General features: G+C 40.7%; 115 protein-coding genes and 1 tRNA gene. 76 read left to right on the forward strand and 40 right to left on the reverse strand.

The window, feature by feature from the left end:
* Positions 1 to 458, reverse strand: a 458-nt coding sequence (locus L1267_RS07690) for a M14 family zinc carboxypeptidase (protein WP_268842593.1), incomplete at its 3' end; no start/stop codon positions are given.
* Positions 459 to 873: 415 nt separating this feature from the next.
* Between L1267_RS07690 and L1267_RS07695 the strand changes: the two genes are divergently transcribed.
* The 6 genes from L1267_RS07695 (at position 874) to cyoE (ending at position 6,453) form a co-directional block, all read left to right on the forward strand.
* A complete protein-coding gene (locus tag L1267_RS07695) occupies positions 874 to 1,293 on the forward strand; it encodes a hypothetical protein (RefSeq protein WP_135923745.1) in 420 nt (139 codons plus the stop codon).
* Between the two features lie 236 nt (positions 1,294 to 1,529).
* On the forward strand, positions 1,530 to 2,444 hold the full coding sequence (gene cyoA, locus L1267_RS07700) for a ubiquinol oxidase subunit II (RefSeq protein WP_054562298.1): 915 nt from the start codon (positions 1,530 to 1,532) through the stop codon (positions 2,442 to 2,444).
* 2 nt (positions 2,445 to 2,446) lie between these two features.
* Positions 2,447 to 4,435: a cytochrome o ubiquinol oxidase subunit I gene (cyoB, locus tag L1267_RS07705; RefSeq protein WP_054554289.1), complete on the forward strand. Its 1,989-nt coding sequence runs from the start codon at positions 2,447 to 2,449 to the stop codon at positions 4,433 to 4,435.
* Entirely contained in the window at positions 4,432 to 5,067 is a 636-nt protein-coding gene (gene cyoC / locus L1267_RS07710) for a cytochrome o ubiquinol oxidase subunit III (RefSeq protein WP_054554290.1), read from the forward strand. Before cyoB ends, cyoC begins: the two co-directional genes overlap by 4 nt.
* Positions 5,067 to 5,426 carry a cytochrome o ubiquinol oxidase subunit IV gene (gene cyoD, locus L1267_RS07715; RefSeq protein ID WP_175080008.1) on the forward strand — a complete coding sequence of 120 codons (360 nt, stop codon included), beginning with the start codon at positions 5,067 to 5,069 and terminating at the stop codon, positions 5,424 to 5,426. The genes cyoC and cyoD overlap by 1 nt, the downstream gene beginning before the upstream one ends.
* A gap of 142 nt (positions 5,427 to 5,568) precedes the next feature.
* Positions 5,569 to 6,453, forward strand: coding sequence for a heme o synthase (cyoE, locus tag L1267_RS07720; RefSeq protein ID WP_054554292.1), 885 nt, complete (start codon positions 5,569 to 5,571; stop codon positions 6,451 to 6,453).
* Positions 6,454 to 6,533: 80 nt separating this feature from the next.
* Here the strand turns inward: cyoE and L1267_RS07725 are convergent, their stop codons facing one another.
* The 3 genes from L1267_RS07725 to ettA form a co-directional block, all read right to left on the reverse strand.
* On the reverse strand, positions 6,534 to 7,442 hold the full coding sequence (locus L1267_RS07725) for a histone deacetylase family protein (RefSeq protein ID WP_235382510.1): 909 nt from the start codon (positions 7,440 to 7,442) through the stop codon (positions 6,534 to 6,536).
* Positions 7,443 to 7,495: 53 nt separating this feature from the next.
* Complete coding sequence (locus L1267_RS07730) at positions 7,496 to 7,861, reverse strand: PilZ domain-containing protein (RefSeq protein WP_135923750.1); 366 nt, start codon at positions 7,859 to 7,861, stop codon at positions 7,496 to 7,498.
* 137 nt (positions 7,862 to 7,998) lie between these two features.
* A complete protein-coding gene (ettA, locus tag L1267_RS07735) occupies positions 7,999 to 9,672 on the reverse strand; it encodes an energy-dependent translational throttle protein EttA (protein WP_135923751.1) in 1,674 nt (557 codons plus the stop codon).
* Positions 9,673 to 9,918: 246 nt separating this feature from the next.
* On the opposite strand from ettA, the gene metA reads away from it, so the two are divergent.
* From metA to L1267_RS23750, 4 genes are all read left to right on the forward strand, one after another.
* Entirely contained in the window at positions 9,919 to 10,866 is a 948-nt protein-coding gene (metA, locus tag L1267_RS07740) for a homoserine O-acetyltransferase MetA (protein ID WP_135923752.1), read from the forward strand.
* Positions 10,856 to 11,923, forward strand: a complete 1,068-nt coding sequence (locus L1267_RS07745) for a homocysteine S-methyltransferase family protein (RefSeq protein ID WP_235382511.1) — start codon at positions 10,856 to 10,858, stop codon at positions 11,921 to 11,923. The genes metA and L1267_RS07745 overlap by 11 nt, the downstream gene beginning before the upstream one ends.
* A 9-nt stretch (positions 11,924 to 11,932) precedes the next feature.
* Positions 11,933 to 14,563: a methionine synthase gene (metH, locus tag L1267_RS07750; RefSeq protein ID WP_235382512.1), complete on the forward strand. Its 2,631-nt coding sequence runs from the start codon at positions 11,933 to 11,935 to the stop codon at positions 14,561 to 14,563.
* Between the two features lie 165 nt (positions 14,564 to 14,728).
* Positions 14,729 to 15,769: a GGDEF domain-containing protein gene (locus L1267_RS23750; protein WP_138557292.1), complete on the forward strand. Its 1,041-nt coding sequence runs from the start codon at positions 14,729 to 14,731 to the stop codon at positions 15,767 to 15,769.
* 40 nt (positions 15,770 to 15,809) lie between these two features.
* Here L1267_RS23750 and L1267_RS07760 read toward each other — a convergent pair whose 3' ends face one another.
* Entirely contained in the window at positions 15,810 to 16,007 is a 198-nt protein-coding gene (locus L1267_RS07760; protein ID WP_138557322.1) for a CsbD family protein, read from the reverse strand.
* A 247-nt stretch (positions 16,008 to 16,254) separates the two neighbouring features.
* Between L1267_RS07760 and hrpB the strand changes: the two genes are divergently transcribed.
* The gene (hrpB, locus tag L1267_RS07765) at positions 16,255 to 18,675 is read left to right on the forward strand and encodes an ATP-dependent helicase HrpB (RefSeq protein WP_235382513.1); all 2,421 of its coding nucleotides are present in this window, start codon (positions 16,255 to 16,257) and stop codon (positions 18,673 to 18,675) included.
* Between the two features lie 45 nt (positions 18,676 to 18,720).
* On the opposite strand, the gene L1267_RS07770 is transcribed toward hrpB, so the two are convergent.
* Together L1267_RS07770 and L1267_RS07775 are read right to left on the reverse strand one after the other, a co-directional pair.
* Positions 18,721 to 19,023, reverse strand: a complete 303-nt coding sequence (locus tag L1267_RS07770) for a helix-turn-helix domain-containing protein (protein WP_135923757.1) — start codon at positions 19,021 to 19,023, stop codon at positions 18,721 to 18,723.
* Complete coding sequence (locus tag L1267_RS07775) at positions 19,016 to 19,390, reverse strand: type II toxin-antitoxin system RelE/ParE family toxin (protein ID WP_199527258.1); 375 nt, start codon at positions 19,388 to 19,390, stop codon at positions 19,016 to 19,018. Before L1267_RS07775 ends, L1267_RS07770 begins: the two co-directional genes overlap by 8 nt.
* Before the next feature lie 239 nt (positions 19,391 to 19,629).
* Here L1267_RS07775 and L1267_RS07780 point away from each other — a divergent pair, with 239 nt between their 5' ends.
* Positions 19,630 to 20,067, forward strand: coding sequence for an MBOAT family O-acyltransferase (locus tag L1267_RS07780; protein WP_235382514.1), 438 nt, complete (start codon positions 19,630 to 19,632; stop codon positions 20,065 to 20,067).
* A gap of 4 nt (positions 20,068 to 20,071) precedes the next feature.
* Here the strand turns inward: L1267_RS07780 and L1267_RS07785 are convergent, their stop codons facing one another.
* Both L1267_RS07785 and L1267_RS07790 read right to left on the reverse strand, forming a co-directional pair.
* Positions 20,072 to 21,163 (reverse strand): alkene reductase, encoded by a 1,092-nt coding sequence (locus L1267_RS07785; protein WP_235382515.1) that lies wholly within the window; start codon positions 21,161 to 21,163, stop codon positions 20,072 to 20,074.
* 99 nt (positions 21,164 to 21,262) lie between these two features.
* Entirely contained in the window at positions 21,263 to 22,150 is an 888-nt protein-coding gene (locus L1267_RS07790; protein ID WP_235382516.1) for a LysR substrate-binding domain-containing protein, read from the reverse strand.
* 110 nt (positions 22,151 to 22,260) lie between these two features.
* Here L1267_RS07790 and L1267_RS07795 point away from each other — a divergent pair, with 110 nt between their 5' ends.
* The 7 genes from L1267_RS07795 (at position 22,261) to L1267_RS07825 (ending at position 30,084) form a co-directional block, all read left to right on the forward strand.
* Entirely contained in the window at positions 22,261 to 23,442 is a 1,182-nt protein-coding gene (locus L1267_RS07795; protein WP_235382517.1) for an MFS transporter, read from the forward strand.
* A gap of 89 nt (positions 23,443 to 23,531) precedes the next feature.
* Positions 23,532 to 23,999 carry a nuclear transport factor 2 family protein gene (locus tag L1267_RS07800; protein WP_105181405.1) on the forward strand — a complete coding sequence of 156 codons (468 nt, stop codon included), beginning with the start codon at positions 23,532 to 23,534 and terminating at the stop codon, positions 23,997 to 23,999.
* Positions 24,000 to 24,292: 293 nt separating this feature from the next.
* Complete coding sequence (gene betI / locus L1267_RS07805) at positions 24,293 to 24,883, forward strand: transcriptional regulator BetI (protein WP_138557299.1); 591 nt, start codon at positions 24,293 to 24,295, stop codon at positions 24,881 to 24,883.
* A 1-nt stretch (position 24,884) separates the two neighbouring features.
* Entirely contained in the window at positions 24,885 to 26,348 is a 1,464-nt protein-coding gene (gene betB, locus L1267_RS07810; protein ID WP_054554308.1) for a betaine-aldehyde dehydrogenase, read from the forward strand.
* Positions 26,348 to 28,018, forward strand: coding sequence for a choline dehydrogenase (gene betA, locus L1267_RS07815; RefSeq protein ID WP_235382518.1), 1,671 nt, complete (start codon positions 26,348 to 26,350; stop codon positions 28,016 to 28,018). Before betB ends, betA begins: the two co-directional genes overlap by 1 nt.
* Positions 28,019 to 28,147: 129 nt before the next feature.
* Positions 28,148 to 29,365, forward strand: a complete 1,218-nt coding sequence (locus L1267_RS07820) for a BCCT family transporter (RefSeq protein ID WP_135923765.1) — start codon at positions 28,148 to 28,150, stop codon at positions 29,363 to 29,365.
* Between the two features lie 11 nt (positions 29,366 to 29,376).
* A complete protein-coding gene (locus L1267_RS07825; protein WP_135923766.1) occupies positions 29,377 to 30,084 on the forward strand; it encodes a TorF family putative porin in 708 nt (235 codons plus the stop codon).
* 65 nt (positions 30,085 to 30,149) lie between these two features.
* On the opposite strand, the gene L1267_RS07830 is transcribed toward L1267_RS07825, so the two are convergent.
* Genes L1267_RS07830 through L1267_RS07840 form a run of 3 tightly spaced genes read right to left on the reverse strand, consistent with a single transcriptional unit; the run spans position 30,150 to position 32,504 of the window.
* The gene (locus L1267_RS07830) at positions 30,150 to 30,365 is read right to left on the reverse strand and encodes a hypothetical protein (protein ID WP_054562273.1); all 216 of its coding nucleotides are present in this window, start codon (positions 30,363 to 30,365) and stop codon (positions 30,150 to 30,152) included.
* A gap of 48 nt (positions 30,366 to 30,413) precedes the next feature.
* Positions 30,414 to 31,304, reverse strand: coding sequence for a dienelactone hydrolase family protein (locus tag L1267_RS07835; protein ID WP_235382519.1), 891 nt, complete (start codon positions 31,302 to 31,304; stop codon positions 30,414 to 30,416).
* Positions 31,305 to 31,352: 48 nt separating this feature from the next.
* Entirely contained in the window at positions 31,353 to 32,504 is a 1,152-nt protein-coding gene (locus L1267_RS07840) for a hypothetical protein (RefSeq protein WP_235382520.1), read from the reverse strand.
* Between the two features lie 127 nt (positions 32,505 to 32,631).
* Between L1267_RS07840 and L1267_RS07845 the strand changes: the two genes are divergently transcribed.
* Both L1267_RS07845 and L1267_RS07850 read left to right on the forward strand, forming a co-directional pair.
* Positions 32,632 to 33,096 carry a MarR family winged helix-turn-helix transcriptional regulator gene (locus L1267_RS07845; protein ID WP_235382521.1) on the forward strand — a complete coding sequence of 155 codons (465 nt, stop codon included), beginning with the start codon at positions 32,632 to 32,634 and terminating at the stop codon, positions 33,094 to 33,096.
* Positions 33,097 to 33,182: 86 nt separating this feature from the next.
* Positions 33,183 to 33,932, forward strand: coding sequence for an RIO1 family regulatory kinase/ATPase domain-containing protein (locus tag L1267_RS07850; RefSeq protein ID WP_235382522.1), 750 nt, complete (start codon positions 33,183 to 33,185; stop codon positions 33,930 to 33,932).
* Between the two features lie 32 nt (positions 33,933 to 33,964).
* On the opposite strand, the gene L1267_RS07855 is transcribed toward L1267_RS07850, so the two are convergent.
* From L1267_RS07855 to L1267_RS07885, 7 genes are all read right to left on the reverse strand, one after another.
* A complete protein-coding gene (locus L1267_RS07855) occupies positions 33,965 to 35,377 on the reverse strand; it encodes a family 43 glycosylhydrolase (RefSeq protein WP_235382523.1) in 1,413 nt (470 codons plus the stop codon).
* A gap of 254 nt (positions 35,378 to 35,631) precedes the next feature.
* The gene (locus L1267_RS07860; protein ID WP_235382524.1) at positions 35,632 to 36,102 is read right to left on the reverse strand and encodes a hypothetical protein; all 471 of its coding nucleotides are present in this window, start codon (positions 36,100 to 36,102) and stop codon (positions 35,632 to 35,634) included.
* A complete protein-coding gene (locus L1267_RS07865; RefSeq protein ID WP_235382559.1) occupies positions 36,102 to 37,253 on the reverse strand; it encodes a PepSY-associated TM helix domain-containing protein in 1,152 nt (383 codons plus the stop codon). The genes L1267_RS07860 and L1267_RS07865 overlap by 1 nt, the downstream gene beginning before the upstream one ends.
* A gap of 100 nt (positions 37,254 to 37,353) precedes the next feature.
* A complete protein-coding gene (locus L1267_RS07870; protein WP_235382525.1) occupies positions 37,354 to 38,193 on the reverse strand; it encodes a mechanosensitive ion channel family protein in 840 nt (279 codons plus the stop codon).
* Positions 38,194 to 38,226: 33 nt separating this feature from the next.
* On the reverse strand, positions 38,227 to 38,937 hold the full coding sequence (locus L1267_RS07875; protein WP_135923775.1) for an LrgB family protein: 711 nt from the start codon (positions 38,935 to 38,937) through the stop codon (positions 38,227 to 38,229).
* The gene (locus L1267_RS07880; protein ID WP_235382526.1) at positions 38,927 to 39,280 is read right to left on the reverse strand and encodes a CidA/LrgA family protein; all 354 of its coding nucleotides are present in this window, start codon (positions 39,278 to 39,280) and stop codon (positions 38,927 to 38,929) included. Before L1267_RS07880 ends, L1267_RS07875 begins: the two co-directional genes overlap by 11 nt.
* Before the next feature lie 69 nt (positions 39,281 to 39,349).
* A complete protein-coding gene (locus tag L1267_RS07885; protein WP_199527244.1) occupies positions 39,350 to 40,141 on the reverse strand; it encodes a crotonase/enoyl-CoA hydratase family protein in 792 nt (263 codons plus the stop codon).
* Between the two features lie 258 nt (positions 40,142 to 40,399).
* Between L1267_RS07885 and L1267_RS07890 the strand changes: the two genes are divergently transcribed.
* From L1267_RS07890 to L1267_RS07910, 5 genes are all read left to right on the forward strand, one after another.
* Complete coding sequence (locus L1267_RS07890) at positions 40,400 to 41,599, forward strand: efflux RND transporter periplasmic adaptor subunit (protein WP_235382527.1); 1,200 nt, start codon at positions 40,400 to 40,402, stop codon at positions 41,597 to 41,599.
* Between the two features lie 9 nt (positions 41,600 to 41,608).
* On the forward strand, positions 41,609 to 44,722 hold the full coding sequence (locus L1267_RS07895; protein WP_235382528.1) for an efflux RND transporter permease subunit: 3,114 nt from the start codon (positions 41,609 to 41,611) through the stop codon (positions 44,720 to 44,722).
* 119 nt (positions 44,723 to 44,841) lie between these two features.
* Positions 44,842 to 45,162 (forward strand): HI1450 family dsDNA-mimic protein, encoded by a 321-nt coding sequence (locus tag L1267_RS07900; RefSeq protein ID WP_135923779.1) that lies wholly within the window; start codon positions 44,842 to 44,844, stop codon positions 45,160 to 45,162.
* A 68-nt stretch (positions 45,163 to 45,230) separates the two neighbouring features.
* The gene (locus L1267_RS07905; RefSeq protein WP_135926247.1) at positions 45,231 to 46,016 is read left to right on the forward strand and encodes a DUF481 domain-containing protein; all 786 of its coding nucleotides are present in this window, start codon (positions 45,231 to 45,233) and stop codon (positions 46,014 to 46,016) included.
* A 14-nt stretch (positions 46,017 to 46,030) separates the two neighbouring features.
* Positions 46,031 to 46,495, forward strand: coding sequence for a hypothetical protein (locus tag L1267_RS07910; RefSeq protein ID WP_235382529.1), 465 nt, complete (start codon positions 46,031 to 46,033; stop codon positions 46,493 to 46,495).
* Positions 46,496 to 46,545: 50 nt separating this feature from the next.
* Here L1267_RS07910 and L1267_RS07915 read toward each other — a convergent pair whose 3' ends face one another.
* Entirely contained in the window at positions 46,546 to 47,031 is a 486-nt protein-coding gene (locus L1267_RS07915; RefSeq protein ID WP_135923781.1) for an FKBP-type peptidyl-prolyl cis-trans isomerase, read from the reverse strand.
* A gap of 12 nt (positions 47,032 to 47,043) precedes the next feature.
* A complete protein-coding gene (gene ygfZ, locus L1267_RS07920; RefSeq protein WP_138557310.1) occupies positions 47,044 to 47,955 on the reverse strand; it encodes a tRNA-modifying protein YgfZ in 912 nt (303 codons plus the stop codon).
* Between the two features lie 120 nt (positions 47,956 to 48,075).
* On the opposite strand from ygfZ, the gene L1267_RS07925 reads away from it, so the two are divergent.
* Positions 48,076 to 48,327 (forward strand): FAD assembly factor SdhE, encoded by a 252-nt coding sequence (locus L1267_RS07925; protein WP_135923783.1) that lies wholly within the window; start codon positions 48,076 to 48,078, stop codon positions 48,325 to 48,327.
* 91 nt (positions 48,328 to 48,418) lie between these two features.
* Positions 48,419 to 48,727: a hypothetical protein gene (locus tag L1267_RS07930; protein ID WP_135923784.1), complete on the forward strand. Its 309-nt coding sequence runs from the start codon at positions 48,419 to 48,421 to the stop codon at positions 48,725 to 48,727.
* Here L1267_RS07930 and nadB read toward each other — a convergent pair.
* Entirely contained in the window at positions 48,702 to 50,324 is a 1,623-nt protein-coding gene (gene nadB / locus L1267_RS07935) for an L-aspartate oxidase (protein ID WP_135923785.1), read from the reverse strand. The genes L1267_RS07930 and nadB overlap by 26 nt on opposite strands.
* A 404-nt stretch (positions 50,325 to 50,728) precedes the next feature.
* On the opposite strand from nadB, the gene rpoE reads away from it, so the two are divergent.
* From rpoE to pdxJ, 10 genes are all read left to right on the forward strand, one after another.
* The gene (rpoE, locus tag L1267_RS07940) at positions 50,729 to 51,310 is read left to right on the forward strand and encodes an RNA polymerase sigma factor RpoE (protein ID WP_036969086.1); all 582 of its coding nucleotides are present in this window, start codon (positions 50,729 to 50,731) and stop codon (positions 51,308 to 51,310) included.
* Between the two features lies 1 nt (position 51,311).
* Positions 51,312 to 51,938 carry a sigma-E factor negative regulatory protein gene (locus L1267_RS07945; RefSeq protein WP_235382530.1) on the forward strand — a complete coding sequence of 209 codons (627 nt, stop codon included), beginning with the start codon at positions 51,312 to 51,314 and terminating at the stop codon, positions 51,936 to 51,938.
* Positions 51,939 to 51,942: 4 nt separating this feature from the next.
* Positions 51,943 to 52,896 carry a MucB/RseB C-terminal domain-containing protein gene (locus L1267_RS07950; protein WP_135923787.1) on the forward strand — a complete coding sequence of 318 codons (954 nt, stop codon included), beginning with the start codon at positions 51,943 to 51,945 and terminating at the stop codon, positions 52,894 to 52,896.
* A 3-nt stretch (positions 52,897 to 52,899) separates the two neighbouring features.
* Entirely contained in the window at positions 52,900 to 53,349 is a 450-nt protein-coding gene (locus L1267_RS07955; RefSeq protein WP_135923788.1) for a SoxR reducing system RseC family protein, read from the forward strand.
* Between the two features lie 69 nt (positions 53,350 to 53,418).
* Entirely contained in the window at positions 53,419 to 55,206 is a 1,788-nt protein-coding gene (gene lepA, locus L1267_RS07960; protein WP_135923789.1) for a translation elongation factor 4, read from the forward strand.
* 26 nt (positions 55,207 to 55,232) lie between these two features.
* Positions 55,233 to 56,168 carry a signal peptidase I gene (lepB, locus tag L1267_RS07965; protein ID WP_135923790.1) on the forward strand — a complete coding sequence of 312 codons (936 nt, stop codon included), beginning with the start codon at positions 55,233 to 55,235 and terminating at the stop codon, positions 56,166 to 56,168.
* Positions 56,169 to 56,170: 2 nt separating this feature from the next.
* The gene (gene rnc, locus L1267_RS07970) at positions 56,171 to 56,848 is read left to right on the forward strand and encodes a ribonuclease III (RefSeq protein ID WP_135923791.1); all 678 of its coding nucleotides are present in this window, start codon (positions 56,171 to 56,173) and stop codon (positions 56,846 to 56,848) included.
* Positions 56,838 to 57,770 (forward strand): GTPase Era, encoded by a 933-nt coding sequence (era, locus tag L1267_RS07975; protein WP_135923792.1) that lies wholly within the window; start codon positions 56,838 to 56,840, stop codon positions 57,768 to 57,770. The genes rnc and era overlap by 11 nt, the downstream gene beginning before the upstream one ends.
* A 16-nt stretch (positions 57,771 to 57,786) precedes the next feature.
* Positions 57,787 to 58,473 carry a DNA repair protein RecO gene (gene recO / locus L1267_RS07980; protein WP_235382531.1) on the forward strand — a complete coding sequence of 229 codons (687 nt, stop codon included), beginning with the start codon at positions 57,787 to 57,789 and terminating at the stop codon, positions 58,471 to 58,473.
* A 43-nt stretch (positions 58,474 to 58,516) separates the two neighbouring features.
* Positions 58,517 to 59,248 carry a pyridoxine 5'-phosphate synthase gene (pdxJ, locus tag L1267_RS07985; RefSeq protein ID WP_054554340.1) on the forward strand — a complete coding sequence of 244 codons (732 nt, stop codon included), beginning with the start codon at positions 58,517 to 58,519 and terminating at the stop codon, positions 59,246 to 59,248.
* A 69-nt stretch (positions 59,249 to 59,317) separates the two neighbouring features.
* On the opposite strand, the gene L1267_RS07990 is transcribed toward pdxJ, so the two are convergent.
* From L1267_RS07990 to barA, 3 genes are read right to left on the reverse strand one after another with little or no spacing between them, the layout of a single operon-like run.
* Entirely contained in the window at positions 59,318 to 59,644 is a 327-nt protein-coding gene (locus L1267_RS07990; RefSeq protein ID WP_235382532.1) for a hypothetical protein, read from the reverse strand.
* Between the two features lie 12 nt (positions 59,645 to 59,656).
* Positions 59,657 to 60,133, reverse strand: a complete 477-nt coding sequence (locus tag L1267_RS07995; protein ID WP_235382533.1) for an energy transducer TonB — start codon at positions 60,131 to 60,133, stop codon at positions 59,657 to 59,659.
* 40 nt (positions 60,134 to 60,173) lie between these two features.
* Positions 60,174 to 62,936, reverse strand: coding sequence for a two-component sensor histidine kinase BarA (gene barA, locus L1267_RS08000; protein WP_235382560.1), 2,763 nt, complete (start codon positions 62,934 to 62,936; stop codon positions 60,174 to 60,176).
* 80 nt (positions 62,937 to 63,016) lie between these two features.
* Here barA and rlmD point away from each other — a divergent pair, with 80 nt between their 5' ends.
* From rlmD to eno, 5 genes are all read left to right on the forward strand, one after another.
* On the forward strand, positions 63,017 to 64,342 hold the full coding sequence (rlmD, locus tag L1267_RS08005; RefSeq protein WP_235382534.1) for a 23S rRNA (uracil(1939)-C(5))-methyltransferase RlmD: 1,326 nt from the start codon (positions 63,017 to 63,019) through the stop codon (positions 64,340 to 64,342).
* Positions 64,343 to 64,350: 8 nt separating this feature from the next.
* Positions 64,351 to 66,510: a GTP diphosphokinase gene (relA, locus tag L1267_RS08010; protein ID WP_135923796.1), complete on the forward strand. Its 2,160-nt coding sequence runs from the start codon at positions 64,351 to 64,353 to the stop codon at positions 66,508 to 66,510.
* A complete protein-coding gene (gene mazG / locus L1267_RS08015; RefSeq protein ID WP_235382535.1) occupies positions 66,510 to 67,310 on the forward strand; it encodes a nucleoside triphosphate pyrophosphohydrolase in 801 nt (266 codons plus the stop codon). The genes relA and mazG overlap by 1 nt, the downstream gene beginning before the upstream one ends.
* Positions 67,311 to 67,467: 157 nt before the next feature.
* Complete coding sequence (locus tag L1267_RS08020) at positions 67,468 to 69,102, forward strand: CTP synthase (protein ID WP_063529466.1); 1,635 nt, start codon at positions 67,468 to 67,470, stop codon at positions 69,100 to 69,102.
* A 113-nt stretch (positions 69,103 to 69,215) separates the two neighbouring features.
* Complete coding sequence (gene eno, locus L1267_RS08025; protein WP_138557317.1) at positions 69,216 to 70,514, forward strand: phosphopyruvate hydratase; 1,299 nt, start codon at positions 69,216 to 69,218, stop codon at positions 70,512 to 70,514.
* A 48-nt stretch (positions 70,515 to 70,562) separates the two neighbouring features.
* On the opposite strand, the gene mutH is transcribed toward eno, so the two are convergent.
* Positions 70,563 to 71,234 carry a DNA mismatch repair endonuclease MutH gene (gene mutH, locus L1267_RS08030; RefSeq protein WP_063707194.1) on the reverse strand — a complete coding sequence of 224 codons (672 nt, stop codon included), beginning with the start codon at positions 71,232 to 71,234 and terminating at the stop codon, positions 70,563 to 70,565.
* Between the two features lie 540 nt (positions 71,235 to 71,774).
* Between mutH and rppH the strand changes: the two genes are divergently transcribed.
* The 12 genes from rppH to L1267_RS08090 all read left to right on the forward strand — a co-directional run bounded on the left by rppH (position 71,775) and on the right by L1267_RS08090 (position 82,231).
* Entirely contained in the window at positions 71,775 to 72,293 is a 519-nt protein-coding gene (gene rppH / locus L1267_RS08035) for an RNA pyrophosphohydrolase (protein ID WP_138557318.1), read from the forward strand.
* A 33-nt stretch (positions 72,294 to 72,326) separates the two neighbouring features.
* Positions 72,327 to 74,603 (forward strand): phosphoenolpyruvate--protein phosphotransferase, encoded by a 2,277-nt coding sequence (gene ptsP / locus L1267_RS08040; RefSeq protein ID WP_138557319.1) that lies wholly within the window; start codon positions 72,327 to 72,329, stop codon positions 74,601 to 74,603.
* 241 nt (positions 74,604 to 74,844) lie between these two features.
* The gene (locus L1267_RS08045) at positions 74,845 to 75,654 is read left to right on the forward strand and encodes a sulfite exporter TauE/SafE family protein (protein ID WP_135923800.1); all 810 of its coding nucleotides are present in this window, start codon (positions 74,845 to 74,847) and stop codon (positions 75,652 to 75,654) included.
* A 14-nt stretch (positions 75,655 to 75,668) separates the two neighbouring features.
* Positions 75,669 to 76,472, forward strand: coding sequence for a prolipoprotein diacylglyceryl transferase (gene lgt / locus L1267_RS08050; RefSeq protein ID WP_130052128.1), 804 nt, complete (start codon positions 75,669 to 75,671; stop codon positions 76,470 to 76,472).
* A gap of 13 nt (positions 76,473 to 76,485) precedes the next feature.
* Complete coding sequence (locus L1267_RS08055) at positions 76,486 to 77,337, forward strand: thymidylate synthase (protein WP_135923801.1); 852 nt, start codon at positions 76,486 to 76,488, stop codon at positions 77,335 to 77,337.
* A gap of 26 nt (positions 77,338 to 77,363) precedes the next feature.
* Complete coding sequence (gene galU / locus L1267_RS08060; RefSeq protein WP_135923802.1) at positions 77,364 to 78,245, forward strand: UTP--glucose-1-phosphate uridylyltransferase GalU; 882 nt, start codon at positions 77,364 to 77,366, stop codon at positions 78,243 to 78,245.
* 548 nt (positions 78,246 to 78,793) lie between these two features.
* The gene (locus L1267_RS08065; protein WP_168246716.1) at positions 78,794 to 79,186 is read left to right on the forward strand and encodes an SPOR domain-containing protein; all 393 of its coding nucleotides are present in this window, start codon (positions 78,794 to 78,796) and stop codon (positions 79,184 to 79,186) included.
* A gap of 138 nt (positions 79,187 to 79,324) precedes the next feature.
* A complete protein-coding gene (locus L1267_RS08070) occupies positions 79,325 to 79,660 on the forward strand; it encodes an SPOR domain-containing protein (RefSeq protein WP_168246717.1) in 336 nt (111 codons plus the stop codon).
* A 381-nt stretch (positions 79,661 to 80,041) separates the two neighbouring features.
* The gene (locus tag L1267_RS08075; RefSeq protein WP_138558642.1) at positions 80,042 to 80,635 is read left to right on the forward strand and encodes a FlgO family outer membrane protein; all 594 of its coding nucleotides are present in this window, start codon (positions 80,042 to 80,044) and stop codon (positions 80,633 to 80,635) included.
* Positions 80,636 to 80,649: 14 nt separating this feature from the next.
* Positions 80,650 to 81,324: a FlgO family outer membrane protein gene (locus L1267_RS08080; RefSeq protein WP_135923806.1), complete on the forward strand. Its 675-nt coding sequence runs from the start codon at positions 80,650 to 80,652 to the stop codon at positions 81,322 to 81,324.
* Positions 81,325 to 81,327: 3 nt separating this feature from the next.
* Complete coding sequence (locus L1267_RS08085; RefSeq protein WP_235382536.1) at positions 81,328 to 81,981, forward strand: FlgO family outer membrane protein; 654 nt, start codon at positions 81,328 to 81,330, stop codon at positions 81,979 to 81,981.
* Between the two features lie 175 nt (positions 81,982 to 82,156).
* A tRNA-Arg gene (locus tag L1267_RS08090) sits at positions 82,157 to 82,231 on the forward strand.
* Between the two features lie 67 nt (positions 82,232 to 82,298).
* On the opposite strand, the gene L1267_RS08095 is transcribed toward L1267_RS08090, so the two are convergent.
* Together L1267_RS08095 and L1267_RS08100 are read right to left on the reverse strand one after the other, a co-directional pair.
* A complete protein-coding gene (locus tag L1267_RS08095; RefSeq protein ID WP_235382537.1) occupies positions 82,299 to 84,026 on the reverse strand; it encodes a hypothetical protein in 1,728 nt (575 codons plus the stop codon).
* Between the two features lie 146 nt (positions 84,027 to 84,172).
* Complete coding sequence (locus L1267_RS08100; RefSeq protein WP_235382538.1) at positions 84,173 to 84,505, reverse strand: hypothetical protein; 333 nt, start codon at positions 84,503 to 84,505, stop codon at positions 84,173 to 84,175.
* A gap of 108 nt (positions 84,506 to 84,613) precedes the next feature.
* On the opposite strand from L1267_RS08100, the gene L1267_RS08105 reads away from it, so the two are divergent.
* Both L1267_RS08105 and L1267_RS08110 read left to right on the forward strand, forming a co-directional pair.
* Positions 84,614 to 84,928: a hypothetical protein gene (locus L1267_RS08105; protein ID WP_235382539.1), complete on the forward strand. Its 315-nt coding sequence runs from the start codon at positions 84,614 to 84,616 to the stop codon at positions 84,926 to 84,928.
* Positions 84,929 to 84,977: 49 nt separating this feature from the next.
* On the forward strand, positions 84,978 to 85,370 hold the full coding sequence (locus tag L1267_RS08110; protein ID WP_235382540.1) for a hypothetical protein: 393 nt from the start codon (positions 84,978 to 84,980) through the stop codon (positions 85,368 to 85,370).
* A 1,026-nt stretch (positions 85,371 to 86,396) separates the two neighbouring features.
* Here the strand turns inward: L1267_RS08110 and L1267_RS08115 are convergent.
* Genes L1267_RS08115 through L1267_RS08125 form a run of 3 tightly spaced genes read right to left on the reverse strand, consistent with a single transcriptional unit; the run spans position 86,397 to position 88,186 of the window.
* Positions 86,397 to 86,762: a DUF6527 family protein gene (locus L1267_RS08115; RefSeq protein ID WP_036971695.1), complete on the reverse strand. Its 366-nt coding sequence runs from the start codon at positions 86,760 to 86,762 to the stop codon at positions 86,397 to 86,399.
* Positions 86,752 to 87,936, reverse strand: a complete 1,185-nt coding sequence (locus L1267_RS08120; protein ID WP_235382541.1) for a ThiF family adenylyltransferase — start codon at positions 87,934 to 87,936, stop codon at positions 86,752 to 86,754. The genes L1267_RS08115 and L1267_RS08120 overlap by 11 nt, the downstream gene beginning before the upstream one ends.
* Positions 87,911 to 88,186 (reverse strand): multiubiquitin domain-containing protein, encoded by a 276-nt coding sequence (locus tag L1267_RS08125; RefSeq protein ID WP_235382542.1) that lies wholly within the window; start codon positions 88,184 to 88,186, stop codon positions 87,911 to 87,913. The genes L1267_RS08120 and L1267_RS08125 overlap by 26 nt, the downstream gene beginning before the upstream one ends.
* Before the next feature lie 705 nt (positions 88,187 to 88,891).
* Between L1267_RS08125 and L1267_RS08130 the strand changes: the two genes are divergently transcribed.
* Positions 88,892 to 89,776 carry a WYL domain-containing protein gene (locus L1267_RS08130; protein ID WP_235382543.1) on the forward strand — a complete coding sequence of 295 codons (885 nt, stop codon included), beginning with the start codon at positions 88,892 to 88,894 and terminating at the stop codon, positions 89,774 to 89,776.
* Positions 89,777 to 89,869: 93 nt separating this feature from the next.
* On the opposite strand, the gene L1267_RS08135 is transcribed toward L1267_RS08130, so the two are convergent.
* Positions 89,870 to 90,745, reverse strand: coding sequence for a hypothetical protein (locus tag L1267_RS08135; protein WP_235382544.1), 876 nt, complete (start codon positions 90,743 to 90,745; stop codon positions 89,870 to 89,872).
* Between the two features lie 992 nt (positions 90,746 to 91,737).
* On the opposite strand from L1267_RS08135, the gene L1267_RS08140 reads away from it, so the two are divergent.
* The 6 genes from L1267_RS08140 to L1267_RS08165 all read left to right on the forward strand — a co-directional run bounded on the left by L1267_RS08140 (position 91,738) and on the right by L1267_RS08165 (position 97,019).
* Positions 91,738 to 92,160 carry a hypothetical protein gene (locus tag L1267_RS08140; RefSeq protein ID WP_235382545.1) on the forward strand — a complete coding sequence of 141 codons (423 nt, stop codon included), beginning with the start codon at positions 91,738 to 91,740 and terminating at the stop codon, positions 92,158 to 92,160.
* A 479-nt stretch (positions 92,161 to 92,639) separates the two neighbouring features.
* Positions 92,640 to 94,124, forward strand: coding sequence for an antiviral reverse transcriptase Drt5 (gene drt5, locus L1267_RS08145; protein WP_328247292.1), 1,485 nt, complete (start codon positions 92,640 to 92,642; stop codon positions 94,122 to 94,124).
* Between the two features lie 430 nt (positions 94,125 to 94,554).
* On the forward strand, positions 94,555 to 95,127 hold the full coding sequence (locus L1267_RS08150) for a hypothetical protein (protein WP_235382547.1): 573 nt from the start codon (positions 94,555 to 94,557) through the stop codon (positions 95,125 to 95,127).
* Between the two features lie 134 nt (positions 95,128 to 95,261).
* Positions 95,262 to 96,071 carry a pentapeptide repeat-containing protein gene (locus tag L1267_RS08155; RefSeq protein ID WP_235382548.1) on the forward strand — a complete coding sequence of 270 codons (810 nt, stop codon included), beginning with the start codon at positions 95,262 to 95,264 and terminating at the stop codon, positions 96,069 to 96,071.
* Between the two features lie 2 nt (positions 96,072 to 96,073).
* Positions 96,074 to 96,709 (forward strand): nucleotidyltransferase domain-containing protein, encoded by a 636-nt coding sequence (locus L1267_RS08160; protein WP_235382549.1) that lies wholly within the window; start codon positions 96,074 to 96,076, stop codon positions 96,707 to 96,709.
* Positions 96,702 to 97,019 carry a hypothetical protein gene (locus L1267_RS08165; RefSeq protein ID WP_235382550.1) on the forward strand — a complete coding sequence of 106 codons (318 nt, stop codon included), beginning with the start codon at positions 96,702 to 96,704 and terminating at the stop codon, positions 97,017 to 97,019. The genes L1267_RS08160 and L1267_RS08165 overlap by 8 nt, the downstream gene beginning before the upstream one ends.
* A gap of 176 nt (positions 97,020 to 97,195) precedes the next feature.
* On the opposite strand, the gene L1267_RS08170 is transcribed toward L1267_RS08165, so the two are convergent.
* Positions 97,196 to 98,395: a tyrosine-type recombinase/integrase gene (locus tag L1267_RS08170; protein ID WP_235382551.1), complete on the reverse strand. Its 1,200-nt coding sequence runs from the start codon at positions 98,393 to 98,395 to the stop codon at positions 97,196 to 97,198.
* 347 nt (positions 98,396 to 98,742) lie between these two features.
* Between L1267_RS08170 and L1267_RS08175 the strand changes: the two genes are divergently transcribed.
* Positions 98,743 to 99,105, forward strand: coding sequence for a helix-turn-helix domain-containing protein (locus L1267_RS08175; protein ID WP_235382552.1), 363 nt, complete (start codon positions 98,743 to 98,745; stop codon positions 99,103 to 99,105).
* On the forward strand, positions 99,053 to 100,402 hold the full coding sequence (locus tag L1267_RS08180; RefSeq protein ID WP_235382553.1) for a HipA domain-containing protein: 1,350 nt from the start codon (positions 99,053 to 99,055) through the stop codon (positions 100,400 to 100,402). Before L1267_RS08175 ends, L1267_RS08180 begins: the two co-directional genes overlap by 53 nt.
* Positions 100,403 to 100,474: 72 nt before the next feature.
* On the opposite strand, the gene L1267_RS08185 is transcribed toward L1267_RS08180, so the two are convergent.
* From L1267_RS08185 to L1267_RS08195, 3 genes are all read right to left on the reverse strand, one after another.
* A complete protein-coding gene (locus tag L1267_RS08185; RefSeq protein ID WP_235382554.1) occupies positions 100,475 to 101,539 on the reverse strand; it encodes a zinc-binding dehydrogenase in 1,065 nt (354 codons plus the stop codon).
* A gap of 280 nt (positions 101,540 to 101,819) precedes the next feature.
* Positions 101,820 to 103,253: a sodium:proton antiporter NhaD gene (gene nhaD, locus L1267_RS08190; protein ID WP_135923810.1), complete on the reverse strand. Its 1,434-nt coding sequence runs from the start codon at positions 103,251 to 103,253 to the stop codon at positions 101,820 to 101,822.
* 233 nt (positions 103,254 to 103,486) lie between these two features.
* On the reverse strand, positions 103,487 to 104,215 hold the full coding sequence (locus L1267_RS08195) for a glutathione peroxidase (protein ID WP_138557383.1): 729 nt from the start codon (positions 104,213 to 104,215) through the stop codon (positions 103,487 to 103,489).
* A gap of 110 nt (positions 104,216 to 104,325) precedes the next feature.
* On the opposite strand from L1267_RS08195, the gene L1267_RS08200 reads away from it, so the two are divergent.
* A complete protein-coding gene (locus L1267_RS08200; RefSeq protein ID WP_235382555.1) occupies positions 104,326 to 105,225 on the forward strand; it encodes a LysR substrate-binding domain-containing protein in 900 nt (299 codons plus the stop codon).
* Here L1267_RS08200 and L1267_RS08205 read toward each other — a convergent pair.
* Positions 105,196 to 106,398: a flagellar assembly protein FlgT gene (locus L1267_RS08205; RefSeq protein ID WP_135923813.1), complete on the reverse strand. Its 1,203-nt coding sequence runs from the start codon at positions 106,396 to 106,398 to the stop codon at positions 105,196 to 105,198. The genes L1267_RS08200 and L1267_RS08205 overlap by 30 nt on opposite strands.
* A 113-nt stretch (positions 106,399 to 106,511) precedes the next feature.
* On the opposite strand from L1267_RS08205, the gene L1267_RS08210 reads away from it, so the two are divergent.
* Entirely contained in the window at positions 106,512 to 106,970 is a 459-nt protein-coding gene (locus L1267_RS08210) for an LPP20 family lipoprotein (RefSeq protein ID WP_135923814.1), read from the forward strand.
* 97 nt (positions 106,971 to 107,067) lie between these two features.
* Here L1267_RS08210 and flgN read toward each other — a convergent pair whose 3' ends face one another.
* The 3 genes from flgN to flgA form a co-directional block, all read right to left on the reverse strand.
* Positions 107,068 to 107,499, reverse strand: coding sequence for a flagellar protein FlgN (flgN, locus tag L1267_RS08215; RefSeq protein WP_135923815.1), 432 nt, complete (start codon positions 107,497 to 107,499; stop codon positions 107,068 to 107,070).
* Entirely contained in the window at positions 107,492 to 107,812 is a 321-nt protein-coding gene (gene flgM / locus L1267_RS08220; RefSeq protein ID WP_135926250.1) for a flagellar biosynthesis anti-sigma factor FlgM, read from the reverse strand. The genes flgN and flgM overlap by 8 nt, the downstream gene beginning before the upstream one ends.
* A 79-nt stretch (positions 107,813 to 107,891) precedes the next feature.
* Entirely contained in the window at positions 107,892 to 108,596 is a 705-nt protein-coding gene (flgA, locus tag L1267_RS08225) for a flagellar basal body P-ring formation chaperone FlgA (protein WP_135923816.1), read from the reverse strand.
* 142 nt (positions 108,597 to 108,738) lie between these two features.
* On the opposite strand from flgA, the gene L1267_RS08230 reads away from it, so the two are divergent.
* From L1267_RS08230 to flgG, 8 genes are all read left to right on the forward strand, one after another.
* A complete protein-coding gene (locus tag L1267_RS08230; RefSeq protein ID WP_135923817.1) occupies positions 108,739 to 109,671 on the forward strand; it encodes a chemotaxis protein in 933 nt (310 codons plus the stop codon).
* Positions 109,672 to 109,692: 21 nt separating this feature from the next.
* A complete protein-coding gene (locus L1267_RS08235; protein WP_135923818.1) occupies positions 109,693 to 110,523 on the forward strand; it encodes a CheR family methyltransferase in 831 nt (276 codons plus the stop codon).
* Between the two features lie 134 nt (positions 110,524 to 110,657).
* Positions 110,658 to 111,068 carry a flagellar basal body rod protein FlgB gene (flgB, locus tag L1267_RS08240; RefSeq protein WP_135923819.1) on the forward strand — a complete coding sequence of 137 codons (411 nt, stop codon included), beginning with the start codon at positions 110,658 to 110,660 and terminating at the stop codon, positions 111,066 to 111,068.
* Between the two features lie 2 nt (positions 111,069 to 111,070).
* Positions 111,071 to 111,502, forward strand: coding sequence for a flagellar basal body rod protein FlgC (gene flgC / locus L1267_RS08245; RefSeq protein WP_135923820.1), 432 nt, complete (start codon positions 111,071 to 111,073; stop codon positions 111,500 to 111,502).
* 13 nt (positions 111,503 to 111,515) lie between these two features.
* Positions 111,516 to 112,196 (forward strand): flagellar hook assembly protein FlgD, encoded by a 681-nt coding sequence (locus L1267_RS08250; RefSeq protein ID WP_135923821.1) that lies wholly within the window; start codon positions 111,516 to 111,518, stop codon positions 112,194 to 112,196.
* A 56-nt stretch (positions 112,197 to 112,252) separates the two neighbouring features.
* On the forward strand, positions 112,253 to 113,605 hold the full coding sequence (gene flgE, locus L1267_RS08255; protein WP_135923822.1) for a flagellar hook protein FlgE: 1,353 nt from the start codon (positions 112,253 to 112,255) through the stop codon (positions 113,603 to 113,605).
* Positions 113,606 to 113,754: 149 nt separating this feature from the next.
* Positions 113,755 to 114,519 carry a flagellar basal body rod protein FlgF gene (locus tag L1267_RS08260; protein ID WP_054553307.1) on the forward strand — a complete coding sequence of 255 codons (765 nt, stop codon included), beginning with the start codon at positions 113,755 to 113,757 and terminating at the stop codon, positions 114,517 to 114,519.
* 21 nt (positions 114,520 to 114,540) lie between these two features.
* Positions 114,541 to 115,329 (forward strand): flagellar basal-body rod protein FlgG, encoded by a 789-nt coding sequence (flgG, locus tag L1267_RS08265; protein ID WP_135923823.1) that lies wholly within the window; start codon positions 114,541 to 114,543, stop codon positions 115,327 to 115,329.
* The last annotated feature ends 14 nt before the right edge of the window (positions 115,330 to 115,343 follow it).

Here is a 115,343-nt window from a genome sequence, read left to right on the forward strand (position 1 = left end):
CGAAGAGCTTTAGCATCACGATTTAAATCAATACCTTGAGCATTATGACGAGTTTGCATTGCAGCGCCATCTGGATTAACCATGGGAATGATGAGAAGGGTTATTTTCTGTTGCCATTTTTCTAGCCATTGTGCGTTTTCATCGGCAGTTATAAAGCTTAAAAAATCCATTAGTGCGGCAGTAGCTGTGTTTTCGTCGCCGTGCATTTGGCTCCACATCATCACTTTGATTGGGCCTGTGCCGATTTTAAGAGAGTTAAGTGCCTGTCCTTGGAAAGAGGTGCCTAATTGTTTTAGTGTAACGCTTGGGTGCTTTGCTGCGCTTTTTAAGTAAGGTTCTATATCGGCGTAGTAAATAGCAGGTTTGTTCAAGCCGCTCGCTACGGTGTCTTCAATCGTATTTGCGAGTGTACTGGTACTTAATGTTAAAAGGACTGCTGCGAGTGCATGTTGACGCATAATTATCTCTTTTATTCTTTGTTTTGATGATTTGTAGAATATTATATTTAAACTGGTTTGGCTAATCCTTGTTCAGTATTAAAGCTTTGATTGCTACTGAGTAAGTGTGTGTTTAATCCTTGTTTATATGTCATTTTCTTTTTGTTCATTGCTTTTTGCTATATAAAATACACTTTTAATTTTAACTACTTAGCTTTGATAAATTAATTTTTTTACAGCTCATTAGCAATTAGCTAAACAACACTTAACCTTGTGCTGTTAATTTCTACTTGTACCGTCTGTTGACTTTGTTATACTCCACATCGAAATTTCAGTAATTACTGAAACTTTATTGATGAAGATCATGTTACCGCATTTAAAAATAGGGTAAGCCGCTTACCCAAAATGCAGTAAAAGCGATAAAAAGGCGTGAGTTTTGCGAGCAATTAGTCAGTCACAAGGTGTCAAACAGTCTAGCTTAGCTAGATTGCAATTGGCTGCGCGTGCGTTTTTTGCTGGTAAAGAGCTAATGTCAGTTTTAGCCTTGTTGCTGATTAATTCAGCCATGCTAATCAACGGCACAGTAGAAGATGCTCAAGGGCTTAGAAGCTTATTAAGCGAAGGTGCTTTATACGAAACACCGTTGCTTAATGTGTTGAGTTTTTTAGCTTACCCTGTTGTGTCTTGCCAATTACTTATTGGTTTATGCTGGTTGGTCTTCCATTTCTTCCCTGCGCGTCGTGCAGGTGTCATTTTACGTAAAGCGGCTTTCGCTGCGCGTGAAACGATAAAGTCTTTAGTAGTACACAGCGCTCATGGCTGTCGTGCTCCTCCTCGTGTAAGTGGTTGTCTGTAAATAAGCTTTGTTGCTTAAGTTCAGCCATTTTAGTTGTTTTCTAAGTTGTCTTTACTAAGCACCTAGTGGGTTTTTTACGCCCAAATTTCAGTCAGCCAACCTAAACTCCCTCACTTTTTAGCGTGCCGATTTGTCGTGCTCGTTAGTCAGCCGAGGGATATCTGTAGCATCTGTTGCAGAAAAGCGTCGTGTTCTTATTTCGACAAGTGTTAACTTTTAGGTTGTAGGATATTCCTTTGTCAATTCGAAACCTTTGTAATATTGCTCTAGCGTCTTTAGTGCTGGCTTTGTCTGGCTGTAAAGGCGGGGTACTCGATCCAAAAGGTCAAATTGGTGTCGACGAGAAGTATTTAATTATCGTAGCTACGGTGTTAATGCTGATTGTTGTGATTCCAGTTATTGCCATGACAATTTATTTTGCATGGAAATACCGTGATGGACGAGATCAAGAAATTTACGCTCCAAAGTGGGCGCACTCTAATAAGATTGAAGCTGTAGTTTGGACCATTCCTATCATCATCGTTGCGATTTTAGGTGTGATCACGTGGCAGTCAACGCAACAACTTGACCCATATAAACCACTTGAGGGTAAAGGTAAGCACCTTACTGTTGAGGTTGTTTCTTTGAACTGGAAATGGTTATTCATTTATCCAGAACAAGGCATCGCCACAGTGAATGAGCTTGTTTTTCCTGCCAATGTGCCAGTGCAGTACAAAATCACCTCAGAAAGCACCATGAACTCGTTTTTCATTCCACAGCTTGGTAGCCAAATTTACTCAATGGCCGGTATGGAAACAAAGCTTCACTTAATCGCTGATGAGCCGGGTACTTTTAAAGGCTTTTCTGCTAACTACAGTGGTGCAGGTTTCACTGGTATGAAGTTCGATGCCATTGCAACAGCCACAGAAGCTGATTTCGATGCTTGGGTAAACAAAGTAAAAAATACCGGTTCTGCATTGACTAAGCAAAGCTATGTTGAACTTGCAAAACCAAGTGAATACGACCCAGTTAAATACTATGCCAGCGTAGATAAAGATATGTTCCATTCAATCGTAATGAAATATATGCAAGCGCATGGCTCTCACGGTGCAATGCAACACGCTATGCCAGAGCACTCAGCTCATAAGAAGCACAGCGAGGACGAGGAATAATCATGTCGTTGTTAGGTAAATTAACATTAGACGCAATCCCGTTTCATGAACCAATTATCATGGTTACCATGACGGTTGTTGCTGTCTTAGGTCTGTTAGTGGCAGGCTTAGTAACAAAATATAAAAAGTGGGGCGTGATTTGGCACGACTGGATCACCTCAATTGACCATAAGCGTTTAGGTGTTATGTACATCATTCTTGCGCTTATCATGCTTTTCCGTGGTTTCGCGGATGCCATTATGATGCGACTGCAATTGGCAATGGCTACCGGCGGTGCAAGTGGTTACTTACCACCAGAGCACTATGACCAAATCTTTACGGCACACGGGGTGATCATGATCATCTTTATGGCGATGCCGTTTATGATTGGTTTAATGAACATCATCTTACCGTTGCAAATTGGTGCTCGTGATGTTGCATTCCCATTCTTAAATAACCTTAGCTTTTGGTTAACTGCTGGCGGTGCAATCCTAATCAATATCTCATTATTCTTCGGTGAGTTTGCTAAAACAGGTTGGGTTGCGTATCCACCGTTGTCAGAGTTGTCATTCAGTCCGGGTGTTGGGGTCGACTATTATATATGGGCCTTGCAGATATCCGGCTTGGGTACCTTATTAACATCGGTAAACTTCTTAGCGACTGTATTTAAAATGCGTGCACCAGGCATGACATTAATGAAAATGCCTATTTTTACTTGGGCATGTACGTGGGCAAATATCTTAATTGCAGCATCGTTCCCAATTTTAACTGCTGTACTGGCAATGCTGACGCTTGATCGTTATCTCGATTTCCACTTCTTCACGAATGAATTAGGTGGTAACGCGATGATGTACATCAACTTATTCTGGGCATGGGGTCACCCTGAAGTTTACATTCTGATCTTACCTGCGTTTGGTATTTTCTCAGAAGTTATCTCAACGTTTGCTGGTAAACGCCTGTTTGGTTATAAGTCGATGGTTTACGCAAGTGGTGCAATTTCAATTTTAGGTTTCATCGTTTGGCTTCACCACTTCTTTACGATGGGCTCAAGCGCTAACGTTAATGCCTTCTTTGGTGTTATGACCATGGTTATTGCGGTGCCGACCGGGGTTAAGTTGTTTAACTGGTTATTCACAATGTATCGTGGTCGTTTACGTATTACTGTGCCTGTCCTTTGGACTTTAGGTTTTATGGTGACGTTCACTATCGGTGGTATGACGGGTGTTCTACTTGCGATTCCAGGTGCTGACTACGTATTACATAACAGCTTATTCTTAATCGCTCACTTCCATAACACCATCATTGGTGGTGCGGTATTTGGTTATTTAGCTGGTTTTGCGTTTTGGTTCCCTAAAGCAATGGGCTTCAAACTTGACGAGAGCTGGGGCAGAAGATCTTTCTGGTGCTGGTTAATTGGTTTCTTCGTGGCATTTATGCCGTTATACGTACTTGGTTTCTTAGGTATGACACGTCGCTTAAACCACACAAACAACCCTGATTGGAACATTTGGTTATACATTGCAGCTGGCGGTGCGGTGATCATTATGTTCGGTATCTTGTTCCAAGTTGTGCAACTTGTAGTGAGCTTCAAAAACCGCGAGCAACTTGATGATACAACGGGCGATCCGTGGAATGGTCATACTCTTGAGTGGGCATCTGCTTCACCTCCGCAGTACTACAACTTTGCGAAAATCCCTCATGTTGATGACATCGATGCGTGGACAGACATGAAAGAGAAAGGCTTAGCTTACAAGCAAGAAGCCTCTTATAGCCCAATTCATATGCCAAAAAATACATCGGCAGGTGTATTAATGAGCGCAGCTTTAACAACCTTCTGTTTTGCCATGATCTGGCACATTTGGTGGCTTGCGGCCTTTGGTTTACTGGGTGCTATCGTGGTGTTCATTAAACGTTGTTACACCAGCGATGTTGATTACTACGTGCAACCAGATGAAATTGTTGAACTAGAAACGGCTCACAATACAGCCGCTACGAAGGAGGTGAATGCATGAGTAGCATTTCTGCAGGACTCGACACCTTAAACGGCGCACACGGTCATGTCGATGCACATGACCATGAGCACCACGATACAGGTGGTAACACCGTATTTGGTTTCTGGCTTTACCTTATGACTGACTGCCTGTTGTTTGCATCATTCTTTGCAACCTACGCAGTATTGTTCATGAATACCGCTGGCGGTGTGTCGGGTAAAGACATTTTTGAACTTGATTTTGTTGCGGTTGAAACCGCAGCACTACTACTCAGTAGTATCACTTTTGGTTTTGCGATGATCTCTGCTCACGGGCAGAAAAAAGCGGCTACGTTAACTTGGTTGCTGGTTACCTTTGCCTTTGGTGCTGTGTTTATTGGTATGGAAGTATATGAATTCCATCACCTAATTGCGCACGGTAATGGCCCTCAGCAAAGTGCCTTTTTAACATCGTTCTTCTCTTTAGTGGGCTTACATGGTCTTCACGTTACAGCTGGTCTTATTTGGATGACTGTCCTGATGATTGAAGTTGTGCGCCGTGGTTTAAACCCACAAACAGTGACACGCCTAAGTTGTTTAAGCCTATTCTGGCACTTCTTAGATGTGGTGTGGATCTGTGTATTTACCGTTGTTTATTTAATGGGAGCAATGTAATGAGTCACAGTGAATCACATGTAATGAATAACTTAGAAGTTCATGCACAAAATGAACAATCACATGGCAGCGTTAAAGACTATTTAATTGGTTTTGTATTGTCAGTGGTTTTAACGGCTATTCCATTTTGGGCTGTGATGAGTGGTTCTTTTTCTAAAACGACCACTGCATGGTGCATCGTGAGCATGGCTATTGTGCAAATTTGGGTGCATTTGAAATATTTCTTACACCTAAACTTCAAAACTGAAGACGGCAAGGCAAGTTCATTGTCGTTTATCTTTAGTGCTTTAATCATTGTAATGGTGGTTGGTTTGTCGGTGTGGATCATCTACGAATCGAACGCCATGATGATGTACTAATAACAATTACTTTGTAATTGGTAAAAAGATTTACGAAAGGAGCTGGTTAGTCTGAGGTTGTGTCTCCAGTTCTTACAGTCTGTTACTAACTAGTTTCTTTCGTAATATTGCGTTTGTGCTGAAAATTAGAGGAGTCGAGGAAGTGTTTCGACGTTATTTAAATGTCACTAAACCTGGCATTATCATGGGCAATTTGATCTCTGTCGCGGGGGGATTCTTGCTAGCCTCTCGCGGTGATATTGACCCATGGTTAATGATCGCAACCTTGCTAGGGTTATCTTTAGTAGTGGCATCAGGATGCGCGATCAATAACGTGATTGATCGTGATATTGATGTTGCTATGGCGCGCACTCGCAAACGCGTCACAGTAACTGGCGAAATGTCAGCAAAGGCGGCTATGGCACATGGCATCGTGCTTGGTGTTATTGGTTTCGGTTTATTAGCTGTGTATACCAACGTAGTGGCACTCTTATTTGCTACTTTTGGTTACGTCATTTACGTCGGTGTGTACAGCTTATATATGAAACGTCGTTCTGTGTACGGCACCTTTGTCGGAAGTTTATCTGGCGCAGTACCACCTGTAGTGGGGTACTGCGCCGTAACTGGGCAGTTTGATGCTGGTGCTGTGATTTTATTGGTCATGTTTAGTCTATGGCAAATGCCTCATTCATATGCAATTGCAATCTTTCGTTATAACGACTACCAAGCGGCCAGAATTCCTGTGTTACCAGTAGCGCAGGGGATCGAGAAGGCAAAGCATCACATTGTTTTATATATCGCCGTGTATGCGTTGGTTGTGATGTTATTAACCATTAGTGGTTATACAGGTTTAGCCTTTATGGCTGTAGCTTGTACAACGAGTTTTTGGTGGTTGCTAATGGCGCTTCGTGGCTATCGTCGCAATATTGATGTTAGCGGCTGGGCGCGCCAAGTGTTTGCTTTTTCAATTGTAAATATCACGGTTTTGAGCATAGCTATGGCTTTAGATTACCATTCGGTAGCTCCACAGCTACTTGTTTTAACTTAGAAAAAAGTTGCTAACATATCCCAATGTTACAGTAGCAAAGGCCCGGTTTTTTCTCCCCGGGCCTTTTTTCATTGCTGATATTAAAAACGAGCAGCTTGCTCAACTACAATGCCATGGCGAGCCGCTAAACGACGATGGTCTTTATCATAGCCACCACCAATTACGGTTGCGACAGGTACATTGTGCTCAAGGCAACGCTTGAGAACTAAATGGTCCCGTTGCGCTATCCCTTGCCAGCTTATATCAAGTTTTCCTAAGCCATCTTGCTGCCACACATCAACACCGGCATCATAAAGCACTAAGTCTGGGTTTAAGGTGTTTAATAAATAACTCAGAGTATCGTCAACAACGCCTAGGTATTCACTATCAGCGACATTCGGTGCTAAACCAATATCTAAATCGCTGGCCGATTTTCGAAACGGAAAGTTCTTTTCACAGTGAATAGAGCAGGTATAAGCATAAGGCTGATGTGCGAGCATTGCTGCGGTGCCATCACCTTGATGAACGTCTAAGTCAAAAATAAGTATATTGGTCACTTCACCACTTTTTATAAGGGTTTCACTGGTGAACGCTAGGTCGTTTACCATGCAATAACCTGAGCCAAAATCAGTATGAGCATGATGAGTGCCACCGGCTAAGTGACAAGCGATGTCATGTTTCAGCGCTAAGCGTGCTGTTTGTAAGGTGCCAAGTGGGGCGGTAAAGGTACGTGCCATTAGCTCTTTTGACCAAGGTAAGCCAATGCGACGCATCGCTTTTTCATCTAAACGATTATGCCAAAGGTCGTGGATGTAGTTTTCACAATGTACTAACTCAAGGGGCTCAGGCGTGCCAAGCATCGGCTGAGTTAGGTTGTCATTTATTAATCCAAGGTTTTGTACATGCTCATATAAATAAGCAAACTTACTCATTACAAAGCGGTGGTTTGGATCGAAGCTAAACGAATAATTAGGATGATAAACCAAAGGTAAATGGGGATTTAACTGCATAGCTCATTGAATAGCTGAATTTGCTACAGCATAGCGAATTTCTGAGCAGATGTTTACTCTGGAGCGTGAATTAAATGCGCTAGTTCTCGATGCAATAGAGCTTCATCACCTAGGTTTAGCTCAATGAGTCGCTTAAGGTGGCTAATACTATCTATATCAATATGTTCGCAGCGAAGCCCAGCATGCTGATGTTCAACATGACACAGTTCAACTTGCATTTTTATCTCAATACTTGATTCGGGTAGGGTGAAAATTAAATCGGCTTTAGAATGTATAGGTATTAAAAATGAATCACTTTTAGTGATAAGTGCACCTTGTAATGATAAATCAAGTAACTGACAGTGATAGTCGTTACCTTCTATATGAAGGACAGCTGGGCAAGAAAATAGCACCCTAGAAAACTCTCTGCGTTCATTCATGTCTCTATTCTCCATACTTTTTAGCCTAAACAGTATAGTTCAATATGAAATGAATGAGAGAAAACAGCTGATAATTACTGATGAAAGTTAATAGTTATAGAAAAGCCCCTTAATAGGGGCTTTTTAATATCAGCTAATTAGCCAATTTTTTTGTATTTAATACGCTTAGGTTGTGCTGCTTCGGCGCCTAAGGTTTTCTTCAACCACTCTTCGTATTCTGTGTAGTTACCATCGAAGAAGTTAATTTGGCCTTCGTCACGGTAATCAAGAATATGTGTAGCAATACGGTCAAGGAACCAACGGTCATGCGAGATACACATTACACAGCCAGGGAACTCTAAAATAGCGTTCTCAAGTGCACGTAGTGTTTCAACGTCTAGGTCATTGGTTGGCTCATCCAGAAGTAATACGTTACCACCAGCTTTTAACAGCTTAGCTAGGTGTAAACGGTTGCGCTCACCACCTGATAGATCTTTAACGAATTTTTGTTGGTCGTTACCTTTGAAGTTAAAGCGGCCAACATAGGCACGGCTTGGGAATTCAAAGTTACCAATTTTCAAAACGTCTTGGCCGTTTGAGATTTCTTGGAAAACAGTGTTGCTCTCGTCCATGTTGCCACGGAACTGATCAACAGTTGCAAGCTCTACTGTTTCACCAACAATGATCTCACCGCTATCAGGCTTTTCTTCACCGCTTAGCATTTTGAATAGCGTTGATTTACCTGCACCATTGGCACCGATAATACCTACGATAGCGCCTTTAGGCATTGCAAAGTTTAAGTCATCAATTAATACGCGGTCGCCAAAGCTCTTCTTCAGGCCTTTCACTTCGATAACTTGGTCACCTAAGCGTGGACCCGGTGGAATGAATAGCTCATTCGTTTCGTTACGCTTTTGGTAATCATTTTGTTGAAGCTCTGAGAACTGTGCCATACGTGCTTTAGACTTAGCTTGACGGCCTTTCGGGTTTGAACGAACCCATTCAAGTTCTTGTGCGATTGATTTTTGACGTGCTTTTTCAGATTTCTGTTCTTGTTGTAAACGTAAATCTTTTTGCTCAAGCCACGATGAATAGTTACCTTCCCAAGGAATACCTTCACCACGGTCAAGCTCTAAAATCCAACCTGCTACGTTATCTAAGAAGTAACGGTCGTGGGTTACAGCAACCACAGTACCTTCGTAGTCGTGTAAGAAGCGTTCTAACCAAGCAACTGACTCAGCGTCTAAGTGGTTAGTCGGTTCGTCAAGAATAAGCATATCTGGTTTTTCAAGTAGTAAACGGCAGATCGCAACTCGGCGACGCTCACCACCCGAAAGGTGTTCAATTTTTGCATCCCAAGGTGGTAGGCGTAATGCATCAGCTGCACGCTCTAACACGTTATCAATATTGTGACCATCGTGTGCTTGGATGATAGCTTCAAGCTCACCTTGCTCTTTAGCAAGCGCATCGAAGTCTGCACCGTCCATTGCATACTCGTTGTATACTTCATCTAGGCGATTTAATGCATTTTTAACTTCGCTTACCGCTTCTTCTACTGTTTCGCGAACTGTTTTGTTCTCGTCTAGCTGCGGTTCTTGCGGTAAGTAACCGATTTTAGTGCCTGGTTGAGGGCGAGCTTCACCTTCAAAGTCTTGGTCAACACCGGCCATAATGCGCAGTAACGTCGATTTACCTGCACCGTTTAGACCTAGCACACCAATTTTTGCGCCTGGGAAAAAGTGTAAAGAAATATCTTTTAAGATAGTGCGCTTAGGTGGCACAACCTTAGATACTCGACTCATCGAGAATATAAACTTGTCTGGTAACACCATGAAAGAAGCCTTCAATTTATAATAAAAATTAACAGCAAGTATTGTATACCCAAACTACCTCAAAATACAGAATTCAGCGTTTATGATAGGCTTAATATCAAGGTGTTATTTACTCAAAGAGTCATACATTTTAATTAATGACCACTCAGAAATATCACTTCATTTGGACATCTAAACATCTAGAGGTTGAAATTTCTAACTATCCGTTCATAATTAGCACTCTAATATGTATGCTCGGAGCCCGCTATGCCCATTACAGTAAAAGATGAATTGCCAGCTATTGCAAAGTTACGTCAGGAAAACGTGTTTGTAATGCCAAAAAGCCGTGCGAAAACGCAAGAGATTCGCCCAATGCGTTTGGCCATCTTAAACTTAATGCCAAACAAAGTAGAAACCGAGGTGCAGTTTATTCGCTTACTAGCTAACTCACCGCTACAAGTTAATGTTGAGCTGTTGCGCTTAGATACCCACCGCAGCAGTAGTAACTCTGAGCAGCACTTAGATACGTTTTATCGTTATTTTTCTGAGGTAAAAGACAATAACTACGATGCCATGATCATCACGGGTGCGCCGCTTGCACATTTAGAGTATGACGATGTTGTCTATTGGGATGAACTTAAAGTGATTTTAGACTGGGCTGAGCAGCATGTTACCTCTACGCTGTTTTCGTGTTGGGCGGCCCATGCGGGGCTTTATCACCACTATGGTCTTAAGCGTGAACTTAAACCAAATAAGTTAAGTGGTGTATTTACCCACAAAAGCTATTTTGACCACGCAGCACTCACCCGTGGCTTTGATGATACCTTTTTAGTGCCACACTCTCGCTATGGTCATATTGATATTGATAAGATCACTGCCTGTGATGATTTGGTGGTGTTAGCTGGTTCTGAGCGAGTTGGTGCCTATTTAATTAAGAATAAGTCTGGCAGCCAAGTGTATATTACAGGTCATCCAGAGTACGATGCGCATACCTTAAAAGAAGAGTACCTGCGTGATAGCGAGAAGTCTGCAGACGCACCTAAACCAGAAAATTATTTCCCAGATGATAACCCTGATAACGAACCATCGAAAACATGGCAAAGTCATGCCTTTTTATTGTTTTCGAATTGGTTAAACTATTATGTGTACCAAACTACACCGTATGATATTAACTTAGTTAGCCAAGACGTAAGGACTAACAACTATGCCGAGTAATGCAGTGAATAAACGCGAACAATTGACCGAGGCGCTGAAACAGCGAATTTTAATCCTCGATGGCGCGATGGGCACCATGATCCAAGAACATAAATTAGAAGAGCAAGACTATCGCGGTGAGCGCTTTAAAGACTGGCATGTACTTATTAAAGGCAATAATGACTTATTAAGTCTGACTCAGCCAAAGATCATTGCTGATATTCACCGTGCTTACTTAGAAGCCGGTGCCGATATCATCGAAACCAATACCTTTAATGCCACGACTATTTCGATGGAAGATTACGATATGGCGAGTCTTAGTCGCGAAATCAACCTCGAGTCAGCGAAACTTGCGCGCGGCGTGTGTGATGAGTTTGAAGCAAAAGATCCAAGTAAACCGCGTTATGTAGCGGGTGTGCTTGGGCCAACGTCAAAAACCTGCTCTATTTCACCAGATGTAAATGACCCAGGTTATCGCAATATCAATTTTGATAAGCTGGTGGCTGCGTATGTTGAGTCGACACTGGCACTGATGGAAGGTGGCGCAGACCTTATTTTGATTGAAACCATCTTTGATACGCTTAATGCAAAAGCCGCTTCGTTTGCCGTAGAAGAAGCTTTCGAGCAAGCTGGTCGTAGTTTGCCTGTGATGATCTCAGGCACCATTACCGATGCCTCTGGTCGTACTTTATCAGGACAAACCACCGAAGCATTTTATAACTCTATTCGCCATATTAAACCGCTCTCAATTGGCCTCAACTGCGCCCTTGGCCCAGACTTACTGCGCCAGTATGTTGAAGAGTTATCGCGTGTTTGTGAAACCTTTACCTCGGTGCATCCAAATGCAGGTTTACCGAACGAATTTGGTGAATATGATTTAGAAGCCCCTGAAATGGCTAAAGAAATTATCGATTGGGGCAAATCTGGCTTTATTAACATTGTAGGTGGTTGTTGTGGCACCACACCGGCTCATATTAAGGCGTTTGCGAAAGGCCTGAGTGGTGTTAAGCCTCGCCAACTGCCTAAGCTTGAAGTGCGTATGCGCTTATCGGGCCTTGAAGCGTGCAACTTAAACTAGGAAACCGACATGACTGACCAAATTGCTGTATTTACTAACGTCGGTGAGCGTACCAATGTAACTGGCTCGGCTAAGTTTAAGCGCTTGATCATGGAAGAAGATTACGAGACCGCTCTCGATGTTGCCCGTGAACAAGTAGAAAATGGCGCGCAAGTGATTGATATCAATATGGATGAAGCCATGTTGGACTCAAAAGCGGCGATGGTAAAGTTTTTAAACTTAATTGCCTCAGAGCCTGATATCTCAAAAGTACCTATCATGGTCGACTCATCGAAATGGGATGTGATTGAAGCTGGCTTAAAGTGTATTCAAGGCAAAGCCATTGTTAACTCAATTTCACTAAAAGAAGGTGAAGAGCCATTCATCCGCCAAGCTAAACTAATTAAGCGCTTTGGCGCTGCTGCGGTTGTAATGGCGTTTGATGAAAAAGGGCAAGCTGAAACTGCTGATCGTAAGTTCGAGATTTGTCAGCGAAGCTACAAAATACTCGTTGATGATATTGGCTTTCCACCAGAAGACATTATTTTTGACCCGAACATTTTTGCTGTTGCAACGGGCATTGAAGAGCACGATAACTACGCTGTTGAGTTTATCGAAGGTACACGTCGAATCAAGCAAGGCTTACCGCATTGTAAAGTGTCGGGTGGTGTATCGAATGTGTCGTTTTCGTTCCGCGGCAACAACCCAGTGCGTGAAGCTATTCACTCAGTGTTTTTATACCACGCGATTAAAGCGGGTATGGATATGGGCATTGTAAATGCTGGTCAATTAGCGGTTTACGACGATATCCCCGAAGAGCTGCGAAAAGCTGTAGAAGATGTGATCCTCAATACCGACCCAGGTGCTGGTGAGCGACTTGTTGAACTTGCACCAAAATACTCAGGTATGGCGCAAGCAGAGAAAGTAGAAGATTTAGAGTGGCGTACTTGGCCTGTTGAAAAGCGCCTTGAACATGCGTTAGTAAAAGGCATTACCGAGTATATAGACGAAGATACTGAAGAGTGCCGTAAGAGCAAAGCTAAGCCTATCGAAGTGATTGAAGGCCCGCTGATGGACGGCATGAACGTAGTAGGCGACTTATTCGGTGCAGGTAAAATGTTCTTACCTCAGGTTGTTAAATCTGCTCGTGTAATGAAACGCGCCGTTGCCTATCTTGATCCTTTCATTGAAGCAGAAAAAGAAGAGGGCGCAACCAACGGTAAAGTGGTTATGGCAACCGTTAAGGGCGACGTACACGACATTGGTAAGAATATCGTAGGCGTTGTACTGCAGTGTAATAACTACGAGGTTATCGACCTTGGTGTAATGGTGCCGGCAGAGAAAATCTTGCAAACAGCCATTGACGAAAAAGCCGACATTATTGGATTATCAGGGCTGATTACCCCATCGCTTGATGAAATGGTGCATGTTGCCAAAGAAATGACCCGTCGTGGTTTTGAATTACCGCTTTTGATTGGTGGTGCAACAACGTCAAAAGCGCATACCGCGGTTAAAATTGAACCTCAGTATGATAAAGGTGTGGTTTACGTAAATAACGCCAGCCGTGCTGTGGGTGTGGTTTCTAATTTACTGTCGAAAGAGTTAAAGCCAGCATTTTTAGAGAAAACCAAGACTGAGTATGAAAAAGTACGTGAACAACAAGCACGTAAAAAGCCGCGCTCAAAACCAGTTACTTTACAGCGTGCTCGTGACAACGCAGTAAAACTTGATTGGGACAACTACACACCACCTGTGCCGAAAAAGCTAGGTGTGACTGAATTTAAAGATGTTTCGATTGCGACGTTAAGACAGTACATCGACTGGACACCTTATTTCATGACGTGGTCAATCGCTGGTAAGTATCCACGTATTCTTGAAGATGAAATTGTGGGTGAACAGGCTAAAAGCTTATTCGCAGATGCTAATGCAATGCTTGATGAGCTTGAGCAATCAGGTGCGCTACAACCTCTTGGTGTAATTGGTTTATTCCCAGCAAACCGAGTAGGGGATGACATTGAGATTTACACCGATGAGTCGCGTACAACGCTTTTAACTACATCGTGTCATTTACGTCAGCAAACTGAAAAAACCGACTTTGCTAACTACTGCTTAGCCGATTATATCGCGCCAAAAGGCATCCCTGATTACTTTGGTGCTTTTGCGGTAACTGGTGGTCTTGAAGAGGATGACCTTGCCGATGCCTTCGATGCCAAGCAAGATGATTACAATAAGATCATGGTTAAAGCCGTTGCTGACCGTTTAGCAGAAGCGTTTGCTGAATATTTGCATGAACAAGTGCGTAAAGAATATTGGGGCTATGCGGTAGATGAAAATCTATCGAATGATGAACTTATTCGTGAAAACTACCAAGGTATTCGCCCAGCGCCAGGTTATCCTGCCTGTCCTGAGCATACCGAGAAGAAGAAAATCTGGCAGTTACTTGATACCGAACAGCGTATTGGCATGAAACTAACCAGTTCATACGCAATGTGGCCGGGTGCTGCAGTTTCTGGTTGGTATTTCTCTCACCCTGAAGCGAAATACTACGCAGTGGCGCAAATTCAAAAAGATCAGGTTGAAGATTACGCTAAGCGTACCAACATGACACTTGCTGAAGCTGAGCGTTGGTTGTCGCCTAATTTGGGCTATGAGCCAGAATAATAACCTTTAGTTTAAATTAAAAACGAGCCTCAAATGGCTCGTTTTTTTATGCCCATTTTGTTCATACTTTTTTCTTTTTAATTGCTTTAGTACTGGCAAATTCCTTCTAATTTAAATATTTGTGTTAAAGTTATTGAGGTTGAGCAAGGAATCTAAGGTGAAATTGTGATTGATACTGTGAATGCAAGCGAGAGAGATAAAGCGCGATTCTTACGCGTATTTGCATTTATTGGTGCAGTGACCTCTTTGTTGATGTCGGTCACAAGTTATCAAGATGGCTACATCGCATTAAGTTATTTATTAATTGTTGGCGTTGTTATTTTTGCTTTGCCTTTTTTAATAAAGGGGCGTGATCAATTTATTTCAGTACTCATGCTGTACGCACTTTATGCAATGATGTGCTTCTTAACTGTCTCGGGTGGCAGTAATGGCACAGGGCCGTTATGGCTATTTATTGTATCTCCCGTGACCTTTTTTATTCGTGGCTTAAAGCGCGGAGCGTTCGATCTTATCCTGCTTGCCATTATTATTTCAGTGCTTTTCTATTTTACCGATCAATTTGGTTATTACAGTTATTCGAGTCATTACTTTCCAACACGGGTCATGCTGTGCTTCTCTATTTTATGTATTTTGGGTGGCTTCTACGAATATTACCGCAACAAATACAGTTTAGAGTTAATGAAGCAACTTAAAATTAATCAAAAGCTTGCACGCTATGATGCAATGACTGAACTTGTAAATCGTCGTTTTGCAACTGAGTGCTTACAAGATAAACGCTTTGGCGAAGGGGCTGTGTTCTTGCTGATGGATGTTGATAACTTTAAACAAATCAACGACACCTATGGTCATCAAGTAGGCGATGAGGTGCTAATATTTTTCGCTGATGTATTTAATAAAGTGTGCACAGAAGAAGATGTCATTTCCCGTTGGGGCGGCGAAGAGTTTTTAATTGTTATTCCTGCGGGGAATGAACAACGGGCCTACCAAGTTGCAGACAACATTCATAAAAAGCTCGCTGAAAAGCCATTCACTAGTGGTCAGCATCGTTTTCATGTCACCTTAAGTATTGGCTTATACCAACGCGTGCCAGATGAGAGTGTTGATCACTGCTTAAACATTGCTGATAAGCGACTTTACCGTGCTAAATCGCAAGGTAAAAATCAAACGGTTGCTGAAGTTGATTTAGCAAAGCACGAGCCTGCTTGATAAATAAAGCCGCAATTAGCGGCTTTATTTATTGCTCAAATTAATGGCTTTTTTCAAAGTCGCTGACTTCACGCTCAGCTTCTTCTTTCGATTTACCGTATTTTTGCTGGATTTTACCAATAAGCTCTTTACGGCTACCCTCAATCACATCTAAATCACCATCAGTAAGTTCGCCCCATTTACGTTGCGCTTTACCTTTAAGTTCTTTCCAATTACCTTCTAAACGATCGCTGTTCATCATAATCTCCTTACTTTGTTAAACATTCGTGTTAGTAAGAGCAATCGTTATGCCACTCTAACAGTGTAAATAACTAATTGATATTATTGGTTTTTAATTTTTTGTGTTAGGTGGTGGAGTTATCTAATTGCAATTTGTACCTGTTTAAAGGTTGAAGCGTGTAATTATTTCATGCAATTTAAGGCTACTCATCCCTGCCTGTAATTTTTTGATACAATGCGCGAAAAGAAAGTAAGAGATACCTAACGTGCTGCCAGTTGAAGATATTTATCAATCCCTGTTAACAACATTACAGAGTAACCCTATGGCCTTATTGCAAGCGCCACCGGGAGCGGGTAAATCAACATGGCTACCTCTTACCTTAATGCGCGAAGGGCACTTTAAACGCATTGTTATGTTAGAGCCAAGACGACTCGCCGCACGCAATATTGCTCAGTACTTGGCAAGTCAGCAAAATGAAAAAGTTGGCGACAGTGTCGGCTTACGTATTCGTGGCGAATCAAAAGTTAGTTCTGCAACTAAGCTTGAAATTGTCACCGAAGGCATGCTGACGCGTATGTTGCAAAATGATCCAGAGCTTAGTGATGTTGATTTACTTATATTTGATGAATTTCATGAGCGCTCAATTGCTGCTGATACGGCTTTGGCATTTGCCCTTGAAACACAAGCAGCACTTCGCGATGATTTAAAAATCTTACTGATGTCGGCAACCTTAGACGGCGAGCGTTACAGTGAGTTTTTTAGCTGTCCTATCATCTCATCACAAGGGCGAAGCTACCCCATTGATGAAGTTTACATTCCACTTAAAGACGAAAGCCGCTGGCTCGATGACATACCTGCAGTTATAAAACAGGCGCTTAGTGAGCAAACGGGCAGTGCTTTAGTATTCTTACCAGGGCAGCGTGAAATCATACGGGTTCAGCAGTCTCTAAACGATTTAGGTGATAATGTTGAGATATTTAGCTTGTATGGTGAGCAAAATAAAAATGAGCAACAAGCTGCTATTGCGCCTGCTAAAAATGGCAAACGTAAAGTGGTATTAACCACCAATGTGGCTGAAACCAGTTTGACCATTGAAGGAATACGCATTGTGGTTGATAGCGGTAAACGTCGTGCTGCCAGTTTTAATTTAAAAACGGGTGTGACAGAGCTTGTTACGCAAAGTATCTCTCGTTCTTCAGCCATACAGCGCGCTGGTCGTGCTGGGCGCATTGAGCCGGGGGTTGTGTATCGGTTAGGCTCTAAGCAAACTTTTGAGCGCCGTAACAGCCATGATGCGCCAGAAATTTTGACCAGTGATATTAGTCAGTTGTTATTAGAGGCAAAGCAGTGGGGGGCATCACTTGCTGAGCTTAGCTTACTCGACCCACCTAGTAGCCAGCAGATTAAACAAGCAACGGCACTTTTAAAAATGCTCGAAGCCATTGATGAAAATGAAAAGCTTACTTCGCTTGGCAGCCAAATGCTGAGCTATGGAGCCGATATTCGCCTCTCGCATATGCTCATTAAGGCAAAGCAACTAGAGCAGCGCATGCCTGGTATTTATGTATTAGCGGGGTATTTAACGGCACTGCTTGAAAGCCGAATTAGTATGCCAGCTGATCTTAATTTGGCATTGCATAGCCAGCACAGCAAACCTCACCCAGTATTTAAGCAGCAATTAAATTATTGGCTATCACGCTTGCAACTCAAACCGGTTAATGAGCTTAAAACAGAGTACTTGTCGCTGCTGGTGGCGCTTGCTTTTCCTGACCGCCTAGCCAAAAAGCGCGGGAATGGTTATTTACTTGCCAACGGTGCGGGCGCCGACTTAAGCGAGGAGTTTTGGCATAACGATGATTATATTGCCATTGCGCATATGGGCGGCCACAAGGGAAACCGTGTTTTTGCTGCTGTTGCCTTTATGCCAAGTGAGCTTGAAGATGAGCTTTCGCATTTATTTACTGAGCAAACTCGCTGCGAATACGATGAAAAAGCAGGGCGATTTGTCCATCAAGATGAGCTTAAGCTCGGTGCTATCACCATAGCGAGTCAGCCAAGTAAACAGCCACTAGATAAGAGCGAGCGCACTAAAGCGTGGTTAAATTTATTTAGTAAGCAGGGCTTTTCGCTATTTAATGATCAGCCTGACAGTGAGCAGTTACTTATTCGAATGATCTTGGCAAGTAAGCTGTTACCAGAATCATTCCCACTTTTAAATCATGATGAATTAATTGCCGATAACCAATGGCTTGCACCTTATTTGGATGATATTAAAAACCTTGAGCAATTAAAAAAGTTCAATTACAACGAAGCAATTAAAAGCTGTTTTGATTGGCAGCAGCAAAGCCTATTGAATGAACACCTGCCCTTACGATTAACTGTGCCAAGTGGTTCAAATGTAAAAGTGACCTATCAGCTCGATGGCCCAGCAAAGCTCAGTGTGCGCATGCAAGAAGTGTATGGCATGACCAGCACGCCTTTGCTGGCTCAAGGTAAACTGCCATTATTAATGGAGCTATTATCACCAGCGCGGCGACCGCTGCAGCTAACCCAAGACTTAGCTAACTTTTGGCAAACGAGTTACCGCGATGTGCAAAAAGAAATGAAAGGGCGTTATCCAAAACATTTTTGGCCAGACGACCCCGCAACTAGTCAAGCGACTAATAAAGTAAAAAGTAAGATGTGATTTTAATGAAGTAAGTGATTAAGTTTGCAGTACTTTGGGTTGGTCTTAAGCGATTGCTTCCAACCCTTTTTGCTCTGCCAGAGTGAGCATTTTCAATGCTGCTCCTCTTGGTGAGCTATCACCTTGCTCCCATTTTTTAACTAACTTGTCACTGACATTTAAGTATTGAGCAAAGACCGGTTGAGAGAGATTGTACTTCAGTCTTAAATTACGAACTTGTTCGGGGGTAAATTCATGAACATTTGTAAGGCACAATGCGTCAAATTTACGCATCGTCGTTTTGTCTATAACTCCAGACTTTTTTAATCCACTCGCTGTTTTGTGAACTGACTTTAATATGTCACTCATGATCATCACCTACAATTAAAAGTTCGCCATCATCGACTAGTTGCTCAAGTTCACTTTGGGAAAAACGAATAAACTCTTTTGCTAACTCTTTTAATGCTAATTTTTCTTTAGCGTTTATGTTAGCTCTAGCGTTTTTAGCAAATGCATAGAGAAAGAAATATTTATCACCAATTACCGCCCCGACAATAGTTCTATAACCAGCTCTTTTTCCTTTACTGCCCATGGCTACGCGCTTTTTATAGACATTACCACCTAGGTCTGCATCGTAAAGGCCTGCTGACATCTCTCTGCAAGCGTTTATTAAATCAGCATCAGACAGGCTTTCTTTTTTCGTGCGCGAAACAAAATCCTTTGTTTTATAAATCATAGTATACTCCGTTAGGGTACACTTTCAATGTTTCACTCAGTAGCCAATCAATGATAATGAGGTTTTCATTGGTGTCCCTCTAATGTTGATAGCAGAAGTAATGGGTGATTACCAGCTATCTATCTGAGCAAAACCAATACGAATAAAATAAACCGTTACAATTTCAAGCCTTGTTTTGGTTTCTCTTTTGTTGGTTGTTTAGTAGTCTGAATTAGTAATTAGTAAAAAAGAGAAAGTCGGTGTCTGCAGCTATTACCCTTGCTCAATACGTTAAAAAACGCACAGGTGTGCCCCTTGGGCATAAAGATTCGTTGCGCAATATGCTGACACGTTCTCTAGGTGCTAGCTCGTTTTATCTGTTTTGGCGATATTGGAATCCGGTGTGGAGCTATTATTTATCTCGGTATGTAATGAAGCCTTGCAATGACATTATGCCGGTTTGGTGTGCGGTTGTTGTGACCTTTGCTGTAAGCGGTGCGCTGCACGATTTAGCAGTGAGTTTAGTGAAGTTAAAGCCAATATTCTTTTTTACTCCTTGGTTTACTGTGATGGGCGTGTTGGTTTTAGTAAGCAAGTACAGCCAACTCCAGTTTAGCTCTGCTCCATGGTTGTTAAGAGCGCTCGCCAACATCAGCTTTATTGTATTGAGCTATTGGTTGACGAGCCACCTTTTTTAGCGCGTTACTGCGTTGCTAAAGGGTAGTCAGTGTAGCCTTTAGCACCGCCTCCAAATAAGGTATCTGGATCATGCTTCGCAAGTTCAATGCCTTGTTCAATACGAGCTGGCAGATCTGGGTTTGCAACAAACGGGCGACCAAAACCTATCAAATCAGCCCAGCCTGCGGCTAGTGCTTGCTCTGCTTTATCGCCAGTGTATTTGCCTGCATAAATCATTAATCCAGCATAGTTTTCACGTAGCGCTTGCTTAAAACTTTGCTCCATTAAAGGCGCATCATCCCAATCAGCTTCAGCAATGTGCAGGTAAGCAACGTTGAGTTCATTGAGTACTTTTGCTGCGCCAATATAGGTTTCAAATGGGTTATCATCGACCGTACCATTGAGGGTTGTGAGTGGAGCAAGGCGAACGCCAACACGTTTAGCGCCAATTTCATCACAAACCGCTTGTGTCACTTGTTGTAAAAAGCGTAAGCGATTTTCTAAACTGCCGCCGTATTCATCAGTGCGTTGGTTCGACTCTGAATCAATAAATTGATTAATTAAGTAACCATTGGCAGCGTGAAGTTCAATACCATCAAACCCTGCATCAACTGCATTACGGGCAGCTTGGCGATATTCGTTTATAACGTGTTTGATATCGTCATGGCTCATTGCGCGTGGCTGTGCTGTGGCAACAAAGTCGGGTTTGTCATCTTCATCAATAAAAACTTTTACGTCTTTAGCTGCAATAGCAGATGGCGCGATTGGTTGCTCGCCACCTGTGTTACTTGGGTGAGACACTCGGCCAACATGCCAAAGCTGAGCGAACATAATGCCACCAGCTTGATGAACTTTGTCGGTTACTTTCTTCCAACCTGCAATTTGCTCGGCAGTATAAATACCCGGTGTCCAAGCATAACCCTTACCTAGGGCTGATATTTGTGTGCCTTCGCTGATAATTAAGCCGGCGCTGGCACGCTGGGCATAGTAGTCGGCCATTAACTCATTGGCGATATCACCCGGTTGTGATGAGCGAGAGCGGGTCATCGGTGGCATAACAATGCGGTTTTTTAATGTATGACCGGCAAGTTGTACGGTATCGAATAATTTGTTCATTACGGCTCCTTGAAAGCGAATATGCTTTCAGCATAACGAAAATCATTTATGAAATTAATGCCACTAATCACAAAATACTTTTGTTAAAAGTGCAAAAAACTAAAGCGTTAACCTGGGTGCTATAAAGTCTAAAAACGCTAATACTCGTGATGACACACCGCTGTTTTGGTAATACACCGCATGCACTTTTTCGCGGCGATTAGGGCTCAGTACCTCGCCTTCAAGCACTTTTACTAAACGGCCTGCTTTTAAATCTTCGTTGATCATAAATTCCGACAACAAGGTAATACCATGACCTTTAATACAAAGCTGGCGTACAGTTTCACCACTTGATGCACTGATTGAAAATTTAAGGTCTAAAGGCGTGGTTAGCGGCCAGTGATTTAAATGCGGCGCATCGGTAAAACCAATAAGCTGGTGCGAGGCTAAGTCGGTTAGCTCATTTAATGGTGGCGCCGCTTTTAAATAATCAGGGCTGGCAACGAGCTGTAGTTTGCTAACTCCTAAAGTGCGCGCATGCAAGTTTGAGTCAGCGAGTTCGCCAATACGAATAGCAATATCGGTTTTATGCTCAAGCAAATCGATAATGTTGTCGTGGCTGGTGATCTCGAGTTTTATATCAGGATAAGTTTGGTTAAAGGCTTTTAAATGTGGCGCTAATTGATGAAACACAAAGGGGCTTGCGGCATCGACTCTTAATTTTCCTGATGGCGCACAGTGCAGAAGCTTTAAGGCCTCTTCGCCTTGTGCGAGCTGACTCAGTGCTTCTCTAGCATAACCTAAAAATAACTGACCTTCTTCGGTTAGCTCAATGCGCCTTGTAGTGCGGTTGAATAAGGTAACGTTTAATGATTTTTCGAGCCGAGTTACTGCCCGTGATATTTTTGCTACTTGCTCATCTAATGCATTGGCTGCACTTGAGAACCCGCCGGTATCAACCACGCTAATAAATGCTTCTAAATCTTGGGTGTTGGAGATCACGCTCATGGTTTTACCTTTTCGTTTTTGACAAAAGTATTTTGTCACTACTGCTATTTTTTGCAAATTTAATTTTAGCCACAATAGCCGCACTTTCAAAATTAAACAGAGGATATGTGATGCCAATAGCATTACTTGCGTTAACTCTCAGTGCGTTTGCCATAGGCACCACTGAGTTTGTGATTGTCGGCTTAGTGCCAACCATCGCTGATGATTTAGCGGTTTCGTTACCGAGTGCCGGGCTACTTGTTAGCTTGTACGCATTAGGGGTTGCGGTGGGGGCGCCAGTATTAACCGCGCTTACCGGACGCTGGAATCGAAAACATGTATTACTTAGCTTAATGAGCCTATTTGTAATCGGTAATTTACTGGCTTGGCAAGCACCTAGTTATGGTAGCTTGATCACCGCAAGGATTCTAACAGGCCTTGCTCATGGGGTGTTTTTCTCAATTGGTTCAACGATCGCTACTGGGCTTGTCAGTAAAGATAAAGAAGCTAGTGCCATTGCGATTATGTTTACCGGTTTAACGGTTGCATTAGTAACCGGTGTGCCATTAGGGACTTGGATTGGTCAGCACTTTGGTTGGCGAGCGACCTTTTTAGTAGTGTCTTTACTGGGATTAATTGCACTTGTTGGTAGCGCGTTTTTAATTCCGAGCAACTTAAAGCAAAGTAAACCGGCTACTTTGGGTGAGCAGCTAAAAGTAATGGTGCAACCTAGGCTTTTACTGGTGTATTTGATGACCATACTTGGTTATGGCGGCACATTTACTGCTTTTACCTATTTAGCGCCCATTTTAGAGCAGCAAACTGGATTTGCATCAGCCACTATTAGCTTAATCATGCTGGTATATGGGGTATCGGTTGCTGTTGGTAACATCTACGGCGGTAAGTTAGCCGATAAAAAAGGCCCCATTAGTGCGCTGACTATTATCTTTAGTGCTTTGAGTATTGTGCTGTTGGTGCTGACCTTTACCATGCAATCTAAAGTCACTGCGGTACTGACCATACTTGTATGGGGGGCATTTGCGTTTGGTAATGTGCCTGGGCTGCAAGTTTATGTGGTTAAACTTGCCGAAAAGTTTACACCCAATGCCGTCGATGTGGCCTCTGGGTTAAACATTGCTGCGTTTAATATCGGTATTGCGCTGGGCTCAGTGTTAGGTGGCATTGTCGTGGAAAACTATTCACTGCAAGACACTGCTTGGATTGGCGCTATCATCAGTTTAGCTGCGTTAATTGCAACTCGTTACAGCGGTTATTTAGATAAACGCGAGATCATAAAGCCACAAACAGCTTAAAACTAAATTGTTGATAGTTCGGTGCTTTGTCGTTATTTTAGGTTTGTAGTTTGATTATTAGTCATTAACTAAAACCACAAGGAATAACGATGAAGCCCCTTTATTTTCTAGCTATTTGCTTGCTAAGCACATTTAGCAGCCAAGCAAAGCAAGCTAACCCAGAGCTCACAGCATTAGCACAGCAGTACTTTAATACCATGGTTGCAACACAAGCACCTAATGCGACTAAAAAAGAGTTAGAAGCTTTTTTAGCTTTATTAACTGACGATGTAGCAAATCAACACTTACCTTATCAAACCGATGATTCAAGAGAACCAGATGGTAAAGCCATGATGCGTAAAGGCATGACTTTTTACCTTGGTGCGCACACTGAATACCAAGCAAATTTACTCGATACCTTTATTTTTAATGATTCTGCCATTGCCTTACGTTATACCCATCATGCTAAAGGTATACACCCGCAAAACCAGCAAGAAATTGAATACACGCAAACCATTATGGATGTGCTCGAAATAGAAGATGGCAAAATAGCGGTTATTCGTAAATACCACGAATGAACTTTGCTTAACTTTTTGCCTAACATGAGCGCTTTTATAAGCGCTTTTTTATTAAAAATACCCCCGCAATAAATTTTCTATTTTTTCCGCATTTCAGCCTAAATTAATACTTTTTAGGCTTTATTTTGAATAAATTTAAAACTTTTTTATATATCGAATAATAAACGTAAGAACAGTGGGTTAGCTTAATTTACGAGTGTAGCTTTGCGGCTGTTTACAATTTGTCAACCTTGAATTGCCATGCTGATTACCTTAACCTTTATTTTAATTGAACGTTCAATCAATAAAAAATTATGCCGAAAGTTGGAATGGAACCTGTTCGTCGTCAGCAGTTAATTGACGCCACAATAGAGTCGGTTGCAGAGCTTGGTTTGCAAGGCACCACCATAAATAGCATTAGTAAAAAGGCTGGCTTATCGTCTGGCATTATCAGTCATTATTTTGGTGGCAAGCAGGGCTTAATTGAAGCCACTGTGCGTTATTTATTGACGAGTTTAAAGCAAGCACTTTTGAATCAAGTAACGCCGCACACTAGCCCAGAGCAACGATTAATGTTTATCGTTGAAGCAAACTTTTCGCGCATTCAGCAGCAAAGCAATAACACCAAAACTTGGTTGAGCTTTTGGGCGCATTCAATGCACGACGCCCAGTTGCATCGCTTACAAAACGTAAATAGTAAACGTTTATTTAGTAATTTATTAAGCTCATTCAAACAGTTAATGAGCGATAGCGATGCCAACTTAGCTGCTGAGTTAAGTGCAGCCATGATCGATGGTTTATGGCTAAGAGCCGTATTAAGTAAGTCAGACCATGATCAATTCGAACATTGTGAGCAATTAGTAAAAGACTACATTCGTTCACTGATAAAACAGTATGGAGCCTAAAATGACCACACCTGTTTACGAAAATTTTATAAATGGCCACTTTTTGAAAAATCAAACTGGCGATACTTTTGCAGTAAAGAACCCTGCAACAGATGAAGTAATTTATCACGTTGAAATCGCCGATGAGTTTATTCAAAACGCGGCAATCGAAAGCGCAAAACAAGGCTTTGCAGCGTGGTCTGCAATGACGCCAATTGAGCGTAGCCGCATTTTATTAAAAGCCGTGGCAATCTTACGCGAACGTAATGATGAACTGGCAAAAGTTGAAGTACTTGATACGGGTAAGCCATGGCAAGAAGCTGAGTGTGTTGATGTTGAAACTGGCGCCGATGTAATTGAGTATTTTGCTGGTCTTGCGCCTGCACAAGTGGGTCAGCAACAAATGGTTGGCAATGACTTTTACTACACACGTAAAGAGCCTCTTGGTATTTGTGCCGGTATTGGTGCATGGAACTACCCTCTGCAAATTGCTTGTTGGAAATCAGGCCCGGCACTGGCTGCGGGTAATGCGGTTATTTTCAAACCTTCAGAAGAAACACCACTTGGCGCAATTAAACTTGCAGAGATTTTCATCGAAGCGGGTGTACCTGCTGGCGTATTTAACGTTGTGCAAGGCGCTGCTGAAGTAGGGCAATGGTTAACAGCAAACCCAAATATTGAAAAAGTGTCGTTCACTGGTGAAGTGGGCACAGGCAAAAAAGTGATGGCAAGCGCTGCTGGTTCACTTAAAGATGTGACCATGGAGCTTGGCGGTAAGTCACCGTTATTAGTATTTGATGATGCCGATGTATCACAAGCTGTTAGTGCGGCAATGTTAGGTAATTTTTATACGCAAGGTGAAATCTGCACTAACTGTACGCGCATTTATGTGCACAAAAATGTTTATCAGCAGTTTATTGATGAGCTGAAAACACGCACTGAGCAAAATATTATTGCTGGCGACCCAATGGATCCTGAGGTGAATTTAGGGGCGCTTATCTCTAAAAAGCATCAAGAGCTTGTACTTGGCTATATCGATAAAGGTATTCAAGAAGGCGCAACCTTGCTAACCGGCGGTAAGGCATTGTCACCTGCATCTGCACCAAACGGTTACTTTGTGGAGCCGACCGTTTTTGTCGACTGTAAAGACGACATGACCATAGTTAAAGAAGAGATCTTTGGCCCAGTAATGAGTGTGTTGGTGTTTGATGATGAAGATGACGTTATTCAGCGTGCAAACGATACCCACCTAGGCTTAGCCGCAGGCGTGTTCACTAAAGATATTCAGCGCGCACACCGCGTGATCCATCAATTACAAGCCGGTATTTGTTGGATAAACAGCTATGGTAATTCACCTGCTGAAATGCCTGTAGGTGGTTACAAGCAATCAGGTATTGGCCGTGAAAACGGTATCGAAACTTTAGATCACTATACCCAAACTAAATCGATTTATGTGGGTATGAGCAATATAGAGAGTCCATTTTAATGAGTACACAGAACTATGATTACATCATAGTCGGTGCTGGCTCAGCAGGCTGCGTGTTGGCAAACCGACTATCAGCAGACCCTTCGAATAAGGTGTTATTACTTGAAACGGGTGGTAGCGATAAAAGCATTTTTATAAAGATGCCTACCGCGCTATCAATCCCAATGAATACTGACAAATATGCATGGCAATTTCATACCGAGCCAGAGCCATATTTAGATAACCGTCAAATGCACTGCCCACGAGGTAAGGTGTTAGGTGGCTCATCATCGATTAACGGCATGGTGTATGTACGTGGTCATGCCAAAGATTTTGATGAGTGGCAGCAACATGGTGCTAATGGCTGGGATTACCAAGCTTGTTTACCGTATTTTAAACGTGCTGAATCATTCTATTTAGGTGGTAACAACTACCGTGGCGATAACGGCCCATTAGGGGTTAATAACGGTAATGAAATGGCTAACCCGCTTTATAAAGCCTTTATCAAAGCGGGCCAACAAGCAGGTTATGCGCATACTGATGACTACAATGCAGCCCAGCAAGAAGGTTTTGGGCCAATGCATATGACAGTTAAAGACGGTGTAAGAAGCTCAGCCAGCCGTGAGTATTTAGACCCAGTTAAGTCACGTAAAAACCTAACGCTAGTCACCGGTGCCTTAGCTGAAAAAGTATTGCTAGAAGGCAAAAAAGCCGTTGGTGTTGAGTATTCAGTATCTGGCTCTAAGCAGCAAGCATTTGCAGCTAAAGACGTTATTTTAAGTGCGGGTCCAATTGGGTCACCGCATATTCTGCAACTATCAGGTATTGGTGATAAAGACATCCTGAGCGAAGCGGGTGTTGAGGTTAAACATCACTTACCAGGTGTTGGCCAAAACTTACAAGATCACTTGGAGTTTTATTTCCAATATAAGTGTAAGCAACCAATTACTTTAAACGGCAAGTTAGATCTTGTTTCAAAAGGACTAATTGGTGCTCGTTGGCTATTAAACCGCTCTGGTTTAGGGGCAACGAATCACTTTGAATCATGTGCATTTATTCGTTCAAAACCGGGCGTTGAATGGCCAGATATTCAGTATCACTTTTTACCAGCTGCAATTCGTTACGACGGTAAAAGTGCCTTTGATGGTCATGGTTTCCAAGTTCATGTTGGGCATAACAAACCAAAAAGCCGTGGTGCGGTGACAATTAAGTCGGCGGATCCACAGGTTGCGCCTAAGATCCAATTTAACTACTTACAGCATAAAGATGACATTGAAGGCTTTAGAGCTTGCGTACGTCTAACTCGTGAGATTATTGAACAGCGTGCGTTTGATGAGTACCGCGATGATGAAATTCAACCAGGTAAAGATGTTCAAAGCGATGAAGAAATCGATGCTTTTGTTCGTCAAGCGGTTGAGAGTGCTTACCATCCGTCATGTTCGTGCAAGATGGGTGAAGACGAGATGGCCGTGGTTAACTCGCAAACTCAAGTACACGGTATCGAAGGTTTACGGGTTGTGGATTCATCTATCTTCCCAACCGTTCCAAACGGTAATTTAAATGCGCCAACCATTATGGTGGCAGAAAAAGCGGCGGACCACATTTTAGGTAAGCCTTTGTTATCGGCATCAACTGCAGATGTTGCTATGGAAAAACAATGGCAATCAACGCAGCGTAGTTCGGAGATCTAATAAGGCCACCCGCAGTTTCGACTGTGGGGCTTGGAGTGGCGCGCATCACGAGTTGTTTGTGGTGCGTTAATGCGAGGAATAAAATGGGAGAAACAATGAAGTATTATTACTTATTTTGGGGGGGGAACTATGACCTTTTGGCTTAGTGCTGGCATCATTTTTACCCTGTTAGCAATTGCAGTTATTTTATTTAAATGGGGTACGGTAAGGTGTGTTGGCGTCACACCGGTTAGAACGTTTACGTTCATTGCAATTTTATTTACATCAGGCCTAGACGTTGGCTTGATTATGTTTCCACTGACAGAGTTTGCAGGTTATGCAGACATAAAAGCAAGCCCAGAGTATGCGTTTGCCAATCCACTAGCCATTGAGTTTGGTTTTTGGGGCTTCTTGATCTGGGGATTTTATTTCCTTACGTGCTTTTATTTCTGTGTAATAGAACCCAAAGTAAAGTTCTTTGAAATTGCTTTGGTAAAACTAATTAATAACGTTGTTATTATTGGGACATGCGCATTTACTGCATTTTTACTGCTGTCGAATTTGCCTTGGTATTTACCGTCGCTCGGTGATGGCGAGTCAATTATTCCGACATTCTACTTAATGGTGTTTGCAGCGATTTGTTTTGCTGTGTATTCAAGCACAGACATTAAGTATGTACGCTTTTTAAGTATTTCGACTACTTGGTTGTTTATCGCTTTAATCACATTTATGTGGTTCGGTGCCTTTGTTGGTTCTGATGCACAAACATCAGCATTTGTTGATAACCTTACGTTGATCGGTGGTTACTTTGGCAACATCAATGAGTTTGTATTACCACTAAATGATTACCATGCCTTCTACCTTTTTTGGTGGTTTGCTTGGAGTATTATGATTGGTCAATTTACCTCGCGCTTTGTGGGTGGTTTAAAAACTTACCAAGTGCTGGCGGCTATGTTGATTTTCCCGTCTATTCCAATCGCTATCTGGTTTAGTGTTTTGTATCAATACCATGAAGCGGGTATTGCAACAGCAGGCTTGAAAAACATCGCTATGGTGTTTGTTGGTGTGGTGTTTGTGATCAACTCACTTGATTCTTTGATCCGTTTATACACAGATAACCTAAACTTAACGGTGAAGCGTTTTGGTAAGGTTAATTATATTGTCTTAAATGTGGTGGCGCTTTCGTTATTAACCCTGCTGTTTAAGTTCGACTTTTTACAGATCCAATGGGTTGGCGCGCTAGTTATTGCGTTATTTTTCGGCTGTGCTGCGTTTATTGGCTACAGCAAGTTAAAAACAGTGAAAAATATCGAAGGTTCACCAAAAGACAATAAATTAGATTACACAAAAATAGAAACAGTTAGCTAAGGGAAACCAACATGACAACAAGACAAACAGTATTAGCAGCAGCGTTGCCATTGGCATTACTATCGACATCAGCCATGGCTGACTTATCTACTACGGTTACATTGGCATCAGATTACACCTTCAATGGTGTCAGCCAAACCATGAATGACCCAGCGATTCAAGGCAGCTTAGATTATGCCTTTGCTGATTCAGGTATGTATGTAGGTACGTGGGCTTCAAATGTAGATTTTGGCGATGGCACAGACATCGAGTGGGATGCGTATTTTGGTAACTATGCTGAGTTAACGGATGCCCTTAGTGTTGATTATGGTATTGCTTACTACTCTTACCACGGTGAAGATTACTCAAGCGATGGCAACTACCCAGAGGTGTATTCGAAATTTGGTTATGCCAGCAGCATTGGGCAAGTAGAGCTTAATTTTTGGTATACTTGGGATTATTTTGGTACTGGCGCAGGCCATTTAATTTACATGCTAGCGCACACATTTGAAGTAGCGCCAAACCATGCAATTCGTGCCAGCTTTGATGTATCTAATTCATTAGATGGCGATAAGTTTAGTTGGGATGGCAGCGATAAGTCATATAAGCATTATCGTCTAGCGTATCAAACGAGCTATGCAGGGTTTGATATTGAAATTGCAGGTGAGAATACCAGTATTGATTCTGAGTATGCAGACGAGCGAATTGTCGCGTCTATTTCGCGTAGCTTTGATTTGTAAGCACTGCTTTAATAAAAAAACGGCTAACCTTGGTTAGCCGTTTTTTTATGCCTAGAATCTGAAAGTTAAATCTCTTCGCCTTCGTGTTGCATCGCTAAATCATCAAGCTCTGCAAGAGTGTAATCAAAGCCACTGGTATCGACTTCGTAGCGTATTTTTACGCCATAACCCCCTTGGCAAAGACTCGCAGTAACTTTAGCCACTGACCAGTGCTTAAGCTTGTTTAAAAACCGATTGGCGGTTTGCTGTGAGTCAAAGCGATAACTGACTTGCGATTCCATCTTTTTTCTAGCCTAAAATTTTTTCGAGAGTGTATGAAATTGCTTTGTTTAAATCAATTGCTCATTGAAAAACGCCAATGTGCGCTGCCATGAAAGCTCTGCCTGTTTTTCATCATAACGAGAGGTAGAGTCGTTATGAAAGCCGTGATTTGCTTTTTCATACATGTGCATAGTGTAAGGCACTTGATGCGCTTTTAAGTCGCTTTCGTAGTCTGGCCAAGTTGCATTAACGCGGTTATCAAGCTCAGCTAAGTGCACAAGTAGTGGGGCTTTAATATTTTGTCTGAGCTCTTTAACGGCGGGAGTGCCGTAATAGGGCACGCCCGCATTAATTAATTTGCTATCAACTGCTGCAAGGTAGTTAACCATATAACCACCAAAGCAAAAGCCTACCGCACCGAGTTTGCCGTTACTATTTGGGTGTTTTTTTATGTATTCAGCTGCGGCAATAAAATCTTGTTGGATTTTTTCTTTATCCATAGAACGCTGCATTGCGCGGCCTTCATCGTCATTACCGGGGTAGCCACCAAGAGGGTGTAACGCATCTGGCGCAAAGGCAATAAATCCAGCTTTGGCAAGGCGGCGTGCAACATCTTTAATATAAGGGTTTAAGCCTCTGTTTTCGTGGATGACTAACACTATTGGGTGCTTACCCGTTAAATTAGCGGGTTCGACTAAATAACCTTTACCTTCGCCGTGACCTTTAAACGAATCAAAGGTTTTATAGCTGGCCTTAATATCAGGGTCATTAAAGGATACTTGCTCAGCTAATGCATAGTTTGGCAATAAAGCGCTACTTAGCATTGCCATTGAGTAGCCAAGGGCAGCTAACCCCCCCAGTTTTTTCATAAAGGTGCGACGGTCCATTAAGCCATGGGCGTATTCATCGTACCAATCAAAAGCTTCATGGGGAATGTGGTTATGGCGTTGCTCAGTCATACTTATATCCTTTAAAAACGAGTTAGGTTTATAACTTTAGCTGAAATATCAGCGATTAACAGCCAGTTGTTTTGTTTGCATTACTACGTCCATAAAGCGGCGCTGCCAAATGGCCTTAAAGGCTTTGTTGAATAAGTATAAAAATATTAACGGCATTATTAGCAGCTTTAAAATAAGCAGTGACAAGATATTCAAAAAGTCGATAAATAAGTCTTCGACGGCAGCTACCATGTTACTAATACCAGAGGTAACGGTATCAATAATCTTACTGACCTGCGATGATTGGTCTTGGTTGAGTGAAGCATTTAGGTTTTCTAGTTGTTCGTTTAAAGCGTCTTTGTTTTGGTTTAGCTGTTTTTGCTGGTTTAGCACCGCATTAAACTGCGCTGTTAATTGCTGCTTTTTATCAAGTAATGGCTTGGCTTGTTCAAGCTCAGTAAAGGTCAGTCGCTCAGACAAGCTGCGAGTTGCTTGAATCGCCTCTATTTGGCTATCAACCTCTGCCAGCTTAACTTTGAGTTCTGTCGCTTGCTGGTGGTTTTTTATCTGCTGCTCATTTAATAGTGAGAGCTTGTCGAGGATGGTTTGTTTTTCACTATCGACCTCGGCTTTTAGCTTGGCAGATAAGGCCGAGGTATTATTTGCACTGCTATTCACCGTCTCGACTTTTTCGCTCACCAGCTCACTTTGCTGGTCTATTTGCTCATCTAAGAATATTTGGCTCACGAGGCCTGTTGTAAGCACCACAGCAGGCACTAAAAAGCGAATTAAAATAAGGCTCGCCATAATTTTATGACGCAAGTTAGGTAAATAGTTACGCCATTCACATATAAAGTAAGCGACGACCGAGAGAGTAAAAACACCACTAAAAATAACCCCAGAAGAAATGGTGTATAAAATGCGCTGTAAAAATAACGAGCCTATTGCAAGGCGCATGGCATCTGACATGTATTCTGCTAAGTCATTCACCGGGTCGAGTAGTTGTGCAGGTTGAATACTGGCAATACCAATGCCCACTTCGGCTGATTGCAATAGCGATATAGCAGCGTTAACTGTACGTGATGAAGCGTACACTAGGGTTGATTGTACAAGGGCGCTGTCGATAAAGCGCATAATGAAATGGTTATAATGCTCTAGCCAACAAAGAAGTAGCAGTATTGTAAGAGATAAATACTTGATAATATGTTGTTTAGTTATCATAACGCCCCCGACAGTTAGTACGCTTCTTCACGCTACACTATTCATAGCCGTTGAAGCAATCTAATAGGATTGAATTATTTTGCCGATTAACTGTCTATGAATTGCTATTAATCGCTTTAGAGGAAATATGAAAGAACCTGCATCAATTGGCCAGTGCTGTATTGAAGATTTAGACCCAGTGCAAGACTTAGGTCGCTTAGTCTCTTATTTGCGTTCAAACCTGGTGGCTCATCTTGATGATGCTTTAGAGGATAAAGAGCTAACGTCGGCCCAATACATAGTGGTTGTGCTACTTGCGCGTGGCAAAGTAAATACCTTGGCCGAGCTTTGTGAGCACATGGTGTATGACCGTGGTGCCATGAGTCGATTACTTTCTCGTTTAGAAGACAAGGGCTTAGTTGCTAAAAAGCAGTCAGTTGAAGATCGCCGTTCAACTCTTTTATGCCTCACTGAAAAAGGCCAACAGCTTTACCCGGAAATTTTACCAACCGTGAATGATATCTATCGTAAAGCACTCACAGGCTTCTCTGATGATGAGCAAGAGCAACTCGCAAGCTTATTGTTTAGAGCAATTCATAATTTAAAAGCATAAATTTCTATAAGCGGTACGTTGTCGCTGTAGACGCATTTTGATAATATAGTTGCCTAGGCATTTAATTTTAACAAGTCCGGGTTGTTATGTTTGAATCATCTTTGCTTGCGCAGCTTCACGCTCAATTTCCAGCTCATCAATTTAGCCCAGAAGGTTTGTCGGTTGTTCACACAGGCCGCTTTGCCAATGCCATTGTTTATCGTTATAAAGACGCGAAATTTGATTTAATTATTAAAGATTTTCAGCACAGCCCATGGTGGGTGAGAAAAACCATCGCGCCGCTTTTTATCAATCAAGAGTACAAGGGGCTGGCACGCCTGCAAGACGTAGACGGAGTGGTCGATAACTTTTGTCGTTTGTCATCAATTGCCATTGCTTATGATTTTATTGAAGGCACGCCACTTCGCCAGCTTGCCTTGCAACAGCAGCATTTACCGAGTGATTTCTTTAAAGAGTTTGAGCGTTTGGTAGCAAAAATGCATCGCCGCGGGGTGGTGCATCTGGATTTACGTAATTTGGGAAATGTGATTTGTTCAAAAGATGGCAAGCCATACATTATTGATTTTCAGTCAGCGATTCGTTTTGCACGCTTTCCGCGCTGGTTACAGCGTTTTATGCGTGGTGCCGATATGAGTGGGGTTTATAAGGCGTGGCAGAAGTTAGCCAAAGACTCTTTACCGCAAGCAAAGGCGGATTATTTGCACGACTTTAATCATGTGCGTAAGCGTTGGATTTTTAAAGGTTATCCGATCCAACGTGCCTATTTGTGGTGTAGCGGGGCTGTAACTCAGATTCTTAATTCTGACTTTATTCGCAGTATTTTAGATAGATTGTAAAAAGCGCGTTTGCACGCGCTTAGTGGGGAGAACTAGTATTTAGGCCAGCCGTTCGCATCCCAATTCAGGTTGCTGATGAGCAATTTGGGGGTGCCATTATCACCTGCATCATAGGCATGACGAACAATCACATCGGTATTTAGAATATCTTGCCCACCCGGGCCTACCCATTGATTATTACCTGCATCAAGAATGCTACCGCCACCAGATAACATATTATTGCCATTTTTATCTAGGTAAGGGCCGCGAATATCGGTAGAGCGACCGTATGCAATGCGGTAGGTGCTGTTAGTGCCTTCACAACACTTACCCATTGATACAAATAAGTAGTAGTAACCTTGGCGATAGATAATCGTGGGCGCTTCAATACCACCTGAACGACTTGCCAGTGAGTAAATTTGACCAAATGGTTTCATCGTTATTGGGTTGATACGTGTTAGTTTAATACCCGAGTTCCATGAGCCAAATGTTAGCCAAGGTGCACCATCTTTTGCCACCACAAGATCGGGGTCAATAGCGTTGTAATTATTGCTATTGGTGGTGTTGATCACTAAACCATCATCACGCCAATCGCCTGCAGCAACACTGCTGGCTGATGCTAAACCGATAGCACTGACTCGGGAACCAAAGGTCGAAATGGCATAATAGAGCCAGCTACGATTATTATAGCGTTTTAATTCAGGCGCCCAGACATCAATTCCATCATGATCAGGCACATAGTTACTCCACCAGCTTAAACCATTTGAGAAAATTGGTTGCGCATCATTCCAATCTACACCGTTGCTTGAATATTTACCGTAAATACCAGGACCTGTTTGAAAAACCCACCAAGTGCCATTTTCATAGCCAAGGGTTGGATCATGAGTGACTAAATTACCAGTAAGTGGCCAGTGATCTGCAGCGCCATTGGTTGTGGATGGATCCCAAGGGGTTGATTCAACATTAGCAAGCTTGGTTAGCTGCCACTGCTGTGCATCGCTGCCGTTGTAGCTCCACTGGCTAATATTTGCGCCATCGTTGCCATTAAATTCATATAAGTCGAGCGCTTTACCACTGTGATCGTTAATAAAGCTGTAATAGCCGCTTCCTTCATCATTTATTTGCCAGTGTTGGCTGGCGAGATTTGCATATTCGTACTGTACAACATTGCCACCATCGGCTGTTGACCACTCATACACTTCAAGGGCCTTACCGCTGTTCAGGTTAATAACTGAATAATTATTACCACCAATATTGGTAATTAACCAGCGCTGGGTGTCGTGGTTAGTGTCAGCCCACTGACTAACATTTGCACCATCATTGGTTTGCGCGCTTTCTACTTCAACAAACTTAGCACTGTACTTTGATTTAATTGTATATACGCCATTATCAAGCGCATAAGCACTGGGAAGTATCAGTATTGTTGCAAAGCTAAACGCAGCGAGGGCTTTTTTTGAAAGTATCATAGTGTCTCCAAATCATTGTTATTGAGCTTTCCTTGTGTGTTCTGTTCCTTGGATTAGGTTTGATCTACAGCGAGTAACCCAATTAAGAGCATTGGTGTAAATGTAAATCATTTATAATACTTTATTATATTATTATCTTTGTAAAGTTTTCCGGCAATAAAATTAACAAAAATTTTACCTTTAACTATTTAGGAAGGGATTTGAGTGTTTAGCTGAGATACAAAAAAGCCACTTAGTCAGTGGCTTTTCGGATGTTATTGAGTAATAAACTGACTGGGAATATCCCATTTAAGGGTATGCAGTTGGCCTTGCCAAGTTTGGATGGTGATCCACAGTTTATCATCTGCTGAGATAGTTTTAGGGGCTATCGCGTGGGCATGCTGACCGTGATTGGTGCCATGCATTATGCCTTCTTCATCTTTTGCAAACTCTGCCAGTGGCAAAGGTGACTTACCAATATTTAAATACGCCTGACGAATATTGCTTATGTCACCTTGATTAAAAGCAATAAAGAAGTCTTTAACGTATTCGTTGTGGTGTGAGTAAGGAGCATCTTCATTTAGCGGCATTGGAGCGATTTTAAATTCGCCTGCTTGTTGCTCTTGCCAAAGTGCAGGAAACTGAGGGTTCAATGATTGATAAATAAACCAAACAGGTAAAGCCAGTACTACAGCATGCAAAATATACTTTTTACGTTGCCACCAAGTTGCTTGTAAACGAGCCATTAGTTTGCCTCCTGAACGTTATTTACTGGCGCTGATTGGCGCGCTTTTACAGGTTTGTTATTTACTAATTTTGCGGCGTACATCATAAAGCCAGTGATCGACATACCACTTAAAATTAAACCAAAGATAAACCAAATAACCTTTGTCCACAGACCGCCAATATTACCGTAATGCAGCGGATCGGCGATATGTGAAAGGGTGAGTAATCCCGACATGGTTTCTGGGCTTTTGCTTGCTGCAATTTCACCCGTCCAAGGATTGATTGAGGTTGAGTAAGCGTAGTTATCGTAGAAAATAGTATCGCCACTGCCCATGATATTAAACATGCCGCGGTTATGCTCTGGCAGCATCACATAACTAGGTTTGAAATCTGGGTATTTCTCTTTGGTAATTGCCAGTGCCGCTTTTAAGTCGGTTGGTGGTGTTTGTTTATCCGCAGGTAAAGTTGACACTGCCACTAGCGGTGCATGCTCTTCTATGTCTATTTCGTTATGCCACATGATGGCTTGCACTAGATACCACAGGCCTGTGAGTGCCATTACTGCCATAAACCAAATTGACCAAACGCCACTTAAGGTATGTAAATCTTTTAGAAAGGTTTTTCTACCTTGGTTAAAACGTAGTTTTGGCTGGCTAAATGCACGCCAAAAGTTTTTATAAATCACTAAACCAGTTACTAGTGCACCCAAAAGGACAAAAGCCATGGCGCTGACGAGGTAGTAACCTACGCTGTAACCTTCTTGCCAAGGAAAGAATAGCCAGCCGTGTAGGGTACGCATAAATTCAATGAATGAGATAGTGTCATTAACCGCTTGTACTTCGCCGGTGTATTGATTGACGTAAGCCACAGCATAAGGTTTGTCGGTATCAGTGAAAATAACCGCATTAACCAAGTAAGGCTCATAAGTAAGTACACTCATTACATCGGCAGTCGGATAGGCTTTTTCAACGCTATTAATAACTTGATCAACACCAAGTGCTGGTAAATCATTTGGGTTGTTTGCACGTGCTTCACTGTTGGTCAGCCAAGTAAGCTCATGGCTTATAACCGACACAGTACCTGTGACGCAGATAAAGCAAAATAGCACCCATACAGGGAGCGAAAACCAACCATGTAGTTGGAACCAAAGACGTTTACTCATGGTAAAAATAGCCCGACGTTAATTGATGATAGTAATTGTTATCATTTAAATTGTACTACAATCTTTTGAACAAACACAATCTCTGTCGACGAGCTGCAAAAAAGGCGCTTTAAGCGCCTTTATCATTAGTTTGATTGAGGGTAACAATTCGTTGTGGGAAAGGAATTTCGATATCTGCTCCTTGAATTGCTTTAAATACATTGCGGTTGACCGCTAATTTGGTCTCAATAATTTTGGTGGTTGGCACCCAAAAGCGATAGCTCAAGGTAACACCGCTCTCAGCAAAACGCTCAATACCGACTTGTGCATGAGGAGAGTCACTAACTAGTTCATGCTCGTCTAACACTTTTTCGATAAGCTCAATAGCGAGATCTGCATTGGCATCATAAGCGATGTCAATTTCACCTTTAACTAATGAATAGCTAAACGAGTTATGTAAAATCTCACCAACAATATGTTTGTTAGGAATGGTGATTTCGACTTTTTCTTCGTTTATTAGAATTGTGTGACCAAGCTCAATGGTTTTAACTTGCCCACTGACACCTTTTACTTCGATAGTATCACCCACAACAAAAGGCCTTGTTGCAATAATCGCAAGGCCTGCACCATAGTTTGACAGCATGCCTTGTAGCGCCAAACCAGCACCTAGTGATGCGGCACCAATCGCTGCGACAAAAGGGGTTACGCTAATGCCAATTTTGCCAAGGGCAATAACCAAGAACATGATGATCAGTAATACTTTGATGACATTACTGACAAAGTTAGTCAGCGTGATATCGATATTGTGACGTTGCATTAGACCTGCAACCATATTCGACACTTTTTGCGCTATCCATAAGCCAATGAAGAGGATTAATATGGCACCTAAAATTTGCATGCTGTAGGTGACCAAATATTCCATGATCAGATTGTAGTATTTCTCGACTTGTTGTATTTCAGACTCAATCATATGTTTTCCTAACAAGGTTACTGCTAATGCTGACTATACCAGAACATATTGCATAACAGGATAGAGTAGCGGCACTATTATAGCGCTCAGTAGTGCACTCAATGCCATTGCCACTGAGGCAAATGCCCCCGCTTTAGGTTGCTCTACAATTAATGATGCAGTGCCTATTGCATGACAAGCTGTGCCGATTGCGACACCTTTTGCTTGCGCATTGCGGATATTTATCAGCGAGAAAATCAAATTACCAAATATGGCTCCCAGCACACCAATGAATATCACCATAGCTGCTGCCAAAGAGGGAATACCACCAAGAGCATCTGTGACAAGTAACGTTATTGGCGTAGTGACCGATAGACTAGCGAGTGAGGCGCTTAGCTGTGCAGGCGCATCGAATAAATAACAAATAAATGAAGCAACCACTGTTGCATTGATCACACCTAAGCTACAACTAATAAGAATCAATAACAGGTTTTTTTTGACATGTATAAATTGCTGATAAAGCGGTAATGCTAAAGCTACGATAGCAGGCTCTAAAAACCAACTTAAAACTTTACTGTGCTTGGCAAAAGGCTCATATGGGAGTTTTAGTGCCACTAACAGCGCAGAAACTAACACGATTGCCCAGCACACTGGGTTAGTTAAAGCTTTGCTGATTGCATGTTGCGTTTTAGCGTTTAAAAAACGTAAAACCAAGAAAAGGCAAACAGTTAAAGGAATGCTCAACCACCATAAACTAACTGTCATTTTCGCGCCCCTTAAAGTAGGCGAATAGTGAGCCAATGAGAATAATGCTCGTCAGGGGAACAATAATAAACACGGCAAGAAGGAGTAACCAGTGTTCGTTAATAACTCCTAAATGCTCAATAATACCGACGCCTGCAGGAATAAAAAACAGCGGCATAAAGTTCAGTAATGGGGTCGCTGAGGGTTTTAAATCTTGCTCTTTAACTAAGCCTGTTAAAAGAAGAATGAGTAATAAAACCATGCCAAGTAATGGTGCAGGGAATGTGCTTGCAAACAAAGCCGTTAAATATTTAGCAATGGCTAAACAAGCAAGGATGATGGCACTACTGATAAGGTATTTCATGATTGTGAATAATTGCGAATAAAGTACAACTACATCATACCCTTGTCAGTTGTACTATGCGACTTTAGCTTACCATGATTTGGCATTATTATACTGGATATCCTCTGCACCTTTTGCCTTCGCAATCGCCTTTTTGGTATTAGGATTCATCAGTAAGCGAATTTGACTCCAGGTTTCTTTAGCGAGGATTTTACGCTGCTGTGAGCGATAGCTTTGCTGGGTAATTCGCTTAATTGCAGCAAGCGTATCTGGCGAGCGGGCCATTAAGGTTTCAAGGACAGCATCGGTTTGTTTATCGACATTATCAGTCAGCTGCGTAACCAAGCCATATTCTTTAGCGTCTTCAGCTGATATAGGCTCTGCATGACTTGCTAACCAAAGTGCTTGGTCGCGCTTCATTAAGCCTGCAAGTACTACGTTTGCCCCCATATCAGGACACAGGCCCCAACGCGCTTCCATAATCGCTAATTTAGCGTTTTTATCGACGATGCGGTAATCAGCACCGAGTGCGATTTGCATACCGCCACCAAAGCAATGTCCGGTCACTTTTGCAATCACCGGAATACTTAAGTCTTGCCACCCTAACACCACTTTTTGCGCTAAGTTTTGGTTTCCTGGTAACCACTTGAATAACAGCTTGATGATATTACTCGGCTTTTTCATCACCGCAGCAACATCAAGACCAGAGCAAAAATGGTCGCCTTCGCCAGAGATAACTACAGCGCGTAAACTGCGATCGCGTTTAATTTTTTTGATTACGTTTGCAAGTTCGACAAACATGGCAAAACTGAGTGCATTTTGTTTCTCGGGACGAGCAAGGCTTACCCATGCGACCTGTTGTTTTATTTCTAGTTTTATCATGGTAACTCCTCTGACCTGTTTGTTAGAGCTTACGAGCTAATTACAACTAAGTAAAGAATTGCTGATGTGTCGCAAGGAATCATTATATTTTCCAAAAATGGGTAACCTTGTCATATATTTAGTTACAAATTGGTGTATATTTTTAAAACAAAGATGCTAGTTCATAGCTAGTTTGATTTTGTGATTAGTTAGATACTTTCGCAAAATCCCATGACACGACTAGACTTAGCTTTAAGTCGCGCTACAAGGAGTATATATATGCTGATGCGCAAAACAGCTCGCATAACTAAACAATCATCTCGTTCTTTGGCTTTTGCTGCAATTTCTGTAGCATTAACAACCACATTGGTTGGCTGTTCAGATGATAAAGCAAAACAACAAGCTACGCCGCCTCCGGCTGTTTCTGTGTTTAATGTCTCTACAAAAGAAATCGGCAACTATCGTGAATTTGTAGCACGAACCGAAGCGTTTCAAGAAGTAAAAATTAGAGCTCGTGTAGAAGGTGAGTTAATAGAACGTCACTTCGATGAAGGCTCTACTGTTGAAAAAGACCAGTTGCTGCTGCGTATTGACCCGTCTGAATACCGCTCGACAGTGGCTAAAGTAAAAGCCGATCTAAAAAGTAAAATTGCAGCAGCGAGTTCAGCTGAACGCGATTTAAAGCGTGGCCGAGAAGTCGCCTCTGAAGGATTTATCTCTCAGTCTGATCTAGATAAATTAACCACTAATTTCGAACAAGCAACAGCAGCTGTAAAGGCAACTGAAGCTGAACTTGAAAAAGCAGAATTAAATTTAAGCTACACCGAAATACATGCTCCATTTACAGGGCGCATTGGTAAAGTAAATTACGATGTAGGGAATATTGTTGGCCCATCATCAAATGAGCTTGCTGAATTGACAGATGTTGACCCTATCTATGTTAGTTTTCAGGTGGAAGAGGGAGACTACATTAGTTATCGTCAAGAGCATCAAACTAGTGAGAGCAACCCGCAAGATGTACCCATCGATTTAACTCTTAAACTTCCTAACAATTCAACATTCCCAAATAAAGGTGTGCTTGATTTTGCAGATACAAAAATTAATCAAAACACCGGCACTGTAGAGCTAAGAGCTGCGTTCGATAATCCTGAGGGGATCGTGATGCCAGGCTTATTTGTAACCTTAATTGTTGAAAGCATAAATAAAAAAGAATTAGCGCTGATCCCACAAGTCGCTGTGCAGGAAAATCAACAAGGGAAATTTGTACTTGTTGTTGATGATCAAAACAAAGTTGCTATGCGCATTGTTCAATTAGGTCGACGCATTAATGCTATGTGGGTTGTTGAGTCAGGCTTAGAGGCTGGTGAAAAAGTCATTATTGAAGGTTTACAAAAAGTGCGTCAAGGCGCTGAGGTTAAACCGGTAGAAAAGCAAGTCGATCCGACAACGGGCACCATCACTAGCAAAGCTAACTCTTAGGAGTGAGATATGATCAGTAAAACATTTATATCTCGTCCTAAGTTTGCCTTGGTAATATCGATTGTTATTACCATCGCGGGGTTGATTTCAATGTCATTATTGCCAGTGAATATGTACCCGCAAATAACACCACCACAAGTGCAGATATCTGCCAGCTACCCAGGCGCAAGTGCGCAGATCGTTGAAGAGTCTGTTGTGCGACCCATTGAAGAGCAAGTCAATGGGGTTGAAGATATGATGTACATAGAATCCACCTCATCGAACAATGGCACCGCGAATATTACGGTGCACTTTAAGGTCGGTACAGATACTGATATTGCTCAAGTTAATGTCCAAAACCGAGTTGCACTGGCGGAGTCAGGTTTACCTGAGGAAGTGAAGCGCCAAGGTGTATCGGTTAAGAAAAAGTCTAGTTCAATGTTGCTCGGTATTAATCTTTACTCTGATAAGGAAAATATTGACGCAATCTTCTTGAGCAATTACGCAACTAACTACTTAACTGAACCGTTAGGGCGTATTAACGGGGTTGCTTCTGCTGAAGTTATGGGGGAGCAAACCTATTCAATGCGCTTGTGGTTACGCCCAGATCGTATGGCTTCGCTTGGTTTAACTGTGGCTGAAGTGCGGGCTGCATTGCAAGAACAAAATACTATTGTAGCCGCAGGTAAATTAGGTGCTGCGCCATCGGCTCCTAGTCAGCAGTTTGAATACTCGATTCAAGCAAGAGGGCGCTTAAAAACCCCAGAAGAGTTTGGTCAAACCATAATTCGCTCAAATAAAGACGGTAACTTTGTGCGCTTGAACGATATTGCGCGCATTGAACTGGGGGCGGCAAGTTATAGCACCACCGCAAAATTAAACCAGCAAGACACCGCGTTTATTGTAATTTACCAATTGACTGAAGCGAATGCGACGCAAGTAGCTAACGATGTTAAAGCACGAATGGAAGAGCTTGCAAAACAATTGCCTGATGGTGTGAAGTATTCGATTCCTTATGACACCACAGAATTTATTAACCGTTCAATCGAAGAAGTGGTGGTTACTCTGGTTCAAGCCGTTGGCTTGGTTATTTTAGTGGTTTTTTTATTCTTACAAAACTGGCGCGCAACGCTTATTCCAACGGTCGCTATTCCAGTATCTTTAGTGGGTACTTTTGCTTTTATGATGATGATGGGTTATTCCATTAACCTGATCACTTTATTTGGCTTGGTACTCGCAATAGGAATTGTTGTTGATGATGCCATCATTGTTATAGAAAACGTTGAACGGATACTAAAAGAAGAAAAGCTACCAATAAAAGAAGCGGTCACAAAGGCGATGGAGCAAGTATCAGGGCCAATAGTGGCAACGACCTTAGTGCTGCTTGCGGTGTTTGTGCCTGTTGGTTTTATGCCAGGGATAACGGGTGAGCTTTATAAGCAATTTTCGGTCACGATTTCGTTTGCAGTGCTTATTTCCTCCGTTAATGCATTAACCCTGAGTCCTGCATTATGTGCATTACTGCTTAATGAAAAAGCCATGAAGCCTATTAAATGGTTAGCACCATTTGAAAACATCATTACGCGCTCAACCAATGGCTACAGTAAAGTTATTAACTTTATCCTAAAACGTACAGCAAGAATGGCACTGTTTGCCGTGGTTATTTTTGCAGCTGCTGGGTGGTTGGTGAAAACTGTTCCTACGGGCTTTGTACCAGCAGAAGATCAAGGCTTCTTGTTTGTAGATGTGCAACTTCCAGATGCTGCAGCAAGTGGCCGTACCCAAGATGTGATGCACAAGTTGGGCGATATTGTGAAAAATGAACCAGCTGCAACCGATTTTATTGCGGTGTCTGGTTTTTCATTACTTGGTGGTGCAGGTTCAAACAACGCTTTGGGTATCGTGGTACTCAAAGATTGGGAAGAGAGAACGAGTCCTGAGCTTGGCTTACGTTCGGTTTTAACCCGCTTGATGGGGCAGTTCTGGGCAATGCCAGATGCGCAAATTATGGCATTTAACCCTCCTTCAATACCCGGGCTTGGCACTAGTGCAGGCTTTGAGTTTAGATTACAAGACAGTGAAGGGCGTGAGCCAGCAGAGCTTGCTCAAGTGTTAAATGGCCTTGTTTATGAAGCAAACCAGCGACCAGAACTTTCTAATGTATACAGTACCTTTAGGGCTAATGTGCCACAGTACTTATTAGAGGTAGACCGTAATAAGGCGAAAGCACAAGGGGTCGCATTGAGTGATATTTTCTTGACGCTACAAGCGCAATTAGGCTCATTATATATTAATGACTTTAATCAATTTAGCCGTACTTACCGAGTGATCATGCAGGCAGAAAGCCAATTTAGACAGAACCCAACAGACTTGCAGTATTACTATGTACGAAATGATGAAGGTGCCATGGTGCCGCTCACAACACTCGCTAAACTTGAGCCAATTCTTGGCCCTACAAGTTTAACGCACTTTAACTTATATCGTAGTGCCAGCATTAGCGGACAACCAGCGGCGGGTTATGCAAGTGGTGATGCTATTAAAGTAATGCAAGAGTTGGCTGATCAATTGCCAACGGGCTATGTATACGAATGGGCAGGCCAATCGAAGCAAGAAATTGAAGCCGGTAACATGGCTCCGATTTTGTTCGGCTTAGCAGTGGTATTTGTTTACTTATTCTTAGTAGCGCAATACGAAAGTTGGACAATTCCTTTCTCGGTTATTGCTGCGGTACCGCTGGCGCTATTTGGTGCCATGCTTGCGCTGTACGTAATTGGTATGGAAAACAACATTTATGCACAGGTGGGGTTAGTGCTGCTAATTGGTCTTTCAACCAAAACGGCCATCTTGATTGTTGAATTTGCTATGGAAGAGCGGGCTGCAGGGAAAACTATATTTGAAGCGGCATTAAATGCAGCCAAGTTACGTTTTAGAGCAGTACTGATGACTGCATTATCGTTTGTGCTTGGTGTACTTCCGCTGGTATTTGCCAGTGGGGCAGGGGCAGGAAGCCGAATTTCACTTGGTATCACAGTGTTGTTTGGTATGCTAGCCGCCACAATTTTTGGTACTTTATTAGTGCCGCTATTTTACACTTTAGTGCAATCTATGCGCGAAAAAATCAAGGGTGAGTCAGCTCACGATTAATAATTGATAAAAAATAACAAAAAAGTCAGGGTAACCTGGCTTTTTTTTTGGCAAAAAAGAAAATAGGTTTGTTATCATATTCCGATTAACGCAATCCGAATGCGCAGAGGGTTTGAACAATGGCAGGTCCACGTTTATATAGTGAAGAAGAAGTAACGCATCAGGCATATGATATCTTTTTAGAGTTAGCACCTGATAATTTGAACGAGCAGGATATTGCTGACTTTAATGAACACAGAGAAGAGTTGGGTTTTATTGAAGAAGGTGAGCCTGATGAGCAGTGGCAAGAATTTGTTGCACTAGAAATTGAACCTGAGCTCTTTGTACAAGTCTTAGTTGGACTTGAATTTGAAAACCAAGATATTTTATTCGCCAAGATTTTAATTAGCCGAGATAAAGATGCTCCGTTTTGCCACATACTTTGGAAAGATAGCGAATAACGCGCCAGCTGATGTTTGACTCTACTTTTAATTGTTTTAATACCCTAAAACGAATTATCTTAGCCGCCATGCTCGTTAGTAGTTGGCAGGCTTTTGCTGTTGATCCGTTTGAAGACTTTCATGAATACGGGCAATTATCAGAAGAAGAGATCCATAAAATTCATAAAGGCGAGTTGCTTTATGGTGATATTGAGTTTGGCTTTATGGTAAGTCGTGGTAATACAGATTCAACCAGCTTCAAACTTAAAGGTAACCTTTATCAAGACTTTGAAAAGTGGCGTAATCAATTTAAGCTCGACACCCTGTATAAGCGCGATCGTAACGATGAAACAGGAACTGAAGAAGTGTCTGCGGATCGTATCTTTGTATCTGGGCAAGGCAACTACAAGCTGAATGTCAAAAACGAATCATTCTTTATTTATAGTGATTACGAACGAGACAAATTTAGTGGTCTAGAGTTTAAAAGCACCGTTGCGACAGGATACGGAAATCGTATTTATCAAGGTAGTAAAAATAAGGTGGATATTGACGTAGGACCCGGTTTGTATCGCTCAGTGGCAGATCAAGAGACAGCCACAGAAGAAGATGAAACAAAAACAGGTTACTTACTTCGAATGGCATTGCAGTGGGAGCGTACGGTCTCTGCTCGCACTCGCTTTAATCAAGACGTCAGTTATGAACAATCGTTGTCGGGATTAAACTCGCGTTTAAAATCAGAAACCTCATTGATCAGCAAAATTATGGGTGATGTATCACTCAAATTTACTTATATGTATCGCTATAACTCAAAACCGGAAGAAGAAAAGCTCAAGTACGATTCTGAGCTGAGTGCGACCTTTGTTTATAGCTTTTAAGAGAATATCTCAGTATGTATCAACATAAGCAGTACGCTATTTTTATTTTTGTTATTTTAGGCTGGATTGGCGGCTTTATTGCCTTAGCATGGAATTTAATTGGTGCAGATATTCCACTCATGGTGTTTAGTGCTATCTTAGTGCTGGTGGCCTTTTTATTTCATGGTTTAACCATTAAGGTGAGTGATAAAAACGTAAGCTGGGCATTCGGTCCGGGTGTATTTGGTAAAACAGTGACTTTTGATGAGATTGAATCTGTTCGGGCAGTAAGTAACTCATTTCGACATGGCATAGGCCTGCGTATTACACATGATGGATGGGTTTACAGTGTCTCTGGATTCAGTGCAGTAGAGCTTGCTATGAAAGACGGTACAAAGTATCGCTTAGGGACCAATGACCAAGAAGGTTTACTTGCTGCGCTTAGAGAGCATATTGCTGAACCAGAGCCAGCACTGGATGCACAGAAAACAGCTGAATAAGCACTGAGATATAAAAAAAGCGCCAATGGCGCTTTTTTTATAGTCATGGTTTAGTGGCTGTGACCACAACCGCCTTCACCGTGCACATGACCATGTGCCAACTCTTCTTCTGTTGCATCGCGTACTTCAAGTACTTCAACATCAAAATGTAGAGTGATGCCTGAAAGAGGGTGGTTACCATCTACAATCACATCTTCATCTTGGATTTCGATGATCATTACTGATTGATCACCGGCATCAGTTGTCGCACGAAACTGCATACCAACTTCGATTTCCATTCCTTCGAACATCGACTTAGGCACAGCTTGCATCAAGTCATCATGACGTTCACCATAGCCTTGCTCTGGTTCTACAGTTACGCTAAATGTGTCACCGGCTTCTTTACCTAGTAGCGCATCCTCTAGGCCTGGAATTAGGTAGCCAGTGCCCACGATAAACACCAGTGGTTCACCATCGAAAGAGTTGTCGATAGTGTTTTTGTTATTATCCAATACTGAATAATGCATTTTTACCACTTTGTTTGCTGCTACGATCATAGTCTTTCCTATTTATTCATCTTCGAGAGAGTAAGGCAGAGCTTGAATTGATAGCTCAACCTGAGGGAGGTGTTTAGCACGCAACACTTGGCCTGCTTCATTGTCGTTTGGCAGCACAACAAGGCCCATTAATGTTTGCGTATCTTGATTATAACTTTGGCTAATTAGCTTGCCTGCACGACGCCAATTCTCGCCCATCTTGGTTTCGAGCTCAAGCTCATCAAGTTGACCTTCGGCTGTGCCTGCAACGATATACATAGCGCGTTTATTTTTGCCCAGATATTTCATGCGAGCGACAGTTTCTTGGCCTGTATAACAACCTTTTCTAAAGCTGATACCACCTAGTGCTTGTAGGTTCACCATTTGTGGTACGTACTCGCCAATGGCGTCGCTATTTAAAGATGGCTCACCAGCTGCAATTGCAGCTTGTTGCCAACGTGCATCATCATCAAGGGCCGTGACTTCGTCTGGTAAACAAAAGTCGTTATTGACCATCAGTAGAACACGGTTATCAGCAAGTTTTAATGCTTTACCGCCAGCAAAGTCAACGGCACTGTGTTCCTCATCAAACTCAATGTTGAGTGATTTAAGTGTATTATTAAGGTCATCACCAATTAGGCCAATAAGCGGTTTTTCACTTTGCTGAATGTCTACTTGGGAAAATACCGCATATTTTTTTAACTCTACCAGTGACTGCTCAACTTCAGGTTTTGTGCCCACAAGGTAGTAGCTATCTTGATGCTCAAAAAGTCTAAACACACCCCAAAGTTTGCCTTTGGCATTACAGTGTCCAGCCCATAAAAAGTTATCTTTGTTGAGCTTATTGATATCTTGTGTAATTTGTCCGTGAAGGTAAGACAGCTTATCTTTGCCAGTTAGGCTGATAAGCGAATAAGATAAAGGACATGCGTAAACAGTCGACATAAAAACCTTCTTTACGATATGAATGAGAGGTAATGATAACTTAGTTAGGGTAGCAATTTAAATAGCTGTTTATTCGATGGCAATTTGTTAAACTGCAGACAAATAAGTACGAGGTTTAAAATGACTGAAATTCACAGTAAAGAACGTATTCGTTGGGCATGCCGTCGCGGTATGTTGGAACTTGATGTTTTATTCATGCCATTCGTTGAAGAAGCGTTTGACTCACTTAGCAAAGAGCAGCAAGCTGTATTTCAACGCTTACTTGAGAGCGATGATCCTGATTTGTTCGCATGGTTCATGGGGCATGAAGAGTGTAAAGATCCAGAACTAAACACTATGGTCTCGTTAATTTTAGACCGAGTTCGTGTATAGGTTTGTCGTTAAAAATAATAAACTAGACCACAAACCATTTGTGGTCTTTTTTTGTTTTCTTGCTATAGCGTTCTTTCTTACCGCCCACTCCTTGATAACACAAATATTTGCTATTTCATCTAGCCTGATTGCAGGCATTATTAGTTTTAAAAAAGCAAAACAAGCACATCCTGAAAACGGCACAGTTATTTTAGAATACTCACAGTTAAGATTTGTGAGTGACAACATTCAATTGCAAGGCGAGATAAGTCCGAAAAGTTATATCTTTGCAAACTACGTAGTGCTCAGGCTTGAGGGGTTTTATCAGTCACACTGGCTGATTATTTCAGCAGCCAGTGTAGAAGACGTTTATTTTTCGCGTTTGAAACGTGCTGTTATTGCAGTGCAGCAACCGACTTAGGGGTCAGTATTGTTGGTGTTGGATTGTCGTTTTGTTCTGGGTAATCAATAGTGTAGTGTAAACCACGGCTTTCTTTACGCTCAAGGGCACTGCGAATTATCAGCTCAGCTACTTGCACGAGATTTCTAAGCTCTAATAAGTTATTAGACACTCTGAAGTTAGCGTAGTAATCGTGAATTTCTTGTTGTAGTAACTCCACACGGTGAAGGGCACGCTCTAAGCGTTTAGTTGAGCGTACAATCCCCACGTAATCCCACATAAATAATCTTAGTTCATGCCAGTTATGAGTGATGACGATTTCTTCATCTGAATTAGTGACGCGGCTTTCATCCCATAGTGGGAGGGCTTCAAGGGCAGGGCTTGCATCGATTTTACTTAAGATGTCTTTCGCTGCGGCATGGGCAAACACAATACACTCAAGTAACGAGTTACTCGCCATGCGATTAGCACCATGTAAGCCTGTGTAAGCGACTTCGCCAACAGCATAAAGGTTGTCTAAATCTGTGCGGCCATTAAAGTCAGTCATCACCCCACCACATGTATAGTGTGCAGCCGGAACCACTGGAATGGCTTCTTTAGTAATATCTAAGCCCACACTTAAACATTTTGCATAGATGGTAGGGAAGTGCTCAATGATAAAGTCTTTGTCTTTGTGGCTAATATCAAGATAGACACAGTTCGCACCAAGGCGTTTCATTTCAAAATCGATAGCACGAGCCACGATATCACGAGGAGCAAGCTCTTCACGCTCATCAAAATCTTTCATAAAACGGGTGCCATCGGGGCGTTTTAAATATGCACCTTCACCACGCATTGCTTCGGTAATCAAAAAGTTTTGTAGCTCTGGGTGATATAAACTAGTTGGGTGGAATTGGTTAAATTCCATATTGGCAACCCGACACCCCGCACGCCATGCCATGGCAATACCATCGCCACTTGATACATCAGGGTTAGAAGTATATAGATAAACTTTGCTGGCTCCACCAGTGGCAAGTGCAACGAATTTGGCTGAAATTGTTTCGACTTTTTTCTCTTCACAGTTCCATACATATAAACCATGAATATGTTTGCCCTTTTTACCTAGACTCTTATCACTGATTAAATCAATCGCATTATAGTTTTCTAGCAAGGTAATGTTTTGATGGGCTTGTACTTGGCTAATTAAAGTTGTTTGCACTGCGCGACCAGTGGCATCTGCAGCGTGTAAAATACGGCGATGACTGTGGCCACCCTCACGAGTTAAATGAAAGCGCTCTTTACCTTTTGAGTCAAACTCCATATCAAAAGGCACACCTTGTTCGATTAGCCATTTCAAACACGTCTTAGCATTGCTTGCAGTGTAATGCACCGCATCTCGGTCACATAAACCACCACCCGCATCGAGTGTATCTTCAACATGAGATTCAATGCTGTCATTCTTTTTATCAAATACCGCGGCAATGCCACCTTGTGCATATAAGGTTGACCCTTCAGTCAGTGCACCTTTACTTAGTACAGTGACCTTGCAATGGTTAGCAAGAGATAAAGCAAGAGAAAGGCCAGCGGCGCCGCTGCCAATGATAGCGACATCAGTAATGTGATGTTTATTTTGGTTCATGTCTGTGGTCTTTGCGGTTACAATGCTCGGCTAGTAGTGCCAAAAGTTTGAGCAAATATTTTTTTATGTGGTATACGTATATGTACCATATTTGCAGTAACACTATTAGTCATTTTAATATGTTATACCAATCTTATTAGGTTTTAGGTCACATAAACAGTCTACTTTAGGCTGTTTGTTTAAATTTATTTAATTCACAGTGAACTTATGTACCCGTTGATTTAACAGCAGTATTTGAACTTATTGTGTAATAAGATCGGTATGACTCAATTTATTTGCATGCTATTTTATAAAAAAATCATTTTAAACTGAACTTTTATATTCATGCTGCAGTCAGAGTTTGTGTAAACAATGGCGAGTATATGAATAGCAAGCAAGAATCAAACAGAGGAGTACCGGCTCGAATGAGCGAGCAGGATTTGGATTTAGCGTTAGTTAAAAGGGTCCAGCAAGGAGATAAAAACGCCTTCAACCTATTAGTTAGAAAATATCAGAACAAAATTGCAGGTTTGATTTCACGTTATGTGTCGAACCAAGGTGATGTCGCTGATGTCGCGCAAGAGGCGTTTATTAAAGCGTATCGAGCTCTACCTAACTTTAGAGGTGATAGCGCCTTTTATACTTGGTTATACCGTATCGCCGTAAATTGTGCTAAAAATTACTTGGTTGCGCAGGGCCGAAAGCCCCCCGCAAACGATGTTGATGCTGAAGAAGCCGAATTTTATGACAGTGCAGATGCTATGCGTTCTAACGCATCACCTGAAAACCTGTTATTAAGTGACGAAGTACGTGCTGTAATTTTTAATACGATTGATAGTTTGCCTGAAGATCTGAAGACCGCGATAACCCTTCGTGAAATTGAAGGGATGAGCTATGAAGAAATAGCCGTGGTTATGGATTGCCCTGTGGGAACGGTACGCTCGCGTATATTTCGTGCCCGTGAGGCGATTGATAATAAATTGAATCCATTAATAGGTGAGTCTTAGTATGACAAAAGCAGACGTTAACAAGTTGGATAATGAGCAGTTGTCCGCGTTACTTGACGGCGAGCAGCAGTTAACTGATCAAGCGATCACTAACGACGATGTAGCAACATTTGGTCGTTACGCGATGATCGGTGACGTAATGCGTGCTGAGGCAAATAATAACGCTTTTAATTTCGACATTGCAGACGCAGTGGCAGAATCACTTGAGCAAGAACCTGTTTACTCTGATTTCGCGAATAAAACAACAGCACCAAAAAGCGAAGAAATCGTGGCGGCAACAGGCACAGATAACGTTGTAGCATTTAATTGGCGTCGTCCATTTGCCCAAGTTGCAATTGCTGCAAGTGTTGCTATGTTTGCGATTGTGGGCGTACAAACATTGCCGCAGAACACCGAATCACCAGAAAGTGACATTCCACTTTTACAAACAACACCTTTAACGGGGGTTGCGTCACCTGTTAGCTATTCATCAGAACAACCTGCACTTGAAAACGCAGAGCAAGGTTTACGTGAATTACAACAGCAGCGTATAGGGGCATTAGTTCTTGAGCATCAGCGTCAAGCACGTGTTGCCTATTCTCTGGAAAGTTCACAAACTGCAGAAAACGCAGAAGAGGAAAAAAACTAATTAAATGAAAGTGTTTACTTTTATTTTGTCACTGGCATTAATGGCTCCGGCTTTTGCCAGTGATGAAAACCCCGCCAAAGCATTATTACTTAATATGGCTGATGCCGTTCATACCCGCAACTTTGATGCATCTTTTGTCGTCGTTAAAGGCCAAACCATGGAACCTTATCGTTGGTTGCATGCTAAACAAGGTGATATCGAGCTTGAACATTTGAGCTTGCTTAATGGTGCAGGGCTTGAGATGGCAAGAGTTAACGGACAAGTTACTTATTTTGAGCCTCACTCACAGCCTTATACAATCAAAACCGACACTATTGCCGGGCCTATTCCTGAAGTACTTTTTAAAGATATTGAACGCGTAAGTGCACATTATGATTTTGTGCTAGGTGGTAAAGGACGTATTGCAGGTCGCTCAGCGCAGTTAGTGCGTATTGAATCAAAAGATGAGCATAAATTTAACTACTGGATTTGGATTGATACCGAATCATCGCTTCTACTTAAGTCTGCTTATGTTGATCATAAAGGCGAAATGTTGGAGCAATTACAGTTAACTCACATAAGTGTGACCGAGCAGCCAGCGCCAATGCTACTTGAAATGCAAAACCGTAGTTTTCCTGCTGCTATGCCAACCACTGAGATTGAAAATGCATCTGAAGGTGCTGGCAATAATTGGAATATTGGCTGGTTGCCAGATGGATTCAAATTGTTAAAGTCAGATCGCCACAAATTAGACTTAAATAATGAACTAACAGACTATTACTTATACTCTGATGGTTTTGTGGAAGTATCTGTGTTTATTCAAAGACCTTTACCAGGCAAACGAGCCAGTGGTGCACTATCATCGGGTGCAACGACGGTTTATGTTCACAATGGCGGTGGCTTTGATGTATCGGTTGTTGGTAATATTCCCGCTATGACAGCCAAAGCTATAGCTGAGTCGGTAGCGCGACCTCTTTAAATTATGATTGAACAAACACTCACTGTCGTGTCGGTTAAAGGCACGACAGCGAACTTAGAAGCAGAGCAAAAACAGGCCTGTGCCGGCTGTAATGGCCGATGTGGCTCGCAAGTATTCGCTAAACTGTTTGGAACAGCCAAAAAAACTTTCCCCTATACCTTTGATTCCGAGTTAAAAGTCGGTCAAAAAGTGACCTTAGCACTTGATGATAGTCATCTAGTTAAACATGCGATGGCTGTGTATATGTTGCCACTTTTACTCAGTTTGGGATTTGCTTTAATCGCTTTTGCCGCTTTTTCATTACCTGAGGGCTGGCAAATTTTAGCAGCCGTGATTGGTGGCTTAACGGGCTATGCAATAGCAAAATCAAGGGTTAAGAGCCTCAAGCACGATATAAAAGTAATAAAAATTCACCCAATTACTATTCCTTTCACTCAAATAGATGGTGATTAAAGCCAATTAAATGTAAAATTGTCGCTTTATACACTTAGTCCATTTATATAGAAGTTTAGAATCCAGTTTATGAAGCATATCCGTAATTTTTCGATCATCGCCCATATTGACCATGGTAAATCGACTCTCTCAGACCGTCTTATCCAAGTTTGTGGTGGTTTAACAGACCGTGAAATGCAGCAGCAGGTGTTAGACTCAATGGACATTGAGCGTGAGCGTGGTATTACCATCAAAGCGCAAAGTGTAACACTAAATTATAAAGCTAAAGACGGCGAAACATACCAGTTAAACTTCATCGATACCCCAGGACACGTTGACTTTACATACGAAGTATCGCGTTCACTTGCAGCCTGTGAAGGTGCATTATTGGTTGTAGATGCGGGCCAAGGTGTTGAAGCACAAACATTGGCAAACTGCTACACAGCAATCGAAATGGACTTAGAAGTTATTCCAGTTCTAAATAAAATCGACTTACCGCAAGCCGACCCTCTTCGTGTAGCTGAAGAAATTGAAGATATTATCGGTATCGATGCTCTAGATGCAGTGCAATGTAGTGCTAAAACAGGTATTGGTATTGAAGAAGTATTAGAAGTTATTGTTAAAGATATTCCGCCACCGGTAGGTGACAAAGATAAGCCACTACAAGCGCTTATCATTGACTCATGGTTTGACCCATATCAAGGCGTTGTATCATTAGTACGTATCAAACACGGTGAATTACGCTCTGGCGATAAAATTAAGATCATGTCGAATGAGCAAGTTCATATCGCAGATAAAGTGGGTATTTTCACTCCAAAACAAACCAACACGGGTATCTTAAAAACCGGTGAAGTAGGTTTTGTTATTGCGGGTATTAAAGAAATCCACGGTGCACCAGTTGGTGATACTATCACGCTTCAACGTAATTCTGCCCCTGAGCGTTTACCTGGCTTCCAACGCATTAAACCGCAGGTTTATGCTGGTATGTTCCCAATCTCATCAGATGATTATGAATCATTCCGTGATGCGCTTGATAAACTAAGCTTGAACGATGCGTCGTTATTCTTCGAACCAGAAAACTCAACAGCACTTGGTTTTGGTTTCCGTTGTGGTTTCTTAGGTATGCTACACATGGAAATCATTCAAGAACGTCTTGAGCGAGAGTACGACATTGATCTTATTACTACTGCGCCAACAGTAATCTACGAAGTAGAAACAAAAGACGGAACTAAACAAATAGATAACCCGTCTGACCTACCACCGGTAAACAATATTATTGAAATCCGTGAGCCAATTGTTGAAGCTAACATCTTAGTTCCGCAAGAGTTTTTGGGTAACGTAATTACACTTTGTGTTGAAAAGCGTGGTATGCAAACTAAAATGAGCTACCATGGTAAGCAAGTTGCGGTGACGTACGAATTACCCATGGCTGAAGTAGTAATGGACTTCTTTGATAAGTTAAAATCAACAAGTCGTGGTTTTGCATCACTTGATTATAACTTTAAGCATTTCCAAGCTTCAGACATGGTGCGTGTTGATGTACTAATTAATGGTGAGCGTGTTGATGCACTTGCTATTATTGTGCACCGTGATATTGCGCAGTCACGTGGTCGCCAGTTAGCGGAAGCGCTAAAAGATCTGATCCCACGTCAGCAGTTTGATATTGCGATTCAAGCAGCGATTGGTCAGCATGTGATTGCACGTACAACAGTTAAGCAATTACGCAAAAACGTAATCGCAAAATGTTACGGTGGTGACGTGAGCCGTAAGAAAAAGCTACTACAGAAGCAAAAAGAAGGTAAAAAGCGAATGAAGCAATTAGGTAACGTTGAAGTTCCTCAAGATGCATTCTTAGCTATCCTTAAAGTTGGTAAATAATAAGAAGTAGATATAGGAATTAATGCATGGCGGGTTATTTTTCAATTTTCTTAGTGTTGTTAACACTTGGCTCAGGTTTAATTTGGTTAATTGACCACTTTATGTTTGCGCCGAAGCGTCAACAGCGAATTGCCCTTGCTCAAAATGCCGCAGGTGGTGATTTAGATGAAGAAACCGCTGCATTAATTGCGCCTGAGCCAAGTATTACTGAAACGGCTAAATCAATTTTTCCGATGATTGCGGCAATCACCATCTTCCGCTCATTTATTTTTGAACCGTTTCAAATTCCATCTGGTTCGATGATGCCAACTTTACTTGTGGGTGACTTTATTCTTGTTCAAAAGTACTCATATGGCATTAAAGACCCAGTTTGGCGCAGTCAGCTAGTTGATGTAAACGAGCCAGAGCGTGGTGATATTGTTGTATTTAAATACCCACTTGATGAGCGTGTTGATTACATTAAACGAGCAATAGGTCTACCTGGCGATAAGATTGTTTATCGCAACAAGCACCTTTATATTCAGCCAAAATGTGAAGAAGGTGCTACGCAACAGGGTGAGTTGCTGTGTAATGAATACAATAAAATTGATATGGAAATCCTCAATAGCGATGAGTTCAAACAAGGTTCAATGAATTTGGTGCGTTTAGAAGAAGGTCTAAGCACAGTCAATCATAATATCTTGATTAACCCGCAAGCGCCTGAAATGAAAGGCCGCTATTATCAGCAGCCGGGTACTCGCTCAGATGAGTGGGTGGTTCCTGCCGATCATTATTTTATGATGGGTGATAACCGTGATAATAGCCAAGACAGTCGCTTTTGGGGCTTTGTACCAAAAGAAAACTTGGTTGGTAAAGCCGTCTTTATATGGATGAGTTTTGAATTTGAAAATGGCCCAGATGACTTTTTACCAAGCTGGGTTCCAACTGGTGTTCGTTTTGAACGCCTAGGTAATATTCAGTAACGATGAAAAAAAACGTAACAGAGTTATACAATAAAATAGGTTATACATTTACTGATCAAGCGTTGCTTGAGCAGGCAATGACGCATCGCAGTCATAAAGGTCAACATAATGAACGCTTAGAGTTTTTGGGCGATTCAATTTTGAGTTTTGTGATTGCTAATGCGCTTTATAATAAATTTCCAAAAGCACGTGAAGGTGATTTAAGCCGTATGCGCTCGACCTTAGTGCGTGGACAAACCTTGGCTGAATTTGGCCTAGAATTTGGCTTGGGCGATTACTTACGCTTAGGCCCAGGTGAATTGAAAAGTGGCGGTTTTCGCCGCGAATCAACCCTTGCCGATGCTGTTGAAGCGATTATTGGCGCGGTGTTCTTAGACTCAAACATTGAACAATGTGGAGAGCTTATTTTAAGCTGGTATGAGTCTCGCCTTGATGCAATTTCGCCAGGTTTGAACCAAAAAGACCCGAAAACATTACTTCAAGAATACTTACAAGCGCGCAAACTATCGTTACCAGGCTACACTGTTATTGATACAAAGGGCCAAGCGCACAATCAAACATTCACGGTTGAATGTATTGTTGAAGGGATGGATAGCATTATCTCAGTGGGTAGCTCGCGTCGTAAAGCAGAGCAAAAAGCCGCTGAAAAAGCCTTAAAGATACTTAAAAATGAATCTTGATGATTTAATCTCTAAATCACCTGCAGAGCTAGATACACACTGCGGGATGATTGCCATTGTAGGCCGTCCAAATGTGGGCAAATCGACCTTACTTAACTACATTGTTGAGCAAAAGGTGTCGATTACTTCGCGTAAACCGCAAACTACACGTCACCGTATTATGGGTATTCATACCGAAGGTAAATACCAAGCAGTGTACGTCGACACTCCGGGTTTACACGTAGAAGAAAAGCGTGCCATTAACCGTTTAATGAACAGAGCAGCATCAAGTTCAATTGGTGATGTAGAACTGATCATTTTTGTGGTTGAAGGAACACACTGGAACGAAGACGATGAGATGGTACTTAACAAAGTACGCCAAAGTGGTCGTCCGGTGTTATTGGTAATGAATAAAATCGACCAAGTAAAAGATCGCGATCTTGTGCTGCCACACATGCAGTTCTTGGGCGAAAAGTTTGACTTTGTTGGTATTATTCCTGTTTCTGCTAAGCAGGGTAAAAATATTGAACTAATCAAAGCTGAAGTAACCAAGCGTCTTCCTCTTTGCGAGTTTTATTTCCCTGAGGACTACGTGACAGATCGCTCTATGCGATTCATGTCGGCAGAAGTTATCCGTGAAAAGCTGATGCGTTTTATGGGTGATGAGTTACCTTATTCTGTCACGGTAGAAATAGAACAGTTTAAATGGCTCGATAATGGTGTTTGGCAAATCAATGGCCTTATCTTGGTTGAGCGCGAAACACAAAAACGTATGGTGATCGGTAACAAGGGCGAAAAGCTAAAAGTTATCGGTCGTGAAGCGCGTAAAGACCTTGAAGAAATGCTTGATAACAAAGTGTTTTTAGAACTGTGGGTAAAAGTCAAATCTGGTTGGGCTGACGATGAACGTGCGCTACGTAGCCTTGGCTATGGTGAAGACTAAGTAAAGCTTACACGCCATGAATAGCGAATTCTACACAGCATACTTGCTGCATCGACGTCCTTTTAGTGACTCGCAAGTTATGCTTGATATGCTGGTAGAAGGCGTTGGTCAACTGAGAATGTTGGCTCGTATTAGTGGTCGCCAGGCCACTAAACATAAAGCTCAACTGCAACCTTTCCAATCTCTGCTTGTACAATACAGCGGTAAGTCTGATTTAAAATACATCACTCGTTTTGAGCCCCATGGCGGGCAAAGTATGTTAACTGGCACCCAGTTATATTGTGGTTTTTATTTGAACGAATTAACCAATCGTATCGTACCAATCAACGAGCCGATGGAAAGTGTTTATCATCTTTATAAACAGCATTTACACGAGTTGTCGACCACTAAAAGCCTGCAAGCGGTGCTGCGCTCATATGAGTTTCAACTGCTAGAGATGCTAGGTTACGGTGTTGATTTTAGCGTTGATGCGCAAGGGGATGAAATAAACGATGCAGCAAATTATCAGTACTTTGCTGAATACGGTTTTTTGTTGCATGACGACCCCCATAGTGGCTTTTCAGGAAAGCAATTAAATGCCATAGCGGCTCATGACTTTAGCGCCCCTGATGTGTTATATATGGCTAAGCAATTAAGTCGATACCTACTCAAGCCTTTACTTGGTAAAAAGCCATTAAAAAGCCGTGAGTTATTTATTAAGTAGGCTGATACTCAGCCTTGAATCGTTGTTTTAAACAGGTAAAAAAATGAAAGATATTCTTCTTGGTGTAAACGTTGATCACATTGCCACTTTACGCCAAGCGCGTGGCACGAGTTACCCAGATCCTGCGCATGCCGCTGCTGTTGCAGAGCATGCTGGTGCAGATGGTATCACCATTCATTTGCGTGAAGACCGTCGTCATATTCAAGATCGTGACGTATATGTGATGGCAAAAACGATTCAAACACGTATGAATCTTGAGATTGCAGTCACCGATGAAATGATCGACATCGCCCTTGAAGTGAAACCTGCTTATGTGTGTTTAGTGCCTGAAAAACGTGAAGAACTCACCACAGAAGGTGGCCTTGATGTTGTGGGTAACTTTGAAAAAGTAAAAGCTGCAACAGAAAAGCTGACAGCAGCAGGAATTAAGGTTTCGTTATTTATTGATGCCGACAACGCGCAGCTTGACGCTGCAAAAGCGTGTAATGCTCCTTACGTTGAAATTCACACAGGTGCTTATGCCGATGCAGAGAATGACGAAGAGCTTCACACTGAGCTTGAACGTATTCGTAGCGGCGTACAATATGCTGATAGCCTAGGTTTAATCGTTAATGCCGGCCATGGTCTTCATTATCACAATGTAAAACCCATTGCGGCAATGCCAGAAATCTATGAGTTAAACATTGGTCATGCAATTATTGCCCGTGCAGCGATCGATGGTTTAGAAAAAGCAGTAAGCGATATGAAACGTTTAATGATTGAAGCAAGACTTTAGCTGACGCTTTTAATAAGAGCCAGCAAATTTGAATACTGAACGCGGTGGAGATAATATCCGCCGCGTTTTTTATTTACTCAGGTAAACAATAAATTCTGAGAGGTAGGATGATAACAGTGGCGATAGGCAGAGTAGGGCCACTAAATATTGATGTTTTTTCTTAAAGCTTTTTAAAACATCATCATCTACGGCCGACAATTCACCTTTTTTAACTGAATGAAAAACCATCGAGTTAGGTTTTGCCTTCATCAAACGGGCTTGGCTTTCGTATGTTTGCCACTGCTCTGTGTAATTGGTTTTTACGTAATTATTAGCTTCTATACTTAGTTTTTTATAGCGGAAGAAAAACCAAGTGAGTGAAACAGCACTAAAGACGATAAGTAAGATAAAATACAAAGCAAGTTCCCTTTAATACTTCACTATGCGTGTACCCGTGGAATAAATAATATCTGAACTAGGGCATGAATAGTTAGGTTTTAGCTCTTTGCAAGATTGCTCAGGTGTGTCAAAACAAAAGTCAAAGCGAGTTTGGGTTTTCACCGCTTTATCAGTAATATTTTTCGCCAGCTCATTCCAGTGCCAATTAGTGATTACATCTTTTGCTGCGTCGGCAAATACAGAGTTAGTTGAGGTAACTACCTGAATATCTCTAATCTCATTTTGTGGCGTAATGACATACTCAATAGTTGCGCAACCTTCTTTTGCTTGGATAACTGCTTTTTTTGGGTATCTGGCAGGAAAGCGTTCAAGCTGTTGCCATTTTGCTGACTCCATTTCATTATAGCTAACAGCTAAATCCGCATACTCTAATTTTACTGGTTTTTCTTCGGTTGATGCGCAACCAAATACAAACAAACTGCTAGCTAGCATTAAATAGTTTTTCATTAATATATTCCTTTATATAATTTATTGAGTTTTTTTATCGTTATTGCTCAACCATACCTGCATCGCTTAACAAGTTATTAAGCTCATCAATTAACTCAAACAGTTCAGGCTCGATGTAATTTAAATCGCAATCGCCTTTTAATGCTGTTTCGAGAGTTTCGGCAAGTGATTTTAGTTTTGGTACGCCGGTATAACAACATGCGCCATGGAACTTGTGCACAATGCTAAGTACATGTTCGCAATCTTCTTTTTCTATAGCTTCATTGAGCAGGCGCAAGGTCTCCGGCACGCTCAGTAATAGCATGTTAAGCATTTCAAGTGCTAGTTCTTCTTTACCGCCTGCGCGTTGTAGTGCTAATTGCCAATCAAGACGAGCGCTTTCAAATGGTGGCTCCGAATGAACGGCAGCTGCTTTACTTCGCTCACGATTAATAGGTGATTGAGGGCTATGATCGCTGATGATTTGTTTTAGCATATCTTCATCGATAGGCTTGGTTAAGTAACCTTTAAAGCCATCTTTAAGCAGTTGCTCTTTTTCACCCGCCAAAGCGTGCGCTGTAACTGCAATGATAGGTGTATCTTCATTGAGTGATGATTCGCGAATAAGTTTACAAGCGGTAATACCATCCATGATTGGCATTTGAATATCCATAAATATTAAATCGTATTTATGGCTTTTGCTTAAGCTGTAGGCTTGAGAACCATTATGGGCGGTATCAATTAACTCAATTTGTTCTTCCAGAAGAGTACAAATAAGCTTTAAGTTAGCGTCATTGTCGTCAACGACCAACACTTTAAGTGGTAAAAGCTTTTCGTCACCCTGTTCAATATTATGTACTGGGTGGTCAAGGCGATAAGGTGCAGCCAATATTTCACACAGTTTACGGTGATTAAGCGGCTTGCTAAGGCATGCATCAGCACCACTACCGATAAATGCCTCACGCATATTATGCGACACTGTATTGAGCATAATATATAAATAATCAGTCGCAGGGCGAACTGCTTTCACGTAGCTTTTCAGTTGCTGCATATCATCTATTGTGGCGGTATGGCCAATAATACAGATGTCATAGCTGAAATCTTTATTGATCTCGTTTAAGAAACTTTCTTCATCTGTGCACGCAGTCACTCGCATTTGCCATTCATTCAATAACGACAATGTTGCTTGATGAGAGTGTTCATGCGGCTCTAAATAAAGCACGCGTTTATTAATTAAGGATTGAGTAGGTAAGTCGCTGGTAATTATATTGCTTGGTGTCCTAAATACCGCATTAAATGTAAAGCAGGTGCCATTGCCAGGAGCTGAGTTAAGCGTTATGCGACCGTTCATCGCTTCAACAATATGTTTAGTGATGATTAAACCAAGCCCAGTACCACCAAATTTACGAGTAATACTTGAGTCTGCTTGGCCAAATGGTGTGAATAACGCATCTTGTTTATCCATAGGAATACCTACACCTGTATCAGTCACTGAGACCAAAATTGAGGCGCGCTCTTCATCGAGCAAGCGGTAGCCAACATCTACTTTAATCGACCCTTTTTCAGTGAATTTAATCGCGTTACTCAACAAGTTTATTAAGATTTGTTTAAAGCGAGTCGGGTCACCGGTCAGGTTATCAGGCACTTGTGGATGAATAAAAATTGATAGCTCAAGTTGCTTTTCATGAGCGCTCGGTGCCAATAAAGTTAAAACTTCATTGATATTGTCACGCAGCTGGAATTGCATTGATTCTAGCTCCATGGCACCGGCTTCTAATTTAGAAAAGTCCAAAATATCACTAATAATGGTCAATAAACTGTTGGCCGACAGCTCAATGGTATCAAGATAATCTTTTTGATGCTTATTTAGCGGGGTTTTATAAAGCTGGCGTGTAAAACCAATTACACCATTTAAAGGCGTACGTAATTCATGACTCATCTTGGCTAAGAAGTCTGATTTTACTCGGTTAGCATCTTGCGCGTCTTTTTTGGCGATACTTAACTGGATATTTTGGGTTTCGTACTGTTCGAGTGTTTCGCGGTAATCAGAGGTTGCTTGGTCAATGTGTTTTTGCATTTCGTCACGTTGCATGACCATGGTTTGCGAAATCGTATTAAGGCCTTCTCTGAGTAACTCAAACTCTCCAAACATTTTTTTATCAAGACCGGTATCTACTTTACCTTCTATTAACCTGTCGGTAGCAAGTACTAACTTATTCAGTGGTTGAACAAACATACGGGTAAGTCTAAATGCCAAAATAGTCGCCAGTACTAAGGCTAAAATAATGACAATGCCACTTATAAGCAGTGCGCGTTGCTGACCAATGATAGCCTGTTGTTTGTTGAGCATGATAACCACAGTTCCCAATGAAGCTTGGTAACTATGGTGGTTCCAAATCGAATCTTGGCGACTATGATTAACAATGGCAGTTTTAAACGTTAAGTAGTGCTCTGAATTTTTGACAATAATACCGTCTAGTGACGCTGAGTTATCGGTTATAAACTCTTTGAACTCACTTTGATATTTACTAAAAATGACAAGCTCATTGTTCTCATCAAAAATAGCAATTGATTGAATAGCAGGGGAGTGCTTGTTATGGGTATGACTAACTAGGCGTGTTAATAGCGGTTTATCACGCTTGAGCAAGGGTTGTTCAACCGCTATAGCCAGCGGCTCAATTATTGTCACACCTTGTTGATATAAAATTTCATCGAGCTCAATGTAACGATTTATTGTAAAATAACCGCCCAGCAACAAGCCTATGATCACAGTCGGTATTAAAGTGAGAGTTAAGACTGAGTCACGTAAGCCAAATTTAGTCATAAAGAATGTTGTTATCATTATTATCGTTGTTTAAGAGTATATACTTACTTCTGCTTTATCAATAATTAAGGTGTTGCCCAATGGCACAGATTTTCAAAGCCAAAAAGAAATCCGTTTCACAAAAAATGCTAACCCTGTCTGTCACCGCTATGGATCATCAAGGTCGAGGCGTTGCTAAACAAGGGAGTAAAGTTTGTTTTGTTAATGGTGCTTTGCCGGGCGAAGAAGTAAAAGCACTGTTGATAGAAGATAAGGCACGTTTTGCCTGTGCTGATTGTAAAAAAGTGCTATCAGCCTCAGAGCATAGGGTTACTCCTTTTTGCCAACATTATCAGGTATGCGGTGGTTGTCAGTTACAACACCTCGATGCAAAACAACAGCTCGTAGAAAAGCAAGCAGCGGTAAGTCAGTTGTTTAGTAAATTTGCCAAAGCTGATAACTTAAACTGGCAAGCGCCTTTACTGAGTGATGAGCATCATTATCGTCGCTCTGCGCGTATTGCAGTAATGCACGACAAATCCGCCAAAAAAATGCGTGTAGGTTATCGAGCTCAAGGCTCTAAGCAATTGGTGAGTATTGAAAACTGCGATGTGCTTACAAGCACTTTCAAAGAAGTATTTGCTGTGTTTGATGTTCTTATCAACAGTCATTCAGGTCTAGGTAGTATTAGCCACTTACAATTATGCGAAGCTGATAACGCGGCTTTTGTGGTTGTTAGGCATACTAAGGCAATTAATAACGAGTTAAAAACAATCGTAGAATCAGCGTGTAATGAATACAGCTGGTGCGTGGTATGGCAATCACAAAGTGGTGAAATTAATCACAGTGATTTCCCTATGCCGTACTACCAGATACCAGCTTATGATTTACGCTTTGAGTTTGGTCTTGAAAACTTTATTCAAGTTAACCCGCAAGTGAACCAAGCGATGCTGCATCAAGCAAAAGAGTGGTTAGAACTTCAAGGTAGTGAACAAGTGTTGGATTTATTTTGCGGCATTGGTAACTTTTCACTATTAATGGCAAAGTATGCTAAATATGTTATTGGTGTTGAAGGTGTTGATTCTGCGGTTGCATTAGCCAAACAAAATGCGCAAACTAACTCTTTGTCGAATACCGATTTTTACTGTTTTGATTTAACACAGCCAATGAAATCAGCAGCTTGGTTTAGTGATGATTTTGATGTGTTAGTCCTTGACCCGTCACGCACTGGGGCGATGGCCATTTTAGAGCAGTTACCACTAACCCAGTTTAAAACGATTTTATACGTCTCTTGTGATCCTGTTACTTTAGCCCGTGACAGTGCGATTATTTTACAAGCAGGCTTTAGCATTAAGAAAATAGGGCTAATGAATATGTTCCCGCATACCGGGCATATTGAAACGATGGCGTTATTTCACAGGAGGTAAAGCGCACTATGGTAGCCACTAGACAGTCACATCAGCTTACAAAGCCGAGTGATTTTGCCAGCCGTATCGAGCTGTTAGCGCTAACAGAAGATAAACAAATCCTATTAAAGCAGGCTCATGATTTGTGCCAGCATTGTGACGATGCAAAACGTGAAAATACCGCAATCGAAATGGTGGAAATTTTAGCCGAGCTGAACTTAGACGCTGATTCGCTGGCAACCGCATTTTTGACCCCTTACTTTTTAGCCGAAAAAATCTCAATTGAGACAGTCACCGAAAAGTTAGGTAATCACGTTGCGTTATTACTGACCGGCGTAAGCCAAATGGCCACCATTAGTACCTTAGCCCATCAAGGTAAAGGTACAGTACAAATCGATAATATCCGCCGTATGCTATTAGCCATGGTTGAAGATGTGCGCGCCGTGGTGATTAAACTCGCAGAACAAGTATGTCACTTGCGTGATGTTAAAGACGCCAGTGAAGAAGAGCGCGTTATTGCCGCCAAAGAAACACGTGATATTTTTGCTCCGCTGGCTAACCGTTTAGGGATTGGTCAACTTAAGTGGGAGCTTGAAGACTTATCGTTCCGTTATTTGCACCCAGATACCTATAAAAACATTGCAAAACAGCTTGATGATAAGCGCCTTGCTCGTGAAGCTTACATGGAAAATATGGTTGCTTTAGTAAAGTCAAAACTAGCTGAAGCAGGCATTGAAGGTGAAGTGTATGGCCGTCCTAAGCATATCTACAGCATTTATAAAAAAATGGCGCAGAAAAACTACGAGTTTGATCAGCTTTTTGATATTCGTGCTATGCGCATTGTGGTGGAACGCTTGCAAGACTGTTACGCCGCATTAGGTATTGTGCATACCAATTGGCGTCATTTGAATAAAGAATTTGATGATTACATCGCAACACCTAAGCAAAACGGCTATCAGTCAATCCATACCGTGGTTTTTGGCCCTGAAGGTAAAACCGTCGAAATTCAAATTCGTACTAGCGAAATGCATCAAGATGCAGAGTTAGGTGTAGCTGCGCACTGGATGTATAAAGAGGGAGCGCTACCTGGGCGAGGTTCGGGCTATGAACAAAAAATTAGCTGGTTGCGCAAACTACTGCAATGGCAAGAAGAAGTTGTTGATGGCAGTGACTTAGCCGAAGAGCTTAAAAACCAAGTAGTAGAAGACCGCGTTTATGTGTTCACACCCAAAGGAGATATTTATGATTTACCACTGGGTGCGACACCGCTTGATTTTGCCTATTACATTCACTCAAATGTAGGTCACCGCTGTATTGGTGCAAAAGTGTTTGGCAAGATTGTGCCTTTCACTTACCAGTTAAGTACCGGGGATCAGGTTGAAATTTTAACTCAAAAGCAGGCCAACCCAAGTCGTGATTGGTTAAATCCATCACTAGGTTATATCAAGTCGTCACGAGCACGCTCTAAAATACATCATTGGTTTAAGCAACTAGACCGAGATAAAAATTTAAGCGCGGGTAAAGAAATTTTAGAGACTGAGCTACAAAAGTTAGATCTAACAACTAAAGATCTGGCGCCAGCAATCGAGCGCTTTAATTTGCGTGGCCTTGAAGATTTAATGGTAGCTGTTGGTGCTGGGGATGTTCGTTTAAATCAGTTATTAAACTTTATTAGTGACCGTGATGATGACGAGCCACAAATTAAGTTTAAAAAGCCGAAAAGTGTCACCGGCGATAAAAACGGTATCGTTGTTGATGGGGTAGGTAGTTTAATGAGCCACGTAGCAAAATGCTGCCGACCTGTGCCAGGCGATGAAATTATTGGTTATATCACCCAAGGCCGAGGGATTGCGGTTCACCGTGAAGATTGTGATTCGTTCGAAAAACTACGTGATAAACACCCAGAGCGAGTGATATCAGTAAGCTGGTCAGACGATGTAAATGGCTCGTACTCATTAACTATTAAAGTTGAAGCCACCGATCGTTCTGGGCTAATTCGAGATATCAGCTCAGTACTTGCAAACGAAAAAGTAAATGTGCTGAACATGAACGTTAACACGGTTGAAGATAAGCAACTTGCACTGTTTTCAATGCAGGTTGAAGTTCATGACTTATCAAGCACCAACCGCTTATTGTCGAAGTTACACCAAATTGAAGGTGTCCATGAAGCAAAGCGTGGTCATTCGTAATGAGTGATAAACATGCCATTGAGCAGTCGCTAGCGATTATGGCCAAACTACGGGACCCAGAATCTGGGTGCCCGTGGGATTTAAAACAAGATTTTAAATCGATTGTGCCGCACACCCTTGAAGAAGCTTACGAAGTAGCAGACTGCATTGAAAAAGGTGAGCTTACTGAGCTTAAAAGTGAGCTTGGCGATTTACTGTTTCAAGTTATTTTTTATGCTCAGCTTGCTAAAGAGCAGGGGTTATTTGATTTTGCCGATGTGGCTAATACGCTTAATGATAAATTAGTGCGTCGTCATCCCCATGTCTTTGCAGAGCAAAGTGCTCTCTCGGATGCTGAACTTTCAGCTCAGTGGCAGGCTATAAAAGCACAAGAGCGAGCAGAAAAATCAGCCTCACCACAAATGAGCCTTTGGCAAGATATACCTGATGCGATGCCGGGACTGTCAAAAGCGAAGAAAATTCAACAGCGTGTGGCAAGCCTAGGGTTTGATTGGCCAAGCTATCATGGGGCACTTGATAAAGTTGCAGAAGAAGTAGACGAAGTAAAAGAAGCGCTGGCTCATGATCCACATTCTGAGCACAGCGCCGAAGAAATTGGCGATTTACTGTTTGCTACGGTCAATGTAGCGCGTCATATCAAGCGCGATCCAGAGCAATTATTACGAAGTGCCAATGCTAAGTTCGCGTCACGCTTTGAAAAAGTAGCCGCTTATTTACAGGAGCGTGGCCAAAGTTTAGAAACGGCTAGTCTTGAAGAAATGGACAACGCATGGGAAGCCATTAAAAAGCAGTTAAAATGAGTGTGTTGTAGAACAGGTTGGGTACAGTATGGTTAAGCTCGTTTTTTGTGCACTTATTTGCTAATTTTATCTGGATTGATAGCAGTGCCTTTGCTACAATATCGCCCCGTCTTGATTCTATATTATTCCTTTTAATTCCTGATATTCTAGGGTTCGCATGAGTACAAAATTTATCTTCGTAACTGGCGGGGTTGTTTCTTCGTTGGGTAAGGGTATTGCAGCAGCGTCATTAGCCGCTATTTTAGAAGCACGTGGTCTTAACGTGACTATTTTAAAGCTGGATCCTTACATTAACGTTGACCCAGGCACTATGAGCCCAATTCAGCACGGTGAAGTATTTGTAACTGAAGACGGTGCAGAGACTGACCTTGACTTAGGTCACTATGAGCGTTTCATCCGTACCAAGATGACTAGCCGCAACAACTTCACACAAGGTCGTGTTTATGAAGATGTATTACGACGTGAGCGTCGTGGTGAGTACCTTGGTGCAACAATTCAGGTTATTCCACACATCACAAACGACATTAAGCAACGTGTATACGACGGTGCTGAAGGTCGCGATGTAGCAATCGTTGAAATTGGCGGTACAGTTGGTGACATCGAGTCACAACCATTCTTAGAAGCAATTCGTCAGCTTGGCACTGAAATTGGCCGTGAGCGCGCATTGTTTATCCATCTAACGCTTGTGCCATTCTTAGGCCCTGCAGGTGAAGTTAAAACTAAGCCAACACAACATTCTGTAAAAGAATTACGTTCGATTGGTATCCAACCAGATATCTTAATCTGTCGTTCTGATCGTAAACTACCAAATAACGAGCGCGCGAAAATCGCACTTTTCACTAACGTTGAAGAGAAAGCTGTTATTTCATTACCAGACGTAGAAAGCATCTATAAGATCCCAGCGTTACTTAAGTCACAAGAATTAGATAACTTCGTATGTCGTCGTTTCTATCTTGAGTGCCCAGAAGCAGATTTATCTGAGTGGGAACAAGTGTTATATCAAGAGTCTAACCCAACAGGTGAAGTGACAATTGGTATGGTTGGTAAATACATCGAACTACCAGATGCGTATAAATCAGTAAACGAAGCATTAAAGCATGCAGGTCTGAAAAACCGTTTAACCGTGAACATCGAATACGTTGATTCACAAGACTTAGAAAGCAAAGGTACTGAGTTACTTTCTCACCTTGACGCTATCTTAGTACCAGGTGGCTTCGGCGGTCGTGGTGTTGAAGGTAAGATCTTAGCGGCTAAATATGCACGTGAAAACAAAGTTCCTTACTTAGGCATTTGTTTAGGTATGCAAGTAGCGCTTATTGAATATGCGCGTAACGTTGCAGGCCTTGAAGATGCAAACTCAACCGAGTTTAACGCTAAATCTGCACATCCTGTGGTTGGTCTAATCACAGAGTGGCAAGATGCTGACGGTAACGTTGAAGTGCGTGATGAGCAATCTGACTTAGGTGGTACTATGCGTTTAGGCGCACAGAAGTGTCATTTAACACCAGGCTCTAAAGTAAGCGAAGTGTACGGTAGCGACGAGATTGTTGAACGTCACCGTCACCGTTACGAAGTGAATAATCACTACGTAGAGCAGCTTGAAAAAGCAGGCTTAAGTTTCACTGGTTTATCTGAAGATAAGAAATTAGTCGAAATTATCGAGAATAAAGATCACCCTTGGTTTATTGCCGCGCAATTCCACCCGGAATTCACGTCAACACCACGTGATGGTCACCCGCTATTTGAAGGGTTTGTCGCAGCTGCACACACTCACCAAAAAGCGTCATCGTAATTTTAATAGGCCGTGCTTTATGCACGGCTTATTTGTTTTAATAAGCCAATGGCATTAAGGATAATTAATAAAATTGGCACTAACTCACCATTTTCGGGAAAAGAGGAATCAAGATGTCAGAAATCGTAAAAGTGATTGGTCGCGAAATCATGGACTCGCGTGGTAACCCAACTGTTGAAGCTGATGTACATTTAGCTGATGGTTCATGGGGCCGTGCTGCAGCACCGTCTGGTGCATCAACAGGTACTCGCGAAGCGCTTGAATTACGTGATGGTGATAAAGCACGTTACCTAGGTAAAGGTGTTTTAAAAGCAGTAGGCTATATCAACAACGAAATCGCTGAAGCGCTTAAAGGTCAAAACGCAGTTGATCAAAAAGCGGTTGACCAAGTAATGCTTGACTTAGATGGTACTGAAAACAAAGAAAAACTAGGTGCTAACGCTATCTTAGCTGTGTCTTTAGCAACAGCTAAAGCGGCTGCAAACTCAAAAGGCGTTGAGCTTTATGAGCACATTGCAGACCTTAACGGCACACCAGGTGTTTACTCAATGCCATTACCTATGATGAACATCATCAATGGTGGTGAGCACGCTGATAACTCTGTTGATATTCAAGAATTCATGATCCAGCCAGTTGGCGCTAAAAACTTCCGTGAAGCGTTACGTATGGGCGCTGAAGTATTCCACAGCCTAGCAAAAGTACTTAAAGCTGAAGGTCACTCTACATCAGTTGGTGACGAAGGTGGTTTTGCTCCTAACCTTGAGTCAAACGAAGCGGCACTTGCAGCAATTAAAGTAGCTGTTGCAAATGCAGGTTACGAGCTTGGTAAAGACATCACGCTAGCATTAGACTGTGCGGCATCTGAGTTCTACGACAAAGAAGCTAATATCTATGACCTTAAAGGCGAAGGTAAAAAATTTACTTCTGAAGAGTTTAACCACTTCCTTAAAGATCTGACAGAGCAATACCCAATTGTTTCAATTGAAGATGGCTTAGACGAGTCTGATTGGGATGGTTTTGCTCACCAAACAAAACTTATTGGCGACAAAGTACAATTAGTTGGTGATGACCTTTTCGTAACTAACACGAAGATCTTAAAGCGTGGTATTGATAACGGTATTGCTAACTCAATCCTTATCAAGTTCAACCAAATCGGTTCATTAACTGAAACGCTTGCTGCTATCAAGATGGCTAAAGATGCTGGCTTCACAGCTGTTATCTCACACCGTTCAGGTGAAACAGAAGATGCAACAATTGCTGATTTAGCAGTAGGTACTGCGGCAGGTCAAATCAAAACGGGTTCATTAAGCCGTTCTGACCGTATTGCTAAGTACAACCAATTACTTCGCATTGAAGAAGTACTAGGTGAAAAAGCACCTTACAATGGTCTTAAAGAAGTTAAAGGTCAGTAATTTGGCTTAGCTCATTGAGACTTTAAAAACCTCCTACGGGAGGTTTTTTTATAGCTGAAATTGCTGTTTTAGGATCTCGCCGGTGAAGCTTGTTTTTAGATAAAAGCCGCGAGGTAAGGTTTGTACTATCTGGCCATTCGGGCCAATTGCATCAGTTAGCGCTTTGCTATTGGCAGCTTTTGGCCTTATTTGCATTACATCACCTAAGTGCCCCGAAATTTCATCTACGCGACCAAGGGCGATTAGCTCCATTTGTTCTTCCCAATCACGCTGTAAAAGGGCATCTTGCTCTGCGCTTGGCTGCCATAAAAAGCCGCTGCCTATGGTACGGTGAAAAGGCAGTATTTCGCGTTCGCCTAAAATCGGTAACCATAAAACATGATTTAATTTTTTACGAACCGTACTTTGCTGCCAAGTCATCCCTGTAACATTTAATAGCGGCGTAACTGACACAAAGGTTGTTTCGAGTGGTTTGCCTTTAAACGAAATAGGCAGTGTTTTTAATTCAATTCCTAACTCTTCAAAATCAGGTGTTGGTTTTGAGCCTGCTGTTGCGCCAAGCACATATTCGATAAGTTGCCCTGTCCAGCCTTTTTCACGCAGTAAATCGTCAGGTGTTTTAAATTGGTATTGCTCAGCTAATTGCCCAAGGGTAAGGCCGGCAATAGCATCAACACGTTGCATTAATTCGTTTACTGAGGCTGGTTTTATTGGTCGCATAAGGCGTTTATTTGATTGTCTAATTAACCGGTTCATGATAGCAAATGCGCGCCTTAGTGGATATCTTTGTGTTTGGGTGTTTTTTGCGCATGTTAAGTGTGAGCTAAAAATAACCAGTGGAATATGTGGGCTTGATTGTATAACCAGTTGAAATTTATATGTTTTAGTTGTTTTGTTGCGTTGTGCTTCGATATTAAGTGATTAGTTGTTTGTATAAATACAGATATATAAACATGTTTATCCACAGTTTCTGTGGAGAAAGTGGATATTTCAACTGTGGATTGTGGATTTGTTTGCAAATTAGGCATGTTTTATAAAAGTTATGCACAAGCTGTGGGTAAGATGGTAAAAAAGAGGTTGTAAATAGTTATTTTATTCAAACAGCGTATTTTTATCAAAATAGCTTTGTAACACCTTGATTAAATGGGCGTGTTAAATGAGTTATTTTAAATCTCCTTTATGCTTGGGTGTAAAGTGTTTGCTGTATCGCGGGTTATGTGGAACAATCAATAAAAATCGACTTACAAATGAGGCACTAAGGTGATTGATGCCGAAGGTTTTCGTGCCAATGTCGGAATTGTAATTTGCAATAATCAGGGACAAGTATTTTGGGCTCGTCGTTATGGTCAACACTCTTGGCAATTTCCCCAAGGTGGTGTGGACGATGGTGAAACAGCAGAGCAAACCATGTACAGAGAATTACACGAAGAAGTGGGCTTGCTTCCTGAAGACGTCGAGATCGTCGCAAGTTCAAAACATTGGTTACGCTATAAACTACCCAAACGTTTAATTCGCAGAGACTCAAGTCCTGTGTGTATTGGGCAAAAACAAAAATGGTTTTTACTGAAACTTCGTTGTAAAGATGAAGATGTAGATTTACTTAAAACTCATCACCCCGAGTTTGATGATTGGCGATGGGTGAGTTATTGGTATCCGGTTAGGCAAGTTGTTTCGTTTAAGCGCGATGTATATCGTCGAGTAATGAAAGAGTTTGCTCCGTTTGCAATGCCGTTTAATAAACGAGAGCAACAAAAAGATCATTGGCGACAAAAACGATAAGGCCTGCCTTATCTAAATTATAGGAGCAGCATCATGTTAGCCACGCTCAGATCAATTGCTGAGGCAGTGTCGCAACAGGCGGACTTAAACAGTGCGCTAGCGTGTTTTGTGCAAATGGTAAAAGATGCGATGCAAACACAGTGCTGCTCGATTTATTTTGCAGATTACAGTCAAGACAACTTTGTATTGATGGCCACCCAAGGCCTCAACCCAGATGCGGTTGGAAAGTTTCGTATAGGCTTTACTGAAGGTCTCGTTGGGCTTGTTGCGCAGCGTGAAGAGCCTATCAATATTGCTTTTGCAAAGTCACACCCTCGCTTTAAACTCTCGCCAGAAGTTAATGAAGAAGGCTATAACGCGTTTTTATCAGTGCCAGTCGTGCACCAAAAAAAGGTTTTAGGCGTTATTGTTGTTCAACAAAAATTAGCGCGGGTTTTTAGCCCTGACGAAGAGTCATTTTTAATTACGCTTTCGGCACAACTTGCTTCTCAGCTAGCCCATGCAGAAATAAAAGAGTTACTAAGGCTAGATGATTTTGCCCATCAGACTTCGGTACTTAAAGGAGTATCGAGTGCACCAGGCATAGCGATAGGCGAAGCCTTCGTGGTGATCCCAAAGCTAGATTTTACGTCTATTGAATTACAAAAAGATGATGACATCAGCGCTCAGCGTAAGTTATTCACTCAAGCTGTTGCTGCGACGCGTAACGAGTTTAATACTTTATCGATGACACTTAGCGATTCAATACCTCAAGAAGCGCTTGCTGTATTTGATGTGTACCAACAATTACTTGATGCCAAAAGTCTAGGACAAAATGTTGAAGCCCAGCTTCAACAGGGGTGGAGTGCTAAAAGTGCACTTAAAATTGTAATCGAAAAGCTTGTTTCACAGTTTAATGCCATGCAAGACCCATACATCAAAGAACGTGCCGTTGATGTTAAGGATATCGGCTTGCGGGTTTTACATCACTTAGTGAATACCGAACATGCAGCAAAGCCTTACCCTAAAGATACTATTTTAATTGCCAGTACGCTGACACCAGCAATGCTTGCAGAAGTGCCAAAAGGGCATTTAGCAGGGGTGGTGAGTGTGAACGGGGCTGCGAACAGCCATGCTTCAATTTTAACCCGCGCGATGGGGATCCCAGCTATTTGGGGTATTGAAGATGTGCCGTTATTGCAGTTTGAAGGCAAACCAATGATTTTAGACGCCTATGCGGGGCGTTTATATATTTCTCCTTCGCAAGTGTTACACGAAGAATATAGCCAACTTAAATACCAAGAAACGCTATTAAATGATCGCTTTTTTGCAGAGCAAAGTTTAGAAGCTGTAACGCGTGATGGTGAGCACATTAGCTTACTACTTAATGCAGGCCTTGAGTTAAACACCGAGCATGATAATAAACCTTTCTGCGACGGTGTTGGGCTTTATCGTACTGAAGCTTGGTTTATGCAAAAAGGCCAGTTTCCTTCCCAATCTGATCAAGAAACTTGGTACCGCGAAGTACTAACCAGCTACCACCCGAACCCTGTGGTGATGCGTACTTTAGATATTGGTGGCGATAAAGTATTAGACTACTTCAACATAACAGAAGAAAACCCGTTTTTAGGTTGGCGCGGTATACGCGTTACTCTTGATCACCCAGAGCTATTTTTAGATCAACTTAGAGCCATGTTAAAAGCGAATATTGGTTTAGGTAATCTAAAAATAATGCTGCCGATGATCAGTGGTTCAGAAGAAGTTGATGAATCATTAAAGCTGCTTGAACAAGCATACTTTGAATTAAGTGAGCAATATCCAGAGCAAGCTATTGAACGCCCAGAAGTCGGGGTGATGCTTGAGGTTCCTTCAAGTGTATTTATGCTCGAAGAGTGGTCACAAAAAGTCGATTTTTGCTCAGTGGGTAGTAATGATTTAACCCAATATATGCTCGCAGTTGACCGTTCTAATGCTCGCGTTGCCGAGTTGTTTAATCCATACCATCCTAGTGTGCTGCGGGTGTTGTTAAAAATTGCCCAAGAGTGTCATCAACATGAACTGCCATTTAGTTTATGTGGTGAGTTAGGCGGCGACCCAGAAGGCGCACTACTGCTCATTGCTATGGGTTATCGAAGCTTGAGTATGAACTATTCATCAATTAGTAAAATTAAGTTTGTGCTCAGACGTTTAAATGTCAGTGATATGGAAAAGTTACTTGCAGAGTGTTTAATGCAGCCAACGGCAAAACACGTACTTAGATTAACGCGCAACTTCATGATAGAGCATCAACTGGGTGAATTATTTTACACCCCTAGCCAAGGGCAATCATGAGGTCAAATTGTGCTGTGAAGCTCCTATACCCAAGCCACCTCAAGATGTGAAACGCCCAAAGGGTTGGTTTAAAAGCGATTTATACTGCGTTATTGATTTTAACAATAGAACCACTATTACTTGCAATCAATGCCTTGCCTAAATCGCTTTTAATTCCAACTGAAACTCGCATCTTGAGGTGGTTTGGGTATATATATTAGTTTAGTATATGTATATAACAAACTGAATATTTGAGTGTGCTATGCATGACGTAATACTTTTAATGGTGTACTGCGCAATTTTAGGAAGCGTAGTGGGGTTTTTAGCCGGGTTGCTTGGGATTGGCGGTGGACTAATTATTGTTCCTGTTCTTAGTGCGCTATTAGTGTCGTTTAATGTTGCCGACCCAAGTCATGTATTAGTTATCGCGATAGCAACCTCGTTAGCATCCATTATTTTTACCTCGACTTCTTCAGCCCTTGCTCATCATCGCAATGCTAATGTTCCTTGGCAAATTGCCCCTTGGGTGATGACTGGAGTTGGGCTTGGCGCATTGATCAGTGGCTTTGCAGCAAGCTTTATTCCTGAACAATTATTACGTTTTGTATTTGCTGGCAGTGTGGTGTTTATTGCGCTCAGAATGGTGTTATCAACTCGGGCTAAAGCGGCTAGTGAAAAACCATTACCTTCAGGCCCCATTTTAGGCTTTTTATGTGCCATAATGGGGGCTTTATCAGGACTTATTGGTATTGGTGGTGGTGCTTTAATTGTGCCGTTACTGCATTATTTTTCTGTTGATATTAAAAAGGCCATTGGTTGTGCTGCTGCATGTGGTATTGTCATTGCGCTGTTTGGTTCAGTGGGCTATGTCTCTGCTGGATGGCAATTAACATCTTTTAGTGATGGATTTGCCGGATTTGTATATTTACCTGCTTTAGTGGGGATTGTGGTTACCTCGTCGCTGATTGCACCAATAGGTGCTAAAGCAACGCATTACTTGCCAGTGGCAACAATAAAAAAAGTATTTGCGCTCTTACTTGTCATAATTGCGCTTAAAATGGTGTTCAGTTAAAGGTTTTTATTTATATGGCTCTTCAATTTCCAGATATCGATCCGGTTATTTTTTCGGTAGGCCCGCTCAGCGTACGTTGGTACGGTTTAATGTATTTAATTGGTTTTGCTTTGGCTATGTGGCTTGCTAATCGCCAAGCAGAAAAACCAAACTCAGGTTGGACAAAAGAACAAGTAAGTGACCTGCTATTTTACGGCATGCTCGGGGTAATACTCGGTGGTCGTATTGGTTATGTATTGTTTTATCAGTTTAGTTATTTTATTGAAAACCCGCTTTATTTATTCAGAATTGACCAAGGCGGCATGTCTTTCCATGGTGGTACGCTAGGTGTTATTACAGCAATAGCTATATTTGCGTGGACACGTAAAAAGTCATTGTTTGAAGTCGGCGACTTTGTTGTACCTTTAGTGCCGCTTGGCCTACTTGCAGGGCGTATAGGTAACTTTATCAATGGTGAATTATGGGGCCGAGTAACTGATGTGCCATGGGCGTTTATCTTCCCTACAGGTGGTCCAGAGCCTCGTCATCCATCACAATTATACGAAGCCTTTTTAGAAGGTTTAGTGCTGTTTTTAATCTTACAATGGTTTATTAAAAAGCCACGTCCAGCGGGCAGTGTTGCTGGGGTGTTCTTACTTGGTTATGGTGTGTTTAGATTTATTGTTGAATACTTCCGTGAGCCAGATGCTCATTTAGGTTTATTCGCAGGCGTTATTTCAATGGGACAAATCTTATCATTGCCAATGGTCATCGGTGGCCTTGGTTTGTTAATATGGGCCTATAAAAAGCCGCAACACAGCGTGGCAAGCAAAGCATAACAAGAGCTAATCAATGAAACAGTATTTAGATTTATGTCAACGCATCGTTGATGAAGGTGTGTGGGTTGAAAATAAGCGCACTGGCACCAAATGTTTAACCGTTATTAATGCCGATCTTGAGTATGATGTGGCAAACAATAAGTTTCCACTGATCACTACACGCAAGAGCTTTTATAAGGCTGCAATCGCAGAGTTACTTGGTTACTTGCGTGGTTACGATAGCGCTGCACAGTTTCGTGAAATTGGCTGCATGACTTGGAATGCAAACGCTAACGAGAATAAGGCTTGGCTCGAAAACCCCCATCGTCGCGGCGAAGACGACATGGGTCGTGTATATGGTGTGCAAGGCCGCAGTTGGCAACGCCCTGATGGCAGCCACCTTGATCAGCTAAAAAAGGTTATTGATAACTTATCAAAAGGTATTGATGATCGCGGTGAGATCATCACTTTTTATAACCCTGGTGAGTTTGAGCTGGGCTGTTTACGCCCTTGCATGCACACTCATACCTTTTCTTTGTTGGGTGATACTCTATACTTAACATCATATCAACGCAGCTGTGATGTGCCGCTAGGCTTAAACTTTAATCAAATACAATGCTTTGTGTTACTTGCTTTAGTTGCACAAATCACTGGGCACAAACCGGGCAAGGCATACCATAAAATTGCTAATGCGCATATTTACGAAAATCAACTGGAGTTGATGCGTGATGTGCAGCTTAAGCGTGAGCCTTTCGCGTCGCCAGAATTAAAAATAAACCCAAATATTAAATCACTAGAAGACATTGAAACCTGGGTTACAAAAGACGATTTTGAAGTAGTAGGTTATCAGTGTCACGATGCAATTAAGTATCCGTTTTCAGTGTAAGAACAATAAAATTTAAGGAGAAATCAATGAAAGCTGTGATCCCAGTTGCTGGCCTTGGCACGCGAATGTTACCTGCAACGAAAGCGATTCCAAAAGAAATGTTGCCTATTGTCGACCGTCCTTTGATTCAATACGTAGTGAATGAAGCGATTTCGGCTGGTATTAAAGAAATTGTTTTAGTTACCCATTCAAGTAAAAACTCAATTGAAAACCATTTTGACACGAGCTTCGAGTTAGAAGCGACTCTTGAGAAGCGTGTTAAACGCCAATTACTTGCTGAGGTACAATCAATTTGCCCTAAAGATGTAACCATCATTCATGTTCGTCAGGGTGAAGCGAAAGGGCTAGGTCATGCTATCAACTGTGCAGCTCCGATTATTGGTAATGAGCCATTTGTGGTTATTTTACCTGATGTGATCATTGATGATGTAGCAAGCGATCTTAAAAAAGACAACTTAGCAGAAATGATCCAACGCTTTGAAAAAACAGGTGAGAGCCAAATTATGGTCGAGCCTGTGCCAAAAAACGAAGTAGACAAATTTGGTGTTGTTGACCTAGGCGATGCAAAAATTCAGCAAGGCGAAAGTGCAGCTATTTTAAACATGGTTGAGAAACCGCCAGTTGATCAGGCTCCTTCAAACCTTGCGGTTGTTGGCCGTTACGTATTAAGCAAAAATATTTGGCCACTACTTGCAAAAACTCCAGCAGGTGCCGGCGATGAAATTCAATTAACTGACGCTATTGCTATGTTGATGGAAAAAGAAATTGTTGATGCTTATTCAATGAAAGGCAAAAGCCATGATTGTGGTAGCAAGATTGGCTACTTAAAAGCAATTGTTGAATTTGCGCTTCGCAGAGAAGAATTTAAAGATGAATTAAGCGACTTTATTAAATCGCTTGTTAAATAGTTAAGCTATCTAATTAAAAATAATATAAAAAGTGCCTATACGGCACTTTTTTTATGTTTATTTACCTTCCTAATTTTTTGTTCATTATGCAAATAATGACTTTTCTGATATACCTTTGTCCTAACACATTGTTATGATTGAATGTAATTAAAATGTTTCATTGCATATTGGTTGATAATTTATTCTACTCAAGTGTTGAAACCTAGCTCATTGCATTATTTGCCATTTTAGGACGTAGACTTGAAGTGGATGTTTTTTCATGGCCGCTTTTTGAAACGCTAAATAAAAAACAATGTGTTAGTATTTTTATTTGATACCTAAAATGATCTTATTCGCCTTGGTGTACAGGTAAGTGCTAACAGCGAGTCTTCTTGAATGAGAAGAAATTTTTTATGGTATGTTTAAGAACTCTGATTATGAAATGTTGTGTGAAGCCTTTACGTTACAGTATATGCCTAGTGGCGTGTTTGACTGTGTCAGGTTGCAATAATACGACAACCTCTTTTCTTTCCCCTAAACAATGGCCCTTATTGCACCTTGTGCAATTGTTGAGTCAAAATATTATAAAAGTAGATAGCTCTCCCTCTTTCGTTAACCAACACGCAGCGCTTGAAACAGTTCCTGCTGGTTCATTGAATAGCACGTTAATTGAGCAACCGTTTAAACATGAATATGCCTTTGCTGTGCAGCTTGCATCGGTTCAATCAAAGCCATTACTCGCTTATTCTGTTAAAAAAATGACCAAGCGTGCTCCCAATATTTTTCAAGGTGAGCCTATTTTAAATATTGAAACCGCTACTGTTGAGCAACACACGTTTTATCGTCTTAAATATGGTGGTTACAAGTATTTTAAAAACGCACAAGCAGACTGCGAAGCCATAAAACGTCAAGGGATCGATTGCTTCGTAAGCAAGTACACGGATAATCGCGTTTACTTTTAATGTAATTCTTTTTAACTGGGTTGGCATTTTGTTTGCTAGAATTTATGCCTATTTTTTAGAGTTGACGATTACATGATTTTTTTTACTCTTCTTAGGCATTTGTTCATTATCTTAAGTTTATCAACTTTGGCAGCGTGTATGATGACGCAAGAGCAAGATGAGCCTGTTTACACTAAGCAGCAAGTGCAACCTGAGCTTGCTACTGACAATAATCAAGCTGCAGGTGTGCAGCTGGGGCTATATTTGTCAGTGAATAAAGTGAGTCATCAAGTATTGAAGCTAAAACATGATTATCCTAATGCTTTACAAGGGCTTAGTTTTCGCTTTAAACAGCGTGATCAAAAGGGAGTCACTTTGTATGCGCTGCGTGCAGGACCATTTAAAAACTACAGCCAGGCCAGCGCTTTTTGTGAGATTGCTAAAAAAATGGGTCAGTCATGTGTAACTGCAACATTTGTTGGCGAGATGCTTTAGCTATTGCTTTTTGTATTAAATAATAATCGCAGCTACTTTGTTCTTCATAATTAACAGCCTCGCATACTCGGCCTGAGTAGCGATTATAAACAGTAAGCAGACTTATCATTAAAAGGCTTATTCGCTTAGATAAATACCAACCCGAAATACAGAAACCACCCATGGGGATAAGCCTGAAGCTAGCTGCGTTAAAAATTACTTATCTACGATTGTATGGATGCAGAGGGTAGGGCAATGCAGGAGCAACTGCCAGGAACAGCTAAAAAACCAAATTGGTATCAGAGTTTCTCGTTTTTAGACTATCAAAGTAAATCTCGCCAATAGTAATAGTTAGGCATAATTATTGCTTTGTATTTGTCATGTTGAAAGAGGATGGCAAATATGCGTCTGTTAGTTTATTTCGTTTTTTTAGTGTTAGTGGGTTGTAGCTTAACCGAAGAGCAACAAAAAACGCCCCCTAGAGAAACGCCAAAATCACCGATGGCTCCTTATACAGTGCATCAATATGTTACTGATTTAAGTAGTCAGTTAAGTCGTATTCAAGGCCCTTACAAAGGTAATGCGCGCATTGCTGTTACGAGCTTTTACATGGCAGATGGCTTGGGTACTAAGTTGGCGCAAGACCAAGGCAGTGGCTTGAGTCAGCAAATTCAAGAGAGCTTACTTACGCAATTTACCCAGCTAGGCTTTCATACTATCGAATATCGACTAGAAAATACTTTAAATTTGCAGCCAACGGCCGATAGTGTACTTAGTCGCGATATAAAAACCTTACGCCAACGTCAGAATATTGACTTTGTTATTACCGGCACACTTACCCGGCAACAACATGCCTATATAGTGAATGCTCGACTCGTCAATACAAAAGATCAGCGTGTTGTATCTGCGGCAAGTACAGAGATCCCGATAAACGTTATGTGGGGAGCTGAAAAAGTACAGCAGCGTAATGGTCAGTTGTATCGAAGCGAATATTAAGAGGAATTCAATTAATGAAACGTTTAATTTTAAGTATGTGTTTGCCTATGGGATTTGGTTGCTCTTCGATGCTTGCTAGTGATACACCTGAACAGCACGATGAACCACAGCTAATGGCTCAACGAGAAGTGGCTGCACCGCATAGTAACGACAGCGTATTTCAAACTAATCAAGCCGTGTTAAACAACAGTAGCTTTACCGCAGCGCCAACTCGTAAAAATATCAATCATTATGTACGTGGCATCATGCAAGACTTAGTTGAAAACTTGCAATATGTGAACGATAAAACTCCCATTGCTGTTTCAAGCTTTGTGTATCTTGATGCTGACTACAACTCAACCACGTTACTAGGTAACCAGCTCGCTGAAAGTTTTATTCACGAACTGCATACCTTTGGTGTACCTGTTGTCGATTTCAAAACGACCGATTATATGCGTGTAACGCCTAGTGGTGATTATGTATTTAGCCGAGATTATTTAGAGCTTAACCAAGACCAAAACTTTAATTATGTGCTAGCCGGCACCCTAGTTAACCATCAAAGCGGGGTACTGGTGAATGCTCGTATCGTTGGTTTGGCAAGTAAAGCCGTGGTGGGATCTGCACAAGGGTTTATTCCGCAATCTGTGGTCGATGCCTTAGATAGCACCAATCGTAGCGACGGAATAATGCTAAAACAAGCAAGTGAGTAAGGTATGAAAGGTATTTTATTAGCATTCATATTATTAGCGCTGTCAGGTTGCCAATTACTTGCTGAGCAAGGTGAGGCAAATCAAAACACGGCTAACACCACATCATCACAAGCTGATTATGTTGCTATGTTGCAAGAGCTCGAGCAAAAAGAGTCGCAACAAACTAACGAAAATCACCGCTTATTTGTGCCATATCAGCATCACAAAACGCTGGTTAATTATGTTGAGCAAATGGCACTTGAATTAGTTGATACCATGCAGCAAGAAAGTGAGTTAGGTATTGCAATAACGACGTTTGTCGATCTTGATACAAGCTTAAAAAGCAGCTCGCAACTTGGCAATCAAATCGCCGAGTCTATGATGTATCAACTACAAAAGTTTGGTTATGGGGTTGTTGATTTTAAAGCGATGGATGTGATTAACGTAACCGCCCGCGGTGATTTTGTCATGTCGCGTGACGTTGAAGAACTTGCAGAGCGCCGTATCGCTAGCCATGTGTTAGCAGGCACACTAATCTATCGAACCAATGGTGTAGAAGTAAATGCCCGAGTAGTGAATTTAAATTCCAAACTCGTTGTTGCTAGCGCGCAAAAAGTGATCCCGTACTTTGTACTCAAAAATGAGTCGATTCAATTCGCAACAGCCAAACTAAATTAGCAGCTTATTAATACCAATCGGTAAAGTACCTTACCGATTGGTACAAATGCTTGATTCAAAAAGCCTTAGCCCGTTATAATTTTAGCTACAAGCTACAAGCTACAAGCTACAAGCTACAAGCTACAAGCTACAAGCTACAAGCTACAAGCTACAAGCTTTACCTCAGCTTTTGAGTGGCCTCTTAGTTAAATGGATATAACGGCCCCCTCCTAAGGGGCAGTTACAGGTTCGATTCCTGTAGGGGCTACCAATAAATCTGTTAACTCATTGTATTATATGTTTTTTATTGGGTTGTTTTGTTTTTTTTACACCTTTTTTTACACCCAAGACTCTAGCACATAGCCTTCTTTACTTTCAATAAGGTACTTAAACAAAGCCCTAATTTTCGGAAATTCAGCTTGTAAGTTCTCTACCATTTTATCTTTTAGCTTGGAAAGAGTGTCTATGCTTAGATCTGCATAGGCAATACCAACATCACTAGGTGCTCGGCCTAAGCATTTTTCTTTTTGAGCGTCAGATGCACCTACTTTTAGCAGCTCGCTCTCAACTAAGTCTCTAGTTTGATGCCTAGTAAAGTTTTTTATATCTTCTAATTGTTCTTCACTAAATTTATAGACATCAGCGTTTTTAATTAAATGCTCTTTTACAGTATTAAAACTATTATCAAGGTTACTTATGCATTGCCCCTTTCTTTTTTTGCTTTCAAACACATATTTGCGAGTACCTATTGCCAAAGAGCTATTAGCTGATTGTTTTTCTTTCTCTGCTCTCAAAATACTAGCAAGAACTTGAGGAATCGGATGCTTCTTATAATCTGTTTTACTTTTCTCTTGCGGTAGTTCTATGAATTTACGATCCAGATGAACTTGCGCCCACTCTAGAGCATCTGTCGCTGCGACTCTCAAAGAACACATATATTGTATTATTAACTCTAACCCAAGTTCTTTGTGGTCTAGTTTATAAGCATGATAAATATACAGACATAGCGTTGATAACATAGGCGGCTTATTGTCTGATGTAGCAGTTCTAGAGCGAGCGCGAGGTCCTATCAATGTTTGAACATCTACTTTGACATTTATTTGACCTTTGGCTTTATTTATCGCAGCACTAATAATTTTTATTATTTCATTTCTATCAGATCTCTGTCGGTTGGAGACTTGGCGATTAAGAAAGTCAGTCTCAAAAGATTCGACACAGTAGCTCGATAATTTTCTTGCCCCATAGTTGCCGCTGAAGTATTTTTTCATTATTCGATTTACTTTTTGTTTGTAAGAGCCTCTAACTTTCGACATATAAAAAGTCAGTAACTCTTCAAAGGTATTTATCTCAAAATACGTACCATTGATAAGGTAATTCAAATCTTTCCAGAACATGTTTGCTTCGAGGCGATTTCGAAAACGAGCATGTGCTTTTTTTATCGTATCTATATCTTCATCTCTAATAGAGTAACCCAAAGAAAATGCAGTAAGTTTAAATGGAGTCTCGTTTTTATTACTTCTTAGCTTAAAAATGATTTTAGACTTTGAACTGCTGATATACAGGCCTTTGTAACCAGCTATTGCTTTTGGTTGGGAGTTTTTCCCAATTTTGTCATAAGCTTTTTTAATCTCACAAATACTAATGGTTTTAATATTATGCGTTTGTTGTATCTTGTTTAGTTTTTCAAGCTTTTCTATTTTTGAATATTCATTTTCTTTTACACCTGTAAAATTCGAGATTGTCTCTGATTTTTTATCAGCTTTTCTGTGTGTATATGTAGAACTTGATTCATTTAACGCAAAACTCATTAACCTTTCACTAGAATCTGCACTTACATAAATTGTATCTCCAAAGTGAAGGCGTGGTATTAGATTTTGACCATTAAGATCTTTCATTTTGAGAGCTGTTTCGATGAACTCGTGTGGTAAGCCTTTATTCTGGGCAATGAACTCTTCAAAAGTAATCCACGAGTTATTTAACTTTTCAGATCGACAATCACAGTTCATCAGAGATTGATTAACAATCTCCAATGAATGCTCATGCTTTTCTGAAATAGTCTTATACATATCTAGCTCAAATCAAATAAGAGCCTATATGATAAACAAAGATCACTTTTTTGTTTTTTTTAAGATTTTTGAAAATGGCGTACAAAAATTTTTTATAAATTTGACTGGTACAGTCATATGAAAAAGCCAGCAGAGCTGGCTTTAAGTTATAACGAGTCAAAAAACGCGTTAACTGATTTATCAAACAAGTGATAAAAATATAAAAATTGTCCAGTGTTTTGAATATGCGATTGCACATCTCGCTTGAACTGTTTCAATAAGTAGAAATTACAACTGAAAAACACGTTCGTAGCAGGGCGCATCTCTTCAGGTAACGCCTGCATAAAAGAATCGCTAACGACTATAAACTCTTGCTGGGCTAAATAGTTTCTTACGTAATATATGTAGCCATCATTTTGTTCATATAAAGCAATATATTCTTCATCATTAGCAACTGCAGGTCGCTTCTGAAATAGTTCCACAACGTTTGAGTTAGTCATATTCATCTCCAAAAAGTTTGTCTTCGAAAATAAATACGAGCTACTTGTGCAAAATTTGCATGGTCTGCCGCTTCTTATTTGTAATTTTAATTACCCGGAGTAAACGAAATGCAAAATGACAAATTTAATGCAGCTGTAGCAGCCGATTTTTTAGAGAAAGTTAGCCAGTGTCTTTATCAAGAGTATGACGCTATTTATGACCTAAACTTTACGGAAGATAATTTTGATGTAGAGAAGCTGCTATTTTACTGCTTTTCGAGTAGCTACAAAATTAGTTTTAGCTATGAACAGTTATCTCTTCTAAGGTCACTATTATTACTACTTTGCAGCAACACTAACTTATTAATGAGTAATGACGCTGGTGATAGTGAAGGCTTTGTTGATGAACGTCAGTTGGAATTTGATTTCGATAACTCGTATTAATTCGCTTGCAGTGAACATATTTATCTTTAAGTACAAACAGGAGATAAATATGAGCCAAACAAAACTTCAAATTGTCAGAAAGTACACAAGAGAGTCAAAGTCACCTTTTCAAGACGCATCGACGAGCCTTTGGCTTGCAAATGTCACTAACGAAGGCAGGCTTGAGTTAGACTTTTCGCAGTACATTTACGTTCATCGTGATGATGTTGGAAAAGTCGTCGGGGTCAGTGTTAGTAAGTCAATTGCTCGAGAGAGCAGTCTTGAAAGTCAGTATCTTGAAGGGAGCGGTATGTATTGCATACTTATCTTGTACATTGACCAAATAAAAGATTTCTGCGAGCTCTGGGCTGATGAATTTGAACAGTTCTTTCTACTGCCGCCTGATTTGTTCTTCGAATTAGCGCAGTGGCATTGGAACACAATCATTGAAAATGATGGTTAATTCAAGCGACTCGAAAGAGTCGCTTTTTCTAGAACATATTACTACCAGATAGCGTCATGCCCTTACTTGCAATGACACTATTCGTTGGCACTCGCTTTTTTATTATCTAGATATACCCAAATAGCGCCGCCAATCATCATTGATAGGGGGACCAAAAAAGTTAAGTATTCAATCTGAAAATTCATAGTACTTCTCCTATTCAAAGCGAGTAAAAATATAGCTAGCTACATTTGCTAGTAATTAACTATAACACATCGCAATTTCAGCATGATTTCACTATATGTTCTTAGAACAATAGCAATGTCATTTCTACTATCCATCACATGCTAACTCAAGTACAAAATGGCGGCGCTAGCAAGATAGTAAACCAGAATTCACTTTACTAAACTGGTAATAAACACACTTATTTTGCTTGTTTATTTCTTACTTAATAGTGCGAGACATACTGAAATAAGCAGGACGCTCAATCATCACTTAGCAAATGTCGTTACCACCGCACCCTGGCGGAGGACCTAGACTTGGCTTCTTTAGGAAGTCAGCTCGCATATATAAGCGGTTTGCGATAAGAGTTAACTGTAGGGAGAGTTAGCTGTGTGAGTTGCACGAATGCGTTGCAGCAAACTCAGATGAATGGCAGAGCAATAAAAGAGAGAAGCAGGCACAGTGTGCCTGCTTTTCTCTTTAGATTTCTCATCGACCAAACTTATGTATTTGCACAGTACATAAAACAGGAGAAACTGTGTGAAGACAATACGCTTAAAGTTCGTTCTAGATTTAGTTCGAGTTATCGTGAATGTAATTTATATATCTGTGGTTATTGCGGTTGGATTTTGGGTCGTGGACTATTTTTCCATCTACAAAGCTGCATCAAGTTACTTATTTTCGGGAATCGATGGATATGCACGACTTATTATCGCATTCATATTTGCAGAAATTTTAGGCTATGTAGAATCGAGTCTAAGAGAAAAGTACTTGTAATATTTAGCGCCCAGTGGGCGCTTTTCTTATGAAGATTGATAAAGCAGCTTATCGTTTAAGGTTACTCCACCAATTTTTAAGTTTATCAAATAAGGATAATTTAGAGTTTTCATTAATAGTTGAGTTGCAGGTATTTTCAATCATTTGTAAGCCTGTATCGTTACACCAAACTACACGGCTTTTTGTAATGAAGTAATGTGAGCGGCACTTAAAAGACCAATTACCAATTGAAGGCTTTAAAGAAATACTATTACCGTCAAAAATAAGTTTCCAGTCAGAAGGAGAAAGTGGCGTAACTACTTCCTCACCGCATCCGCAGCAACATTTATGGACGGCTGTACCGTACTCCAATGAAATATACAATGTGGTGGATTGTATATTTTCCGGCACATAATCAACAAATTTATGCTGCATCTTCATCTTCTTCATCCCCTAAAAGCATATTCGCATTAATCGTATAGGTTGAATTATGCTCTCCATTATGATCATGATAGAAGCCTAATAATTTCTTCCACTTTATCACAGCAAAGGCTGCGTTAAGCCCATTTAGCTCTGCAATTTGGATATTGCTGGAGTAATCATCTTCGTTTGCATCACTGAGTGACACAATACTTGAAAGATGCTCGTGTCTGTCAGTAGTGCAGAGAGTCGTTCTAACTATCCCTGTTAGTTTTTCGTCAACTAACTGAATTCCTAAACCAACATCAATAAAGGGGATCGATTTAGATTTAAGGAACTTAAAAATTTCTTTTTTGGCTGAACCACTATCAATACAAATAAACACAAAATCCAACTCTTCTATAAGGTGCAGATTTTGCTCTGTAAGATAATCTGGGTGAGCAAAAATGCCATTACGCATGGAATCATAGCGTTGTTTGTGATGCTCTACTTTAAACCTGAGCAGATTCAATTCATCTAAAGATGTAGAGCCAGGTGAACGAAATGCATTGTGCTGGCAGTATTCATCTCCATCAATAAGGTGAATTTCACTCACTGGAGTTTTAGATACGAAATCTAAAATGTAAGACCCTGTGCCACCCAACCCAACAATTCCGATACGCTGACTTTCAAGCTTTGCAGATACAGCTGTTATACCTGCTCTGCAAGAGTTGGTGTCAATGTACTTGAAAATGTCATCATCAGAGTAAGACTCAATGGGTTTATAGGTTTGTGCAGACACTGCTGGCGATATTGCCTGTGCTGGGTTCTGTAATATAGATACATATTGTGTAAACTTGTGATAGTAATCGCTATACCCGCCATTTGGTTTATTTGAGAATGAACGATTTGCGACTAAATTGCCCGTTAATGGCGTATTGTTCTTTATATGGATGATCTGTTGAATCTCGGATCCGTCAGCATTACATGGCTGTTCTCCAATAAAGTGTATAACGTGAGTTGATGGTCTTTTGGTAACATTGCCATTTAAGGTTAAGTCCGACACAAGAGTGCCGAACTTAACTTCTTTTTGACTATTCACGTATGGCACATTACTTAATAGGACATGACCATTTTGTATTGTTAACTCGTAGCCTTCATTTTGAAGGCGCTTTAAGTCGGAACTAAGATTTATCAGTTGCTGTGACATTGAAGATCACCCCGCTCTTAATTCTGACTTTATCACCCATGACCATAGAACCTTCTCGTTTATCGACTCCCTTTTTAAAGGTCATGGTATAAATTCTGCTGCTATTATCAACAAAATCACCAAAGGCTAGTTTTACAACGTCAACAAATGACAGGAACTTTTCGGTAACAGTTTTTGGGCGACCATTTACGATGATCACAAACTCTTTATTTTGTCCATGAATATCATGGTTCGGGTTATTGTTAGGCATAACAATTACTCCAATTAATTTAAATTAATTAAGAGTGCCATTCAGGGCTGGCACTGTCTCCCATACAAGTTCTATCCACGATTATCTTGAGCGCCAGTGAGAGCAAACTTGCTCCCAGCGCCCAAAGCGAAATCGAGGATAAGACATTACATGAACTAATTTTTGTTTAGCCATGCGAAGTCCTCCAAGTTGATTTGAGAGGAATCTCTTGTAATGTGAAACGACAGTCGTTATGCTTTTACGACATCTTGCAGGATGTAATGGCATAACTATGAGGCATGAGTCCTCTTACCTAGTGCCCGAAACAAGTATTAAACGGATACTTTGTTTCACGTTTCACAGAAAATAGGCAATGGTTTTTACCATTGCCTATTTTTCTTTTCTAACACCTCGAAAAGGTGTCTTGTCAGATGTTTTCACATCCATAAATTGACCTGTCGCAGAATCTCTCTTTACCCAATGCCCGCTCGGTGTTTGAGTTTGTGATCTGCTCCGGACAGCTCCATGACGTCGGTTATCGCCAGATTTTCCATTTTTTGCCATAGTAATATTACCTCTCATCTATTGAGCACTAATTAAGATCATTATTGATCATTAAGTAAGCTACATGATCATTTTGATCATGTCAAATGATCTTTTAAATTAGTTTGCGATATAAAAAATATCAGTTATCATGATAATTATAATTTTGAAAGGGAGAGGAACATGTCAGAATTAGAAACAAAATCTCACTCAGTGAAAGAGAGGTTAAGGTTTATTGAGCTTACTCTTTTGTTTAGAGGTTGGATTATTCGTAAAGATATTGTTGATAAATTTGAAACTAGCATGCCTGCGGCCACGAGAGATCTAAAAGCATATAATGACTTAGCTCCTGGAAATATGAGTTTGGATAAGAGTACTAAGAAGTGGGTTATCGAGCTGGGTGGTTTTAATCCTATTTTTCCAATTGAGCGAAATACTGCATTATCAATACTGAGAAATTCAGAATTTGCACAAAGTATCGGTATAACTCACTCTGGTGGTGTGCTAGGGGTGCCGCGTATTTCAGCGCCTTCCATTGATGTATTAGCCCACCTAACTAGAGCAGTTGCAAATGGTGAGGCTGTGCTTATTGAATATTGTGCAGCTTCTAGAGGAGTAGAAACAACAGAAATAGTTCCACACTCATTCGTTGATAATGGTACTAGGTGGCACATTCGTTCTTACGATAAAGAGAGAGGTCGGTTCTGGGACTTCGTTATTGGTCGAATAATGAGTATTAAGCATATTGATAGTAAGGTACTTCCAGAAGAGACTTACGATGCTGATCATCAATGGAACCGCATGGTTAGATTAGAACTGATACCTCACCCAAGTCTAAAGAATTTAAATAATAAAAAAGCGCTAGAGTATGAGTATGGAATGGAAAATGGGCAATTAACCATACAGGTTAGGGCTGCTGTAGCTGGGTATTGGTTAAGAATGTGGAATGTTGATTCTTCAACAGATCATAGTTTAGATGGAAAGCAATATCAGCTTTACTTGAAAAACCCAGAAACCTTATATGATGTAGAAAATGCTCTGTTAGCTCCGGGCTATAATAAACCATAGATAGAGAATCGTGTTTTTTTGCTTAAGAACACTATCGCGCCGTTAAGCTGTACCATTACAGCAAAATTTTTTAAGATAGTTATATTTATTTAATCAAGAATAAAATTTATCAGTAATTACATTGATAAATTTTGTTCTTATAATTGTTTTTTCTTTCAGTATCTCAGCTTCTCTCTCAGTTAGCTGGGGTTGTTTTGATTTCTTGTCATACCGTGTTGGCATTTCATTGAGTAGCTGCTTGTAGAAGCGCTGTGTGTCTTGTTGAATTTTTGTTGATGCTACTATGAGAAAGACTTTGTCATATAACTTCTGCTCACCAAATAGTGCGCTTTTAAATTTTAAAATGCTTTGCTCATGTTGTTGTTTTCGCTTGAATGAGTGCTCTATTTCAACTGCGGCGACTTCGTTATTGTTTAGCAATACTAATGCATCAACGTTTTTTACATCATTTGCTGGAAAAAGGCGTTTAAACTCTAACTCCGTCAAATAGGCTTTCCATAGCGGGTTCGGTGTGCCATCGGTATTACTATTTTGAATACCGAGCGAAAGAACTAAGCTTAAAATGCTGTCATGCATAATTGAATTTTGATTCACTTGGTGTATTGGCTCTGATGTTGAGCGAAAAGGGAAGTCAATTTGTGTTAACTCTCGCGCATACTGAGCGCCTGCGTATGATAATACATAGACGCGACCATCTGCCGCGCGAATTGTTTTAGCTGCTTGAAGTAACCCCATATCGACGAGCTTGTTTAAAAACTCTAACGTCTTTGCTCTACTTGTTTGCCATACTTCTGCACACACAATCGCCGATACAAATCCAAACCGCATTGCATGTTTTATTGTCCACTCTAGTTTTACCTGGCCTTGTTGTCGTCGGTTTTTATATTTTTTGTAATGCATATCGATGTCAAAGTTGGGCAGGTATACATTACTGTTGGTAATACCTGAAGCATCTTTATTTATCGTCATTTTTATCTCCTTCGTGATTTGTTTACTTGGAGATATGAAGGTTTGAGTGATACGAACTTTGCTAAAATAGCGATAAATTATCGGCTTTTCATTAGGAGAAGCATTCGCTTCAGTACACCTAATGAAAATACTTACAGATAAACTAAATATGAAGTTTCACTTCATTAATCTCAAAGGTTTCACTTTGCGATTAAACGCTTACAACCCACGCTAGCTCTCATGTTGACATTCGTCAACGAGCTAGCTCTACGAAGCGTTCGCTTCTAGGGTTGACGCTTAGCGCATGTCCGGCTTGCGCCGCACTAACCCCCCTTTAGCCATGCCAGGCCGCGCATTGATAAATCATGTTGCTTGTAACGCTGGCAGTCGTTCGTGTCCTCACTTTTAGGTTTACTGTTTCATTGCTTCGCTATTACACAGTAAATTTTTGCTCCACAAAAACAAAAGCGGGGTTAGTCCGCCACAGTCGGACATGCGCTGCTGCGCTCGAAAATTGGCTTCGCAATTATTCTTACTACGCGATTTATTGAGTTGTTTCACAACAGCTTTTATTGCAGTCAAAGCGGTTGCTTTGATGCGAGATGGCGCTTCGCTTTGTAATTAACAGCAGAACACTTTCTGCATAATCTACTTTTATTAATCTTTGATAATGCGTGTACGATTATCTCGTTGACAAAAAATAGATACAAAATCTCGAATTGTAGCGGGACGAGTATCTTTGCTTTTATTAATAAACAAGCTCTACAAAGAGCCAAGGAGAACGAGTTATGAGATAGATAAGATGGTTTGCCTGCACAGCATTAACTGTGGTTGAACCGTAAACAGGCTGGTGTTTAGCGCTGCACGAGAAACAAAGCCATAGATAAAAGCAGTCAACACTTTTTATCTTTGGAAACTTTTTAGTCGATAAAAGTTTTTATAAAAATATGTTTGCAAATGCGTTTTAAATTCTTAAAGTCAAATAGCGCCAAAGCGAAATTTAAGGTGCAATTATGACAGAGTTACTAAGTTTAAAACTATTCGGCCATTGCTCTGTAGAGCCGTTTATAGAAGAAGATATAGACACACAAATAACCCCAATTGATGTATGTGATGACATACTGACCAACCCTTTAAACTTATCAGCGCAGATAGATATGGCTGCTGCAACTGCATGCGTGCTTGCAACTGCATGCGTGCTTTCAACTGAAAGCGATATTTCAGACCCCCTCACAGAGCCTGTATCGTTAATTGATATTAATGACAACTTAGCTTTGTCAGAGTCAATATCGAGTACTGATGAATGCCATGTAAATCACACAGACCATAGCTTCATGTTATCGGATGAAGGCGGACTCATAACGTTTGATGACGACCACGGTGCGACTGACTGGGGATTTGATGATGCAGGTATCAGTGATAATACAGATTTTTAGATCAAGCAAAGCTTTGTTTACGTAAGCAAAGAATTACATATTTTTGTCCTAGTAGTTAGACCTACCAAAGCCCACATCAGTGGGCTTTTTTTGTGTTCAAATCCCATTATTGATTCAATATGCTCTGTTTATTAAGCAGTTGATCATAAATACTTATTTACTTTTCGCTCTAAGCTGTCTTCTAAAGTCGTTACTTTAAAGGGTGGCTTAGAGCGAAAATAAGTCATGGATATTATCTAAATATAATAGCTAATTGATTGAGCAAACTATACCGTTTTCATACATTCAAGCAAAGGAGCGACGTGAGCATATTGTTCCATTTCACTTGACTTAAAAGTTTAAAAACTTTGTGGTATTAATACATTAGGTTATTTGTTAAAACAGTGTAAAGTAGATAAAATAGCGTTAAGTCAGCAGGAATGTGCGCGATGAGCACACCATTAAATTATTAGCCAGCTTTCGGAGTTTGATGATAAAGTATGACAAGTACGTTCGATTTTATAAAAAAGGATTTTAACTCTACATTATTTCCTCTAAAAACTAACTTGATAATGGCTCAATATCATGGAAATGAGCTTTCTGATTACATTTATCAAAAAGTTTTAAGTGAAAGTCATAATGGTGATAACTTTCTTTCGCAGCAAAAAGTGTATGCTACAAAACCACGAGGTCACTTAAGAAGAACTGTGAAGCTTGATCCGGTAGCTGAATATTTTATTTATGATTTAGTGTTTCGGAATAAATCAATATTTAGAAAACAAGTGAGCGAAGCTCGCCGTAGCTTTGGGTACAGAATAGTGAACGGAGTTACTATACCCGTCCATGTAGCATATGCAGAATATAAAAATCACTTAAATGAATGTACTTCATGTTACCAACACAATATTCAATTTGATGTAGCCTCATACTTTAATAGTATATACCACCACGATTTGTCTCATTGGTTTGCTGGAAAAAGTGCTGTTTCTGAAACTGATAGTAATGCAGCAGGAAAGTTTTTTAGAGAAATCAACTCAGGAAGAAGTGTTGACTTCTTACCTCATGGGATTTATCCCTGCAAAATGATAGGTAATGAATTTTTAAAGTTTATAGATTTAACAGGAACATTGAAATCTTCCCAAATAATAAGGTTTATGGATGACTTTACCTTATTTGATAATAATCCGGATGTTTTAAAACAAGACTTTATCAAGATACAACAGCTACTTGGAAAATTTGCTTTAAATATTAACCCAAGTAAAACTTACTATGACAACAAAGTTGGTAATTTACAGGCAACATTAAGTGGTATACGACAATCACTTAAAGAAATCGTAACAGGCTATGAAGAAGTCCATACCGCCTCAGGGGTTGAATTAATTGAAACTCAAACAGAGGAAGATATACCTTTAAGCAAAGATCAAGTTGATAGTTTATTAACCTTATTGAAGGAAGATGATTTAGAAGAGTCAGATGCAGATTTAATTTTAGGTTTTTTGAGGTTACATAGCGATAGTTTACTTGAGTTATTACCTATTTTATTAACTAAATATCCAAACCTAATTAAGCATATACATTCTGTATGCGCTGGAATTGAAGATAAAAACGCTCTGTCTGAGATAATTAATGAATATCTTAATAGTGAGAACAGCTTTCTCGAATACCAGTTATTTTGGTTAGGTGCAATATTAGAAGACTATTTGCAAGGTAAAAAGTTATATGGAGAATCTTTAATTAAGGTTTTTGAATTATCAGTAGACTTTAAAATTTCAAGAGCAAAAATACTTGAGATTCCAGAACAGGGTTATGGCCTCAAAGAAATTAGAGATGACTATTTAAAAACGGGGCAGTCAGATTGGCTTTCATGGTCATCAGCAATAGGCTCTAGAACATTACAAACAAGTGAGAGAAACTATGCTCTTAATTACTTTTCTAAAAGTTCGCCTATGAACTATCTTGTGTCATCATGCGTTCAAAAAATTTAGGTTAAAACTGCCTATCAAGTAAATCAAGGTTGCGTCTATGGCACACTTGATTAGGCGTTATTTATCTCAGTAATTGGTTTTAGAGCGGTAACCGACTATTTGTAAAGATTAAACTTAAGCTAGTGTTGCTTCATAAAATCAATTATTTAACTGGCTTAATTGATAGGGTTAGTAATCTCTGTACATGTATAAAATATAGTTGCTTATTTAACTAGAGTTAGGTGTAATGGAATAATAATAAACGCTGAGCAATGCAGGGAAAGCTTAAATAATAGCTAAGCTTATTAAGCTAACTAGGTGAGCTTGAGCCTCTAAAAAGCACATGAACTCTGATATATCTAACGGTTTGCTGCTCAGTCCAGCAAGCGATTTTGAATCACAAGCTAAGTGTCTTATAGATTCTAAAATTTTAGCAGCCAAGGGGAGTTAGGTGAATTATAAGAAGTATTTAGTTTACGTTGATTTATTCGGTGTTTTCGCAGTAGTTAGTACCGTTGTTTATATCTATTCGGACCAATTATTTTCAAATATCCCTGAAAAATTTTCAGGAGTTTGGGGTAACCTATCTACAGAACTAATAGGCATTTGGTTTGGTGTGAGACTTATTGATTGGATTATAAAGTCCAATGATAAATCGACTAATAATCGCATACTTACCCTGCGAAACATGAGATTTTTAACTAAACAAGCAGAGAGAGTAATTGAGTTTGGTTATCGCCATGATTCTAAGATATTGAACAAAGAAGTTAATTGGTTTAAGACCGTTATGAATCAACGTGCTCGTTTTTTCAGTACAGATGAAGTGCAAGATATTAATAATTTCATTGATTCGTTAACTGATTTCTTAACGCAAGTTAATAGTGTAATTTCCCCAAGTAGTGGTGATGTCCAATTAAAAGTGGCCGAGCACGCAGAAGAAAAGTTTTTTAGTTTAATTGAAAGTATAGATGAATTAAGGCTAATTGCTGAAGCTAATATTTTAGAAGAAACACCTGAGGAATAGACTGCTAACAAGTCGTTTAAAAGGGCAAAAATAGTTGGCTTTAGCTTCTCCGTCGCTAATTTTAGCCAACTACCTTATTGCCTCTCATGTTATTCACCACGAGAAAATATTAAGCCACTGTCATAGAGGGAAGAATGTTAAAAAATAGCGGAAGAGAAAAGTTGTCCGACAAAATAATTGACTCTCCTTTAAGGGACGAGAAGTTCATTAATAAATTGTTCGAACGACTTGTTGCATTGAAGGTGTCATTCAAAAATGTTGATTTTCGTTATTGTATTTTTGACACAGCTTACTTAAGGAATTGTAGTTTCGAGGATTGCGACTTTACTGGCTGTAGGTTCATTAATAGCAATCTTGCAGGTTGTAGTTTTAACGGATGTAAGTTTGACTATGCATCTTTTGATAAAACTAATGTAGATAACGATATTCTTGATGTTGGTTGTCCAGGCCCAGAGAATCTAAAACTTAAATTTGCGCGCTCATTACGTATGAATTACCAACAAATTGGCGATGCTAAGTCTGCAAATAAAGCTATTAGTATTGAACTGCAAGCAACAGAAGAGCACCTCCATAAGGCATGGAATTCAAAAGAGTCTTACTATCGGAAAAAATACAAAGGTCTTGATCGAATAAAGGTTTTTGGAGAATGGCTAGAGTTTAAACTATTGGATTTAATATGGGGTAATGGCGAGTCAACTTGGAAACTGTTTCGCGCCGTTTTAATGGTTTTGCTATTCATCGCAGGTATTCATGTCATTGGCTTTGATGACAAGAGCCTAGTCAAATCATACATTGATGCGTTACTTATTTCGCCGCAACTATTTCTTGGAGTATTGAAACCATCAGAGTACCCAACGTATTATATAACTGTAATCTTCCTGATTAGGTTAATTATGTTCGGCTTCTTTATGTCCATTATTATTAAGCGTTTTAATAGGCGGTAAGAGTGCATATATACGCATTTGGCTCTGTTTGCCGTGGTGAAGTTGATACCTCATCAGATATCGATATGCTTGCCATTGTTAGTGATTCTGACTCGAGATTTAACCCAAGTGATTATTCAGTTTATTCATATGGGAGAATAAATGACCTTTGGAATCAAGGAAATCCTTTTGCTTGGCATCTTTTTTTGGAGTCTAAGCTGGTTTACTCACAAGATGATATTGACTTCCTTAAGAGCATAGGGGAACCGAACTGCTATAAATCAGGAGTTGAAGATTGTGAAAAATTTTATGAAATATTTTTATCTGCAAAAAATTCTATAGATAGTTCAGATCTTACTGAGATATTTGACCTGTCATCTGTATTTTTAGCGGTAAGGAATTTTGCAACATGTTATTCATTACACAGCAAATTAACTCCAAATTTTTCTCGTAATTCAGCTCGCAATATAGGTAACCACAGTATTACTATTGATGCCTCAACATATAGTTTGTTAGAAAGATCCAGAGTGCTTTGCACAAGAGGGGTAGGTGAAATTTTAAATAGTGTTGAAATAGGTCAAGCAAAAAAATCTTTAGATGAAATAGATTCATGGATGAAGGGAGTATTAAAAATAATGAAGAATGATATTTATGAGTGAATTTAATAACAGAATTAGTGCTCAGAGAGATGCACTCAAAATCGTTAATGGATCTGGGTTATTTATGGAGTTTTTATTGAGTTTGACAGAGAAAGCTATTGATCGCTGGTCTAAAGATAACAAGCTTAACGCTCAAGATCCTATAATTTCATTACTCAAGTCAATGTCTGACTCTTTGTTTTTTCTTGCCAATAAAAGTCAAGAGCAAGTCACAGAAGACTATAAAGTATTATCCGATAAGGTAAGTACGCAGTTATATGACTTAGAGCAGGAGATAGCTAAAAAAGAGTTGCAGCGGACAAGCCGCTGATTGCGGCTGTACCAGCATCTGGGTTTGGCCTAAACTCGTGTTTTAGAAGTGTGTACTTCATCTGACTTATATTAAAAATTGTGACTATTTTTACTATTGTGGCTAAGATTTGTCACGGCAGTCAAAGTAAAAAATACTTATTATCAATCAATAATTTTGTTGTACTATTACACAAATTATAAATCCTCAAACGCTCTTTGTACTGACTCAGAAGCTTTTTCAAGATTTATACGGGCATAAATTTGCGTGACCTTTATATCACTGTGGCCTAGCGTTTTACTGATGATATTAATATCAGTGCCTTTTAAAGCTTGCCATGTTGCGAAGGTTCTTCTTAAGTCATGTTTCCTTAGTCTTCTATTTTTATCTACAGAATAGAGGCCTGCTGCTGTTATTATTTCTTTCCATAATGTGTCTCCACCCATCATATAGCCACTTTTAGATGATTTGCTTGGGAAAACAAAATCGCTTGTTTTGCTCAATTCTAGTTTTCTTTTAGTAAGAATTGTTAAAGCTTGATCACACAAGGGTAGGTGGTATGTTTTTGAGGATTTGGTTTTAATTGCAGGAACTATCCAACAAGCTAATTCAAAATTAACTTCTTCCCACCGCATAGATCTCACATTACTTATTCTGGCTCCGGTAAAAAGGGCGAGTTTAAAAATATCGGTATATGAATGGTGTTCATGAGTATCCATTGTAGCCAAGAGCAGTCTGGCTTCTTCTAATGTTAGAAAGCGCTCTCGTGAGATCTCCTCTTCTTTCTTTAGGCTTTGCGCGGGGTTATGCTCCAGTGGAAAATCTTCTTCATAATCTAGGCAGTAATTAAACATTGCCTTAATTACGCTGACGCACTTGTTGTGAATTGTTGCGCCTTTTTCATTTAGCAGCTTTTTAAAGTATTTTGCGAGCCATTTTCTATTTAATTGCGCGACCTTCATTTTAGCTAAATCACTAGCTAGGTGCTTAACATAAGCCGTTTCTAAGGTATGACGACTTTTCCCATGACGACGTTTATATTTTAAGTGGTTGTCATAATATGCATTAAATGCATCATTTACGGAAAAACGATTATCAGAGTTATTTACTTCGGAAGTTAGGTTAGGCTCAATTTGCCATTTTTCCTTATGAACTGAGTTGAGGTACTCAACTGCTCTTAATCGCGCATCATCAAGTTGGAGGTACTTAGCAGAGCCAAGCTTTATCATTTTTGACTTGTTCTGTACTTTAAAACGAACATAATAGGTTTTAGTGCCTTTGCTAGTGACTGTTAACTTTAGGTTAGGCACCTTTGTGTCAGAGTAAGTTTTAGTTCTAGATTCTGAGGCAAGGTTTTGCACTCTTTTTTCTGTGAATGAGAAAGTTGTATGTTGCATCTTTACACCATTTTTTACATTAGATTAAGGTGTAAAAAAAAGTGTAAAACTGAACAAAATTAACTGCTTAAACCGTCCCAAACCCGCATAAATAGGCGTAAATCCACACCTGTAGGGGCTACCAAATCTCACTTTTTGAATATCACCCCCAATAATTTCACCATAAATGTAATTATTAATGACCAAAGTAATACTGAAAATTTTTAAAGTCTATCAAAGCAGACTTTAATAGAGGTATTGTAATTATTTACATATAAAGTCTACTGTATTGGACTTTATTTTGACTTTTAAGTCTTATAACTGTAAAAGTCCTTTTAAGTAGACTTTATTTGATTTTATGGTGTAGGTTGAAATTAAAGTCTGATAGATTAGACTTTAATAGAAGCATTGTTCAAATTGAGATTGTGATGGCAAAGAAAGTTAAAGCGAGTAAATCTCCAGATTTAAGTAGGGCGTTCACACCTTCTTTGCTTGGTGACGTTATTAAAGCGAAGAGAACACAAAGCAATATCACGCAAACTGACGCTGCATTACTTTCGGGTATATCAAAGCAGACATACATAAATATTGAACAAGGTAGTGCTGATGTAAAAGTAGCCTCGTTAATGAAAGTTGTCTCGGCATTAGGCGTAAAGATATCAATTGAGCCATGGCAAAGTGATAGCACAGCTAACTCACCGCTGGAGGATGAGAATGACGTCTGGGTCTGATAGATATACGCTCGATATAATTTATAGCCAAAAGCTGGTTGGTAAATTACATCTTTCTAGAGAAAGCGATAATTTATCATTGAGTTATCAACAAGAGTGGGTGGATGAGGGCTTTCCAATATCTCCTCATTTACCTTTTGGACATGACATACCTTCTGTCAATATCAGACGTTTTTTACAAAACTTACTACCCGAAAATAAGGGTCTAGATTATTTAATAGATTACTTAGGGGTATCACGGACGAATGTATTTGCTCAGATCGGTGGAATTGGTAAAGATACCTCTGGGGCTATGATGTTTTTACCTGAAGGTGCTTTAAACGATAAAGTAAAAAGTAACTTTATCGCTATTAGTGATGCTGAACTGATCAAAAAGTTATCTGATCCTCAATTTTGGCATTTGGAAGTCTGGGACGGCAAACCAAGATTGTCAGTAGCAGGTGTTCAATCAAAATTAAATGTATTGTCAGTTGATGGCAAGTTAGGTTTTGGTGAAGGAGACCTTTGTTCTACCCATATTATTAAGTTTGAAAAGAATAATCAGCAACATCTTGTTATAAATGAATTTGTAACAATGAAACTTGCAAAACTGGCTGGGCTAAGTGTTGCAGATGTTGAACTTAAATATTTTGATCACCACCCTGCATTACTTGTAGAAAGATTCGATAGAAAATTGTTTAGCCCTGAAAATGTAAAGCGCAGGCATATGATTGATGCATGCCAAGCTTGTAATTTAGGGGTTGATAAAAAGTACGAAAGAAATTTAGGTAAGCAGCGAGATGTTCGTCACATTCGTGATGGTGCAAGCTTTGAAAAATTGTTTGCGCTATCTAAACTTTGCGAAAACCCTATAGCGGCAAAAATTGAAATTTTAAAGTGGGCGTTATTTAATCTTTGCATCTACAATTCAGATGCACATGGCAAAAACTTTAGCTTTTTTGTGCAAAAATCAGGTCTAACCCCTGCGCCATTTTATGATTTAGTAAACGTTAAAATGTATCCAGAGTTTGAACAGGATCTAGCTATGAGTATAGGAGATGAGTTTGACCCAGATGCAATTAATGCCTATCAGTTAGTTGACTTTGCAGATGAAAATGGAATTTCAAAAAAGTTACTACAAAGCCATCTAACTAAAATAGCGACAAGTATTAAAAATAATTTACAACAGGCAATATCGTTTGTTGATAGCCCTTCAAAATCACAAGTGTCATATTTAAAGCATTACTTTGATATAGTTAATGCACGTTGTGAGCACTTTCTTGAACAGGCAACTGTAATCCCTGATATCGAACTATAGTTTATAGCTTAGAAATTAACGTTTGATTGTTAATTTCTAAATTGCAGGGTTATTGCTCGTTTTTAAACTAAATTAACCCGTTACTTTTTCAAGCTCACCTGTGCGCCATGGTTCAATGATGATTTTGATATGGTCATTTGGTTTAAATAGGGTGTCAAACGCACCTTGTACGCCGTCTATGCCGACTTTACCAGTACGCATTTTTTGCCATGCGATCTTGCCTGACGCGATGTTCTCAAGTGATTGTGCAAACTCTTCTGGCTGATAGTAATAAGAGAAAATAAGGTCTAACTCTTTCACTGTGGCATAGGCAAAGTTAACGTTTAGTGGCGCGGTATGTACACCTGTTACAACGATTTTTGCTTTTGCTGGCGCACGTAAAATGTAGTCGTTTAATAAGCGGCTTACACCAGCACATTCAAAAATAACCACTTTATTATTGTCTGCAAGGGCTGCTGCTTTGGCTACTTCATCATCTAGGGTCGGGTTGACATATTCAGTCGCACCAAACTCAAGAGCGACGTGTTTTTTACTCTCTTGTGGGTCTGAGGCAATAATATGTTTAACACCTTGCAATCTAAGTGCTGCAATTGCGGCAAGGCCAATTGGGCCACAACCAACCACGATTGCTATGTCGTCATTACTCATTAGTGCGCGGTTTACCGCATGCAAGCCAACAGCAAGGGGTTCTGTAATGGCTGCAGCTTCTGATGGTACTGCATCAGGAATAGGTAATAACAAAGCTTCATCAACGATAAAGTATTCAGAATAGGCACCATACAGCCCTGGGGTTACACCCACGCCAGCACCGCCGGCAGAGAGTAAGATTGGCACTGAGGTTACACGGGTGCCTTTAGCAAGTTCGCCTTTGGTATTTGGGCCGTAGCTGACGATTTCTGCCGCATACTCGTGACCTAGTAATACTTCTTGGTCATCACCTGCATCGTTTGCCATGATGCCCAAGTTTTTATAGATATCAAATACATCACTCGTGTGGCGGGTGATATGAATATCTGAACCGCAAATACCGCAAGCAAGGCTTTTTACGAGTACTTGTCCTGGTCCTGGTGTTGGAATATCAATTTGTTTTACATGCAGTTTACCATTTTGCATGGCAACAGAGTTCATTTGGGTCATTTGTGTGTCCTCGATCAATCACGAAGAAGTTTCTTCGTTTCGATCTCTAGACTAAAGTAAAGTGACTGGTGATATCTTGACTTTTTACGCCAAAAATACAACAAATTGCGACAATGCTGTTTATAAATTCTTCATTTATGATTTTTTAAAACAAAAAGATCATGAGTATTTATTGGTTTCTTGGTGCGAATTTAAAACGAGTAAGCCTTTAATTGTCGATAGAATTGAAGTTAAAACCCTAAACTAACCATCAGGGTTTTAACTTTGACATTTTTAAGGCTTAGCCGAAATAGGCAGTATTGAGGTATAAATGAGTAAATACACCAGCAAAGTAACCCAGTAAAATGACAGGCGACCATTTTAAGTGGCTATTAAATGTGTAAATCCCTCGTGCTTGGCCCATTAGTGCAACACCCGCAGCTGAACCAATCGATAGTAAACTACCGCCAATCCCAGCTGTTAGGGTGATCAATAGCCATTGACCATGAGACATCTCTGGCATCATTTGAAGAACAGCAAACATCACAGGAATGTTATCTACTACCGCTGACATCAAGCCTAATATAATATTTGCGCCAGTTGCTGACCAATTCGTATAAAGTAAATCAGAAAGCAGTGCTAAATAGCCTATAAACCCTAAACCACCGACGCAAATAACAATACCGTAGAAGAACAATAATGTATCCCACTCAGCGCGTGATACCCGGCTAAATACATCAAAAGGAACAACGTTACCTAGGCGAGACAAGCGCTCTTTATCTCCTTCACGCTCTGCCATCGCGCGTTTTCTGGCAAGCGAGCCGGGCAGGGTGACTCGTAAAAAGTAACCAAAAAATTGTAAGTAACCTAAACCCATCATCATGCCTACAACAGGAGGTAAGCCAAAGGCTGTTTTTAGTACTACGGCAGTTAAAATTGTTAATAAAAACAGGCATAAGATTCGTAGTGCACCGCGTTTTAATTCAATATCTTCGTCGACAGTATCAGGGTGTTTATTATTGATGAATAAAGACATTACCGCCGCTGGAATGATATAGCTTACAAGTGCAGGTAAAAACAATACAAAAAACTCTGTAAATTCAACAACGTCAGCTTGCCAAACCATTAGCGTGGTAATGTCTCCAAACGGGCTGAATGCACCGCCGGCATTGGCTGCTATCACAATATTAATGCATGACATGGCGATAAAGCGGTTATCATTTGCGGCAACTTTCATTACAACTGCACACAATAGTAGCGCTGTTGTGAGGTTATCGGCGATGGGAGAAATACAAAAAGCCAGTACGCCACTGATCCAAAATAATTGTTTATAACTAAAGCCTCTGGCAACCAGCCAACAACGTAGGCCATCAAACAGTCTGCGCTCTTCTAAGGCATTAATATAGGTCATGGCGACCAATAGAAATAGCATCAGTTCAGAGAACTCAAGCAATGCATGGCGAAATGCATCTGTGCTCAAGTCTGACATATTGTAAGCACTGTATTGCCAAGCAATTAATGTCCAAATGATACCAGCAGCAACAAGAACGGGTTTTGACTTACGTAGATGGATTTTTTCTTCAAGGATAACCAGTACATAAGCGAAGATAAAAATGACAAGGCAGATAATACCAACAGGGTGGGTGAGTAGATCGATAGTACCGGTTGACGCAGCATGAGCTTGGCCAGCGAAACTTAGCAAGGACAGGATCAATCCTTGTAGTAGTTTTTTCATTGTATGTTCCAATTAATTCATTTTAATTTCGTTACGGGTTGTGTGCATGTAGCTGCAGACATTTTAGATTCATTCTTTTGGTTATGTAACAAATTGGTAACTAAGAAGTTAGTATTTTGAATATAAATATGGATGATGGCGAGAGCAGACCAGTTGCTTAATCTATAAATTAATCAATAAGTTGAGGGGATTTGAATTGAAAAGGGCTGCATAGTGCAGCCCTAACTTGAAAATTATGCAAAGTGTTTCTCTAAATCGTCAGAACCACCTATATGCTCGCCACCTATAAATACTTGTGGTACTGTTTCACGGCCTGAAATGGCTTTTAAACTCGTTAATGAAGCATGTTTACCTAAAATAATTTCTTCGTAAACATAACCTTTGCTGTCTAACAATGCCTTAGCTTTTGTGCAAAATGGGCAGTTAGGTTTAGTAATAATGCTCACTGGCTCAGGCTTTACTTGAGCTGGGTTAATATATTCAAGCATTGTATCAGCGTCAGATACCTCAAATGGGTCGCCTGGCTTTTGTGGCTCAATGAACATTTTTTCAATAACGCCATCTTTCACTAGCATCGAGTAGCGCCAGCTACGTTTGCCAAATCCTAAGTCGTTTTTGTCGACTAGCATACCCATGCCATCAGTAAATTCGCCGTTGCCATCTGGTAATAGGGTGATGTTTTGCGCTTCTTGATTTTGTGCCCAAGCATTCATTACAAAGGTATCATTTACTGATATACACACAATGTCATCAACACCATTTTGCTTAAACACACCTGCAAGTTCATTGTAACGTGGCAAGTGAGTTGATGAGCAAGTTGGTGTAAATGCGCCGGGTAATGCAAATAGCACAACCGTTTTACCTTTAAAAATTTCATCAGTAGTTACTGACTTCCATTGCTCGTCTACACGGGTTGCGAATGTAACGTTTGGTACTTTTTGACCTTCAATATTGTTTAGCATTGTTTTAATTCCTCTTGATTTGTTGAGTGCTATTATGTCGCCCATAGCTTAATAGTTCCAATCGTTTATTTTTATAGTTATGATAGTTAAAAACTATTGATGAGTTTGCGATGAATTTAAAAGATTTTGAATATGTAAAAGCGGTGGCGCAGTTTAAACACTTTCGTAAAGCCGCAGATGCTTGTTATGTCAGTCAGCCAACTCTCAGTGGACAAATTAAAAAGCTTGAACAAGAGCTTGGAGTGACAATATTTGATCGCTCTACTAAACAAGTCACTTTAACAGCGCAAGGAACGCGTTTACTTAGTCAAATCTCTCTTATCCTTGAACAAACCAAGGTGCTTAAAGAGTTAGCGGCAAGCTCTCACGATCCACTCAAGGGGAAGGTTAATGTTGGTATTATTCCTACCATCGCGCCTTATTTATTGCCGACCTTGTTAACTTCAATGAAGCAGGCCTTCAACGAAACACAATTTTCATTCATTGAAATGCAAACCGCACAAATACTGACAGCACTCGATGCCGGCGATATTGATATTGCGATTGTCGCTGATGTGCCAGATTTAGCGAGCTATCATATTTCGTCTTTGTATAAAGAAGATTTTTTAGTGGCAGTGTCTGAACAACACCCACTTGCAAGCCGAACAGAGGTGGCACTGCGTGAGTTAAACGAATGCGATATTTTAATGCTAAACGAGGGGCATTGCTTTAAAGAGCAAGCTGAACAGTTCTGTTTTTCGGCAGGAGTTGAAGTGTCTAATCAGTACAAAGGTAATAGCATCGAAACTTTACTTGCGCTGGTGGCGATGAATGACGGCATTACCTTTGTACCAAAACTAGCATGTACAGCACGTGCAGGAATAAATTACCTTACGATGAAACCAAACCAGCAACGTCATGTGGTTATTGCAACGCGTAAGCATTACCCACATATTGCTGGAGTAGAGTTGTTAGCGCAATGGCTAAGCCATCATGAAGGTTTAAAAGCTCATTTGCTCTTTTCCAGCTAGTTCAACAATATCGTTAATCTGAATATTTGGCAGTGGCTGTTGGTCAATGCTTATTGCAACCGCAGACTGCTGATAAAGCTGTGTAACTTTTAACTGGTTTAACGTGGTTATCTTATGGGGCAACTTGTTACCTTGCGCATCGGTTAAGTAATTATGATGTGCAATATTTAGTATTTGCCCTTGTTCAAGACCATGCGCTTTACCAAGATTAATGATTAGCCTATCGTTTTCAATATGTAGAATTTTACCTTGAGTAGGCAAGCAAGCCATAACTGCTTGCAAGTCATAGGTCAATGTTTGGTTTATGTCGGTAATGGCTTTGCCATAATCGGTTGCCCAAAATCGGTCGCTGTAAACATCGATAATTTCGGTTTTTTTGTATGGCCAAATCCCTTCTGTTTGGTAGCTTTTTTGCCAAAGTTTTTCGTATGTCGTGCCATCAAATAACACATAGTCAACTTTGTATGCGCGCTTAAAACTATCGTCTTGCCAAAAAGCATAGTCGTTATTGATTTTATGGTTGACCGATAAGTCGCGAATACGACTTAACAATACATATTGCGAATTGCTGCGGCTGGTGATCTCTTCAAGTAATGCATTACTGTAGTCATATTGCTGTGTAAAGAAATGATCGACTCTAAGCGGCAAATTATAATAAGCCGTGGGTTTAGCTGCCATTTGAGTGTTCTCTAAGCTGGTATACAGGTGCTCACTAATCGCTTTGTTTACGTCAAAAATTTGGCCCATACGAGCTTGTTCACGATTAGCCAACTGGCTTTGTGTAACTGCAATAAATTTAGTGTATTGATTTGCTGGGCACTCTTCAGCTTGTGGGAAAATATCTAAACGCAGGGTAATGGCATAGGTGTCGTTATGGCGGTTTTCGCTGATCAATTCAATTTTTTGTATTTCACCATGACTACTGATCTTTAGTTGATCTTGTGTCAAAACCCCGTCAACTAAGGTTTGTACAGAGGAAACTCGAGCGCCAGAGAATACTAAAGCTTGCGTTATCGCATCTTTTATTGCGGCTGATTTTGCTTGACTAGTATCACCATTTTTGACCGTAGCATGCCCTGTAGACTCAAACCATTGAGCTAAACTATTGTTTGAAAAAACAATTGCACTGACTAAACCAAGCCATTTTATATTTGCCATAATTTTAACTTTCATGCTGACACCTAGCATTGATACTCATAGATTACAGGTAAATGAGCAAGGACTGTACCAGATGTGGCATTAAACGTGCATATTTACGAGAAATGAGTTCTAAGCGGAAGCAAATTATGCGAGCACTTTTATTAAGCGGGCTAGTTGCCTGCACAGCATTAACAGGCTGCAGTAGTATTTTCGACAAGCATGTCGAGTATCGCTATGTAGAGCCTGATAATTATCCAGTACTAAAAGCAATAGGTTACGCGCCAATTAGCGCTCAACCAAGTAGCAATGAGTCGCAACGCACCTTACTTGCAATTAAAGCGTCAAAGCTTGAAGCTTACCGTGAACTTGCTGAGCAAGTGTATGGGCAAAAAATTTCCGCAGGCACAACAGTGCAAAATAGTATTGCTCAAAACGATCAATTACAAAGCCAGGTATTAGGTGTCATAAAAGGTGCGCAGGTTATAAAAACTTATGCAGTAGGCGATACCTACGCAACAGAATTACAACTTGATATGAAACGCGTACATGACCTTTATATTGGCGAAATAAAACCACGCGAAGTTAAAAAAGTAACCTATTACTAGGTTACAACATCAGAAATGTATAATCTGCTCTAAAAAATAAAGCGCGATAATTTGGTATTATCGCGCTTTATTTTTGTATTCAATTTAATATCAGTTGCTAGGCTTTTAGGTTATGTACAATTGTTTTGTCGCCTTGAACCACACTGCCGCCTTGGTCGTAGGTCATCGATGAAGGCGAACCGATTAAGATATCTTTAAGTTGTTTAACACTTAGTTGAGCTTGATGCGCAGCATGAGCGTTAACATCGTTTTTCTTTTTACATTCAGCAAGTAGGCTGTTCACTTGCTTAATAAGAGCAGTAACGTCGTCATCTTTAGAATCATTATTGACTGATAGTTTCTGCACTTCTTTGTCGATAGTTTGAATTTGTTGCAGCAAAGAGATTTTCTGTTGGGCAATACTTTTTAACCCTTCGCCACGTTTCGATGCGATTGCATTGAGTTCATCATCTAAAAGCGCAGCAATAGACTCCAAGCAAGAAACTTGTTGTGTTAGTTTACTGGCAATTAAATGATTATGATTAGCCATAGACATCAAACTCAAATGCGGCGATGTTCTTCGCTAGTTTTTCAGCATCAATTTGGTATTTACCTTCACTAATTGCTTTTTTTAATTCGGCAACTTTGTTACTGTCAAAACCAGACGATTGCTCAGCTTTTTCTTGCAAAGATTTAAGCTGCTTAGCTTGAGGTGTTAAGCTTACAGAATCTGCACTTGCTTTTGGCGCAGCTGATTTAGCTTCAGCAGCGTTAGCATTATCTTTTTGTAAATCAAGCTTTTTTTGCTTGGTATTTGTCAACACAGAGGTTTGTTGTTGACCATTATTGACATTGCTTACCATAATATTTGACCTATACATTACCCAACATATGCCTTTATATCGGCAGGCACAGCGGATACTTTAGCATAAATATAAAAAATTAAATATTTACCTGAACAGACTCGACACCATCCACACGTGCATTTAATACTTTACCTGATTTTTTGTTTTTTACACGCACTAATTCGTCTAACGTACCATCTTCAAGGGCAATGCCTGTCGTTTTAATTCTAAGGCCTCGTAGTGAAGCGTAAATAGTCACGTTGTCGCCTTTACAAACCATGCAAACCTGACTCATTACAATTGGTGTACCGTCACGCAAATTGCGCTTAATTCGACTGCCAATAAGTATAGACTCATCTTGCACATATTGCGTTCTAACAAACTGTTTTGGTTTCATTTCAAGGCGTAAATGTTCAGCCCTGATCACTTCACCACGACTTAAATGAGTTGTCACAACAACCACAGGCTCAAGCTCAATGATGCGCACGTGTACGTATTGGGTCCAACTATTTATATCTTCGCACTTAAGTTGTACAGTTACCTGCCGATTAAAAGGAGGTGTTGTTGGTACTTCTTTACTTAAAGGTGATTCGCACACTCTGTCGGGTATGCGGCTATCAAGCGGCAATGCACTCACTTGTGGTGTACTTTCTAGATCAGTAAGCTGCTCACTAACAAAATCGATAGCGATCTGTTGAAGCTGCTCGTTTTTATATACTTCTGCATGCACTTGTGTAATGGACAACAAGCTAGCAAGGAAATAAAAAACACTGTATCTTCGGCTTTTTTTTAACAAACTCATATTGTTTCGACTATGCTTATGGTTGAAAACAAGGTATAAATATTTTGCGTCAAAAAACAGACGCTTTGTAACCTTATGTAGCTTTAACACAAAGAAAGCAATTATTGTTCCGGCTCTGATTGTTTATCTTTAGGAGATTGAAATGGCAGGCATTTTAGACTCAGTGAACCAGCGCACGCAGTTGGTTGGGCAAAACCGCCTTGAATTACTATTATTCAAACTCAGAGGGCGACAACGCTTTGGTATCAATGTGTTTAAAGTGAGAGAGGTTTTGCAATGCCCACCACTCACAAACATGCCCAAATCTAATGCTTATATACGAGGCGTAGCTCACATTCGCGGTCAGACTATTTCAGTCATTGATTTATCAATGGCCGTTGGCGGTCCTGCTATCGAAAATATCAAAGACAGCTTTATTATCATTGCTGAATACAACCGCTCTGTGCAGGGGTTTTTAGTTGGCGGTGTTGAACGTATCGTTAATATGAATTGGGAAAAAATAATGCCTCCACCATCAGGTGCGGGTCGTTATTCTTACCTAACTGCGGTCACCGAAATCGAAAACGAGCTGGTTGAAATTCTAGACGTAGAAAAAATCTTGAATGAAATTTGCCCTGTAAATACAGAAGTAAGTGCAGAAGTAGTGGGTGATGGTGAAATCCAGCGAGACTTAGGTGAACGTATTGTCTTTATAGCAGACGACTCTGCTGTTGCGCGAAACCAAGTTAAGCGAGCGCTTGAGCCATTAGGTGTACAAACTGAGCTCGCTAAAAATGGTAAAGAGGCTTTATTACGGTTACGTGAGATTGCAAAACTCGATTGCCAAAACGATATTACTGAACGCGTAGGGTTATTAATTTCAGATGTTGAAATGCCTGAAATGGATGGTTATACCCTTACGGCAGAGATAAAAGCGGATCCAAAATTATCACCTTTGCATGTGATCTTACACACTTCTTTAAGCGGTGTATTTAACCAAGCAATGATCCAAAAAGTAGGTGCAGATGATTTTATTGCAAAATTTAACCCTGACGAATTAGCAACGGCTGTTAAAAAGTGGGTTCATTGTGATTAATTATTTATAGGTGGTATTACTTTGGAAAATAAGCACTTACAACAAAGCGAATACGATCAATTTCGCTCTTTTCTAGAGCAACAGTGTGGCATTGTGTTAGGCGACAATAAGCTTTACCTAGTGAAAAGTCGTCTTGCGCCATTAATGGTGCGCTTTAACGTTGAGTCTTTATCGCAATTAGTTAGTAAAACGCTCAGTCCACATGAAAGACAGCTTCGTGCTGCTGTTGTGGATGCGATGACGACGAATGAAACCTTATGGTTTCGTGATCAATACCCATTTGAATTGCTTAAAACAAAGCTGTTTCCTGAGTTGAAAGATGTGCGTAGGCCACTAAAAATCTGGTCAGCGGCAAGTTCATCAGGCCAAGAGCCGTATTCAATTGCTATGTCGGTTGCTGAGTTTCAGGCGAAAAACCCTGGCGTACTTAAAATGGGCGCGCAGATTATCGGCACTGATATATCTAATACCATGCTTGATATGTGTAAAAATGCTGAATATGACTCGTTGGCACTGGCCCGTGGTTTATCAATTGAAAGACGGCAAAAGTTTTTTAAAGACAGCGGCAATGGTATGGCGCAGGTGATTGATCCAATCAAAAAAATGGTGAGCTTTAGGCATTTGAATTTATTAGATTCTTACGCCTTAATGGGCAAGTTTGATATCATTTTTTGCCGCAATGTACTGATCTACTTCTCTCCAGAGGTAAAAGCAAAGATTATTTCTCAATTTGCTCAGGCCCTTAATCCAAAAGGGTATTTATTTTTAGGGGCATCTGAATCTATGGCTGGCTTAAGTGATAGCTTCGAGATGGTTCGTTGTAACCCAGGTATTATCTACCAGAAAAAGTAATCTCTTCTTAGCAACCTAGCTCTTAGGTTGCTAAATTATTTATTATTCAAAAGCTTACCGTGCTTTATCTATCTAGTTAATTTTGGCTTGCCTTTTGCATCTGCACTAGCAGAGTCAATTTTTTGGAGATGGTTATGGCTATCAGTTTTGATAAAGCATTTGGTGTGCACCCGCATGCAATGTTGATCCGTTCACAACGCGCTGAGTTATTAGCGACAAACATCGCTAATGCTGATACGCCGGGCTACAAAGCAAAAGATATCGATTTTGCGGCGGCTCTAAAAGCGGCAAAAAGCAACCAGCAAGGCGGCAATAACATGGTACGAACTGACGCAAAACACCTTGCCGGTGGCAGTCGGTTTGTTGGTAACGCAGAAATGTTTCGTACGCCAAATCAAGCAGATACAGGTGATGGTAACTCAGTTGATATACAAGTGGAACGAAACTTGTATGTACAGAACTCATTAGAGTATCAGGCAAGCCTGCAATTTATGAGTAGTAAAATTAAAGGCCTTAAAAAAGCCCTCGGTAGTCAAGGAGCTTAATCATGAGTTTATATAATGTTTTTGATATTTCAGGCACTGGTATGAGCGCGCAAAATGTGCGTCTTAATACAACAGCAAGTAATATCTCGAATGCGAATACGATTAGCTCTAGTCAAGACAAAACATACCGAGCGCGCCATCCTGTTTTTGCTGCGGAGTTGACTAAAGCGTCAGCAACACAAAGCAATCCTCAGGGCTCTTCTGTTGGCGTAAAAGTGTTGGGTATTGTTGAGAGCGATAAGCCTCTGCAAATAGAGTACAACCCTAATCACCCCAGTGCGGATGAAAACGGTTATATCTACAAACCTAACGTTAATGTCGTAGAAGAAATGGCTAATATGATTTCTGCCTCTCGCTCTTACCAAACAAATGTGCAAGTTGCTGATGCAGCTAAGCAAATGTTAAGTAAAACACTGTTGCTTGGGCAGCGGTAACCGAGGATAAGTTATGAGTAACGACATCAGCAGTGCGTCATCCACGTATTTAGATAATTTACGTTGGCAGGACAATCAAAACAAACCAGAAGAGAAAGATGACACTTTAACGCAAGAAGACTTCTTCTCGCTTTTAACACAACAGTTGTCGTTTCAAGACCCAAGCAAGCCGGCTGATAATGATCAAATGATTGCTCAGATGACCAACTTTACCATGGCTGAAGGGATCTCGAATTTAAACTCAAAATTTGATGCACTTACTGCGTCAATGACATCGAACTCGGCATTACAAGCTTCGACCTTAGTTGGTAAACAAGCACTATTAGAATCAAATACGATTGATTTTGATGGTAGTAACGTTGCTAAGGGATCGGCAATTGCAGAAACGCCTGTTGAAGATCTTACGCTTCGCATTACTGATGAGTCAGGTCAACTTGTACGTACCATCAGCATGGGCGCTCAATCGGCTGGCGCAGTTCGTTTTGAGTGGGATGGTAAAAATGACGATGGAGAGCTTTTGCCTCCAGGCGAATACGAAGTTAAAGCTGAAGGATTCCAAAATGGTGACTATAGCAGTCTACCTTTAGCGACTTTCAAAAATATTGAAAGCGTTAATATCAATGGATCTAGCGGCATTATTATTAATACTAAAGAAGGCGCGGTTAGGCTAACTGATGTTGCAGAAATCGCTTAATTACACAGATTAACTAGTTAGCCTAGTGCTACAGATTGACACTTTAGAGGTGACTTATGAGCTTCAATATTGCATTAACCGGCCTTGCTGCCGCGCAAAAAGACTTAGATGTAACAGCAAACAATATTGCTAACGTTAACACCACAGGCTTTAAAGAGTCTCGTGCTGAGTTTGCTGATGTGTACGCATCATCAGTATTTAGCTCAGGTAAAACTAAAAATGGTGACGGCGTAAGAACTACAATGGTGGCACAACAATTTCACCAAGGTTCATTATCTTTCACTAATAACTCTCTGGACTTAGCAATTACTGGTGAAGGCTACTTTGCCATGGCAAATGACCTAGGTGCACAAGATTTTACATATACTCGTGCTGGTGCGTTCAAACTTAATAAAGACAACTTTATTGTGGATGCTAGCGGAAACTACTTACAAGGTTTCCCTGTTGATGAAGCAACGGGTGATACAACTTCTGTTAGTTTAAGCACATCTTCTGCGCTACAAATTCCTGATGCATCAGGTTCTCCACGCGCTACGACCAATGTTTATTCGTCGTTTAACTTAGATTCGCGTGCATTAACGCCAGCAGTTACACCATTTGACCCTGAGACAAGTGCGTCGTATAACAGTTCAACATCAACAACAGTGTATGATTCTTTAGGTGAGCCACACATTTTACAGTTCTTCTTTGTTAAAACTGACGCAGCAGTGACTGGTAATGACAATGAATGGCAAGTGTTTGCAACACTTGATGAAAAGCCGTTTGCTGCTAATGGTACTGAGCAAACTACGTCGCCATATACGCCTATTTCAACTTTTCAGTTTGACTCAAGTGGTTTACCTCAAAGCACTGATGGAACTGCAAATACAGATGCTACGTTTAATCCATTAACAATACCTTCAGGCGGTATATCTGGTTTATTATCTAACGGTGCGAGTTTCCCTGATGATGTAAACATCAATTGGCGCGATGAAGCTGGTACAACGAATAAAATACCGACTCAATATGCAAGTAACTTTGAAGTGAAAGCGCTAGAGCAAGATGGTGCGACTGTAGGTCGTCTATCAGGTATTGATATTGGTACAGATGGTAAAATCGTTGCTTCTTACAGTAATGGTGATACTTCATTCTTAGGCCAAGTGGCAATGGTGCGCTTTTCTAACTCACAAGGTTTACAGCAAGTGGGTAACACGGCATGGAAGAAAAGCTTAACCTCTGGTGAGCCAATTGCCGGTGAACCAGGTTCAGGTACATTAGGTTCAATTAACTCATCAGCCCTTGAGCAGTCAAACGTTAACTTAACAAGTGAACTTGTTGATTTGATCAGTGCACAACGTAATTTCCAAGCAAATTCACGTGCATTAGAAGTTAACTCAACACTACAACAAAACATCCTACAGATCCGTTAATCTAAACGGCTCTGAGCTTAATCCGACACGAAGGCTGCTCCCTCAATTGGCAGCCTTTTTTCATTTTTACCATCCTATTTATGCGTCAATTTTACTTTGGCACTTTTATTGCATTTCTTTAGTTATCGTATTTTTAGTGAGTCAATGTTATGGACAAAATGGTCTACATTGCCATGTCTGGTGCCAAGCAAAGCTTGCGTGGTCTTGAGTTAAAGGCTAACAACCTTGCTAATGCTAACACCACTGGCTTTAAAGCTGATTTTGCACAAGCGCGTTCCATGCAGGCTTTTGGTGAAGGCTTGCCATCACGTGTGTTTGCGATGCAAGAGCGTCCTGGTTCAAATATGGAATCGGGTGGATTCGTTGAGACAGGCCGAGAGCTTGATATTGCCATGAGCGACCGTGGTTGGCTCAGTGTGCAAGATGCATCAGGTAACGAAGCTTATACCAAAACAGGCACACTAAACATCACACCTGACGGCGCATTGATCACCAGCCATGGCCGTCAAGTTATTGGCGAGGGCGGGCCTATTATCTTACCTTTGCCAATTGAGAAGGTTGAGTTTAGCGAAGATGGCGCGATCCAAGTGCGCCCGCAAGGTGCACCTGCCAACTTTTTAGAAGTGGTTGACCGCTTAAAAGTGATCGAAGCTGATAACACTCAGCTTGAAAAAGGTAATGACGGTTTATTTAGACCAAAAGAAGATATGTTGGTCAATGATCTTTGTGGGTTCTGTGATATTTCACCCAATGTAAAAGTACTGTCAGGTACGCTTGAAATGTCGAACGTTAATCCAGTCCATGAAATGGTCGACATGATCAGCAACCAACGCCAATTTGAATTACAAGTTAAATTGATGAAAACAGCCGAAGAGCTTGATGAGCGTCAAGATCAGCTGTTACGCATTGTTTAAGATGACTGAGAGGGTAGAGTTATGAATCCAGCATTGTGGATCAGTAAAACCGGGCTTGACGCCCAGCAAACCGATATTTCGGTGATCTCAAATAATCTCGCGAATGCCAGCACGGTCGGTTACAAAAAAAGCCGCGCCGTATTTGAAGATTTACTATATCAAAACATTAATCAACCAGGTGGTCGTTCGTCTCAAGATACTGAAATGCCATCAGGTCTAATGCTTGGTGCCGGTGCTAAGGTTGTAGCAAACCAAAAGAACTTTTCGCAAGGTAATATGTTAACGACCGAAAACTCACTGGACTGGATGATTTCAGGCCCAGGTTTTTTTGAAGTACAGTTACCTGACGGCAATATTGCTTACTCACGTAATGGTCAATTTACGACAGATGAAGACGGTCGTATCGTAACTTCAGGTGCGGGTTTCCCGTTGCAACCTGAAATGAATGTGCCAAATGATGCGCAATCAATTACGGTGTCACAAGATGGCGAAGTATCTGTTCGTGTAGCAGGTCAGGCAGAAAATGTGGTAATTGGTCAGCTCACTATAACAGACTTCATCAATCCATCGGGTCTTGAGCCAATGGGGCAAAACTTATACACAGAAACAGCTGTAAGTGGCGCACCAGTGCAAGGTAATCCGGGGATTGATGGTTTAGGTACTGTGGTACAAGGTTCGCTTGAAACGTCAAATGTAAATGTAACAGAAGAGCTGGTTAATCTGATTGAAACGCAACGAATTTATGAAATGAATTCAAAAGTGATTTCAGCAGTGGATGAAATGCTTAGTTACATCAATCAACAGTTATAAGTCGTAGGAGGCAG

It is taken from the genome of Pseudoalteromonas sp. OFAV1 (genome assembly GCF_021532595.1).
Taxonomy (GTDB): Bacteria; Pseudomonadota; Gammaproteobacteria; order Enterobacterales; family Alteromonadaceae; genus Pseudoalteromonas; species Pseudoalteromonas lipolytica_C.

Bases quoted from the DNA above. Each gene is read 5' to 3' on its own strand.
- cyoB (WP_054554289.1), top strand. From the start codon at position 2,447: ATGTCGTTGTTAGGTAAATTAACATTAGACGCAATCCCGTTTCATGAA.
- cyoC (WP_054554290.1), top strand. From the start codon at position 4,432: ATGAGTAGCATTTCTGCAGGACTCGACACCTTAAACGGCGCACACGGT.
- cyoD (WP_175080008.1), top strand. From the start codon at position 5,067: ATGAGTCACAGTGAATCACATGTAATGAATAACTTAGAAGTTCATGCA.
- L1267_RS07725 (WP_235382510.1), bottom strand. From the start codon at position 7,442: ATGCAGTTAAATCCCCATTTACCTTTGGTTTATCATCCTAATTATTCG.
- L1267_RS07730 (WP_135923750.1), bottom strand. From the start codon at position 7,861: ATGAATGAACGCAGAGAGTTTTCTAGGGTGCTATTTTCTTGCCCAGCT.
- ettA (WP_135923751.1), bottom strand. From the start codon at position 9,672: ATGGTGTTACCAGACAAGTTTATATTCTCGATGAGTCGAGTATCTAAG.
- metA (WP_135923752.1), top strand. From the start codon at position 9,919: ATGCCCATTACAGTAAAAGATGAATTGCCAGCTATTGCAAAGTTACGT.
- L1267_RS07745 (WP_235382511.1), top strand. From the start codon at position 10,856: ATGCCGAGTAATGCAGTGAATAAACGCGAACAATTGACCGAGGCGCTG.
- metH (WP_235382512.1), top strand. From the start codon at position 11,933: ATGACTGACCAAATTGCTGTATTTACTAACGTCGGTGAGCGTACCAAT.
- L1267_RS07760 (WP_138557322.1), bottom strand. From the start codon at position 16,007: ATGAACAGCGATCGTTTAGAAGGTAATTGGAAAGAACTTAAAGGTAAA.
- L1267_RS07770 (WP_135923757.1), bottom strand. From the start codon at position 19,023: ATGAGTGACATATTAAAGTCAGTTCACAAAACAGCGAGTGGATTAAAA.
- L1267_RS07775 (WP_199527258.1), bottom strand. From the start codon at position 19,390: ATGATTTATAAAACAAAGGATTTTGTTTCGCGCACGAAAAAAGAAAGC.
- L1267_RS07785 (WP_235382515.1), bottom strand. From the start codon at position 21,163: ATGAACAAATTATTCGATACCGTACAACTTGCCGGTCATACATTAAAA.
- L1267_RS07790 (WP_235382516.1), bottom strand. From the start codon at position 22,150: ATGAGCGTGATCTCCAACACCCAAGATTTAGAAGCATTTATTAGCGTG.
- L1267_RS07795 (WP_235382517.1), top strand. From the start codon at position 22,261: ATGCCAATAGCATTACTTGCGTTAACTCTCAGTGCGTTTGCCATAGGC.
- L1267_RS07800 (WP_105181405.1), top strand. From the start codon at position 23,532: ATGAAGCCCCTTTATTTTCTAGCTATTTGCTTGCTAAGCACATTTAGC.
- betI (WP_138557299.1), top strand. From the start codon at position 24,293: ATGCCGAAAGTTGGAATGGAACCTGTTCGTCGTCAGCAGTTAATTGAC.
- betB (WP_054554308.1), top strand. From the start codon at position 24,885: ATGACCACACCTGTTTACGAAAATTTTATAAATGGCCACTTTTTGAAA.
- betA (WP_235382518.1), top strand. From the start codon at position 26,348: ATGAGTACACAGAACTATGATTACATCATAGTCGGTGCTGGCTCAGCA.
- L1267_RS07820 (WP_135923765.1), top strand. From the start codon at position 28,148: ATGACCTTTTGGCTTAGTGCTGGCATCATTTTTACCCTGTTAGCAATT.
- L1267_RS07825 (WP_135923766.1), top strand. From the start codon at position 29,377: ATGACAACAAGACAAACAGTATTAGCAGCAGCGTTGCCATTGGCATTA.
- L1267_RS07830 (WP_054562273.1), bottom strand. From the start codon at position 30,365: ATGGAATCGCAAGTCAGTTATCGCTTTGACTCACAGCAAACCGCCAAT.
- L1267_RS07835 (WP_235382519.1), bottom strand. From the start codon at position 31,304: ATGACTGAGCAACGCCATAACCACATTCCCCATGAAGCTTTTGATTGG.
- L1267_RS07840 (WP_235382520.1), bottom strand. From the start codon at position 32,504: ATGATAACTAAACAACATATTATCAAGTATTTATCTCTTACAATACTG.
- L1267_RS07845 (WP_235382521.1), top strand. From the start codon at position 32,632: ATGAAAGAACCTGCATCAATTGGCCAGTGCTGTATTGAAGATTTAGAC.
- L1267_RS07850 (WP_235382522.1), top strand. From the start codon at position 33,183: ATGTTTGAATCATCTTTGCTTGCGCAGCTTCACGCTCAATTTCCAGCT.
- L1267_RS07855 (WP_235382523.1), bottom strand. From the start codon at position 35,377: ATGATACTTTCAAAAAAAGCCCTCGCTGCGTTTAGCTTTGCAACAATA.
- L1267_RS07860 (WP_235382524.1), bottom strand. From the start codon at position 36,102: ATGGCTCGTTTACAAGCAACTTGGTGGCAACGTAAAAAGTATATTTTG.
- L1267_RS07870 (WP_235382525.1), bottom strand. From the start codon at position 38,193: ATGATTGAGTCTGAAATACAACAAGTCGAGAAATACTACAATCTGATC.
- L1267_RS07875 (WP_135923775.1), bottom strand. From the start codon at position 38,937: ATGACAGTTAGTTTATGGTGGTTGAGCATTCCTTTAACTGTTTGCCTT.
- L1267_RS07880 (WP_235382526.1), bottom strand. From the start codon at position 39,280: ATGAAATACCTTATCAGTAGTGCCATCATCCTTGCTTGTTTAGCCATT.
- L1267_RS07885 (WP_199527244.1), bottom strand. From the start codon at position 40,141: ATGATAAAACTAGAAATAAAACAACAGGTCGCATGGGTAAGCCTTGCT.
- L1267_RS07890 (WP_235382527.1), top strand. From the start codon at position 40,400: ATGCTGATGCGCAAAACAGCTCGCATAACTAAACAATCATCTCGTTCT.
- L1267_RS07895 (WP_235382528.1), top strand. From the start codon at position 41,609: ATGATCAGTAAAACATTTATATCTCGTCCTAAGTTTGCCTTGGTAATA.
- L1267_RS07900 (WP_135923779.1), top strand. From the start codon at position 44,842: ATGGCAGGTCCACGTTTATATAGTGAAGAAGAAGTAACGCATCAGGCA.
- L1267_RS07905 (WP_135926247.1), top strand. From the start codon at position 45,231: ATGCTCGTTAGTAGTTGGCAGGCTTTTGCTGTTGATCCGTTTGAAGAC.
- L1267_RS07910 (WP_235382529.1), top strand. From the start codon at position 46,031: ATGTATCAACATAAGCAGTACGCTATTTTTATTTTTGTTATTTTAGGC.
- L1267_RS07915 (WP_135923781.1), bottom strand. From the start codon at position 47,031: ATGATCGTAGCAGCAAACAAAGTGGTAAAAATGCATTATTCAGTATTG.
- ygfZ (WP_138557310.1), bottom strand. From the start codon at position 47,955: ATGTCGACTGTTTACGCATGTCCTTTATCTTATTCGCTTATCAGCCTA.
- L1267_RS07925 (WP_135923783.1), top strand. From the start codon at position 48,076: ATGACTGAAATTCACAGTAAAGAACGTATTCGTTGGGCATGCCGTCGC.
- nadB (WP_135923785.1), bottom strand. From the start codon at position 50,324: ATGAACCAAAATAAACATCACATTACTGATGTCGCTATCATTGGCAGC.
- rpoE (WP_036969086.1), top strand. From the start codon at position 50,729: ATGAGCGAGCAGGATTTGGATTTAGCGTTAGTTAAAAGGGTCCAGCAA.
- L1267_RS07945 (WP_235382530.1), top strand. From the start codon at position 51,312: ATGACAAAAGCAGACGTTAACAAGTTGGATAATGAGCAGTTGTCCGCG.
- L1267_RS07950 (WP_135923787.1), top strand. From the start codon at position 51,943: ATGAAAGTGTTTACTTTTATTTTGTCACTGGCATTAATGGCTCCGGCT.
- L1267_RS07955 (WP_135923788.1), top strand. From the start codon at position 52,900: ATGATTGAACAAACACTCACTGTCGTGTCGGTTAAAGGCACGACAGCG.
- lepA (WP_135923789.1), top strand. From the start codon at position 53,419: ATGAAGCATATCCGTAATTTTTCGATCATCGCCCATATTGACCATGGT.
- lepB (WP_135923790.1), top strand. From the start codon at position 55,233: ATGGCGGGTTATTTTTCAATTTTCTTAGTGTTGTTAACACTTGGCTCA.
- rnc (WP_135923791.1), top strand. From the start codon at position 56,171: ATGAAAAAAAACGTAACAGAGTTATACAATAAAATAGGTTATACATTT.
- era (WP_135923792.1), top strand. From the start codon at position 56,838: ATGAATCTTGATGATTTAATCTCTAAATCACCTGCAGAGCTAGATACA.
- recO (WP_235382531.1), top strand. From the start codon at position 57,787: ATGAATAGCGAATTCTACACAGCATACTTGCTGCATCGACGTCCTTTT.
- pdxJ (WP_054554340.1), top strand. From the start codon at position 58,517: ATGAAAGATATTCTTCTTGGTGTAAACGTTGATCACATTGCCACTTTA.
- L1267_RS07995 (WP_235382533.1), bottom strand. From the start codon at position 60,133: ATGAAAAACTATTTAATGCTAGCTAGCAGTTTGTTTGTATTTGGTTGC.
- barA (WP_235382560.1), bottom strand. From the start codon at position 62,936: ATGACTAAATTTGGCTTACGTGACTCAGTCTTAACTCTCACTTTAATA.
- rlmD (WP_235382534.1), top strand. From the start codon at position 63,017: ATGGCACAGATTTTCAAAGCCAAAAAGAAATCCGTTTCACAAAAAATG.
- relA (WP_135923796.1), top strand. From the start codon at position 64,351: ATGGTAGCCACTAGACAGTCACATCAGCTTACAAAGCCGAGTGATTTT.
- mazG (WP_235382535.1), top strand. From the start codon at position 66,510: ATGAGTGATAAACATGCCATTGAGCAGTCGCTAGCGATTATGGCCAAA.
- L1267_RS08020 (WP_063529466.1), top strand. From the start codon at position 67,468: ATGAGTACAAAATTTATCTTCGTAACTGGCGGGGTTGTTTCTTCGTTG.
- eno (WP_138557317.1), top strand. From the start codon at position 69,216: ATGTCAGAAATCGTAAAAGTGATTGGTCGCGAAATCATGGACTCGCGT.
- mutH (WP_063707194.1), bottom strand. From the start codon at position 71,234: ATGCGACCAATAAAACCAGCCTCAGTAAACGAATTAATGCAACGTGTT.
- ptsP (WP_138557319.1), top strand. From the start codon at position 72,327: ATGTTAGCCACGCTCAGATCAATTGCTGAGGCAGTGTCGCAACAGGCG.
- L1267_RS08045 (WP_135923800.1), top strand. From the start codon at position 74,845: ATGCATGACGTAATACTTTTAATGGTGTACTGCGCAATTTTAGGAAGC.
- lgt (WP_130052128.1), top strand. From the start codon at position 75,669: ATGGCTCTTCAATTTCCAGATATCGATCCGGTTATTTTTTCGGTAGGC.
- L1267_RS08055 (WP_135923801.1), top strand. From the start codon at position 76,486: ATGAAACAGTATTTAGATTTATGTCAACGCATCGTTGATGAAGGTGTG.
- galU (WP_135923802.1), top strand. From the start codon at position 77,364: ATGAAAGCTGTGATCCCAGTTGCTGGCCTTGGCACGCGAATGTTACCT.
- L1267_RS08070 (WP_168246717.1), top strand. From the start codon at position 79,325: ATGATGACGCAAGAGCAAGATGAGCCTGTTTACACTAAGCAGCAAGTG.
- L1267_RS08075 (WP_138558642.1), top strand. From the start codon at position 80,042: ATGCGTCTGTTAGTTTATTTCGTTTTTTTAGTGTTAGTGGGTTGTAGC.
- L1267_RS08080 (WP_135923806.1), top strand. From the start codon at position 80,650: ATGAAACGTTTAATTTTAAGTATGTGTTTGCCTATGGGATTTGGTTGC.
- L1267_RS08085 (WP_235382536.1), top strand. From the start codon at position 81,328: ATGAAAGGTATTTTATTAGCATTCATATTATTAGCGCTGTCAGGTTGC.
- L1267_RS08095 (WP_235382537.1), bottom strand. From the start codon at position 84,026: ATGTATAAGACTATTTCAGAAAAGCATGAGCATTCATTGGAGATTGTT.
- L1267_RS08100 (WP_235382538.1), bottom strand. From the start codon at position 84,505: ATGACTAACTCAAACGTTGTGGAACTATTTCAGAAGCGACCTGCAGTT.
- L1267_RS08105 (WP_235382539.1), top strand. From the start codon at position 84,614: ATGCAAAATGACAAATTTAATGCAGCTGTAGCAGCCGATTTTTTAGAG.
- L1267_RS08110 (WP_235382540.1), top strand. From the start codon at position 84,978: ATGAGCCAAACAAAACTTCAAATTGTCAGAAAGTACACAAGAGAGTCA.
- L1267_RS08115 (WP_036971695.1), bottom strand. From the start codon at position 86,762: ATGCAGCATAAATTTGTTGATTATGTGCCGGAAAATATACAATCCACC.
- L1267_RS08120 (WP_235382541.1), bottom strand. From the start codon at position 87,936: ATGTCACAGCAACTGATAAATCTTAGTTCCGACTTAAAGCGCCTTCAA.
- L1267_RS08125 (WP_235382542.1), bottom strand. From the start codon at position 88,186: ATGCCTAACAATAACCCGAACCATGATATTCATGGACAAAATAAAGAG.
- L1267_RS08130 (WP_235382543.1), top strand. From the start codon at position 88,892: ATGTCAGAATTAGAAACAAAATCTCACTCAGTGAAAGAGAGGTTAAGG.
- L1267_RS08135 (WP_235382544.1), bottom strand. From the start codon at position 90,745: ATGACGATAAATAAAGATGCTTCAGGTATTACCAACAGTAATGTATAC.
- L1267_RS08140 (WP_235382545.1), top strand. From the start codon at position 91,738: ATGACAGAGTTACTAAGTTTAAAACTATTCGGCCATTGCTCTGTAGAG.
- drt5 (WP_328247292.1), top strand. From the start codon at position 92,640: ATGACAAGTACGTTCGATTTTATAAAAAAGGATTTTAACTCTACATTA.
- L1267_RS08155 (WP_235382548.1), top strand. From the start codon at position 95,262: ATGTTAAAAAATAGCGGAAGAGAAAAGTTGTCCGACAAAATAATTGAC.
- L1267_RS08165 (WP_235382550.1), top strand. From the start codon at position 96,702: ATGAGTGAATTTAATAACAGAATTAGTGCTCAGAGAGATGCACTCAAA.
- L1267_RS08170 (WP_235382551.1), bottom strand. From the start codon at position 98,395: ATGCAACATACAACTTTCTCATTCACAGAAAAAAGAGTGCAAAACCTT.
- L1267_RS08185 (WP_235382554.1), bottom strand. From the start codon at position 101,539: ATGACCCAAATGAACTCTGTTGCCATGCAAAATGGTAAACTGCATGTA.
- nhaD (WP_135923810.1), bottom strand. From the start codon at position 103,253: ATGAAAAAACTACTACAAGGATTGATCCTGTCCTTGCTAAGTTTCGCT.
- L1267_RS08195 (WP_138557383.1), bottom strand. From the start codon at position 104,215: ATGCTAAACAATATTGAAGGTCAAAAAGTACCAAACGTTACATTCGCA.
- L1267_RS08200 (WP_235382555.1), top strand. From the start codon at position 104,326: ATGAATTTAAAAGATTTTGAATATGTAAAAGCGGTGGCGCAGTTTAAA.
- L1267_RS08205 (WP_135923813.1), bottom strand. From the start codon at position 106,398: ATGAAAGTTAAAATTATGGCAAATATAAAATGGCTTGGTTTAGTCAGT.
- L1267_RS08210 (WP_135923814.1), top strand. From the start codon at position 106,512: ATGCGAGCACTTTTATTAAGCGGGCTAGTTGCCTGCACAGCATTAACA.
- flgN (WP_135923815.1), bottom strand. From the start codon at position 107,499: ATGGCTAATCATAATCATTTAATTGCCAGTAAACTAACACAACAAGTT.
- flgM (WP_135926250.1), bottom strand. From the start codon at position 107,812: ATGGTAAGCAATGTCAATAATGGTCAACAACAAACCTCTGTGTTGACA.
- flgA (WP_135923816.1), bottom strand. From the start codon at position 108,596: ATGAGTTTGTTAAAAAAAAGCCGAAGATACAGTGTTTTTTATTTCCTT.
- L1267_RS08230 (WP_135923817.1), top strand. From the start codon at position 108,739: ATGGCAGGCATTTTAGACTCAGTGAACCAGCGCACGCAGTTGGTTGGG.
- flgB (WP_135923819.1), top strand. From the start codon at position 110,658: ATGGCTATCAGTTTTGATAAAGCATTTGGTGTGCACCCGCATGCAATG.
- flgC (WP_135923820.1), top strand. From the start codon at position 111,071: ATGAGTTTATATAATGTTTTTGATATTTCAGGCACTGGTATGAGCGCG.
- L1267_RS08250 (WP_135923821.1), top strand. From the start codon at position 111,516: ATGAGTAACGACATCAGCAGTGCGTCATCCACGTATTTAGATAATTTA.
- flgE (WP_135923822.1), top strand. From the start codon at position 112,253: ATGAGCTTCAATATTGCATTAACCGGCCTTGCTGCCGCGCAAAAAGAC.
- L1267_RS08260 (WP_054553307.1), top strand. From the start codon at position 113,755: ATGGACAAAATGGTCTACATTGCCATGTCTGGTGCCAAGCAAAGCTTG.
- flgG (WP_135923823.1), top strand. From the start codon at position 114,541: ATGAATCCAGCATTGTGGATCAGTAAAACCGGGCTTGACGCCCAGCAA.